Source organism: Mesorhizobium sp. M0152, assembly GCF_040322415.1.
Taxonomy (GTDB): Bacteria; Pseudomonadota; Alphaproteobacteria; order Rhizobiales; family Rhizobiaceae; genus Mesorhizobium.
Genome location: NZ_JAMYTH010000003.1, coordinates 1 through 113,580, shown reverse-complemented (window position 1 = coordinate 113,580; position 113,580 = coordinate 1). Strand labels below are relative to the sequence as shown.

Below are 113,580 nucleotides of genomic sequence, written 5' to 3'. Positions count from 1 at the left end.
TCGAGATGCGCTGACGCTGGCCGCCCGACAGCAGGCCGCCATTCTCGCCGACATCACTCTCATAGCCCTTGGCCGTGGCGCTGATGAAGTCGTGCGCGTTGGCCGCCTTTGCGGCGGCAATCACCTCTTCGTCGGTCGCTTCCTGCCGCCCGAGCCGGATGTTGTGCATGATCGTGCCGGCAAACAGGAACGTGTCCTGGCTGACATAGGCGATCTTTTCACGCAGCGAAGCGAGCGTCGCGTGGGAGATGTCCTGGCCGTCGAACAGCACCTTGCCGCTCTGCGGATCGTACATGCGCATGATCAGGTTAAGAATAGTCGACTTGCCGCTGCCGGAGGGCCCTACCAATGCCGTCATTTTGCCGGGCGTGAAGGTCAGGTCGAACCGGTCCAGCACCGGCGGGCCGTTCTGGTAAGCGAAGCCGACCGCGTCGAACCGGATTTCGCCCGGTCCGGCCAGAAGCGGCGTTGCGTCCGGCTTCTCGGCCAGCGTCAGCGGTTCGTCGGCCAGTTGGAACATCATGCGCACGCCGACAATGCCGGTCTCCAGCGAGATCCGCACCCGGGCTAGACGCTTTGCCGGTTCATAGGCAAGCAGCAGCGCGGCGATGAAGGCCATGATACTGCCTGGCGTCTGGCCGCCCTGCAGGACCAGAAGGCCGCTGACCAGGACGGCGCCGGCGATCGCCAGTCCGGCGAGCGTTTCCATCACCGGGCTGGTGACCGCCTCCAGCGTGGCGATATTGTTGGCCCGGTCCTCGACGTCCGACACCGCTTTGTACATGCGCTTGCGCATCGCGCCTTCGAGGTTGAAAGATTTGATCACGCGCACGCCGATTGCCGTTTCCTGCATCACCTGCACGATCTGTCCAAGTGAGCGGAACTCCATGGCGGCGAACTTGCGGACACGCTTCAGGATGCGGTTGACGCCGTAGATGGCAAGGGGGCCGACGACGAAGCAGATCAGCGACAGCGCCGGCTGCTGCACGATCATGACCAGCACCAGGGCGACCAGGGTCACCAGATCCCGCACATAGGAGGTGACGATGAGGTCGAGCACGCTACGCGCCGCCTGCGCGTTGTTGGTCATGCGGGTGATCAGGTCGGATGACGAGGTCGAATGGTAGAACTCGATGCCTTGCGCCAGGATGCGGTCATAGATCTTGCGCTGCCGTTCGGCGATGATGGCGTTGCCGACGCGGCTCATGAAGTAGGTCTGGACGAAATTGGCGATGCCCTTGACGATGAAGATCGCCGCGACCGCCACGGCGATCACATTGACGCGGTCGATCCTTTTGTGGATCACGAATTCATTGGTTATTTCGCGCAGGATCCAGGCACTGGCAGCCGTCATGCCGGCCACCACCAGCATTGACAGGATGGCGGCGCCGTAGCCGGCCCTGTGCTGCCGGAACGATTCCCTGAGCAGCCTTGCGACGAGGCGCTGGTTTTCCGTCGAGCGGAAGAAACGAAACAACGGCTGATCCTTGATGCCGGGATGACGAAGGCGGCTTATAGAGGGAGTTGCGGCGAGATGGAACCACCGGCGTCGCCGGGAAACAAACCGCTGCGGCAAGCTGTCTTTTAAGACACGATGAAACAGGTGATTCTTCAAGCGGGATGACGACAGATGGATTTCGATCTTATCGTTCGCGGCGGCACGCTGCCTGATGGCAGGGTTGCCGATATCGGCATCAGCGGCGAGACCATCACGGCGATCGAGCCCGCACTGAAGAACTCGGCGGGGAGCGAAGTCGACGCCCGCGGCAATCTGGTCTCGCCACCCTTCGTCGATCCGCATTTCCATATGGACGCAACGCTGTCCTACGGCATTCCGCGCATCAACGCATCGGGTACGCTGCTGGAAGGCATTTCGCTGTGGGGCGAACTGAAGCCGCTTTTGACGCATGAGGCGGTGCGCGACCGCGCACTCGCCTATTGCGACTGGGCGGTGTCGATGGGACTGCTCGCCATCCGCACCCATGTCGATGTCTGCGACGACCGGCTGCTCGCGGTCGAGGCCCTGCTCGACGTGAAGAGAACCGTCGCGCCTTACATCGACCTCCAATTGGTGGCGTTCCCGCAGGACGGATTCTACCGCTCGCCGACGGCACGCGAAAACACCATCCGTGCGCTGGACATGGGGGTCGACGTCGTCGGCGGCATTCCGCATTTCGAGCGCACCATGGCCGACGGCACGCGCTCGGTGACGGAACTGTGCGAGATCGCGGCCAGGCGCGGGCTGATGGTCGACCTGCATTGCGACGAGACCGACGATCCGCTGTCGCGCCACATCGAGCAACTGGCCTTCGAGACGCAGCGGCTCGGCCTGCAGGGCAGAGTGGCCGGCTCGCACCTCACCTCGATGCATTCGATGGACAATTATTACGTCTCGAAGCTCCTGCCGTTGATTGCCGAGGCGGGTGTTTCGGCGATCCCCAATCCGCTGATCAACATCATGCTGCAGGGCCGCCACGACAGCTTCCCGAAGCGCCGTGGCCTGACACGGGTCAAAGAGATGCTGGCGCTCGGCATCCGCGTCGGCTGGGGCCAGGATTGCGTGCTCGACCCCTGGTATTCGCTGGGCACCGCCGACATGCTCGACGTCGCTTTCATGGGCCTGCATGTGGCCCAGATGTCGAGCCCGGCCGACATGGCGCGCTGCTTCGACATGGTCACCAACGTCAACGCGTCGATCATGGGGCTCGATCATCTCGGTCTGGCGGTCGGCAAGCGCGCCAGCCTTGTCGTTCTCGATGCAGGCAATCCGATCGAGGCCTTGCGCTTGCGCGCCGAACGGATTTGCGTCATCGCCAGGGGCAAGGTGGTGGCGGAAAGGACCAAGCAGGATACCAGGCTTTCCGTCCCGGGCAGGCCTGCACTGGTGAACCGCAGGCATATATCCACCTAGACCCAGCCGATTCCCGGCGCTGGTCTTACCGATTTCCTGATTTCTCCTCGTCAAAGCAGCAGCTTCCGTCTACGACGCGAGCTTACGCCAGGGAGGGGTCGGGATTGGCATGACGCAGCCCGAGACACGGAATTCGACTATCGGGAACGTGCTCCTGGCCGGCATTCTGCTGATGCTGGCCGGCGACTTCCTGTTTGCGCTGAACGACGCGATGGGCAAGTGGCTGGTCGCCAGCTTCTCCGTCGGCCAGGTGGTACTGATCCGTTCCATCGGTGCTTTCTTCGTGCTTGGCCCGATGATCGCCCATCAGGGCACGGCCAAGCTATTTCGCATGGAACGGCTTGAGTTGCAGATCTTGCGTGTCGTCATGACCACGCTCGACACCGCGCTGTTCTATGCCGCCGTCGTCTACCTGCCGCTCGCCGATGTCATGAGCTTCTATATGGCCGGGCCGATCTATGTCGCGGCACTCTCGCATCTCTTGCTCGGCGAAAAGGTCGGCTGGCGCCGCTGGGTGGCGATCCTGCTCGGTTTCTGCGGCGTGTTGATCATGCTGAAGCCGTCCTCGGCGGCGTTTTCCTTGTCGTCGAGCTTCGCGCTCGCCGGCAGCATTGCTTTCGCCTTTGCCATCATCCTCAACCGGCGACTGCGCGGCACCAGCGACACCAACCTGGTGACGTGGCAGACCATCGGCACGCTGGTGGTCGGCGGCGTGCTGGCCATCGGCGCCTGGCAGACGCCGACGGCGCTCGATTTCGGCGCCATGCTGCTGCTCGGCATCGTCTCCTGCGGCGCGCATCTGATGATCACAAGGGCGCTCAAATTGGCGCCGGCTTCGACGCTGGCGCCGCTGCATTACACGCTGCTCTTGTGGGCGGTGGTGTTCGGACTGGCGTTCTTCGGCGACGTTCCGGGTCCACGCATCCTCGTCGGCTCGGGCATCGTCGTGCTGGCCGGCATGTTCATCTTCCACCGCCAGAAAGTGGTCGAGACCGCCGTGCCGCCGGAGAACGTGCCGAAGGGCGTCAACTAGGGTTTCCGCGTTCTAACCCGGGCGTATCGCCGCCAGGTGCCGCGAAAACTCCGGCGTCTCCATCAGCGCCTTGCAGCGCGCGAACCGGCCGTCGGCATAGGCGCGGAAATCGTCGACGGGGTTGTTGTTGGCGAACTGGATCAGTCCCCACAGCGTCCATAAGAGGTCGCACATCGCCTTGTAGATGGCGATGCGGCCGCGCTCGGCCGGCCCCGCTTCGCCGCCGAAATAGGCGCGCATCATCTCTTCGTCCTGCGCGGCGTCGAACTTGCCTTCCACGCTGAGATCGCCGAGGTCCCAGAGCGGATCGTTCATGCCAGAATACTCCCAGTCGACGATCCACATCCGCTCGCCCGTATCGAGAAAGTTCTCGCACAGCGGATCGCAATGGCAGGCGACCAGAGGCAGTGGATGGGCTGCCAGAGCCGACCGCACGCTTCCGGCCTCGCGCACCACGTCATGATAGCCGGCGGGGAGGGCGACCTCCTTGGTCGACAGCACTTTTAGATAGTCGTCGATCATGGCAAACAGTTCGAAGCGGAAGGGAAACACCGCGCCGGAAGCGTGCAGTTTGCGGAAGGCCTCGCCGGCGCGTGCCGGGCTGCCCGGCCGAACCTTGAATTTCTCCGGCGACATCGTCTCGGCGCCGGCGATGAAACGCGTCACCATCACCCCGGTGCCGGCGTCGACATGCAGCACCTCCGGGCTGACTCCCGCCTTTGCCGCTTCGCGCGCCGCCACCGCCTCGTTGGCGCGGTTGATATATTCCTCGGTGCCTTTGCCCGGAATGCGCAGGCAAAAATCGCCGGCCCTGAAGACGAGATTGGTGAGGCCACCCAGCCGATCCAGCGGCCCTGTGTAGGCGGCCAGCATGGGAATGCCGGCAAGTGCTGCACGCGGCTCGTCTGTCATAATGCCTCACCCCAAACGCCGTTATTTCTCGCGGCAACGGTTCCACAATTTTCGCTGGTTGGCTATGATCGCTGCGAGATGAATGGATTGGTGGACGGACTGGAAGTGGCGGACAGCAGACATCATAGGGCGCTTGGCGAGGTCTACGCGGCCAAGCGACCGGAGGAGGTGGCCGCGCTCTATGACCGCTGGTCGCAGACCTATGACACCGATATGTCGACCGCCGGTTACCGCCATCCGACGATCTGTCTGGCGCTGCTTGCCCGGCATCTGCCGCGTGGTTCCGCACCGCTGCTCGATGCCGGCGCCGGCACCGGGCTCATCGGCGAATGGTTGAACATTGCCGGTTATCCCCAGGTCGAGGCGCTCGACATCTCACAAGGCATGCTGGACCAGGCCGCGCGCAAGGGCGTCTATTCGGCGCTGCATTGCCTGGCGCTCGGCGGTGAGTTGCCGTTCGCGGACGATTCCTACGCCGGAATCATCTCGGCCGGCGTCTTCACCTCGGGTCATGTCGGCGCCGACGGGTTGGACGAATTGATCCGGATCTGCCGGCCCGGCGGGGTAATCGTGCTGACGGTCAAGAACACGCTGTGGGATGCCGGCTTTGCCGCGCGCATCGCCGAATTGGAGGCTCAGGGCCTCGTCACCCGCGTCGAGGAGACACGTCCCTACGTCTCCATGCCGGGCGAGGCCGATACCGTGCCAAGCCGTGGTCTTGTTCTGCGGGTGATCTGAGTTGAACTGCTGGTGTGGTCGATTTTGAGCGTCGCGCCGCCCCCCCCCCCCCCCCCCCCCGCGCCCGCCCGCCGCGGGCGGGGGGGGGCGGGGCGCGGGCCCGGGGGGGCCCGCCCCGACTTCGGCAAATGCCCGACGCGGCATCGTGACACCACCCTTGCGGCGCGGCTAGTCTGTTTGGTGGCCCAATCACTGCCCACAGCTTACGTTCTAACTCTCTCCCCCGCCGGATCGTACATCGGCTCGAGATGGATCTTTGCCGGCGTCCGGTCCATGGCAACAACCAGCTCATAATCGCCCGAGGCGAGAAAATCGTCACTCACCCCGTCGGCGTCGCGCACATAACCGTAGCCGATGTTTTTTTCCAGCGTGTAGCCGTAGCCGCCGCTGGTAAGATAACCGACCGGCTCGCCATTGCGCAGGATCGTCTCGCGCCCAAGCAGTACGACCTCCGGGTCGTCAACCGTAAAGCCGGCAAAGCGCTTCTTCAGCATTGTGCCGCCGGTCTTTTCCAAAGCGCGCCGTCCGACGAAATCGGTATTCTTGCGCAGCTTGACCGCCCAGCCGAGCCCCGCTTCCTGCGGTGTGTCGTTGGGCGTGATGTCGGAACCCCAGGCACGATAGGCTTTTTCCAGCCGCAGCGATTCCAGTGCGCGGTAGCCGACGGGGCGGATGCCGTGTTTCTTGCCCACCGCCATCAGCGCGTCGAAGATCTCGCCGGCGGCCGCTATCGGCACATGCAGTTCCCAGCCGAGTTCGCCGACATAGGTGACGCGTAGCGCCCGGACAACGTGTCCGGCGAGGGCTATTTCGCGCACATGGCCGAACGGGAAGGCGGCGTTCGACACATTCGCATCGGTAACGCCAGCCAGGACGTCGCGGGCTCGAGGACCCATCAGCGACAGCGTGCCGAAATCCTCGGTGACGTCGGTGAGCCTGGCATCTAGGTCCTCGCCGATATGGTCGCTGATCCAAGAGAAATCATGCGAGCGGAAACCGGTGCCGGTGACGATGTAGAATTTCTCCTCGCCCAGCCGCGCCACCGTCAGGTCGGCCTCGATGCCGCCGCGTGTGTTGAGAAGCTGCGTATAGGTCAGCCGCCCGACCGGCTTGTTGACGTCGTTGGCGCAGATCCAGTCCAGCGCTTTCCCCGCGTCGGGCCCGCTCAGCTCGTATTTGGCGAAGGACGACTGGTCGAAGATGCCGACCTTTTCGCGCACATGCCGGTGTTCGTCGCCGACCGCCGCGAACCAGTTCTGCCGGCCCATCGAATAGATGTCCCGCGGCTCGATGCCCTCGGGCGCGAACCAGTTCGGCCGCTCCCAGCCGAGCTTTGAGCCGAATACGGCGCGCTGCTGTTTCAGCCTGTCGTAAAGCGGCGAGACGATTCGCGGCCGGCCAGAGAGATATTCCTCGTGCGGGAAGCCGATCGTATAGTGCTTGCCATAGGCCTCGAGCGTGCGGTCGCGGACCCATTGCCGGTCGCGGTGCAGGTTGGAAAAGCGCCTGATGTCGACCACCCAAAGGTCGAGCGGCGCCTCGCCGTCGACTACCCATTGCGCCAGCACCCAGCCGGCGCCGCCGCCCGACGCGATGCCGAATGCGTTGAAGCCGGCGCCGACGAACATGTTGGCGCATTCGGGCGCCACGCCGAGGATGAAATTGCCGTCGGGCGTAAAGCTCTCCGGACCGTTGATCATCTGCTTGACGCCGACGGTTTCCAGCGCCGGCACGCGCGCGATCGCCTGCGTCATGTGCTGCTCGAAATGGTCGTAGTCGTCGTCGAAGAGACGGAACTCCCAGTCGTTGGGCACGTCGCCCCCAGGGAGATCGGTCGTCCACGCCTGCGGGTTCGGCTCATAGCCGCCCATCACCAACCCGCCGACCTCCTCCTTGAAATAGGTGCGCCGGTCCGGGTCGCGGATGGTCGGCGCATCCGTCGCCAGTCCGTCGATCTTCTCTGTGATGATGTATTGGTGCTTCACCGGCTGCAGCGGCACGCTGATGCCGGCCATGGCGCCCACCTGCCGCGCCCACTGCCCGGCGCAGTTGACCACCTTGTCGCAAGTGATGTCGCCCTTGCTGGTCTTCACTTTCGTAATGCGGCCGTCCTTTGTCTCGAAGCCGGTGACGCGGACATCCTCGAACAATTTGGCGCCATGCATGCGCGCGCCCTTGGCCAGCGACTGGGTGATGTCGGAGGGGCTCGCCTGGCCGTCGGTCGGCAGCCAGGAGGCGCCGACGAGATCGCCGGTCTCGAGCAGCGGCCACATTGCCTTGACCTGCGCCGGCGACAGCAGCTGCATGTCCATGCCGAAGCTCTTCGCCGTCGTCGCCAGTCTTTTGTACTCGGTCCAGCGGTCGGCATTGGTCGCCAGCCGCAGGCATCCGGTCATCTTCCAACCGGTGGCAAGCCCGGTCTCCGCCTCCAGCCCCTTATAGAGGTCGACGGAGTATTTGAGCACGCGGGTGATCGAGGCCGACGAACGCAATTGCCCAACCAGGCCGGCGGCGTGCCATGTCGAACCCGAGGTGAGCTTGCCCTGTTCGAGCAGGACTACCTCGGCCTTGTGGTCGCGTGCCAGATGATAGGCTGTCGAACAGCCGATAATGCCGCCGCCGATGACGACGATCGCGGCCTGGTCAGGCAAGGTCATGATTTCAGGATTCCGTATTTTGTCCGGTAGCTGTCCAGCGCCGCGTCGAGCCGCGTCAGGTTTTCCTCGGTATAAGCGACATAGTCGATGCCCGGCACGTCGAGATAGAGTTCCGACACCATGCTCCACATCGCCTCGCGCAGCAGCGAGGCGCACTGCATGGCCGCGTGCGAGCGGCGGATCGCCTCGTCCGGCTCCTTCATGAAATAGGCGGTCAGGAAGGCGAAGGATTCCGCGTCGCTCATGCCGGCGTTGGAGGCGACGCCGGCCAGATCGAACATCGCCGTGTTGAAGCCGGCATATTCGTAATCGATCAGCCAGAGCCTATTGCCGTCGTCGAGAATATTAGCCGGCAAAAGATCGTTGTGGCCGAAGACGATCGGTAGCAGTTTCTGCGCGCGCTCCAGTTCGTCGGCTAGCGCCAGATAGTGGGGCAACCCGTCCCGCTTGCGGCTGCCGCCCTCTTCCAGCGTGCGCGCATAGTCGCGGATGACATGGAACACCCAGAACATGAAGCCGGGGCCGGAAATGTGGTTGGGCATTTCGCGGTGGAAGCCGCGCATCAGGGCCGCGACACGACCGATATTGGCGCGCACGTCCTCGGCGGCATAGGTTCTGGCGCCGAGATATTCCGTCACCATGATGCCGGGTTCCGTGTGGCGGACCGCCGGTGCGAAGCCGGCGGCGTGTGCTGCGCGCGCGGTCATTACCTCGCGCTCGCGAAAGACATGGTGGAACGGATAGTCCTGGCCGAAGCGCACGACGTGCCTTCCCGCCGCATCCTTGACCAGATAATTGGCGTTGCTCAAGCCGCCCGGCAGCGGCGCGATCTCGATGTTGCCCGCCCAGCAGGGCAGGGCACGGATGCGATCTTCGGCGATCATGGAGTGGCCCCTTGTTGGATAGGGCATCGACGGAGCGGCCCGGCGCGGAGCGCGCACCGTTTCGCCGAATGCTCATTTGGGCAAAGACCTCGTCGGCGCGGCATTCGGGATCGGTATCCCGCGCCGCACCGACGAGCCCCATGTGCCGGGCTCTTCGAGGCCGGCATCCGCCCCCGCGGATTCGAAAAATTCCTTCGCCCATGTGCCAGACAGTTTTCAGGCTTTTGGGCATGCAAGTTTGTATGCGGCTCTGCCATCGTTCTCCCGTGGCAGTCCGAGCCTGTCACTCTTCAGTGTCACGCCGTGGAGCCTCGGTTGTCAACGGGATACTGTGGCTTTTTCTGGCTTTGTGACCGATTTGCCTCAGCAATTCTTGTAATACGCAGCAAGTTTGCCATAGAAGCAGTCAGTTGCGATCATGCGAGCGAAAGCAGCCCGATGACCCATTCGAAACGACATGGCGAAATCCTGCGGCTCCTGCAGGAAGAGGGAACCGTGACCATCGCCAGTCTGGCCGACCGGTTGGGCGTTTCGCTCGAGACCGTGCGCCGTGACATCAAGCCGCTCACCGGCGACGGTTCCGTGCTGAAGATGCATGGCGCCGTCGGCCTCCCGTCGATGATCGGCGAAGCGCCGTTCGAACGGCGTATGCGCGAGAATGCCGATGCCAAACGCGTGATTGCGCGCATGGTCGCCGCAACCATCCGCGATGGGGAATCGATTATGCTCGACACGGGCACGACCACCTCGTTCCTGGCGCGCGAACTGCTCGGTCACCGGCGCCTGACGGTCGTCACCAACTCGTCCGACATCGCCCGCACGCTGGCGACCATCAACGGCAATAAGGTCTATATGGCCGGCGGTGAGTTGCGCAGCGATTCAGGCGCCGCCTTCGGTGCCTCGGCCATCGACTTCGTCAGCCGCTTTTCGGTCAGCCATGCCGTCATTTCCACCGGCGCCGTCGATGCGGTGACGGGCGTCATGGACTATGATCTGGACGAAGCCGAATTCGCCCGCATGGTGCTGTCGCGCGGGCAGCGCTCGCTTGTCGTCACCGACCACACAAAATTTGGCCGCCAGGGCCTGGTCCAGGTCTGCGGCTTCGATGGATTCTCCGAACTCGCTACCGATCGATCGCCGCCGCACGACATTGCCGCCGCTCTTTCTCAAGCCGGCGCGCGGCTCAGCATCGCCGTCCGCGATGCAGGGTTCTAAAGCCCGAAAGAGCTTGGGGCCTGACGACCGATGCCGCTGCACGTGAACTGGCAGGCTGACGCGGGTTTCAAAATACGTCCATCATCCGGCCAGGCAATCTGGCCCGAGACGAGGATAAGCTCCGCGTTCGGCTTTCCTTGCCCTTCGTGCCGGTGTTTAGTCCGGCCATGGCTTTCACCATCCGTCAGTTGCAGTTCTTCATCGCCGTCGCCGAGCAGGGCACGGTGTCGGGTGCCGCGCAGAACCTCTCCATTTCGCAATCCTCGGTCACCGAAGCGATCAAGGAGCTCGAAGGCGATCTCGGCGTCGAATTGTTCGACCGCCATCCGCGCGGCCTCAACATCACCCACAAGGGCCACCAGTTCCTGCGCCACGCCACCAAGATCCTGGCCGATGTGTCCGATGCGCGCCGCGCCTTCCTCGGCGAGCAGGCGACAGCAGGCGGGCGTTTGCAGCTCGGCGTCACCTCGCTGGTCGCCGGCTATGTGCTGTCGGACCTGCTTGCCCGCTACCGCCGTGCCTATCCCGGCGTAGAGGTCTCGGCCATCGAGGACAATGGCGACTATCTCGAACACCTCTTGATTGGCGGCAAGCTGGACATCGCGGTGATGGTCACGTCCAATCTGCGCGACCGCACCGCGCTCCAGTCGGAAATCCTCGAAGTCTCGGCCTATCGCCTCTGGCTGCCACTCGGCCATCCGCTCGCCGGCGCCGACATCATCGGCATCGGCGACATCGCTTCGGAGCCGCTGATCATGCTGACCGTCGACGAGATCGAGGAGAACACCGGCAAGCTGCTGACCGCGATCGGCGCCAAGCCGCATGTCGCCTTTCGCACCCGTTCGGTGGAAGCGGTGCGCAGCCTGGTCGCCACCGGCGCGGGCGTAGCGCTGCTGCCCGACCTCGTCTACCGGCCGTGGTCGCTGGAAGGCGACCGCATCGAGTCGCGCGACGTCTCCGGTGCGTTGCCTGTCGTCCAGGTCGGGATGGTCTGGCGCCGCGGCTCCGGCCTGCCGCAGGCCGCGCGCGATTTCATCGGCCTCGCGCAGTCGCAACGCATGGTTCGCCAGCGCCCTGACAAGAATGGCCGTTGATCCATCGGAAAAACCGATATCACCCTTCTGATAAATGAATTTGCGAAACCGGGATTTTCACAGCACCTTCGCTTCAGGGAACAAAGCCGCCGCCGAAGCGCGGGCCCTATCAATGGGAGATCGACTATGAATTCATTCCTGAAGTCCTGCACTGCATTGACGGTCGCGTTGGCCTTCTCCGGCCAGGCCGTCGCCCAGGTCACGGAACTCGGCAAGGGTGAAGGCGAGGTCAATATCGTCGCTTGGCCGGGCTATATCGAGCGTGGCGAGACCGACAAGGGCTATGACTGGGTCACAGCCTTCGAGAAGGAAAGCGGCTGCAAGGTCAACGTCAAGACCGCCAACACGTCGGACGAGATGGTCTCGCTGATGAACGAGGGCGGCTTCGACCTCGTCACCGCGTCGGGCGATGCGTCGCTGCGCCTCGTCGCCGGCAAGCGGGTGCAGCCGATTAACACCGACCTCATCCCGAGCTGGAAGACGGTCGACGACCGGCTCAAGGATGCGCCCTGGTTCACGGTCGACAAGGTTCACTACGGCGTCCCCTATCAGTGGGGGCCCAACATCCTGATGTACAACACCGAGGTCTTCAAGGAAGCGCCGAAGAGCTGGAACGTGGTCTTCGAGGAAATGAAGCTGCCGGACGGCAAATCCAACAAGGGCCGCGTCCAGGCCTATGACGGCCCGATCCACATTGCCGATGCCGCCAACTACCTGATGTTCCACAAGCCGGAACTCGGTATCAAGGACCCCTACGAGCTGAACGAGGACCAGTACAAGGCCGCGCTTGAATTGCTGCGCGTCCAGCGCACGCTGGTTGGCCGCTATTGGCACGACGCCGCCATCCAGGTCGACGATTTCCAGAACGAAGGCGTCGTTGCTTCCGGCTCATGGCCATACCAGGTCAACACGCTGATTGCCGCCAAGAAGCCGGTCGCCTCGACCGTGCCGGAAGAAGGCGTCACCGGCTGGGCCGACACCACCATGATGGAGGCCGACGCGGCGCACCCGAACTGCGCCTATATGTGGCTCGAACACTCGCTGTCACCCAAGGTGCAGGGCGACGTCTCGGCTTGGTTCGGTTCGCTGCCGGTCGTCCCCGCCGCTTGCAAGGGCAACGAGCTTCTGACCGACGAGGGCTGCAAGACCAACGGTTACGACAATTTCGACAAGATCAAGTTCTGGAAGACGCCGGTCTCGAAATGCGCCACCCAGAACAATCAGTGCGTGCCCTATTATCGCTGGGTGTCGGACTATATCGGCGTCATCGGCGGGCGGTGATTTTCTTCACCCTCCCCCTTGTGGGGAGGGTCGACGCGTAGCGTCGGGGTGGGGGTCCGCGCGACGGTTCGTGCCAGACCACCCCCACCCGCGGCTTCACCGCGGCCTCCCCAAAGGGTGAGGTAGGCGTAGCGCGAGGTTACGGGCTGCTCGCAATTCATGACGGCAGACGACGCCAACAAATCAATCGGCAAGAGACTGACAGCCCATGACATCAGCCGTTTCCTTCAAACAAGTCTCGCGCCATTTCGGCAGCGTGCGCGCCGTCGACGCCGTCGACCTCGACATCGCGCCGGGCGAGTTCTTCGCCATGCTCGGTCCGTCCGGTTCCGGCAAGACCACGTGCCTGCGCCTCATCGCCGGTTTCGAGCAGCCGACGGCGGGTTCGATCTCGATCTTCGGCGAACGCGCCGAGGGTGTTCCGCCCTATCGCCGCGACGTCAACACCGTGTTCCAGGACTATGCGCTGTTCCCGCATCTGAACGTGCTCGACAATGTCGCTTACGGTCTGATGGTCAAGGGCGTCGACAGACCGGGGCGCCACAAGGCGGCTGAAGAAGCGCTGTCGCTGGTCAGATTGCCCGGCTACGGCGCCCGCCGGCCGGCCAGCTTTCCGGCGGCCAGCGCCAGCGCGTCGCGCTGGCGCGTGCACTCGTCAACCAGCCCAAGGTGTTGCTGCTCGACGAACCGCTCGGCGCCCTCGACCTCAAACTGCGCGAGAACATGCAGGAAGAGCTGAAGTCGCTGCAGAAAGCGCTCGGCATCACCTTTGTTTTCGTCACCCACGACCAGGGCGAAGCGCTGTCGATGGCCGACCGCGTCGCCGTCTTCAATGACGGCAAGATCATGCAGATCGGCACACCCGAGGATATCTATCAGCGACCGAGCACCCGCTTCGTTGCCGATTTTGTTGGCTCGTCCAACGTGCTGCCGCCCGATTTCGTCCAGCGTTATGCCGGCCAGCATCGCTGGGGCAGCTTGCGCCCCGAATCCATTCGCGTCGGCCGGGCGGCAAAGGGCGAGGGCGTTTCCGCCCGGCTCGTGTCGACCAATTATCTCGGTGCCACCACCAGGCTGGCGCTCGACGCCGACGGGCTGAAGCTGCATGCCATCGTGCCGGCCGGCACAGCACTGCCTGCGGAAGGCGAGGCAGTCGTGCTCACCTTCAACCGAGAGCACCTGCATCTGATGGATGAACAGGCATGATTGAGGTTTGCGCGAAGCACCCCCCTCTGTCCTGCCGGACATCTCCCCCTCAAGGGGGGAGATTGGCTGCATCATGACAATCGCCGCGCTCAACCCCAATTCCACGCCCGCCATCCTGCCCGGCAGCGGCGGCATGCGCGGTGCGCTTTCCGACCTGTTCTGGCGCAGGCCGCAGTTGCTTCTGCTCTTGATGCTGCTGCCGCCCGTACTGTGGCTCGGCATCGTCTATATCGGCTCGTTGTTCGCCCTTTTGGCGCAGAGCTTTTTCTCGATCGACGAGTTTTCCGGCCTTATCAATCGCGAGTTCACCTTGAAAACCTATGGCGACCTGTTGCAGGCCGCCAATCTCGACATCATCCTGCGCACCGTGACGATGGCAGCCCTGGTCACGCTGGCCTCGGCCATCGTCGCCTTCCCCATCGCCTACTACGCGGCACGCTATGCGCGCGGCCGCTGGAAGGCCCTGTTCTATCTCGGCATCATGCTGCCGCTGTGGTCGAGCTACCTGGTCAAGATCTACGCCTGGAAGCTGATCCTGGCCAAGGAGGGCATCCTCACCTGGCTGCTCGCCAAGCTGCATTTGTCGTGGCTGCTCGATGCCTGGCTGTCGCTGCCGGTCGTCGGCGGCAATTCACTGTCGGTGTCGTTCACCGGCACCTTTATCGTCTTTGTCTATGTCTGGCTGCCGTTCATGATCCTGCCGGTGCAGGCGGCGCTCGAGCGCGTGCCCGGCAATCTTGTCGAGGCCTCGTCCGATCTCGGCGCCTCGCCCGGCCAGACCTTCCGCAATGTGCTGTTCCCGCTGGCGCTGCCCGGCATCGTCGCCGGTTCGATCTTCACCTTTTCGCTGACGCTTGGCGATTACATCATCCCGCAGATCATCGGCACCTCGCGCCTGTTCATCGGTCAGGCCGTCTATTCGCAGCAAGGCACCGCCGGCAACATCCCGCTTGCCGCGGCTTTCACTGTGGTGCCGATCGTCATCATGAGCTTCTATCTCTGGGGCGCCAAGCGCATGGGGGCTTTCGATGCGCTCTGATCGCGGTCAATCCGCTCCGCTCGGCCTGAAGATCGCCGCCGGCTGCGGGCTGCTGTTCCTGCATCTGCCGATCCTGCTGATCTTCGTCTACGCCTTCACCACGGAGGAGAAGAGCTTCGTCTGGCCTCCGCCGGGGCTGACGACGCAATGGTTCGCCGTCACCTGGAACCGGCCCGATGTCTGGCAGGCGCTGTCGTTGTCGGTCAGGGTAGCGGCCATCTCGACTGCGATCGCGCTGATCCTCGGCACGCTCTGTTCGGCTGCGGTGTCGCGGACAAAATTCTTCGGCCGTGAAACCATCTCGCTGCTGGTCATCCTGCCGATCGCGCTGCCCGGCATCATCACCGGCATCGCACTGCGTTCGGCCTTCGCGCTGGCCGAGATCCCGTTCTCTTTCTGGACGATCGTGCTCGGCCACGCCACCTTCTGTGTCGTCGTCGTCTACAACAACGCCGTTGCCCGCTTCCGCCGCACCTCCGGCTCGATGATCGAGGCCTCGATGGATCTCGGCGCCGACGGTTTTCAGACCTTCCGGCATGTCGTGTTGCCCAACATCGCCACGGCACTGCTTGCCGGCGGCATGCTGGCCTTCGCGCTGTCGTTCGACGAGGTCATCGTCACCACCTTCACCGCCGGCCAGCAGCAGACGCTGCCGATCTGGATGCTTGAGGAACTGATCCGCCCACGCCAGCGCCCGGTCACCAATGTCGTGGCCATGGTGGTCGTGCTGGTGACGCTGCTGCCGATCCTGTTTGCCTATTACCTGACCCGCGACGGCGACCAGATCGCCGGTTCGGGCAAATAACCAATCGCAAGGGAGAGACGTCCATGGACACCCAGATGCTGATCGGCTCGAAATTCGAGAACGGCACGGAGACCGAGGAGCCGGTTCTCAATCCGAAAACCGGGGCGACCATTCTCAACCTGCCCGAAGCCAGTCCGGCGCAGATCGAGGCTGCGGTGGCAGCCGCCGAACAGGCGTTCATCTTGTGGTCGCGCACCACGCCGGCGCAGCGCTCCCTCTATCTCCTGAAGATCGCCGACCGCATCGAGGCCGAGGCCAGGGAATTCGCCACGCTCGAAGCGCTCAACTGCGGCAAGCCGATCAATGCCGTGCTCAATGACGAAATCCCGGCGATCGTCGACTGCTACCGTTTCTTCGCCGGCGCCGTTCGCTCGATGCCGGGTGTGGTCGCCGGCGAGTATTTGCCCGGCCACACCTCTATGGTGCGGCGCGATCCGATCGGCATCGTCGCCTCGATCGCGCCTTGGAATTATCCGCTGATGATGATGGCCTGGAAGCTGGCGCCGGCGATCGCCGGTGGCAACACCGTGGTCTTCAAGCCGTCCGAGCAGACGCCGCTGACGACCTTGAGGCTCGCCAGGATCCTGGCGGAGGTGCTGCCCGAAGGCGTCGTCAATGTCGTGCTCGGCCGCGGCGAAAGCGTCGGCAACACGCTGATCAACCATCCCAAGGTCAACATGATCTCGATCACCGGCGACGTCGCGACGGGAAAGAAGGTGCTGCAGGCGGCCGCCAAGTCGGTCAAGCGCACGCATCTGGAACTCGGCGGCAAGGCCCCGGTCATCGTCTTCGACGATGCCGATCTCGGCGCCGTGGTCAGCGGCTTGCGCGCCTTCGGCTATTACAATGCCGGCCAGGACTGCACCGCCGCCTGCCGCATCTATGCCGGCAAGAAGATTTACGACAAGCTCGTCGCCGATCTCTCTTCGGCCGTGTCGACCATCAAGTACAATCTGCCGGACGATGCCGAGAACGAGATCGGCCCGCTGATCTCACGCCGCCAGCGCGACCGCGTCTCGAGCTTCGTCGAGCGCGCTTCGGAACTGAAGCACGTCGAGATCACCACCGGCGGCAAGCCGGGCGAGGGCACCGGCTTCTTCTACCAGCCGACCGTCGTTGCCGGAGCGCTGCAGGATGACGAGATCGTGCGCCGCGAAGTGTTCGGGCCGGTGGTGTCGATTACCCGCTTTTCCGAGGTCGACGAGGCGGTCAACTGGGCGAACGACAGCGACTACGGCCTGGCGTCCTCGGTGTGGACCAAGGACGTGTCGCGCGCCATGGCGACTGCCGCGCGGCTGCAATATGGCTGCACCTGGATCAACACCCATTTCATGCTGACCAACGAGATGCCGCATGGTGGGCTGAAGCAGTCGGGCTACGGCAAGGATATGTCGCTCTACGCGCTGGAGGACTACACCGCCGTGCGCCATGTGATGGTCGCGCATGGGTAGCTTCTTCCTTCTTCCGGTGTACGGGGAGAAGGTGGCCCGAAGGGCCAGATGAGGGGCAGCACAAGCTTGTCGAAGCTGGCTCCGCCCCTCATCTGCCTGCCCGTCCTCCGCAGCAGCTGCGGAGGGTGGACCGGCATCTTCTCGCCGTGAACAGGGAGAAGACCACTACTCCACGATGCGATAAATGTTCCACAGGCTGGTGCCGGACACCACGTAGGGCTCCATCTCCTTGCCCCATTTGGCGTGGGCGTCGATCTTGCCGATCCTGGCGAAGAATTCCTCCAGCTTGGCGAGGCTTTCGACCTGATGATGCGACTCGACCGTCGCTTCGCGTGCGCCGATCGAACCAGTCATGATCTGGAACTTCAGGTCCGAGATGCCGGCCTGCGAGCCGATCTCGCGTTCCCATTTCTTCAAAAGTTCAAGCACGGTCTGCTTGTGCCCGAACTTGGCGTCGATCTGCCATCTGGCGCTGAACATCTTGCTTCTCCTCCAAGAGTGCGGCCAAGCCGCGGTTGATCTGCCTGTGGTCAGTCACTCGTCCCAGGCCTGCACCACGGTCTGCCGCGCGATCCGGCCGTTCTTCAGCTCCAGCATCGCGGCGCAGAACACCTTGGTGCCGTCCGGGTAGGCGCAGGCCTGGGTGAAGGCCAGGCTGTCGCCGTCGGCGATCGTGGTGTCGACCTTGTGCGTCATCGCCCGGCTGCAGATGTCGTCCCAGAAGGTACTGATCGCCGCGCGACCGCGGATCTCGCGCGGCTTGCTCGGCGGATTGTTGCGGTCGATGACCCGCACCAGCGCGTCGTCGTTGTAGAAGCTCGACAGCATCTTGCCGTCACGACCCTCGATCGCCTTCTTGATCGCCGCGCCGTCCACTGTTTGTGTCTTGGTCAGCATTTCATCCTCCATGTGCCCGTCGTCATGATCGGGCGTTAATTGATCGGACATGCTGCCCGGCGTTAATCGTCGGGCAGGGCTTTCTTCATTGCGACTTCGCCTTGACGGCCGTGAACACGTCGTCGGTCTGCTTCTTGAAGGTTGCGAGATCGACCTGGCTGCCATTGAGCATCGTCGACCAGTGGCGCACGATCGCCGCCATCGCCACAGCCTCCTTGATCTCTTCGTCGGTCGCGCCGTTGAGTTTGGCCGCCTCGGTATGGAAATAGATGCAGTACTGGCAGGGGATTTGCGAGGCGACCGCCAGGCCCATCAGTTCCTTGGTCTTGCCGTCGAGCGCGGTGTTGGGGTTGAGCTGCACCCCCTTGATCTCGGCCCAGGCACCGGCGACCGCCACATCCGGCAAGGTCCTGAACATGTCCGGCACCGAGCCGAGCGTCGACTGGATGTCCTTGTAGGCAGCGGTGGCCGATGCATCCTCGGCCTTCGCGACAGAGATCGTGAACAGCGCGCCAATGCCGGCCGCCATCGCGAGCGATCTGATATTCAACTTCGACTTCAGCATTTCATCCTCCGTTGGCAGCGCCTCTCCTGGCGATATCCGCCTGGCCTGCATGGGGACATTGATAGTCCTTGCAGCCACTTGGCCGCTTCGCCCGAAAGCGCCATGGCTCCTATGGCCCGTCCGGGCCAGCCTGCCTGGCTGAAAATGCCGCCGCCGCCGCCCGCGACGGAAGGTCGAGCTTGAGCAGTATGTTGGCGACGTGGCGCTTGACGGTATGCTCGCTGAGATTCAGGTCGGCGGCGATCGCCGCATTGCTCTTGCCATCGGCGATCAGGCTCACCACCTCGCTTTCCCGCGCCGTCAGCGAGGCCGGTTCCGCCGGCTTGGATTTCGGTCGGCAGGCTGGTTCGAGATGTTGTTCCGACGTCGCATGCACGACGGGCAGCGGCTCATCCAGTTCATCGAGGCTGATGCGCCCGGCATCGACGAAATGCAGGCCCGAGCCCACCGCAAGATCGGCGACCAGCCGCGAGGCTAGGATGTCGCCGCGCCCGGCATGGCTTGCCAATTGCACGGCCACGCGCGCCGTCAGCCCGACTGGTGGCCCGCGCAGTTCGATCTCGCCGACATGGGCTCCTTGCGCGCTCGCCACGCCGATCACTTGCGCCGCCTCGCGGAGCGCCGCCGCGCAGCGTATGGCGCGCGCCGGGCCCTCGAAGCGCGACATCATCAGCTCGCCATGGGTGCCGGCCATGCGGCCCCCGTGGCGGCCGACCAGCAGCCGCCATGTCTCCTGGAAGCGCTGGCTGCGTTCGCTCCACATGCGGTCGCCAAGCTTGGCGGTGTCGTAGATACGCGTCACCAGCAGCGCGGCAAGCACGCGTTCGGCGTCGGCAACGGCCGGCTCGCCGGTCAGGAATTCCTCGACCAGGTCGGCCACGCGGTCGACATCGCCGGTCCACACCGGGTGGTCGCGCCCGGGTATCTCGACCAGCCGGGCACCGGGGATCTTGCGCGCAAGGAAGCGGCTGGCGTCGGGGTCGACTCGGGCGTCGTTGCGGCGATGGATCACAAGCGTCGGCGCGCTGATTGCGTTCAGGATGCCACGAACGTCGATGTCGGCGTTCATGCGGGCAAGTGCCGCGGCGGCAGTTGGACTGGCCGACAGCCGCTCGAACCGCGCCCACCATTGGGCAAAGTGGGCGTCGTCGACCCGTCCGGGCGCGAAGTTGTGAAGAGTGGCGCCCGTGCCCCAAGCGGTCTCGGCCGTTGCGATAAAGGCGTCGAGGCGTTCGGGCGGCATCACCCATTTGTGGAAATGCGCATAGCCGCCATAGAGCGCCAGCGCGCGGGTCCGCTCGGGATAGGTGGCGGCGAACAGCATCGCCATCGGTGCGCCTTCGGAAGCGCCAAGCAATGCGGCACGGCCGCTGCCGGCCGCATCCATCACCGCGCGCACATCGTCCATGCGGGTTTCGAGGCTGGGCAGGTTATGGGTATCGACCCGGTCGGAAAGACCCGTGCCGCGCTTATCGAACAGGATCAGCCGCGAGAACGCCGCGAGCCTCTTCAAGAGCCGGCTGTAGCCCTCGTCTTCCCAGTGCAGGTCGAGATTGGAAATGAAGCCCGGCACGAAGACGAGATCGAACGATCCCTGGCCGACCACCTGATAGGCAATCCGCACCTCGCCGCTCAGGGCATATCGGGTCTCGATCGGCCTCACGAGTTTTCCGCCCGGCCTGACGATTTCTGATCGCCAACCATAGCAGAGCCGCATCGGTTGCGGCAGCTACAACTTTAGCAGGAAGGAATATAAGTCGGCGCGGCTATTTCCGCGAGGCGGCGACGTCGGCAGGGGAGGCCTCGAGCCCAAGCCTCGTATCGGCCTCCGCGGGCGTGACCGGCCGCTTGACCTTGGCCGAGGCTGCCACGACGAGTTCGTCGAAGCCTTCGCCGCCGCCGTCCAGCATCTCGAAGAACTGCCGCCGCATCCTCGGCTCCCAGAACTTGTTTATGTGTTCGGCGACACCCGCAACGCCCTCCTCGCGTGGCCGGGAGTGGAAAAAGGCCGCGATCTGGTTGGCCATGCGCACCAGCTTCTCGCTGGTGCTCATGATGTGATCTTCGTCATGCGACATGCTTGGCAACTCCGGAGACCACCCGGTCTGGGTGGGTGAAAACATCGAAATCCTCGCCGCGCACCAGTGCCACCAGCGTCATGCCTGCTTCCTGGGCGGTACGAATGGCAAGCGCGGTCGGCGCCGAGACGGCGATGATGAAGGCTGAACCGATCGCCGCCGTCTTCTGCACCATTTCGACCGAGACACGGCTGGTCACCACGACAGCGCCCGATGCGCCGTCGATGCCGGCTTTCGCCAACGCGCCTGCGAGCTTGTCCAGCGCGTTATGGCGGCCGACATCCTCGCGCGCCATCACGATCCCCTTACCGGGAACATAGAAGCCGGCGGCGTGCACGGCCCCGGTCTCGGTGTGCAGCGGCTGCACCTTGGACAACAGCTTGACCGACCGGACGATGTCGTCGGCCTCAAGCGTAAGTATCGACGCACCAACGGCGTCGACCGAGCGCATCGCTTCCTCGATCGATTCGATGCCGCACAGGCCGCAGCCGACGGGACCGGCCAGCCGGCGCCGCCTCGCCTCGAAGCGCGTGTTGGCCTGGTCCTTCAGCCGGATCTGAATGTCGATGCCGGCGCCATGATCCTCGACCTCGACGGCCTCGATCTCTTGCGGATCGGCGATGATGCCTTCGGTCAGCGAGAAGCCGAGCGCGAAATCCTCGAAGTCGGCCGGGCTTGCCATCATCACCGCATGGGTGGTGCCGGCAAACGAGAACGCCACCGGCGTCTCCTCGGGCACCATGCGGTTGGCAGCCGCAGTGCCGCCGGCGCGGTGGGCGAGGCGGGAGATCTGGGTGATGGCGGGGCGTTTGCTGGTCACGCAGCACCCCCCTCTGGCCTGCCCGTCCTTCGCAACAAACGGGGGGGGTGCGCGCGTTCCCCCCCCCCTGTGGTTGGGGTTTTTGGTTGCGCGCAAGGCCGCACGGTGGGGGGGTCGATCAGCCGTCAAGATTGAGCTCTTATCGTCGAATGCCTCGCCCAAGACTACTCCGCCGCTTCCAGCGGCGCGATGCGGCGGCTGTTGCGCGCCTGCTCGTCATAGTCGCGCTGCCATTCCGACGGTCCGTTGGACGCGCCGACCTGTACCGCGGTCACCTTGTATTCCGGGCAATTGGTCGCCCAGTCGGAGAAGTCGGTGGTGATGACGTTGGCCTGCGTATCGGGATGATGGAAGGTCGTATAGACCACACCCGGCGACACCCGATCCGTGATCAGCGCGCGCAGCGTCGTCTCGCCCGAGCGGCTGGTCAGCCGCACCCAATCGCCGTCGCGCAAGCCACGATTCTCAGCGTCGTGCGGATGGATTTCCAGCCGGTCCTCGCTATGCCACATCAGATTGTCGGTGCGCCTGGTCTGCGCCCCGACATTGTACTGGCTGAGGATGCGGCCGGTGGTCAGCAGCAGCGGGAAGCGTGGTCCCGTCCTTTCGTCCGTCGCCACATATTCGGTACGGATGAACTTGCCCTTGCCGCGCACGAAGCCATCGACATGCATGATCGGCGTGCCGAGCGGCGCCTTCTCGTTGCAGGGCCATTGCACCGATCCGACACGGTCGAGCAGATCGAAGGAGACGCCGGCAAAGCTCGGCGTCGTCTTGGCGATCTCGTCCATGATCTCGGCGGGATGCCGATAGTTCCAGTCCAGCCCGATCGCGCGGGCAAGCTCCTGCGTCGCCTCCCAATCGGCATAACGCGCCTTCGGCTCCAGGACCTTGCGCACCATGTTGATGCGGCGCTCGGCATTGGTGAACGTGCCGTCCTTCTCGAGGAAGGTCGAGCCCGGCAGGAAGACATGCGCGTAGTTCGCCGTCTCGTTGAGGAAGAGGTCGTGCACGACGACGCATTCCATTGCCGCCAGGCCGGCGGCGACATGCTTGGTGTCGGGATCGGACTGCAGAATGTCCTCGCCCTGGATATAAATGCCCTTGAAGCTGCCGTCGACGGCGGCATCAAGCATGTTGGGAATGCGCAGGCCCGGTTCGTCGTCCAGCTTTACGCCCCACAGGCTCTCATAGATGTCGCGCACGGCCTCGCCGGAGATGTGGCGATAGCCGGGCAGTTCGTGCGGGAAGGAGCCCATGTCGCATGAGCCCTGCACGTTATTCTGGCCGCGCAGCGGGTTCACGCCGACGCCCGGCCGGCCGATATTGCCGGTGGCCATGGCAAGGTTGGCGATCGCCATCACCGTGGTCGAACCCTGGCTGTGTTCCGTCACGCCCAGGCCGTAATAGATCGCGCCATTGCCGCCGGTGGCGTAAAGGCGCGCCGCGCCGCGGATCAGTTCGGGATCGACGCCGGACAACCTGCCGACGGTTTCGGGGCTGTTTTCGGGCAAGGCGACGAAAGACGCCCAGTCCTGGAACTCCGTCCAGTCGCAGCGTTCGCGGATGAAGGCTTCGTCGAACAGGCCTTCGGTGACGATGACATGCGCCAGCGCGGTCAGCACGGCCACGTTGGTGCCGGGCTTCAGCGGCAAATGATAGTCCGCTTCCACATGGGCCGACTTGACCATCTCGGTACGGCGCGGATCGAGCACGATCAGCTTGGCGCCCTGGCGCAGCCGCTTCTTGAGCCGTGAGGCGAACACCGGATGGGCGGTAGCAGGATTGGCGCCGATGATGACGGCGACGTCGGTGTAATCGACCGAATCGAAGTCCTGCGTGCCGGCCGAAGTGCCATAGGTCTGGCCGAGCCCGTATCCCGTAGGCGAGTGGCAGACGCGCGCGCAAGTGTCGACATTGTTGTTGCGGAAGCCCTGCCGAACCATCTTCTGGACGAGGTAGGTTTCCTCATTGGTGCAGCGCGACGAGGTGATACCGCCGATAGCGGTGCGTCCGTACTGGTACTGGATGCGGCGGAATTCCTTGGCCGTATGGGCGATCGCCTCTTCCCAGCTCACCTCCCGCCAGGGATCGCTGACCTTTTCCCGGATCATCGGCGACAGGATGCGGTCCTTGTGAGTGGCATAACCATAAGCGAAACGGCCCTTCACGCAGGAATGGCCGTGATTGGCCTTGCCCTCCTTGTAGGGCATCATGCGAACGACCTCGTCGTCCTTCACTTCGGCCTTGAACGAGCAACCGACGCCGCAATAGGCGCAGGTGGTGACAACCGAGCGTTCCGGCAGGCCCTTGGCGAGCACTGTCTTCTCGCGTAGCGCGTCGGTCGGACAGGCCTGCACGCAGGCGCCGCAGGACACGCATTCGGAGGTGATGAAATCCTCGTGCATGCCGGCGACCATGCGCGATTCGAAACCGCGGCCCTCGATGGTCAGGGCGAACGTGCCCTGCACCTCCTCGCAGGCCCGCACGCAACGCGAACAGACGATGCATTGCGCGGCATCATAGGCGAAATAGGGATTGGACTCATCGCGGGCGATGTAGTCGACCGCCAGCGAGCCATGGCCGGGTGCCACGCCGTCTTCCTGCTTGACGTGGTTGCGCCCATCGATGCCGTAGCGGTTCTCGGTCAGGCCGATCGACTTCGCAACGGCGTCGAACTCGCTGGCGCCCGTTCCGGCCTTCTCGTTCCAGCCGGTCGGATGGTCGGAGACATAAAGCTCCATGACGCCGCGGCGGATGGCATCGAGCCGCTCGGACTGCGTGCGCACCATCATGCCTTCGCCAACCGGCGTCGTGCAGGACGCCGGCGTGCCGCCGCGCCCCTCGATCTCGACGAGGCAGACGCGGCACGAACCGAACGAGTCCAGCATGTCGGTGGCGCAGAGTTTCGGTATCTCGACCCCGCCTTCCATCGCCGCACGCATGATCGACGTGCCCTCCGGCACGGTGATGCTGCGGCCGTCGACGGTCAGCGTGACCTGCTTTTGCGCCTTCGATTGCGGAGTTCCGTAGTCGAGTTCTTCGACGAGTGATGGGAAGTCGGCCTTGATGTTCATCTGCCAGCTCCTATTCAGCAGCCACGCGCGCCGGCGCAGGCTTGAAATCCTCGGGGAAATGGGTGATCGAGCTCATCACCGGGTAGGGCGTGAAGCCGCCCAGCGCACACAGCGATCCGAACTTCATCGTGTTGCAGAGGTCCGTGACCAGCGCGAGGTTCTTCTCCGGTTCGATGCCGGCGGCGAGCCTGTCGATGGTCTCCACCCCGCGCGTCGAGCCGATGCGGCAGGGCGTGCACTTGCCGCAGCTTTCGATGGCGCAGAATTCCATGGCGAAGCGTGCCTGCTTCAGCATGTCGGCGGTGTCGTCGAACACGGTGAGGCCGGCATGGCCGATCAACCCGTCCTTGGCGGCGAAGGCTTCGTAGTCGAACGGCGTGTCGAACAAAGCGCGCGGGAAATAGGCGCCGAGCGGCCCACCGACCTGCACCGCCTTCACCGGCCGTCCGGTCGCGGTGCCGCCGCCGATCTCGTCGACGATCTCGCCCAGCGTCATGCCGAAAGCCGCCTCGAACAGCCCTGCATGCTTGACGTTGCCTGCGATCTGGATCGGGATGGTACCGCGCGAGCGGCCCATGCCGAAATCCTTGTAGAAGGCGGCACCCTTGTCCATGATGATCGGAACGGACGCCAGCGAGATGACGTTGTTGATCACCGTCGGCTTGCCGAACAAGCCTTGGATCGCCGGCAGCGGCGGCTTGGCGCGAACCACCCCACGCTTGCCTTCCAGGCTGTTCAAGAGCGAGGTTTCCTCGCCGCAGACATAGGCGCCGGCGCCGACGCGGATCTCCATGTCGAACGCATTGGGCGAACCCAGCACATTGACGCCGAGCACGCCGGCCTTGCGGGCGACCTCGACCGCCTTGTTCATGACAGCCACCGCATGCGGATATTCCGAGCGGATATAGACGAAACCCTTGGTCGCGCCCGTTGCGATGCCGGCGATCGCCATGCCTTCGATCAGCACGAACGGGTCGCCTTCCATGATCATGCGGTCGGCGAAGGTGGCGCTGTCGCCCTCATCGGCGTTGCAGACGATGTATTTGCGCTCGGAGGTGGTGTCGAGCACCGTCTTCCATTTGATCCCGGTCGGGAAGCCGGCGCCGCCACGACCGCGCAGCCCTGATTCCGTGACTTGGCTGACGATGTCAGCCGGCGCCATCGCCACCGCGTTCTGCAGGCCCTTCAGCCCGCCCAGCGATTTGTAGGCGTCGAGCGACAGCGGGTCGTTGATGCCGCAGCGGGCGAAGGTCAGCCGCGTCTGTTTGGCCAGAAAGGGGATCTTGTCGGGCGCGCCGAGCCAGCGCTTGTGATGGCCGCCGGTGAGGAAGCCGCTGTCGAACAGGCTCTTGACGTCGGAGGGTTTCACCGGCCCGTAGGCGACGCGGCCATTGGCGGTCGCCACCTCGACCATTGGCTCTAGGAAATAGGCGCCGCGCGAGCCATTGCGCACGATCTTGGCCTCGATCCCGCGCTCGGCGAGTTCATTTGCGATCGCCTTGGCAACCTTTTCCGCACCCAGCGCCAGCGCGCCGGAATCACCGGGAATGTAGATGCGCGGGATCATGAGCGCACCTCGGCGACAATGTCTTCGATCTTCTCGTCATCGATACGCCCGATCACCACACCGTCCAGCATCGCCGACGGCGAACAGGCGCAAAGCCCGAGGCAATAGACCGGCTCCAGCGTCACCGATCCGTCACGGGTGGTCTCGTGAAAACCGATGCCGAGCAACTGCTTGATCTTGGCGGCGACCGCGTCCGAGCCCATCGACTGGCAGGCTTCCGCCTGGCAGAGCTTGAGCACGTGCCGGCCGGCCGGCCGGGCGCGGAAATCATGATAGAAGGTGACGACGCCGTGTACCTCCGCCCTGGAGAGGTTCAGCCCATCGGCAATGACCGGCAGGGCGTCATGCGGCACATGGCCGAACTCTTCCTGGATGCCGTGCAGGATCGGCAGCAACGGGCCTTCAAGGCCCTTCATCTCTTGCACGATCGCCGCCGTGCGCGATGCGATCTCGGTACTTGCAGGCTGCATCGTCACGCAGCGCCCTCCCTGGTCGATGGAATTCATCGCTAAGTCTTTATGAAATCAGAGGAAACCACCGAAATCAATAAAGCCGTTTCGTTGCGTGATAGAAAATTTCTATCGAGGCCTCGGCTTACATTGTCTATCCTAGCGATGGGCGCGGAAATCGTCTGCCAGCGCCATTGCCTCGTCCAGCAGCGCCTGCACCAGCGGCGTGTGCGGTTCGCGCGGCGCGGCAACCAGGCCGACCGTATGGCTGGCGTCCGGGTCGACGATCGGAATGGCCCGGATAGGCTCGGAAAAGCCGAATGTTTCCGCGAGGTTGAGCGGCATGATCGATGACCATTTGCCGGTCCGGATATGGGAAAACAGCACGATCATCGAATTGGATTCCAGCGTCGGCCGCACCTGCTCGCCAGCCTCGGCCAGGTGCTGGTCGATGATGCGGCGGTTCTGCATGTCCGGCGTCAAAAGGCAGAGCGGCAATTGGCTGATCTCGACCCATGTCACTTTGTCGCGGTCGGAGTAGGGGTTTCCGACAGCGGTGATCAGCTGATAGCGCTCGTCATAGAGCGGTACGCTTGTCACCCGCCCCAGCGGCTCGTTGTCGAGATAGGTGATGCCGGCGTCGACCTCGAAATTGCCGAGCAGCGACAGCACTTCGATCGAGGTGCGCGACAGCACCGAGAAGGTGACGCCCGGATGTTTCTCGCGGAAAGGCGTCGTCAGCCGCGCTACCATGGCCAGGGCCGTCGGGATGGCGGCGATGCGGATACGGCCGGACAGGCCGTGACGCGCCGCCCGCATCTCTTCTCTCATGGTGCGGGTGTCGCCAACGATGCGGCGCGCCCATGTCAGCACCTGCTTGCCTTCCGGTGTCAGCCCCTGGAAGCGCGAGCCGCGCAGCACCAGCATCACCCCGAGCTGGCCCTCAAGTTGCTTTATGCCGGCCGACAGCGTCGGTTGGGTGACGCCGCACAGCTCGGCCGCCCGGCCGAAATGCTCCTCCTTGGCCAGTGCGATGAAGAATTCCAGCTTGTCGATCATGCCATTCGTCCGGTCGTCGCGTGCAAGGTCGGGGAAATTTCCTTTCGCCGCAAGCGCTATGCGTAATCGCCCTGCATCCACATCTTTCAGCCGGCTCACTGTTTGCCGAGGCGCCTCGCGGCGCTATGTCAGGAAAGGGTCGTGAACTGGGCGTGATGGGAGATCAAGATGCTGGGCTGGTTCCGCAAGCTGCTGCCGCGCGAAGATCGTTTCTTCGACCTGTTCGAGCGCCATTCGCGCACGGTGGTCGGCGGCGCCGAGGCGCTGGAGCAGCTTCTCCAGGGCAAGGATATCGATCGCTGGGGCCAGAAGATCGTCGATCTCGAGGACGAGGCCGACCATATCACCGCGGAAGTCCTGCTTGCCGTGCGGCGCTCCTTCATCACGCCTTTCGACCGCGGCGACATCAAGGACCTGATTCAGTCGATGGATGATGCCATCGACATGATGCACAAGACAGTCAAGACGGTGAGGCTGTTCGAGATGAAGGAATTCGACCCGCTGATGCAGGAAATGGGCGGCGTCATCGTCGACACCGCCAAGCTGGTCGCGGAAGCGATCCCGCTTCTCAGCAAGGTCGGCGCCAACAGCGCGCGTCTCAATGCCATCGCCGAGGAGGTCATGCGCGCCGAAGGCCGGGCCGACGACCTGCATGAGCAAGGTCTGAAGGACCTGTTCAAGCGGCATGGCCGCGGCGACGCGATGGCTTATCTGATCGGCAGCGAGATCTATGGCCAGCTGGAGAAGGTGGTAGATCGATTCGAGGACGTCGCCAACGAGATCAGCGGCGTCGTCATCGAGAACGTATAGGCGATGGAAGCCACGATCGCCTTTCCCTTGCTGGTCGGCCTCGTCGCCGTCGCGCTGTTCTTCGATTTTCTCAACGGTCTGCACGATGCGGCCAACTCCATCGCCACCATCGTCTCCACGCGCGTGCTGCGCCCGCATTATGCGGTCGTCTGGGCGGCCTTCTTCAACTTCATCGCCTTCATGTTCTTCGGCCTCCATGTCGCCGAGACCGTCGGAAAAGGCATTGTCGACGTCAACATCGTCACGCCGGCGGTGATCTTCGCCGCGCTCGTCGGCGCCATCGTCTGGAACATCGTCACCTGGATTGCCGGGATCCCGTCGAGCAGTTCGCACGCGCTGATCGGCGGGCTGGTCGGCGCCGGCGTTGCCAAGGCGGGCGTCGGCGCCATCGTCTGGTCGGGGCTGGGCAAGACGGTCGCCGCGATCGTCCTATCGCCGGCAACCGGCTTCGTCCTGGCGCTTCTCCTCATCCTCGTGGTTTCGTGGCTGTTCGTGCGCCAGACGCCGTTCGCTGTCGACAGCACTTTCCGTGTCATGCAGTTCTTTTCCGCCTCGCTCTATTCGCTCGGCCACGGCGGCAACGACGCCCAGAAGACCATGGGCATCATCGCGGTGCTGTTGTATTCGCAAGGCATGCTCGGCGGGACATTCTACGTGCCGCTATGGGTCGTCCTGACCTGCCAGTCGGCGCTGGCGCTGGGCACGCTGCTCGGCGGCTGGCGCATCGTCCACACAATGGGCTCCAAGATCACCCGGCTGAATCCGATGCAAGGCTTCTGCGCCGAGACTGGCGGCGCCATCACGCTGTTCGCCGCCACCTGGCTCGGCATTCCCGTTTCGACGACGCACACGATTACCGGCGCCATCATCGGTGTCGGCGCCGCCCGCCGCATCTCGGCCGTGCGCTGGGGTATCGCCGGCAACATCGTCATCGCCTGGATCGTCACCTTGCCGGCGACGGCCGTGATTTCGGCGCTCACTTACCTCGCCGTCGGCCTGGCGGGGTGAGGTGAGCGTTGCGGCGCCTTGAGCGCCGGCAATCGCGACATTGTCTACCGGTTCACAAGGTTCAGGATGTTGCCGTCCGGATCCTTGAACCACGCGACCTTCATGCCCTGGTCGCCCACATGGACGTCGTCCTCGATCGTCAGGCCGGGCATTTCGTAGTGTTCGAACGCGACGCCTTTCGATTTCAGCGATTTGACGATGCTGTCGATCTGATCGCCGACCGTCCAGGTTACCGCCGTCGCCTTGTTGGTTCCGGCGAACTGGGACCGATAGACGTTGATGGTGGTGTCACCGCTTTTGTACACGATCAGTTCGTCGCCCATATGGTCCACCGGCTTGAGGCCCAGCGTTCCTTCATAAAACGCCTTTGCTCTCGCAATGTCCTTCACCGCGAGATTGGCCGTTGCGTTGCTGTTTGCAAGCATGATTTCTCCTTCCCTGGCTGTTCCTGATGCTGTTCGTTGAAATAGGCCACGTGCCCCGTTCGGCGACCGTCATCTTGCGTAGCTCCCGTTTGCAGAAGCCGGCCTCTAGCCGGGTGCGTCGAGACGGCTGCTTGGTTCTGCTCGAAAACTGCATTATCTGAGGTCCGAACGCCGAGGAAAAGATCATGCCCGTCACCAAAGACGCCGTCATCGAACGCCTGAAAACGGTCAACGGCCCGGATTTCACCGGCAATATCGTCGACCTCGGCATGGTGTCCGAGATATTCATCGCCGATTCCAAGGTGTTCTTCTCCATCACGGTCCCCGCCGCCCGTGCGCAGGAAATGGAGCCACTGCGCGCCGCCGCCGAACGCGTCGTCAAGGCGATCCCCGGTGTCGCCGGCGCCGTTGTCGCGCTGACGGCGGAAAAGAAGGGCGGCGGCATGGAGGCGCCTGTTCCATCGCGCCCCGCACCCAGGCCAGCTCCGCCCGCCGCCGCACCGCGCGCGGCCCCGCACGCCCCGGCTTCGCACAGTCACGGCAAGCGCGGCGTGCCTGGCATCGAGGCGATCATCGCCGTCGCCTCGGGCAAGGGCGGTGTCGGCAAGTCGACGACGGCGGTGAACCTGGCGCTTGGCCTCGCCGCCAACGGTTTGCGCGTCGGCGTGCTCGACGCAGACATCTATGGCCCGTCCATGCCGAGGCTGCTCAACATCCATGGCCGGCCGCAGACGGTCGATGGCAAGATCCTGAAGCCCATGGAGAATTACGGCCTCAAGGTGATGTCGATGGGCTTCCTCGTCGATGAGGAGACACCGATGATCTGGCGCGGCCCGATGGTGATGTCGGCGCTGACGCAGATGCTGCGCGAGGTCGAATGGGGCGCGCTCGACGTGCTTGTCGTCGACATGCCGCCGGGCACCGGCGATGCGCAGCTGACCATGGCCCAGCAGGTGCCGCTGGCCGGCGCCGTCATCGTATCGACGCCGCAGGACCTGGCCCTCATCGATGCCCGCAAGGGCCTGAACATGTTCAGGAAAGTCGATGTGCCGCTGCTCGGCATCGTTGAGAACATGAGCTACTTCCTCGCACCCGATACCGGCAAGCGCTATGATATTTTCGGTCATGGCGGGGCGCGCCGCGAGGCCGAACGCCTGGGCGTCACCTTCCTCGGCGAGGTACCGCTGGAGATGGGCATCCGCGAGAGCTCGGACGCGGGCACGCCGGTCGTCGTCTCGAAGCCCGACGGCGCCGAGGCGAAAATCTACCGCGATATCGCCTCGAAAGTCTGGGATCGCGTCAATGAGGAGCGCGGCGCGGCCGAAGCGTCGGTGCCGAGCATCGTGTTCGAGTAACTTTCGTCCGGTGGGCGCCGCCCCTCATCCGCCTGCCGGCACCTTCTCCCCGTATAGAAATCGTCGCACACGGCGTCTTTCTCCCCGTCACTATACGGGGAGAAATGTCCGGCAGGACAATGAGGGGCAGCGCCGACGCTGGATAAACCAGGCACCGTTCAAACAAGGCGCAATCCTAAGCCGCGCCTACCTTCTCACCAAATGTCGAAAAAAACTGACCGGCCAGTTTCTTCGACGTCGATTCGATCAGCCGGCTGCCAAGCTGGGCGATCTTGCCGCCGACATCGGCCTTTGCCGCGTATTTCAGGACGGTGGCATCCGGCCCATCTTCCGTTAACGTCACGTCGGCGCCGCCCTTGGCGAAGCCGGCGATGCCGCCCTTGCCTTCGCCCTGAATTGTGTAGGCATGCGGCGGCTTGAGGTTTTTCAGCATTACCTCGCCGTTGAAGGTCGCCTTGATCGGCCCGATCTTCAGCACCACCGTCGCCGCCATTTCGGTCGCCGACTTCATCTCCAGGCTTTGGCAGCCGGGAATGCTTTCCTTTAGCACCGCCGGGTCGTTCAGAGCTTCCCATACTTTCTGTATGGATGCGGCGATGCGTTCCTCGCCCTCGATCACCAAGGCCATCAAAATCTCCCCGATCACAATGTCGGATTGGTCCTAGCGCGCGGCTCGATACATGTCTATCGCACCAAAGTCCGGTTCGGATCGCGCGTGCCCCTTGCCTGTATCCGCGCGTTGTCATATCGATTTGTCATACAAATACGGAGACCATGATGGCCGGCGCCCCCACAGGAAAGAAGAAATTTCGCTCTCAGGAGTGGTTCGATAACCCCGACAATCCGGGAATGACGGCGCTCTACCTGGAACGCTATCTCAATTACGGGCTGACGCGCGCCGAGCTGATGTCGGGCAAACCCTTGATCGGCATCGCCCAGACAGGCTCGGATCTTTCGCCCTGCAACCGGCACCACCTCGAGCTTGCCAAGCGCGTGCGTGAAGGCATCGTTTCGATGGGCGGCATTCCTTTCGAGTTCCCGTGCCATCCGATTCAGGAAACCGGGAAGCGACCGACCGCGGCGCTGGACCGTAATCTCGCCTATCTCAGCCTTGTCGAGGTGCTTTACGGCTATCCGCTCGACGGCGTGGTGCTGACCATCGGCTGCGACAAGACGACGCCGGCGCTGCTGATGGCGGCGGCCACCGTCAACATTCCGGCCATCGCGCTGTCGGTCGGCCCGATGCTCAATGGCTGGCACAAAGGCAAGCGCACCGGCTCGGGCACCATCGTCTGGGAATCACGCCAGCGCCTGTCGGCCGGCGAAATCGGCTATGATGAATTCATGGACATCGTCGCCTCGTCGGCGCCGTCCACCGGCTATTGCAACACCATGGGCACCGCCACCACGATGAATTCGTTGGCCGAGGCGCTGGGCATGCAGCTGCCGGGCTCGGCCGCTATTCCGGCGCCCTACCGGGAGCGCGGACAGATTTCCTACGAGACGGGAAAACGTATCGTCGAGATGGTGCATGAGGATTTGAAGCCGTCCGACATCATGACGCGAGGAGCCTTCGAGAATGCCATCGTCGTCAATTCGGCGATCGGCGGCTCGACCAACGCGCCGATCCATCTCAACGCCATCGCCCGCCATCTCGGCGTGCCGCTCGACAATGACGACTGGCAGGCGATCGGCCTCAACGTGCCGCTCCTCGTCAATCTGCAGCCGACGGGTGAGTATCTCGGCGAGGATTATCATCACGCCGGCGGCGTACCGGCCGTCGTGGCCGAACTGATGAAGGGCGGGCTGTTGCCGCATCCCGATGCCTTGACCGCCAACGGCAAGTCGATCGGCGACAACTGCAAGGGAGCGGTGGTCGAGGATGCCGACGTCATCCGCAGCGCCGACAAGCCGCTGAAGGCCAATGCCGGCTTCATCAATCTCAGGGGCAATCTGTTCGATTCGGCGATCATGAAGACCAGCGGCATCTCGCCTGAATTCCGCGAGCGCTATCTGTCCAACCCCAGGGATCCCGAGGCATTCGAAGGCAATGCCATGGTCTTTGACGGGCCTGAGGATTACCACGCCCGCATCGACGATCCGGCGCAAGGCATCGACGAGCACACGATCCTGTTCATGCGCGGCGCCGGCCCGGTCGGTTATCCCGGCGGCGCTGAGGTCGTCAACATGCAGCCGCCGGCCTATCTCATCAAGAAGGGCATCCACGCGCTGGCCTGCATCGGCGATGGCCGCCAGTCCGGCACGTCGGGCTCGCCGTCGATCCTGAACGCCTCGCCTGAAGCCGCCATCGGCGGCGGACTGGCCTTGCTCAAGACAGGTGATCGCGTCCGCATCGACCTCAGGAAAGGCACCGCCGACATCCTCGTCAGCGACGACGAGATCACCCGGCGTCGCGCCGAGCTGCAGAACAATGGCGGCTATCACTATCCCAAGCACCAGACGCCCTGGCAGGAAATTCAACGCGCCATGGTCGACCAGTTCTCCGAAGGAATGGTGCTGAAGCCGGCGGTGAAATACCAGGACGTCGCGCACACCAGCGGTATCCCCCGGGACAATCATTGATTATTCCTCGGAACGATCATTAATTATTCCAGGGACAATCACCGAGCATCTGTTCGCAGATGCCGGCACGCACGACAAACGGCGGCTTGATCCGGATCGAGCCGCCGCTCGTCCTTGACAAGCGCGCGCAACAAATCCACCATCATGGCAAGGGGTGCATCGCGACGACCCCGTGAGGCGTCAGCCCAACGTTCGCGTCCAAGCTCTTACAGGGAGGTGGACGCCATGCCGTCAACAACCGCTATCACCGTACTGCAATTATCCCGTCTGGTCGCTCTGCCGGGCGCACCGGTAATCATCGACGTTCGCACCGACGAGGACTTCGACGCCGATCCGCGCCTGCTGCCGGCCACGGTCCGGCGCAATTTCAAAACCGTTTCGACCTGGGCACCAACGTTCGCCGGCCAATCGGTAGCCATCGTCTGCCAGAAAGGGCAAAAGCTCTCGCAAGGCGTCGCCGCTTGGCTGCGGCACGAGGGAATTCCTGCCGAATCCCTCGAAGGCGGGTTCGAGGCCTGGCGCGATGCAAAGGGGCTTTTGGTCCGTACCGGCAAATTGCCCCCACGCGACGAAAAGGGCCGCACGGTCTGGGTGACGCGAGCCCGTCCGAAGGTCGATCGCATTGCTTGCCCATGGCTGATCCGACGCTTCGTCGATCCCGGCGCGGTATTTCTGTTCGTCGAACCGGCGGAAGTCCTGGCTGTCGCCGACCGCTTTCAGGCCGTGCCCTTCGATATCGACACTGTGTTCTGGAGCCACCGCGGCGAACGCTGTACCTTCGACACCATGATCGAGGAGTTCGGGCTGGAATCCGATGCGCTCGATCGCCTTGCCGCGATCGTGCGCGCGGCCGACACCGCAAACCTCGATCTGGTACCCCAGGCTGCCGGATTTCTGGCCGCCTCGCTGGGCCTGTCGCGCATGTTCCGCGACGATCTCGAACAGTTGGAAGCCGGCATGCTGCTCTACGACGCTTTCTTCAGGTGGTGCCGCGATGCCACGGACGAAACTCACAACTGGCCGTCCGGAGGCAAGGTGGCATGAACGCAGTGGTCTCGAAGGAAGAGGGCGAAGTTGTCCGGGAGCCGGCCGCGCCGAGTTTCAACGAGGCGCTGCGCCTCTGGGCGAAAATCGGGTTGCTGAGCTTCGGCGGGCCGGCCGGCCAGATAGCGCTCATGCACAAGGAACTGGTCGAGGACCGTCGCTGGATCGGCGAACAGCGTTTCCTGCATGCCTTGAACTACTGCATGCTCTTGCCCGGCCCGGAAGCCCAGCAACTCGCCATCTACATCGGCTGGCTGCTGCACAAGACGCTCGGCGGCCTCGTCGCCGGTATCCTGTTCATCGTTCCGGGCGTGCTTGTCATGCTGACCCTGAGCATCCTCTATGCGCTATATGGCGACGTGCCGCTGGTCGCGGCGCTGTTTTTCGGAGTGAAGGCGGCAGTGCTTGCCATTGTCATCGAGGCGGTGATCAGGATCGGACGGCGTGCCCTGAAGAACCGGATCATGGTGTCGATCGCGGTCTTGGCCTTCATTGCGATCTACGCGTTGAGGGTTCCGTTCCCGCTGATCATCCTCGGCGCCGGATTGATAGGCCTGGCCGGAAACCGATTGGCGCCTACGTTCTTTTCCGGCCAGGCTCGTGGCGGGGACAACGTTCCCGACATCAAGGGCGCGGTGGACATGATGTTCGAGCGCGGCGAACTGACCCATGTCGAACCGACGAAATGGCACGCGCCGCGCACCGTCGCGATCTGGCTGCCGATCTGGCTCGGACCGGTTCTTGTGATCTGGTGGTTGACCGGCTCCGCAAGCGTTTGGACCGAGATAGGCCGGTTTTTCGCCCTGATGGCCGTGGTTACATTCGGCGGCGCCTACGCGGCCCTTGCCTATGTCGCACAGGCAGCCGTCCAGTCCTTCGGCTGGCTCGCCCCGGGTGACATGGTCGATGGGCTTGGGCTTGCCGAAACCACGCCGGGGCCGCTGATCCTGGTGTTGCAGTTCGTCGGCTTCCTGGCCGCGTTCCGCCACTCCGGGTCGCCGGACCCGCTCCTTGCCGGATCGCTCGGGGCCTTGCTCACTTTATGGGTCACGTTCACTCCCTGCTTTTTCTGGATATTCCTCGGTGCGCCCTACATCGAGGCGCTGCGCGGCAACAAGGCACTGTCGGCGGCGTTGGGCGCGATCACCGCCGCTGTGGTCGGCGTCATCATGAACCTCGCTCTGTGGTTCGCCTTGCACGTCATCTTCGGTGAGGTGCGCAGTATCGGGCCCGGTCTGAACGTGCCTGTTCTTTCGTCGGTCGACTGGCGCGCGGCGCTGCTTTCCTGCGCAGCCATGATCGCTATCCTGAAGCTGAAAATCGGCATGCTGCCGACACTTGCCGGATCCGCTCTGGCCGGTGTCTTGCTGTCGGCGGTAAGTTGGCAGTTGGCGTAGGGGCAACCCGGAGGAGACAATGGAAACTGTAAGTGTCCGCTACATTGTGAATGACGTCGACGAGGCCATCGCTTTCTACAGCGGGCATCTTGGCTTTGCCGTCGCTATGCATCCGGCGCCGTCCTTTGCCATGCTCGCGAAGGGCAATCTGCGGCTCTTGCTCAACGCGGCCGGGGGACCGGGCGGCGCATCGCAACCGATGCCCGACGGAAGTCTGCCTGAGCCCGGCGGCTGGAACCGCATTCAGATCGAGGTCGAGGATCTGGAAGCTCTCGTTCGCGCGCTGAAGAATGCGGGCCAAAGTTTCAAAAACGATATCGTCAAGGGAATGGGCGGCAGCCAGATCCTGCTGCAGGATCCCTCTGGCAATCTGGTGGAACTGTTCGAGCCGGCGCGCCGGTAGTTTCGGCCGATACAAGGCTGCTTCTGGTTTCCGGCTGTCTTTGTGTTCCGCTTGCGAACCGCCTAGTGCTTGTCGTGGTGCAAAAGCCGGCCACTTTTGAGCGACATGCACCAGTTGGTTGGAAACGGATTGGAAACTTCATGGCGGGACGGCGCTCATCCCTTGGCTTCCTCGGACTATTCGGCCGCTCGGGCGACTTGAGGCAGCTCGATACCGCATTGCGTGGCGCCGACCTTCATCCCGCGCTCGTGCCGGAGGGCGTGAAACTCACCATCGTCAATCTGATGAAGGACCGCTGGCCCGATGAGCCGCCTCCGGGCGCCTATGCGTCGGTGGCACAATTGTGCGGCTATTGCATCGCGGGTCGCGAAACCTTCGAACAGGCCAATGGCCAGGAGCGGACGCTGGAAGTCGAGCGTCGCATCGAGGCAGCACTGGAAGCCGGCGACAGCTTCGACGCACAGATCGTGCTAATGACGCTGCATGCCAAGCTCATCAGCGCCGAAGTCGTCGACCGATATGGACTCAGCGCGGAATGACGGGTCCGGCGGGCCTTCTTCAGCCGCCCATGCTGCCGCGCGGCAGCTTGATCATCTCGCCAAAGCGGGCGCGCAGCCTATCGTCGATCAGTTTCGGCACATGGCGCGGAAAGCGCTCGGCAAGCACGCGCTTTTTCTCGATGATCGCCCGCTGCAGGATGTCGGGCCGGCCCTTCTCGTTCCATTCCTTGGGCGAAAAGCGGTCGCCGACCGCCGGATAGAAATACTCGGTCTGCATTAGCCGTAGCGTCTGCTCGTTGCCGAGATAGTGGCCGGGGCCTTTCAGGCAGACATCGGCGATGGTGTCGATCGACAGTGCTTCGTCGGTCACCTCGATGCCGCGCACGCAACGCAGACAGTGGCCGAGCATGTCATTGTCGATGATCAGGCTTTCCAGGCAGAAGCCGAGCAGCGAAGCGTGCATGCCGGCCGATTCGTAGACTAGGTTGAGCCCGGCGAGGCCGGCCATCACATCGGTAATGCCCTTTTCGTAGCCGGACTGGATATCGGGTAGTTTCGAATCCGTCATGCCGGCGGCCGAGCCGCCCGGCAGGTCGTAGAACTGCGCCATCTGCGCGCAGGCCGCGGTCAACACCGCCTGTTCGGCCGAGCCGCCCGACATGGCGCCGGTCCTGAGATCCGACACGAATGGCCAGGTGCCGAAGATCGCCGGATGTCCCGGCTTGATGGCGTTGACATAGACGAGGCCGACCAGCACCTCGGCCACCGCCTGCACCACCGCGCCGGCGATTGCCGCCGGGGCCGTGGCGCCCGCCTGACCGGCCGAGAGCAGGAGGATCGGGATGCCGCCTTCGACGCACGCTTCGAGCACGCCGCAGGCATCTTCGGCGAACTTCATCGGCGGCACGACGAAACAGTTGGAGTTGGAGACGAACGGCCGGGCGCGGAAATTCTCCTCGCCGCCGGCGATGGCATAGAGCATTTCGAGCGCGGGCTGCACGTTCTCGCGCACCGTGAACGAGGTGCCGACATGCTTGGAGGTTCCCATCACGCAGGCATAGAGCGTGTTGAAGTCCATATCGAGCGGATCGGGAATGTCGCGCGGCACCATCGGCCGCTGGAAGAAATGGATGTTATCGAGCCCCTCGACGAGGCGGGCGGCGTCATAAATGTCCTGCAGCAGCGATTCGCGGTATTCGCGTCTTTCGACATCGACCAGATGCACGGCAGCACCTGCCGTGCCGTAATGCACGCGCTTGCCCTTGATCAGCATGTCGTGCCTGGGGTCCTGGCCGTGCAGCGTGAAATGCCGTGCCGCCTTCTTGATCGTGTCGAGCACGACAGCGCGGGGAAAGCGGACGCGGCCGTCGTCGCCGTAGCTAGCTCCAGCCTTGGTCAGCGCCTCGATGCAGGAGGGAATGGCATTGGCGAAGCCAACCGTTTCCAAGAGCGTCAGCACCGCCTCGTGGATGCGCTCCTGGTCGTTTTCGGTCAACGGTCCGTAGCTGCCGCCTTCGAGACCGGCGCGCACCGGCTTGATGTCGTCGGCCAAGGGTGCCGCCCGCATGGCGCGGCGCGCTTCGCGCCCGCCGGAACGGCGCGAACGCTGATCCGCCGCCGCTTCCTGCTTTTCAAGAAATGACATTGAGACACTCCACCTTTCCGAGAAGCAGAGCGCGGCGGTTGGTCCACCATCGGCTGCTTCTTCCCCTTTGTGCCCCCGACTATGCCGCCGGCATTGGCCCAGCCTATGAGCCAGGCGATGCGGTCGCATAGGCCAAGAGTTAATGAAGCCGGAGCCACGCTGTGCGGCTCCGGCAGGGGGCGGGTGATGTGGATCAGGCGGCGGCCGGTCTGCGTCCGGCGGCTGTGGCCAGTTCGCGGATTCCGGGCTCGATGTGCTGCAGCGCGATGGAGGAAATGCCCAGGCGCATGAAACGCGAAGGCTTTTCCGTGCGGTCGAAGAAGCGGTCGCCCGGTTCTATGATGACGCTGCGCGAGGCGGCGGCCTCGGCCAATCCGCGCGAATCGGTGCCGCGCGGCCCTTCGAGCCACAGCGACGTGCCGCCGGCCGAATCGGTCGAACGCCATTCCGGCAGGAAGGCGGAAATCGCATGGACCAGGCGCTTGCGGCGCTCGTCGAAGGCGCTCGACAGCCGCCGCACCAGCGCCTCGTGATGGCCGAGCGACAGGAACAGCGCAACCGCGCGCTGGTTGTTGGCCGGCGGATGCCGCAGCATGAAACGGCGAAGCGCCCTGAGCTCCGAGATCAATCCAGCCGAAGCAACGATGTAGCCAAGCCGCAGGCCCGGAGCCAGCGTCTTCGACATCGAGCCGACATAGACGACGCGGCCGGAGCGGTCGAGGCTCTTCAACGCCTGCTGCGGCGCCTCGTCGAGGAGCTGGCTGTCATAGCCGTCCTCGATGATGATCTGGTTATAGCGGTTGGCGCGCGCCAGCAGGTCCTGCCGCCTTTCCGCCGACAGCGGCACCATGGTCGGGCAATGATGGCTTGGCGTGACGAAGACGAAGCCGGAATCATTGGGAATAGAGGCGGTTACGATGCCGGACTGGTCGACCGGCACCGGCTCTATGTCGGCGCCCGCCAGACGGAAAATCGAGCGTGCGTCGGGGTAGCCCGGATCTTCCATCGCCACCTTGGAGCCCTTGGTCATCAGCAGCGTCGCCAGCATGTAGAGCGCGTTCTGGGCACCCAGCGTGACGATGATCTCGTCGGGGTTGGCGAAGATACCGCGCCGCGGCAAGAGCCGGGCCTGGATTTGCTCGATCAGCAGCGGGTCGTCGCGATCGACCATGTCGGAGGCCCAGTTGCGGATCTCGAGCACGGCAAGCGCCATGCGGTTGCACTCGCGCCATTCGGCGGTCGGGAACAGGGCCGGATCGAACTGGCCGTAGACGAAGGGGTAGGACGACTTGATCCAGTTCTCGTGCTTGGCCGGCGGCGGCATGTCGCTGGCCGCGATCTGCCGGCGTGCCTTCCAGTCGATTTCGTTGGCCTGGTCGGGCGCCTTCTGGTGCGGCTTGGCGGGCGTTGCCAGCACGTCGGGATTGACGAAATGGCCGCGCCGCTCGCGCGCCACCAGGAACCCTTGGTCGACGAGCTGCTGAAAGGCCAGCACCACCGTTCCGCGCGCCACGCCGAGTTTTTCGGCCAGGATCCGGCACGAGGGAAGCGGCATCGAAGCGGCGATCTGGCGGTCGAGAATGGCGGCCACGATGGCCTGGCGGATCTGAGCCTGGAGGGTCTGGCCGGATTCGGCCGAAATCCGGAACAGGCCGGACCATATGGCCGTGTCGTTGCGCTGTGGCATGGGAGATGTTCCTCGATGGCCAGCTTTTTTCGTTTGGCTGGACCAGTCGAATGTAACGGTGGCACAAGGGGTTGCGCCAATCAATTTTTCTGATCTTTGGGATTTATGCCAGTGATCCTTCCGCCGAATCCGGCGGCGCGGGAAGAACTGCCCGATCTCCGCGTGATGCATGCATCATCACCTTGTGTGATGCATCGCATCATCGCTTCGTGATGCACTGCGTCATTGCCGCGTATTGACCGGACGGAATTCGGCTCAATAGTTTTGCCGCGACGACACGCGCCGGAAACATCCGGTCTGATATGGTGCGTCGAAAACGCCAGGAGTTCCCCGCCAGTGGATCAGTCAGCCTTCCAGAAACAGCTCGCCGCCTTGCGCGACCATCGCGCCGGAGCCCCGGGCAACATGCGCCAGGCTTTCGCCGCCGATCCACAGCGGTTCGAGAAATTCTCAGCCATGGATGGGGACCTGTTGCTCGACTGGTCGAAATGCGCCGTCGACACCGTGACCATGGATCTGCTGGAAAAGCTGGCCGGGGCCGCCGATCTGGAAGGCCGCCGCGCCGCCATGTTCGCCGGCAAGAAAATCAACGTAACCGAGGACCGCGCGGTGCTGCACACGGCGTTGCGCAATCTCAGCGGCGAGGGTGTCACGGTCGATGGCCAGGATGTCAAGGCGGATGTCATTTCCGTGCTCGACGCGATGGGTGCCTTTGCCGATGCCGTGCGGTCCGGCAAGGCGACCGGCGCCACCGGCAAGAAAATCACCGACATCGTCAACATCGGCATCGGCGGTTCCGATCTTGGTCCGGCCATGGCGACGCTGGCGCTGGCGCCCTATCATGACGGGCCCCGCGCGCACTATGTCTCCAACATCGACGGCGCCCACATCCACGACACGCTCAAGGGCCTTTCCGCCGAGACCACGCTTTTCATCGTCGCCTCCAAGACCTTCACCACGGTCGAGACGATGACCAATGCGCAGACGGCACGCAAATGGGTGCAGGACGCGCTCGGCAAGGAAGCGGTCGGCAAGCATTTCGCCGCCGTCTCGACCGCGCTCGACCTCGTCGCGAAGTTCGGCATCGCGGCGGACCGCGTCTTCGGTTTCTGGGACTGGGTCGGCGGCCGTTATTCGGTCTGGGGCGCTATCGGCCTGCCGGTGATGATCGCCGTCGGTCCGCGGAATTTCCACGCCTTCCTCGATGGCGCGCACGAGATGGACGAGCACTTTCGCACCGCGCCCTTACAGAAGAACCTGCCCGCACTGTTGGGACTGGTCGGCTGGTGGCACCGTGTGATCTGCCAATATCCGGCGCGCGCGGTCATCCCTTACGATCAGCGTCTGTCCCGCCTGCCGGCCTATCTCCAGCAGCTCGATATGGAATCGAACGGCAAGAGCGTCACGCTCGAAGGCAATGCGGTGGCAACGCCGACCGGACCGCTGGTCTGGGGCGAGCCCGGCACCAACGGCCAGCACGCCTTCTTCCAGTTGCTGCACCAGGGCACCGACTTCATCCCGGTCGAGTTCCTTGCCGCTGCCGTCGGCCATGAGCCTGACCTCAAGCATCAGCACGATCTGCTGCTCGCCAACTGCCTGGCACAGTCGGAAGCCCTGATGAAGGGCCGCACGCTGGAAGAGGCACGCGCGCAGATGCTGGCCAAGGGCATGAAGCCCGCCGATGTCGATCGCATCGCCCCGCATCGCGTCTTCTCCGGCAACCGGCCCTCGGTGACCATTCTCTACCGCAAGCTCGACCCGCGCACCTTCGGCCGGCTGGTCGCGCTTTACGAGCACCGCGTCTTCGTCGAGGGAACGCTGTTCAACATCAACTCGTTCGATCAGTGGGGCGTGGAACTTGGCAAGGAACTGGCGACGGGGCTCTTGCCTGTCGTGGAAGGCAAGGAAAGTGCCGCCAAGCGCGACGCGTCGACGGCTGGCCTTGTGGGATACATCCACCAATTGCGTGGTTCGGAGTGAAAAGTTTGGCAGACATCAAGGGCATATTGTTCGACAAGGACGGAACGCTTGTCGACTTCAACGCGACCTGGCTTGGCGTAGCCGACTTCATGGCCATGGACGCGTCCGAGGGCGATCGCTGGAAGGCGGACAGGCTGCTTGCGGCCGCCGGCTTCGATTTCGCCAACAAGCGCTTCAAGCCCGACTCCATCTTCGCCTCCGGCACCAATCTCGACGTTGTCGAATTGTGGTTCCCGCGGCTGTCCGATGAGGACCAGATGCTTGCCGTCGCCCGTTTCAACGAGATCACTTCCGTGCAGGGGTCGGCGATGGCGGTGGCGCTGCCGGGGATCGTCGACACGCTGGCGGCACTGCATAGGAAACCCTACCGGCTTGGTGTCGCCACCAATGATTCGACCAGCGGCGCGGAAAAGACCTTGGTCACGCTCGGCGTCGCCCAATTGTTCGATGCCGCCTATGGCTATGACGCGGTGGCCAACCCCAAGCCCGCGCCCGACACGATCCTTGCCTTTTGCGATCTCACCGGCCTAAAGCCGTCGGAAATCGCCATGGTCGGCGACAACCGCCATGATCTCGAAATGGCCCGTGCCGGCGGCTGCGGCCTGGCCGTGGGCGTGCTCTCCGGCACCGGCACCCGTGAATCCCTCGCCGAGATTGCCGACGTCATCCTGGATTCGGTTGCCGACCTGCCGGACTTTCTTTCGGCACGGGTCAAGGAGACGGTTTGATCGCTCCGGCAAGAACCGGGTCGGTTCGCGCTTCGAGACGAAAGACGCCGCTTGGCTTTGGCACAGCGTCTTTCGCCTCCCCGAAATCCGGCACCTTGTATTCGGCAAGCAGGCGCAGCCGCGACCGCGGCAGGTAGACCCGGCCTGGATCGCCGACCAGCACCTCGATGCCGGCGGCGAGACAGCGGTCGAGGAAAGGGACCATCCGCCGGGCGACGTCCTGCCCGTAGAACACGTCGCCGGCAAGCACCACGTCGACCACGGGTGGCGAACCCCTGGTGATATCGTCTGCGATCGCGCGGATTGCGACGCCGTTGGCCGCCGCGTTGAGGCCGAGCGCGGCGACGCCGTTGCGGTCGATCTCGGCGGCGATCACCTCGCGCGCCCCGGCCCTGGCGGCGGCGATGCCGACAAGGCCCGAGCCGGCGCCGAGGTCGAGCACGCGGCGGCCTGCCACGGTCGTCGGGTGGTCGAGGATGTGGCGCGCGAGCACGGCGCCGCCGGCCCATGCATAGGCCCAGTAGGGCGGCTGCGGGTCCGGCGCGTCCTCGTCCGCATCGTCTTCGTCATGAGGGCCGACGAGGCGCCTCAGCCTGCTGCCCGGATGGGCGGTGTAGAGCCGGATTTCGGGAAGCGAAGGCACCGGGACAAGGCGCATGTTCGCCTTGATGAATTGCGCCGGGTCGAGATGCCAGCGCCGGTCCGGCCCATCGTCGCAGGCAGGTTCATCACCCACTATTGGCGCAGTGCCCGCCGCAGGATCTTGCCGACCGGCGTCTTCGGCAATTCGGTCCTGAATTCGATGTATTTGGGCCGCTTGTAGCCGGTCAGGTTCTCGCGGCAGTAGGCGGTGATCGTTTCCGCGGTCAGGGCCGGATCCTTCTTGACGATGAACAGTTTCGGTACCTCGCCGGAATGCTCGTCCGGCACGCCGATCGCCGCCACTTCGAGCACGCCTGGATGCGATGCCACCACTTCCTCGAGCTCCGTCGGATAGACGTTGAAGCCGGAGACCAGGATCATGTCCTTCTTGCGATCGACTATCTTGGTGTAGCCGCGCTCGTCCATGAAGCCCATGTCGCCCGACTTGAAGAAGCCGTCCTCGGTCATCACCTTGGCGGTCTCGTCCGGCCGGTTCCAGTAGCCGGCCATCACCTGCGGACCCCTGATGCAGATCTCGCCGACCTCGCCGAGCGGCAAATTGTTGCCGTCATCGTCGCGGATGGCGATTTCGGTCGAGGGCAGCGGCAGGCCGATGGTACCGGTGAAGTCGCCGGAGCTGAACTTGTTGGCCGTCGCCACCGGAGAGGTTTCCGAAAGGCCATAGCCTTCGCTGACGGGACACCCGGTAAGCGCCTTCCAGCGCTCGGCCACGCCCTTCTGCACCGCCATGCCGCCGCCCAGCGTCAGCACAAGCGGCTTGAAGTCCAGCTTGCGGAAATCCTCGTTGTTGAGCAGCGCGTTGAAAAGCGTGTTGAGGCCAGGAAAGATATGGATCGGATATTTTCCCATCTCCTTGACGAAGCCGGGAATGTCGCGCGGATTGGGGATCAGTATGTTCTGGCCGCCCATTTGCATGCCCATCAGTGCATTCACCGTCAGCGCGAAGATATGGTAGAGCGGCAGCGCGCAGATGAGGTTGAGATGCGCCGGCTTGGGCTTGATCGTATAGGCATCTTCGACCCACAGCGAATTCTGCGCGACATTGGCCAGCACATTGCTGTGCAGCAGCGTCGCGCCTTTCGATACGCCAGTGGTGCCGCCGGTATATTGCAGGAAGGCGACATCGTCGGCCGCCACCTTGGCGGGCCTGAAGTTCATGCCGCGGCCAGCCTTCAGAGCCGTGTTGAACTGGACATAGCCCGGCAATGACCAGGCCGGCACCATTTTCTTGACGCGGCGCACGACCAGGTTGACGATCGTGCCTTTCAGGCCGCCAAGCATGTCGCCCATGGCCGCGACCACGACATGCTTGATCGATGTCCTGCCGATCACCGCCTGCAAGGTGCTGGCGAAGTTCTCGAGGATGACGATGGCCTGCGCCCCGGAATCCTTGAGCTGATGTTCCAGTTCGCGCGGCGTATAGAGCGGATTGACGTTCACCACCGTGTAGCCGGCGCGGGCCACCGCCATCATCGCCACCGGGTATTGCAGCACATTGGGCATCATCAGGGCCACGCGCGCGCCCTGCTGCAGTCCGATCGATTGCAGATAGGCTGCGAATGCCGCCGAAAGCCGCTCGAGCTCGGCATAGGTAATGGACTTGCCCATGCAGGTGAAAGCTGGCCGGCCGGCGAACTGCTTGCAGGCGGCGACAAGGAAATCGCCGATGCAGCTATAGGGGAGCGCGCCGATCTCGGCCGGCATGTTCTTCGGATAGCTTTTCAGCCACGGTTTCTGCGGCAGGCCGGCGGCCAGCTCGGTGAGCGCCTTGGGCAGTCGCTGGGCGGCCGTGGGCGGCTTCGAGGCGGGTGCTGATTTGGCCGCGGACGATGACTTCGCCGCTCCGGCCTTGTTGGATCCGGCTTTAATCGGCGAAGTTTTTCCCGGAACGGCTTTTGTCGATGGTTTGGCCGTGGCCTTGGCTGCGGCCTTTGCTGGTTGGGCTTTCTTGGCCGGCTCCCGCGCCGTCTTCGCAATGCTGGCCTTGGCGGTCGCCGGCTTGCCGGGACGCGCGGCCGGTTTCGATGCCGCCTTGGTCGACGCCTTTGCCAGTGCCTTCGGTGCCGTTGCCCTCGGTGCCGGTGTCTTCGATGTCCTTGCCACCCATCCCTCCCTTGGCCGTTCTTGTTGGTCTTCGCCGCGATCGTCTCTGATGAGAGAGACGTCCTCCGCTGCCGCAGTCCATCTATGTATTGCGTCTATCGGCGGCCGTGCAAGTCTGCCCTTGCGGCAAGACCGGAAAGATTTGCCGCCGAAAAATCCTTCCATCGCCAGCGGCCCAGTGCGGAATGTTCCGGCGTGCACGGCTGGCCGGAAGCCAGCGCAATGCCGATTGCGCGATATCGCCGATCAATAAAAAAATGCGGTCGTTAACAATATCGTGAATGGAAAAAACTGCTAATTTTTTCTCCAATTGGGCAACATTGCGGATTCATTTCCTGCTTACGGTGGGGTAGGCAAACTGGGTGTTCCAAAGCCGGAAAAACGGTGCTTATATGCGCGCTTCGCGAGCCTGCTAGAGGGGCTTGGAAGAACATCAGGGAGTGCTCAATGAAAAGGAAACTGACTTTTGCAGCCGCGTTGCTGGCTGCAAGCGTCCTTGGAGGCGTGGCCAACGCAAAGACGCTGGTCTATTGCTCGGAAGCATCGCCGGCCAACTTCGATCCCGGTACGACGACTGGCGGCAACGACTTCGACGCCTCGTCGCGCACCGTCTATTCGCGCCTGGTCGAGTTCAAGCATGGCGGCACCGAGATCGAACCCGGTCTCGCCGACAAGTGGGATATCTCGGACGACGGCCTGGTCTATACTTTCCATCTGCATCCGGGCGTGAAGTTCCAGACCACCGACTATTTCAAGCCGACCCGCGACTTCAATGCCGACGACGTCGTCTTCTCCTTCGATCGTCAGTTCAACAAGGCCAATCCGTGGAACGGCGAAAAGTACCTGCCGAACCTCACCTGGGACTACTACACCGGCATGGACATGCCGAAATACGTCGCCAAGTGGGAGAAGGTCGACGACCTGACCGTCAAGCTCACCCTGACCGAGCCGAACGCGCCGATGCTGGCCAATCTCGGTATGGACTTCGCCTCGATCGTGTCGAAGGAATATGCCGACCAGCTGGAGAAGTCCGGCAAGATGGCCGATTTCTCCACCAAGCCGGTCGGCACCGGCCCGTTCCAGTTCGTCGACTACCAGCTGGATTCGGTCATCCGCTATGCGGCGAACCCGGATTATTTCAAGGGCAAGGAGAAGATCGACGATCTCGTCTTCGCCATCACGCCTGACGCAACGGCCCGTATCCAGAAAGTGCTCGCCGGCGAATGCGACATCGCGCCCTATCCGAATCCGGCAGACATCGGCACGATCAAGGCCAATCAGGACGTGAATCTGATGGATCAGGCCGGACTGAACATCGGCTATATGAGCTACAACACCACCATCCCGCCGCTCGACAAGCCTGAGGTTCGCCACGCGCTCAACCAGGCGATCGACCGGGAATCGCTGATCAAGTCGCTGTTCCAGGACGCTGGCGCCACGCCGGCCGAAAACCTGATCCCGCCGACCATGTGGTCGTGGAACAAGGACGTGAAGACTGACGCCTACAATCCGGAAGCAGCCAAGAAGGTGCTGGCCGATGCCGGTCTGAAGGAGATCCAGCTCTGGGCCGCCGATCGCGTTCGTCCGTACAACCCGAACTTCCAGCGTGCCGCCGAACTGATCCAGGCGGACTGGGCCAAAGTCGGTGTCAAGGCGAATATCGTCAACTACGAATGGACGAAGTATCGCGAGGAAGGCAAGAAGAAGGACCGTCCGGGTGCGTTCCAGATCGGCTGGACCGGCGACAATGGCGATCCGGACAATTTCTTCGCCACCTTGTTCGCCTGCTCCGCCATTGGCGTCTCGAACTACTCGAGCTGGTGCGACAAGGACTTCGAGGATCTGATCCAGAAGGCCAAGAAGACCAGCGACCAGGCCGAGCGCACCAAGCTCTACGAGCAGGCGCAGGTCGTGTTCCAGAAGCAGGCTCCGGCCTTCCTCTTGGCGCACAGCCAGGTTTACGCGGTCGTTCGCAAGAATGTCAGCGGTTTCATGATGGACCCGCTCGGCATTCATCGCTTCGACGGCGTCGACAAGGCCGAATAGAACTGTTAGGCGGGCGGCGCAATCAAGCGCCGCCCCCTTTTTAAGATGCTCAGATACCTGCTCAACAAAATCGCATTGGTCATCCCGACGCTGGTCGGCATCACCATCTGTGCCTTCGCTTTCGTCCGGCTGCTGCCCGGCGATCCCATCCTTGCCATGGCCGGCGAGCACGGCGTCGCGCCTGCCCGCTACGAGGAGCTCAAGGAACAATTCGGCTATAACCTGCCGATCTGGCAGCAATATGCGCGCTATGTCGGCGAGGTCGCCACTGGCGATTTCGGCGTCTCCATCTCGTCCAAGCGCCCGGTGCTCGAAGAGTTCAAGACCCTTTTTCCGGCAACGATCGAACTGTCGTTCTTCGCCATGGTCTTCGCCATGGTGCTCGGCATTCCGGCCGGCATCGTCGCCGCCGTGAAGCGCGGCTCGTGGTTCGACCAGTCGCTGATGGGGACAGCGCTGGTCGGCTATTCCATGCCCATCTTCTGGTGGGGCCTGCTGTTGATCATCTTCTTTTCCGGCTATCTCGGCTGGACCCCGGTGTCCGGCCGCATCGCCTTGCAGTTCTTCTTGAAGCCGATCACCGGCTTCATGACCATCGACAGCCTGCTCTACGGCAAGTGGGATGCCTTCCGCTCGGCGCTCAGCCACCTGGTCCTGCCGGCAATCGTGCTCGGCACCATTCCGCTGGCGGTGATCGCGCGCCAGACCCGGTCGGCGATGCTCGAAGTGCTGGGTGAGGATTATGTCCGCACCGCGCGTGCCAAGGGCCTTTCTTCCGCGCGTGTCATCGGCGTGCATGCCTTGCGCAACGCGTTGATCCCGGTCGTCACCACCATTGGTTTGCAGGTCGGCACACTGCTTGCGGGCGCCATCCTCACCGAAACCATCTTCGCCTGGCCGGGTATCGGCAAGTGGATGGTCGATTCCATCTTCAAGCGCGATTATGTCGTCGTGCAGTCAGGCTTGCTTTTGATCGCTCTCATCGTCATGGCCGTGAACCTCATCGTCGACGTGCTCTATGCCGTCATCAACCCGCGCATACGGGCGGCGTGATGAGCCAGTCGACCGAAATCGCCCCGATGGCCGCAGGCAGTCCTGACCGTCTGACTGGATTCAGGACCTTCTGGCATTATTTCTCGGTCAATCACGGCGCCGTCATCGGCCTGTTCGTCTTCATCCTGCTGGTGCTGGCGGCGCTGTTTGCGCCGCTGCTGGCACCCTACGCACCGGACATACAAGACAAGACCGCGTTTTTGAGGCCTCCGGCCTGGCAGGCAGGCGGCAGCACCGAATTCCTGCTCGGCACCGATGCCGTCGGCCGCGACATGCTCTCGCGCCTGCTCTATGGCGCGCGCTTCTCGCTGCTGATCGGCGCCGTGGTGGTCTCCCTGTCGCTGTTCGGCGGCATCACGCTCGGCTTGCTGGCGGGTTATTTCCGCGGCTGGGTCGACGTCGTGATCATGCGCTTCATGGATTTGATCCTGGCCTTCCCCTCGCTGCTCCTGGCGCTGGTGCTGGTCACCATCCTCGGGCCTGGCCTGTTCAACGCGATGCTGGCGATCTCGCTGGTGCTGCAGCCGCATTTCGCACGCCTGGTGCGCGCCGCGGTGATGGCCGAGAAGAGCCGCGAATATGTCGTGGCCGCCAAGGTGGCTGGCGCCGGTCATATCAGGCTGATGCTTGCCACCATCCTGCCCAACTGCCTGGCGCCGCTGATCGTCCAGGGCACGCTGTCATTCTCCAACGCCATCCTCGAGGCGGCCGCCCTTGGCTTCCTCGGCCTCGGTGCCCAGCCGCCGACGCCCGAATGGGGCACGATGCTCGCTTCGGCACGCGAATTCATCCTGCGCGCCTGGTGGGTGGTGACCTTCCCCGGCCTCGCCATCCTCATCACGGTGCTCGCGATCAATCTGGTCGGCGACGGTCTGCGCGACGCGCTCGATCCGAAGCTCAGGAGATCGTGATGGCTCTGCTCGATATCCAGAACCTCGTCGTCGAGTTCCAGACAGCGTCGGGTCCGTTCCGGGCGGTCGACGGCGTCTCGCTTCATGTCGACGAGCGCGAAGTGCTGGCCATTGTCGGTGAATCCGGCTCCGGCAAGTCGGTCTCGATGCTGGCGGTGATGGGATTGCTGCCGTGGACGGCCACGGTGACCGCCGACCGCATGAGCTTCAACGGCCGCGATCTCCTGAAGATGAGCCCGGCCGAACGCCGCAGGATCGTCGGCAAGGACATCTCGATGATCTTCCAGGAGCCGATCGCCAGCCTCAACCCGTGCTTCACCGTCGGCTTCCAGATCGAGGAGGTGCTGCGCTTCCATATGGGCATGGATCGTGCCCAGCGCCGTGCCCGCGCCGTCGAACTGATGAAGCTGGTCGGCATCGCCGACCCGGAAGAACGCCTGAACTCGTTCCCGCATCAGATGTCGGGTGGCCAGTGCCAGCGCATCATGATCGCCATCGCCATCGCCTGCAATCCGAAGCTGTTGATCGCCGACGAACCGACGACGGCCCTCGATGTCACCATCCAGAAACAAATCCTCGACCTGCTGGTTTCGTTGCAGGCCAAATACGGCATGGGCCTGATCATGATCACGCACAATATGGGCGTGGTGGCCGAAACCGCCGATCGCGTCATCGTCCAATACAAGGGCCGCAAGATGGAAGAGGCCGACGTGTTGTCGCTATTCGAGAGCCCGAAGAGCAATTATACGCGCGCGCTCCTGTCGGCGCTGCCGGAAAACGCCGTCGGCGACCGGTTGCCGACCGTATCCGACATGCTCTTCGAGCCGGCGCCCTCGGGAGCCTCCGCATGAGCACCACGGTCGTCGAAGGCAAGAACATCGTGCGCGACTACCATATCGGCGGCAGCCTGTTCCGTGGCCAGCGCACGGTGCACGCGGTCAAGGGCGTCTCCTTCAGCGTCGACAAGGGCAAGACGCTCGCAATCGTCGGCGAAAGCGGCTGCGGCAAGTCCACGCTCGCCCGCATCATCACGCTGATCGATCCGGCGACGTCGGGAGAGCTGTTCATCGACGGCAACAAGGTCGACATCGCCAGGAATGGATTGACCAAGGAAATGCGCCGCAAGGTGCAGATCGTCTTCCAGAACCCCTACGGGTCGCTTAATCCGCGCCAGCAGATCGGTGACGTTCTGGGCGAACCGCTGCTCATCAACACCGGCAAGCCGGCCGAGGAACGTCGCGACCTGGCAATGAAGATGCTGAAGAAGGTCGGCCTCGGCCACGAGCATTACAACCGCTATCCGCATATGTTCTCGGGCGGCCAGCGCCAGCGTATCGCCATCGCCCGCGCGCTGATGCTGAATCCGAGTCTGCTGGTGCTGGACGAGCCGGTCTCGGCACTCGATCTTTCGGTGCAGGCGCAGGTGCTCAACCTGCTTGCCGACCTGCAGGACGAGTTCCAGCTGACCTATGTCTTCATCAGCCACGATCTGTCGGTGGTGCGCTACATCGCCGACGACGTCATGGTGATGTATTTCGGCGAGGCGGTCGAATACGGCTCGCGCGAGGAGGTCTTTTCAGACCCCAAGCACGGCTACACCAGGACGCTGTTCGCAGCGACGCCGCGTGCCGACGTGGCGAGCATCAAGGCGAGGTTGGCGAAGAAGAAGGCTGCGTGAGGTCGGGTATATCGATATTGGGGTGAGGCAGTCATCCTGCCGATGTTTGCGCCGCCCCTCACCTGCCTGCCGGCATCCTCTCCCCGTATAGCGACGGGGAGAGGGACGCTCTCATCGCTGGTTTCGCCAATCTCCAGCGTTGCAGGAATGGCGCCGAGATTGCGGCAGCCCATTTCTCCCCGTCTCTATACGGGGAGAAATGCCCGGCAGGGCAATGAGGGGCAGCGCTCACTTCGGCATTGATGCGTTTCACCAATTGCCTTGGAATCGGCTTTACCTGAATCTCAATACATCCCTAGCCAAATGGCTCAAGACAGCTTCGCGATAACAGCCTGCAGCGCCTCGCCGAAGCGGCGCACTTCATCGACCGTGTTGTAGTGGACCAGCGAGGCGCGAATGGCGCCGCTGTCCATGGACAAATTGAGGCGCTTCATCAGCCGGGGCGCGTACATGTGGCCGTCGCGGATGCCGATCTGCATGTTTGCCATCTCCTCGACGACCCGCTGCGGCGACAATTTGCCGATGTTGAAACAGAAAGTCGGCACGCGCTCGTTGATGCGGGCCTCATCGGCGACGCCGTAAATTGTCGCGCCACAGCTCTTCAGCACGGCCAGCATCTCGCGCGCCAGCAGCAGCTCGTAATCGCGGATCGCGCCCATGCCGGCGACGATGTTGTCGCGCCGCGAGCGGTTGTTGGAGGGCGCAAGGTTGCGGCCGATCAGTTCCAGATACCGTACGGCCGCATCCATGCCCGACACGTTCTCGTAGATGAAGGTACCAGCCTCGACCTTGTAGGGCGGCTCGTCGGGGATGAAATCCTCGCGGAAGGTCGGCAGCCGCTTCAGCGTTTCGAAGCGGCCCCACAGGAAACCCATATGCGGCGAGAAATTCTTGTAGCCGGAACAGACGAGATAATCGCAGCCCCAGGCCTGCACGTCGATCAGCCCGTGCGGCCCGTAATGCACGCAGTCGAGGAAGACTTCGGCGCCGGCGGCATGCGCGATCCCCGCCACCGAGGCGACGTCCACGATCGAGCCGATAGAATGCGCCGTCACCGTGCAGGCGACGAGACGGGTACGATCGGAAACAAGCGGGCGTAGATCGTCGACATGCAGATTGCCGTCCTCGCGCATGCGCCACCACCGAAGCTTGGCGCCGGCGGACTCCAGCGCCAGCCATGTCGCGATGTTGGCGTCGTGGTCCATGTCGGTGATGACGATCTCGTAGCGCTCCCCGAGCATCTGGCCGATGCCGAGGCTGACTAGGCGGATGAACGAGGTGGCGTTCATGCCGAAGCAAATTTCGGACGGACTGTACGCGTTGATCAGCAGCGCCACGCTCTCGCGGGCGTCGGCGACCGACTGGTCGACGGTGACGCTGCGGCCATAGCGGCCGCCGCGTTGCACATTGTGCGAAACCAAATGGTTGGTCACCGCATCGAGCACGCTTTGCGGAATCTGCGCGCCGGCGGCGTTGTCCAGGAAGATGAAATCGCCGGCCCGCTGCAACGCGGGGAACATGGCGCGGATGGCGTCGACGGGGAAGCCGCCTGGGGCGGTGGCCTGGGAATTGCTCAAGGGTCGTCTCCTGCGAAGTGTTTTTGCAGATGGTTGGATGATCAGCGCGTCTTCTCGGTCTTGAAGCGGCGTTCAAGCAGGCTGACGAGGCGGACCATCGGCCAGAGAAAGATGAGATAGACGAGTGCGGCGCCGATCAGCGGCGAGGGGTTGGCGTAGAGCGACTGCGCGTTGGTCGCTTCCTTCAGGAGTTCCGGCAGCGCCACGGTCGAGGCGAGCGACGTATCCTTGAACATCGACACGCAATTGCTGGTCATCGGCGGAATGACCACGCGGACCGCCTGCGGCAGCACCACCTTGCGCAAGGTCAGCAGGAACGGCAGGCCGAGCGCCTGCGACGCCTCGAACTGGCCGCGCGGAATGCTCTCGATGCCGGAGCGGAACACTTCGGCCGAATAGGCCGACATGATGATGGCGAACGCGGTCACCGCCGAGGCCCAGGACGAAAGGCGTATGCCGAGGAAGGGCAGCGCATAATAGATCAGGATCAGCACGACCAGCACCGGCAGGGCGCGGAAGATATCGGTGTAGCCGACCGCAAGCCACCGCAGCGGCTTCGTTGCATAAAGCCGCAGCAGGCTGATCACCAGGCCGATGGGGATGCCGATGCCGATGCTGAGCAGTCCGAGCAGCAGCGTGTTCAGGAAACCGCGCAGCAGCGCCGGCAGGCTGGACATGATGACATCGGGGTTGAAGAAGGTGTCCAGCAGCGACATGGGAGCGTTCCCGAACCCCAGAGCAAAGGGTGCTCAAAGTTAAAACCAATCGACCTCGCCGGCGGCGAGACGGCCTGCGCGGCAGCCGGCGCCAGCGCGCGAAATGAATCGTGCCGGCCTGCAAAGCCGGCACGATTTCAGTGCGTTGCCGCTCAGGCCTTCGGCAGCGGCATTTCCTTGACGGTCGAGGAATCGGCCGGGGCATCGCTGCCGAACCACTTCTTGTGAATGGTGGCCAGCGTGCCGTCCTTCTTCATCGCGGTCAGCGCGTCGTTGAGCTTGCCGAGCAGCGGGTGGTCCTTGGTCAGCATCAGGCTGTACTGTTCGCCGGTCTTGATGCGCTGCTTGACCGTCAGGTCCTTCATCTTGGTGAAGGAATACTGCATGCCTGGAATGTCGCTGACAGCCGCATCGATGCGGCCGGCGCTGAGGTCGAGCAAAAGGTTCTGCTGCGTGTCGTAGCCCTTCACGTCGCTGAACCCGTCGGCGTCCTGATGCGCCTTGACCCAGGTCTCGCCGGTCGAGCCGGACAGCACGCCGACGATCTTGCCCTTGAGATCGGCCTCGGCGTTGATCGGGCTGTCTGTCTTGGTGGCGATGCCCATGTCGGAATCATAATAGGGCTGCGTGAAGGATTGCGACTTCAACCGTTCCGCCGTGATGGTGATCGAGGAGATGGCGACATCGATGCGCTTCGACGTGGTGGCCGCGAACAGCGCCTGGAAGCCGAGGTCGGCAATGTCGGTGGTCATGCCGACGCGCTTTGCCGCTTCGTTGACGATATCGACTTCGAAACCCTCGAAGGTGCCGCCCTCGTTCTTGTACTCGAAGGGCGGATTGGTCGGGTAGGCGCCGACATTCAGTACATCGGCGGCATAGGCACTCGCAGGGCCGGCGGCGATGCCGATGGCGGCGGCGAGCAGGATGAGATTGCGACGGGTCAGGCTCATTTTGTTCCCTCTGGGGTGTTCCCTCTGGTGTCGATCGGGCGGGGCTAGCCCCGCACGCTTTCTTGCCGCCCCGCCTCCCAGCGCAACGTCAATTCATGGCAGCGACCGTGCGATCGGGCACGGTCGCTATTACATCGCCGAGTTCACGTGCCCGCACGGCAGGGTTGGCGATATTGTCTGTATGCAGATCACGGATTTGAGTGCGCACACCGCCGCACGCGTGAAGCGCGCTGGACGATGACCGGGGCAGCACAAACAACAAGGACTCAGATCTCCTCACCCCAGCACTGCGACGGACTGGCGGGCAAGCCCGTCCGGCAGGGCGGTAGCCTTCTATGCTGGAATGCTTATCCAAAGCGCGGTGGTTTTCAAGATAAAAGTTTTAAGCTTAAAAATTCGCGTCGCTTTGTTGTCGCGACGCATTTCAAGCGGGTCAGCGGCGCATGTCTTCCGCCAATTCGGCGCTCGCCGAGGCTTTGCCGGCAGCCGCGCCCGCGCCGAGAAACATCGTATCGCTGGACAGCACGAAGAAGCTGGCGCCGATAGCCGCCCAACGGGCGACGTCCAGCGGCGTTGCACAGAAAATGCCGGCGGTTTTGCCTCGTGCAACCGCGACGCCGATAATCCCTTGGATCGCATCGGCAAGTTTGTCGGCGCCCTTCGGTCCGATTGCATCGATCGAAACCGAGAGATCGCCGGGGCCGACGAAGATCACGTCGACGCCGTCCACCGCCGCGATCGCTTCGATGCTGGCCAGCCCCTCGGCGGTCTCGACCTGCACCGCGACGACAATCCTGTCATTGGCGCCGGCAAGATATTCGGGAATGCGGTAGCCATAGCCGGCGGCCCGGCCAGGTCCGACGCCGCGCTCGCCCCAAGGTGGATAGCGCGAGGCCCTGACGGCCATGGCGGCCTGGGCAGCGGTGGATACGCGCGGGATCAGCACGCCTTGCGCGCCGCTGTCCAGCGCCGCCTGGATGGCTTCCGGCGCATGGCCGGGAACGCGCACCAGGGCCGGCACGCGATGGACGTCGGCCGCCCTCACCATCGTCTCGATCATGTCGCGCGAGATCTGGGCATGCTCCCAATCGATACAGAGGAAATCGAGGCCGGACTGCGCCATCACTTCGACGGCGACGGGATGGGGAATGGCGGCAAAGGAACCGACGAGGTTGGTCTTGCCGATGCATTTCTGGCGGAATTCGCTCATAGCCATCCCCTTCTTATCCGGCCCAAATCCTTATCCGCAAACGCCGCTCAGGCGAAGCTATTTCAGGCTTGAAATATTTTCGCGCGAGCCTAGCGTGTGGTCTCCCGCCGCGAGTTCCAGATATGAACAAACCACATCCCCTGCACGGCCCGAACAGATTGAAACTTGGCGTCTTTTCGACCAATGCCGATGGCGGGCTGGCCATCACCGACGTGCCGGAGCGCTGGACGGCAAGCTGGCAGGACAATCTGACGGCGGCGCGGATCGCCGACCGTGCCGGGCTGGAGTTCCTGCTGCCGATCGCCCGCTGGCGCGGCTTTGGCGGCCGCAACAAGGTGCGCGAATGGTCGTTCGAAACCTTCACCTGGGCGGCCGCCCTCAGTGTTGCTACCGACCGGATCGGGCTGTTCATGACCGTGCATGTGCCGCTCGTGCATCCGCTTTATGCCGCAAAGGCGCTGGCGACGGTCGACCACATCAGCCAGGGCCGCGCCGGCCTCAACATCGTCTGCGGCTGGAACCCGAAGGAATTCGGCATGTTCGGCACGCCGCTGGTCGAGAAGGGTTACGACCAGGCGGCCGAATGGATCGAAATCCTCGAAAAGCTGTATGCTTCGGCCGAGCCGCTGGATTATGAAGGCACCTATTATCGGCTCAAGGAAGCCGTCAGCCGGCCGGCCAGTCTTCAGGTGCCACGGCCGGTGACGATGAACGCGGCTTTCGGCGGTCCGGGCCGCGATTTCGCCGCCGCCAGATGCGATTATCTGTTCACGACCTTTTCCGAAATGAGCGATGCCGGCAAGCATGTCGCCGATATCAGCGAGCGGGCCGACAAGGCGGGTCGCGATGTCGGCGTCTACACTGTGGCGCATGTCGTCTGCCGTCCAACCATGGAAGAGGCGCAGGCCTATTATGTCAGCTATGCCGTCGACATGGCCGACCACGATGCCGTCGATGCTCATATGGCCGGCAAGAAGGAATTCTCGCAATCGCATGACCCGCATGCCTATGACCGCTACCGGCAGCGTTTCGCCGGCGGCGCCGGCACCTTCCCGCTGATTGGAACGCCCGAAACGATTGCCGCCGACATGGCCGCCATTGCCGGGCACGGCTACCAGGGCATCGCGCTGTCGTTCGTCAACTACACGCAGGAGCTGCCCTATTTCTGCGACCATGTACTGCCGCTGCTGAGGCGAGCAGGCCTTCGCGAATAGTAGTGGTACAAAGCGACTTGATCGGTTGGTCTGTTGTCAGCCAAGCTTTCATCATTCGTTTCGGCAAACCATAACAAACATTTCGGGATTGGCCGAAGCCCCAACTTCGTCATCCACGGGCGAAGCAGGAGCGAAGCTCCGTCGCGGAGACCCGAGGATCCATCCCGTGACCTTGGCCGAGGAATGCAGCGGAGGAGAATTCCGCACCGCAGCAGCGCTCTGAAGTCGCGGCATGGATCCTGGGGTCTGCGCCGCGTCGCTATGCTCCTTGCTGCGCCCCAGGATGACGAAGCGATGGGCGTTTTGCGCTAATTGTCAAAGCATGCGGCTCATTTCGGAATGGTCGTAGTTTACTCCGGAATAACGGCGGTCGCCTGGATCTCCACCTTGGCGCGGTCCTCGACCAGCGCCATCACCTGCATGGCGGCCATCGCTGGAAAATGCCGGCCGATCACCTCGCGATAGGCCTCGCCGATGCCCCTGAGATTGGCGAGATATTCGGCCTTGTCGGTGAAATACCAGGTCATCGAGGTGATATGCTGGGGTTCCGCACTAGCCTCGGCCAGCACCGCCACGATGTTCTCGAGCGTCTGCCGCACCTGGCCGACAAAGTCGTCGGTTTCGAACTGGCATTGCCCGTTCCAGCCGACTTGGCCGCCGACGAAGACGAGCCTGCCGCGCGCGGCGACGCCATTGGCATAGCCGACAGGTTTCGCCCAGCCTTCCGGCTGCAGGATCTCGTGCATTCAAAACCTCCCGGTAGTCCAAAAACCAATTCCCAAAAACGAATGCCGTCAATTCTGCCGTCAGGCCGCGCCCATCACTTGCCTGGCGATCACCACCTTCTGCACGTCGGAAGCGCCCTCATAAATGCGTAGCGCGCGGATCTCGCGATACAGTCTCTCGACGATATGGCCTTTGCGGACGCCGTCGCCGCCATGCAGCTGCACGGCCTTGTCGATTACGTCTTGTGCCTTGTCGGTGGCGAACAGCTTGGCCATCGCCGCCTCCCGTGTCACCCGGGCGGCACCCATGTCCTTGGTCCAGGCGGCGCGGTAGACAAGAAGCGCCGCCGCGTCGACGTCGAGCGCCATGTCGGCGATATGGCCCTGCACCATCTGCAACTCGGCCATTGGCGCGCCGAACAGTTTGCGCTCGGCCACCCGCTTGATGCTTTCATCGAGCGCGCGGCGGGCAAAGCCGAGTGCCGCGGCGCCGACGGTCGAGCGGAACACGTCGAGCACCGACATGGCGATGCGGAAGCCCTCACCGGGCTTGCCGATCAGTGCGGCGGCCGGCAAGCGGACCTTGTCGAAAGAGAGCCGCGCCAGCGGATGCGGTGCGATCACTTCGAGACGTTCCGCAATGCCAAGACCGTTGGCGTCGCCCGGCACGAGAAAGGCGGAGAGCCCCTTGGCGCCCGGCGCCTCGCCGGTGCGGGCAAAGACGACATAGAGATCGGCGATGCCGCCATTGGAGATCCAGGTCTTCTCGCCCGACAGGACATAACTGTCGCCATCGCGGGTCGCCGTCATTTCGGTGTTGGCGACGTCCGAGCCTGAGCGCGGTTCCGACAAAGCAAAGGCCGAAATCGCCTTGCCGGCGCGTGTCTTCGAAAGCCACTGCTGCTGTTCCGGCGTGCCGAACAGGCTGAGCGCGCCGGTGCCAAGCCCCTGCATGGCAAAGGCGAAATCGGCCAGCCCGTCATGCCGCGCCAGCGTCTCGCGCGCGATGCACAAGGTGCGCACATCGAGGGGACCGGGATTGTCGGTATCGAGAGCGGTCGGTTTCAGCCAGCCGTCCCGGCCGAGCTTCGCGACCAGCTCGCGGCAAGCGGCGTCGACGTCATGATGATCGACGGGAAGGTTTTTTGTGCACCAGGCGTCGAGCTGCTGGGCCAGTTCGCGATGGCGGTCTTCGAAGAAGGGCCAGGAGAGGAAGGAGCGGTCAGGCATTTCTGCCTCCGCAGTGCTTCGAGCGTTGCGCTCTATGGCGCCCCCCTCTGTCCTGCCGGACATCTCCCCCTCTAGGGGGGAGATTGGCAGCGTCGGCGTCGGCGCCGTTCCTACAAGGTTGGAGATTGGCGAAAGCGTGCGTGACAGCTGATCTCCCCCCTAGAGGGGGAGATGTCCGGCAGGACAGAGGGGGGCGCTGTCCCGCCGACTTTTCCACGGAGAGCATCATCCTCAATCCCCCCCGAACACCGGCTTTTCCTTGGCTACGAACGCCTTGTACGCCCGCTCGAAATCGCCCGTCTGCATGCAGATCGCTTGCGCCTGCGCTTCCGCCTCTATCGCCTGGTCGAGGCCCATCGACCATTCCTGGTTGAGCTGCGTCTTGGTCATGCCGTGGGCGAAGGTCGGGCCGGAAACGATGCGCGCCGCCATGTCGAGCGCGTCCGCTTCCAAGGAAGCCGTCTCTACAAGCCTGTTGTAAAACCCCCAGCGCTCGCCTTCGGCAGCCGTCATGGTGCGGCCGGTGTAGAGCAGTTCGGCGGCGCGGCCCTGGCCGATGATGCGCGGCAGGATCGCGCAGGCGCCCATGTCGCAGCCGGCGAGGCCGACGCGCGTGAACAGGAACGCGGTCTTGGCTTCCGGCGTCGCGATGCGGATGTCGGAGCTCATGGCGATGATGGCGCCGGCGCCGACCGCGACACCGTCGACAGCCGCGATGATCGGCTTGCCGCAATTCAGCATCGCCTTGACGAAATCCCCGGTCATGCGGGTGAAGGCCAGGAGCTGCTTCATGTCCATCTTGACCAGCGGGCCGATAATGTCGTGGACATCGCCGCCGGAGCAGAAATTCCCACCATTGGAGAGGAACACCACGGCGTCGACATCGTCGGCATAGACGAGGTCGCGGAACGTATCGCGCAGCTCGGCATAGCTGTCGAAGGTCAGCGGGTTCTTGCGCTCCGGCCGGTCGAGCCGGACCTTGGCGATCCTGCCCTCGACCTCCCAGAGGAAATGCTTCGGCTTGCGGCCGGCCATCGCGGTCATTCGCGTCCCTCCCAGTTGCTGCGGAACGAGGTCAGCATGCTGGTCAACCGGCGCGCGTCGTCCTCGCTCACCTTGCCCAACAATTCACCGATCCAGCCCTCATGCGCTGCGGCGATGATGGCGAAGGATTTCGAGCCCTCCTCGGTCAACCGCACCATCGAGGTGCGGCGGTCGCCGTTGCGGCGGGCGCGGGCGACCAGTCCTTCCGAAACCAGCCGGTCGACGATGCCGGTGACATTGCCGTTGGAAACCAGCAGGAAGCGTGACAGGTCGCTCATCAGCATGCCTTCCGGCACGCGGTAGAGCGCGGCCATAACGTCGAAGCGTGGCAGCGTTGTATTGAACTCCTTCTTCAGGCGCTCGCGCAGTTCGGCTTCGATCGTGCGCGAGGCGCGCAGCAGCCTGATCCACAGACGCAGCCGGTCCTTGCCGGGTCCCGACGGTGCGGGCAGGGGGCCGGCTACCATGTTTCGCCTCCTGAAATCGAAATCGCCTGGCCGGTGATCGACGCTGCCGCATCGCCGCAGAGCCAAAGCACGGCGGCGGCAATTTCTTGCGGCTGGATCAAGCGGCCTTGCGGGTTGGTCGAGGCAAGGCTCGATCGTGCCTGCTCGGCCGAGCGGCCGGTCTTTTCGATGATGCGCTGGATGGATTCTTCCAGCATCTCTGTCTCGACGAAGCCCGGGCACACCGCGTTGACGGTGACGCCGGATTTCGCCGTCTCCACCGCCAGCGCTCGCATCAAGCCGACGACGCCATGCTTGGCCGCCACGTAAGGCGCGACATAGGCGTAGCCCTTCAGCCCAGCCGTTGAGGCAATAAAGACGATCCGTCCGGCCTTCCGCTCGGCCATGCCGGCGAGCGCCGGCTTCACGGTCAGGAAGGCGCCGGTCAGGTTGACGTCGAGCGTGCGCTGCCAATCGGCGAGCGTCGTCTTGTGCGCCGGCGTGCTGCCCGCCATCCCGGCATTGGCGACGACGATGTCGAACGGCCCACGCGCGGCCTCCGCCGTCTCGTAAAGCGTCGCCATCGCCGCCTCATCGGTGACATCGGCAGTGATGGCGAAAATGCGGTCGCTTTCGCCGGCCACTTTGGCCAGCTCCGCCTCGCGCCGGCCGCAAATGGTGACGTCGATGCCCGCACCGGCCAGCGCCAGCGCGATGGTGCGGCCGGCACCGGACCCGCCGCCGGTGACAAGGGCGTGCCTGCCGGGGATTGCGATTGCGGCCGTCATACTTTCAGCCCCGCCGCAGCGTCGCGTTCGGCCAGCCGGTAGATCTGGTCACGGCCGGGCAGATAGGGATCCGGCCATTTGACGCCACGATCGCCGAGCGCCACCGCCGCATGCAGCGTCCAGTAGGGATCGGCGAGATGCGGCCGTGCCAGCGCCACCAGGTCGGCGCGGCCGGCCATCAGGATGGAATTGACATGGTCCGGCTCGTAGATGTTGCCGACAGCCATCGTCGCCATGCCGACCTCGTTGCGGATGCGGTCGGAAAACGGCGTCTGGAACATGCGGCCATAGACCGGCTTTGCCAGTACCGACGTCTGGCCGGCCGAGACGTCGCAAATGTCGACGCCGGCTTCATGCAACAGCCTCGCGATCTCGACCGCATCGGCGGGCGTCACGCCTTCGATGCCGACCCAGTCATTGGCCGAAATGCGCATCGAGATCGGCTTCTGCGCCGGCCAGGCTGCCCGCACGGCGCGGAAGATTTCGAGGGGATAGCGGATGCGGTTTTCCAGCGAACCGCCATACGCGTCCGTACGCCGGTTGGTGACGGGCGTGATGAAGGACGACAGGAGATAGCCATGCGCGGCGTGGATCTCCAGCATGTCGAAGCCGCAGCGATCGGCCATCTCAGCCGAAGCCACGAATTCGTCGCGCACTCTGTCCATGTCGGCGCGGTCCATCGCCTTCGGCACCTGATTCTGCGGCGACCACGCGACCGCCGAGGCCGCCATGACAGGCCAGTTGCCGGAGGCCAGCGGCACGTCGGTGCCCTCCCAGCCGAGCCGAGTCGAACCCTTGGCGCCGGAATGGCCGATCTGGGCGCAGAGCTTGGCTTCGGTCTCGGTATGGACGAAATCGACCAGCCGCTTCCATGCCACCTCATGTTCGGGTGCGTAGAAGCCCGGACAGCCGGGCGTGATACGCCCTTCCGGGCTGACGCAGGTCATCTCGATATAGAGGAGCCCGGCGCCGCCCTTGGCCCGCTCGGCATAGTGGGTGAAATGCCAGTCGGTCGGGCAGCCGTCGACGGCCTTGTACTGCGCCATCGGCGAGACGACGACACGATTGTTGAGACGCACGCGCAGCTTGAACGGCGCGAACATCGGCGCGCGGCGCAAGCTGTTGCCGCCGGCACCCGCCTGGCGCTGGAACCATTCCTCCGCGCTTTCAAGCCATTCGGCATCGCGCAGCCGCAGGTTCTCGTGGCTGATGCGCTGCGAGCGGGTCAGAAGCGAATAGTTGAACTGCACCGGATCGAGGCCGAGATAGCGCTCGACCTCCTCGAACCATTCGAGCGAATTGCGCGCCGCCGATTGCAGCTTCAGCACTTCGGTGCGGCGCGCATCCTCATATTTGCGGAAGGCGGCGTCGAGGTCCGGTTCGGTTTCGACATAGTCGGCCAGAGCCACCGCGCTTTCCAGTGCCAGCTTGGTGCCCGAGCCGATCGAGAAATGCGCCGATGCCGCCGCGTCGCCCATCAGCGCCAGGTTTTTGTAGGACCAGCGTTCGCACAGCACGCGGGGGAAGTTTATCCAGGCCGAGCCACGGATGTGGTTGGCATTGGTCATCAGCGCGTGGCCGCCAAGATGCTTGGCAAAAATGCGCTCGCAGACGGCGATGGATTCCTGCTGCGACATCGCGCCGAAGCCGAAAGCAGCCCAAGTCTGTTCGCTGCACTCGACGATGAAGGTCGCGGTGTCGCTGTCGAACTGGTAGGCGTGCGCCCACACCCAGCCATGCTCGGTCTTCTCGAAGATGAAAGTAAACGCGTCGTCGAACTTCTGGTGGGTGCCGAGCCATACGAACTTGCATTTGCGCGTGTCGATGTCGGGCTTGAAGATGTCGACGAAGGTGGTGCGCGCCCGGGAATTCAACCCATCGGCGGCGACGACCAGATCGTGCGTCTCCATATAGGGCCGGGGGTCGGCTATGTCGGTCTCGAACATCAGCTTGACGCCGAGTTCGCGCGCCCGCCGCTGCAACAGGATCAGCAGCCGCTTGCGGCCGATGCCACAGAAACCGTGGCCTGAGGATACAGTGCGCACGCCATCATGGACCACGGCGATGTCGTCCCAGTACGCAAAATGCTTCTTGATCCAGACGGCGCTGACCGGATCGTTCCTGGCGAGATTGTCGAGCGTTTCGGCTGACAGAACGACGCCCCAGCCGAACGTGTCGTCGGCGCGGTTGCGCTCGAACACCGTCACATCATGCGCGGCGTCCCTGAGCTTCATCGAGATGGCAAAATAGAGGCCGGCTGGTCCGCCGCCGAGAACCGCAACTTTCATCCGTGCGATCTCCTCTTCGCTTGCTGGTCTTGAGTATCGCGCCGGCCGAAAATTATTTCAAGCTTAAAGTTTCTTGTCGAAACGTTTATCCCGATCTGGCGGCAGCGCGCTTGCGTGTTGTCCCGCAAGCGCGCCTTCGGAGGGTTACTTTTCCGGGTTCTTTGGGCTCCACAAGACCGTTTCGGCACCCTTCTCGTAGGCCATGCCGTTGGGATAGCTGATCGCTTCCAGTTGCAATCCCCATGGCGCCTGGAAGTAGAGGATGGTCTGGCCGGCGGCGGGCCCTTCCTTGACCGGCAGCGGCCCTAATCTGGTCTTGACGCCCTTGGCGTCGAGATAGGCTTTGGCGGCGGCGACGTCATCGACATAGAAGGCGATGTGAAAGCCGCCAATGTCGCTGTTCTTCGGCGTCAAATCCTTCTGGTCCGGCGCGGTGTATTTGAACAGTTCGATGTTCGATCCTGTGCCGCAGCGGACCATGGTGACCTGCTCGATGACAGCCTTCGGATCGACACCAAGAAGATCCTGCATGAAGGTGCCCTTGTCGTCGGCGAAGGGCCCGAACGACATCGCCTTCTTGCAGCCGACCACCTCGGTGAAGAAGTCGACCGCCTGCTTCATGTCGGGAACCGTGATGCCGGTGTGGTCGTGCCCGCGCATGCCGGGGATCGAGCTGGCAGTGGCGATGCCGGCGCTGCCCAGCAGCGCGGCTGCCAGCGTCGCATTTCGAAATGTCGTCTTCATGTCGGTCCTCTCCATTGGCGGGACTTCGTCATTTGCCGTCGCGCGTCCGAGGCCCGCTTTTCGGCGCGCGTATGCATTTCATGTCGGGGCCTTCGCGGCGGCCGGAATGTCCAGCCAGCCCGGATCGATTTCGGGCAGTGGAATGGCTGCGATGAGGTCGCGCGTGTAGGCCTGCCTCGGTTTGTCGAACAAGGCGTCGGTGGCGCTTGCCTCGACGATTATGCCTTCGCGCATGACGATCATCTGCTGGCACAGGCGTCGGATGACCGACAGATCGTGGCTGATGAAGGCGACCGTCAGGCCCATGTCCGCCGCCAACTTCTCCAGCAGAGTGAGGATCTGCGCCTGCGTCGACACGTCGAGGCCGGAGACGATCTCGTCGGCCAGCACGAATTTCGGCGACAGCGCCAGCGCGCGCGCAATGCCGACGCGCTGGCGCTGGCCGCCGGACAGTTCGTGGCGGTAGCGGCCGGCGAAGCTCTGCGGCAGGCCGACGCGCTGCAGGGCCTCCGCGACACGGGCTTTCAGATTGTCGCCAAGGCCGTTCTGCTTGAGCGGCGCGGCGATGATGCTGGCAATGGTGCGGCGCGGATTGAGCGACGACATCGGATCCTGGAAGATCATCTGCAGATTACGGCGCAGTGGCCGCAGCTCCGCTTCCGGCAGATGGGTGACATCCAGGCCGTCGAAGGTGATGCTGCCGGCGCTGGGTTCCAGCAGGCGCACCAATGCGCGGCCAAGCGTCGACTTGCCCGAACCGGATTCGCCGACGATGCCGGTCACCGAACCCTTCGGCAGGTCGAAATCCAAACCTTTCAGAATCTCGGCCAGCGGCGCCCGGCCGATCAGCGGCTTGCGCGTCATGTCGGGCAGCGCAACCTTCAGCCCGCGCACGGCAAACAGCGGCTCAACCATGCGGCCGCCTCCAGGCCTGGTCGGCAGAAGCGATCTCAGCGGCCAGCCCGGCCAGCACTGCCTGGTCCACCGGCTTCAGCGAAGCGAAGGGATCGGTGTAGCGCGGCGTGGCCGCCATCAGCGCCCGCGTATAGGGGTGCTGCGGGGCGGCGAACAGATTTGCCGTTTCGGCCTCTTCCACCACCTTGCCGGCATAGAGCACCGAGACTTTCTGGCTGATCTTGGCGACCACCCCGAGGTCGTGGGTGACGAACAGGATCGCCGTGCCGTGCTCGCGCTGCAACGCAGCGATCAGCCGCAAGATCTGCTTCTGCACGGTGACGTCGAGCGCCGTGGTCGGCTCGTCAGCGACGATCAGCCGGGGCTCGGCGGCAAAGGCGGCGGCGATCAGCACGCGCTGGCGCATGCCGCCGGAGAGCTCGTGCGGATAGCTTTTCAGCACGCGGTCGGGATCGCGGATCTGCACCTCGTCCAGCAACTGGCGAATTCGGGTATCGGCCCTCTCGCCGCTCCAGCCGAGGATGCGCACCAGCCGGTCGGTCATCTGCGGGCCGATGCGGCGCGACGGGTTGAGCGCGGTCAGCGGATCCTGCGGGATCAGCGCCGTGCGCGCGCCGATCAGCGTGCGCCGTGCCTTGGGCTGGAGCTTGCCGAGGTCTTCACCCTCAAGCAGCATGTCGCCTTCGACAATGCGCACGCTCGGCGGCAGCACGCCCAGCAGCGCCTTGCCGATCATGGTCTTGCCGGCGCCGCTTTCACCGACCAGCGCGCGGACTTCGCCGGGCTGCACGGCAAGCGACACTGAGCGCAGCACGCGCTGGCCGTTCGGCAGCACGGCGCTCAAATCGTTGATATCGAGACAGGCGCTCATCGCAGCACCGGATCGAAACGCGTCTTCAGCGCCTCGCCGAACTGGCTGAACGACAGCACGGTGAGGATCAGCGTGACCAGCGGGAACACCAGCACCCACCAGGCCTGGTGGATCGACAGCCGGCCCTCGGCGATGATGGCGCCCCAGGTCGGATCGTCGGTCGAGATCGACAAATTGACGAAGGACAGGATCGCCTCGACGATGACGGCGATGCCCATTTCCAGCGACAACAGCGCCACGATCGACGGCACCACATTGGGCAGCACTTCGCGCAGCATGATGCCGATGCGGCCATAGCCGGCGATGCGGGCGTTCTCGACATAATCCATGCGCGACTGGCCCATCGCCTCGGCGCGGATCACCCGGCAGAACCGCGTCCAGTCGATGATGGCGATAGCAAGGATGACGGAGCTGAGGCCGGTGCCCAGCACCGCAACCAGCAGGATGGCGAACAGAACAGGCGGGAATGCCATCCAGACATCGACGATGCGCGAGATGATGCGGTCGGCCCAGCCGCCGAAATAGCCTGACATCAAGCCCAGCGTCGAGCCGACGAGGCACGCCGCAATGGCGGCGGCGAAGGCGACGATGAAGGCGATGCGGCCGCCGAAGATCAGACGGGACAACAGATCCCGCCCGAGGCTGTCGGTGCCCAGCCAATAGCCGGGCTCGGCGCCATCGAGCCAGAAGGGCGGCAGGCGCTCCAGCATCAGGTCCTGCGCCAGCGGATCCTGCGGCGCGACCAGCGGCGCGAAGATCGCCGCCAGCAGTGCCAACAGAAGCCAGCCGCCAGCGAGCCACAGCTTTGCGCCCGAGCCGTGTCTTGCAATGCGGCTGTCATCCATGGCGCAGCCTCGGATTGAGCAGTGCGTACATCATATCGACGGTGAGGTTGATCAGCACGAAGAGCAGCGCGAAGACCAGCACGATGCCCTGGATCAGCGGCAGGTCGCGGTTGATGACGGCGTCGATCGCCATGTTGCCGAGGCCTTCATAGGAAAACAGCCGTTCGACGATGACCGTGCCGCCGATCAGGAAGGTGAACTGCACGCCGACCAGGGTCAGCGTCGGCAAAGCGGCGTTCTTCAACGCCTCGCGCAGGATGACCTGCGTTTCCGAAAAACCCTTCACCCGCGCCAGCACGACATAGTCGAGGTCGAGCACTTCCTTCAGCGACTGTTTCAACAGCTGCGCGATGATCGCCGCCAGCGGCAGCGCCAGCGCAACTGCCGGCATCAGCATGTGCTTCAGGAGATCCCAGGTGAGGTCGAGGCGCAGCCGCAAAATGCTCTCGAACAGATAGAACTGGCTGGCGAAGGGCAGGTCGAGCTGCGGCGACACGCGGCCGGAAATGTCGAAGACCGGCACCAGCACGCCGAACAAAAGGATCAGCACCAGGCCCCAGAGAAAATCGGGAATGGAAAGCGCGGCACCGCTGGCGATGTCGATGGCGGCTTCCACCGCCGTGCCTCGCTCGCGGGCGCCGAGAATGGCCGTCGTGCCGCCGAGCGCCACCGCCATGACAAGCGCGACGATGGCAAGCTCCAGCGTCGCCGGAAGCCGGTTGAAGACCAGTCCCAGCACATCCTGACGCAGCGAGATCGAGGTGCCGAAATCGCCTCTGACGACGCCGGACAGCCAGATGAAGAACTGCTCGAGGACCGTCTTGTCGAGGCCGTAGAGCGCCCGCAGCCGGGCGATGTCGGCATCCGTCGCGCCGGGCGGCAGCATCATGGCGATCGGGTCGCCGGGCGCGACGCGGATCACGACAAAGACGACGACGGCCACGCCGAACAGCGTGATCAGCATCGTCAAAAGACGGATCAGGAATCGTTGCAGGAGCATGTAAATCTTTGCCGGAGCCCGGAGACTCGTATGCCGATAAAAGATGCGCGCCGTCGCTACGGACGGCGCGCGGCAAGCCCAGGCCGATATCAGGCCGGGGTCATCAGGGCCGGCAGCAGCGCGCCGGACACATGCTGGACGACATTGACGCCCTTGGCATGCACGATCGGCTGCGCGTACTGGATCAGCGGCAGCACATAGGCCTGCTCGGCGATGTATTTGTCGACGGCCTTCCAGCCGGCGATGCGCTTGGCCTCGTCCTTCTCGCCCCACAGCGGGTTGATCATGTCGATCAGGTCCTGGCTGTCCCACACCGAATGCGGGCTCGGGCCATACATGGCAAAGCCGGTCGACGTGGTCGGATCGCTGATGGCATTGCCCCAATTATAGAAGGCCGCCGGCGCCAGCTTGTCGGCGGCGCGCAACTCGTAGTGCTTGGCGATCTCGTAGACCTCGATCGTCGCCTCGATGCCGACCTTGCGCCACATGCCGACGATCGCCTGGATCATCTCATAGTCCTTGGGCTTGAAGCCCTTGGTCGTCTGGATGGTGAACTTGACCGGCTTTTCCGGCGAATAGCCGGAAGCGGCGAGCAATTCCTTGGCCTTTTCCGGATCGTGCCCGACCTTGATCGAAGGATCGTAGGCCGCGTATTCCGGCGTCTCCAGTGTCTCGATCGGCTGGCCGTAACCGTGCAGCAGCCGCCTGACCAGAAGCTCCTTGTCGACCGCCATGACGGCCGCCTGGCGGACATTCTTGTCCAGCATCGCCTCGATGTCGTTGAAGAAGATCATGCCGATGTCGGAAACATTCTTGATCGAGCCGGCAAGACCGTCCTTGGCGATCAGGCGGTCATACTCCTCATAGGGGATCTCGAGCGTCACCTGCGAGGAGCCGGATTCGATCTCGGCGACGCGGCTCGCCGCGTCGGTGACGAATTTGATCGTCACGTTCTCGAATGCCGGCTTGCCGCCCCAGTATTTCGGATTGGCCTTCAGCCGCAGGAAAGCGTTGCGTTCGAACTTCTCGACCATGTAGGGGCCGGTGCCGATCGGAGCCTTCTCGAAGCCTTCGGCGCCGACCTTCTCGTAGTAAGCCTTGGGCAGGATGTAGCCGGTCAGGAACGACATCCATTTGAAATAAACCGGGTCGAACTGCACGACATCGCCCGTGATCTTGTTGCCGTCGATCTTGAAGTTGTTGACGTTCTTCCACACGAACTGGATCGGGTTGCCGGTCTTTTCGTCGCCGGCCCGCTGCAACGACCAGACCACGTCCTCGGGCGTGAATGGCGAGCCGTCGTGCCAGGTTACGCCTTCGCGCACCGTCATCATGATTTTCGTCCGGTCGTCGTTCCAGCCCCATTCGGTCAGCAGGCCCGGCGCGAAGGACAGGTCGGGCTTCTGCGGGATGAACTGGTCGAACACCGACTGGTAGAGGCCCTGGATGGTCGGGTTGACCGCCGAAGGTCCGGTGGTCGGATCCCAGGACGGCAGGTTGACATTGTAGGCGATGGTCAGTTCGCCGGCCGCCGCCTTGGCGATCTTCGGCAGGCCGATGGCCGTGGCCCCGAGTGCGGCGGCACTGTATCCAAGCAATTCGCGTCTGTTGATTGTCATGGTCGTTCCCCTTGTTGGTTTTCTGTTTTGTGCGCGCGGCTTCATTGTCTGATCAGTGGGTTCCCTGGGCAACCGCGCCTTGCCTTGCTTCACCCCAATGCCTTTCGGCCCCTACCTCCCGCCAAGCTGTTGCGCGAGCATGAAGCCCGAGGCGGCACCCGTGCCGGCGCCCGGCCATGTCGCGGCACCGGTGAGATGCAGATTGGCCACCGGCGTGTTCCAGCCGGCGTAGCCGCGTGCCGGGCGAAACAGGAAGTTCTGCGCCAGGTGATGGCTGCCGCAGACCTGGTCGCCACCGACGAGGTTCGGGTTCTCGCGCTCGAGGTCGATGGGCGAGAACACGGAGCGACCGAGGATTTTCTTTCGCAGGCCGGGCGCGTAGCTCTCGATGATGTCGAGCACGCGCTCGGCATAACGATCCTTGACCTGATCCCAATGCATGGGCGCGATCTTACCGGCGGCATCGCCTGCTATCTCCGCCGGCAGCATGCGCACCTGCACCCACAGCACGTGCTTGCCTTGAGGCGCCCGCGACGGATCGATCGCCGTCGGCTGACCGACGACCAGCACCGGTTCGTCCGGCAGCATGCCCGCCATAGCCTGCTGATAGGTGCGCGACATGGCGTCGAGCGACGGCGACAGATGCACATAGGCGAATTGCCGAAGCTCAGGCCCGGCGCGCCAGTCCGGCAGGTCGTCCAGCGCCAGATGGATCATCATCGTGCCCGGCGCGTGGCGGAATTTCTGCATCGCCGTGTCGAAGCCGGCGTCGCCGGAACCGTTGGGCAGCAACTTGCCGGACAGCGCCTTGGGCGCGATGCCGGCGATGACTGCCTTGGTGGCGCTATGCGTCTCACCGGAAGCGAGCCGCACGCCAGTCGCCTTGCCACCGGAAATCATGATCTCGGCGACCTCGGCGCCGGTTACAATCTTGCCGCCGGCAGACGTTACCATGCCCGACAAGGCGCGGATGATGGTGTTGGCGCCACCCTTGCCCAGCACCATGCCGAAACTCTGGTTCGCCATCGATTCCAGATACGGGAACACGGCGCCGCCGGCGACGTCGGGCGCGAAGTCGAGATGCATGCCCCAGGTGGCGAGCGTTGCCCTGATATGAGGCGACTCGAAAGTCTCCTCCAGCCAGGCACGTGGCGATGACAACAGCAGCCGGCCCGTGTCGAGCGCACCGGATATGCCCTTCTTGCGCCACAGGTTCCAGGCGGTGCCGGCCAGCGCGCGGGCGCTCATCGGCGAACCCAGCAGCCGGAACAGATGTTCCGCCTCCGCCGGGAAAGCGGCGACCAGCTTGCGCCACGTGGCGGCATCGGCGGTTGAGAAAGCGGCCATGCGCGCGGCCGTCTTTTCCAGATCGTTGCTGACGCCGAACCAGCGGCCGTCCGGGAAGGCACTGGCAAAACAGTCGGCGACCGGCGCGAACACCAGGCCCTGCGCTTTCAATTCATTTGCATATTTCCGGTGGAAGGCGGAGCCGGCGAACAGGCTCAGGTTCATCGCGCCGAAATCGTGGCGGAAGCCGGGAAGGGTGAATTCCTGGGTCTGGACGGCGCCGCCGATTATTGCGTTCCGCTCGAAAATCGCGGTTTTCCAGCCCTTGAGCGCCAGATGCGCCGCGCATGCCAGACTGTTGTGGCCCGCCCCGACAAAGATGGCGTCGAACTCGCTCACGCCCCGTTCCCATTTCCTTTATGCTTAAAGATAATTGCAGATGCATATGTTTTCGTCTAGTAGGATATTAAGGGCCGAAACGAGCCTTCAGCATCGACAAGAAAGAGGGAACAGAGACATGGACACGCAAGAACTCCTCGGCGAAGTCGCCGGCCAGCTGCTTTCCGGCGCCATCAAGGTGGTCGACCTTTCGGCGCCGCTTGGGCCCGATACGCCGCTGATCAAGCTGCCGCCGGAACTCGCCGTCGACACGCCGAAGGTCGAAATTCATTCGATCTCCCGCTATGACAAGAACGGCCCCTGGTGGGCGTGGAACTGGCTGAAGCTAGGCGAGCATTCGGGCACGCATTTCGATGCGCCGCAGCACTGGATCTCCGGCAAGGATTATGCCGACGGCGCCACCGACACCATTCCGGCGCAGAATTTCGTCGGCCCGGTCAATGTCATCGATTGCTCGAAGGAAGCCGCCGCCGACCATGACTTCCTGCTCACCGTCGATCATATCAAGGCATGGGAAGCCAAGCATGGCGCCATCAACGCCGGCGAGTGGGTGGTGATGCGCACCGACTGGTACAAGCGCAACGGCTCTGAAGCCGAGTTCCTCAACGCCGACGAGACCGGCCCGCACACGCCCGGCCCGACGGCCGAAGCCATCCAGTTCCTGATCGGCAAGAACATCAAGGGCTGGGGCAGCGAGACGATCGGCACCGATGCCGGCAAAGCAGGGGGAATGGAGCCGCCATTTCCGGCACACACGCTGATGCACAAGGCCAATCGCTACGGCCTTGCCAGCCTGTGCAACCTCGACCAGCTGCCGCCGAAGGGAGCGATCCTGATCGCGGCGCCGCTCAAGATCGAACACGGCACCGGCAGTCCGATCCGCGCGCTGGCGCTGGTGTCGAAGCAATAGGTGAGGTGGGGTCTTCGGGAGAAGATCATGCTTGCAGGCGAAATCGCAGTGATGAGGTGGGAGCGAAGCAACGCTGGAGCTCTACGGCGCCCCCCTCTGTCCTGCCGGACATCTCCCCCTCTTGGGGGGAGATTGGCAGCTTCAGCGCTCCGCTCATTCTTGCGACGTTTCGGAGTTGCGAAGGCCGGGATGACGGCCGATCTCCCCCCATGTGGGGGAGATGTCCGGCAGGACAGAGGGGGGCGCGACGGAACTCGACATCGCGCGTTTGAACCCTACCTTCGGCCGGCCGGAGGCCACCACCCATGAACGCCCCCGACCACATCATCGTCGGCAGCGGTATCAACGCGCTGGTCTGCGCGACCATGCTCGGCGGCAAGGGCGAGAAGGTGCTCGTCCTCGAACGCAACGACCGTATCGGCGGCTGCATGCGTACCGAGGAGATCACCGCGCCCGGCTTCATCCATGACGTGATGGCCACGACCTTCGTGCTGTTCATCACTTCACCGGCCTATGCGGCGCTGGGCAAGGACCTTGCCCGGCACGGGCTGGAGTTCTGCCACACTGGCACCCCGACCGGCGTGCTGCGCCCGGACGGCAGCCATGCCGTTCTGCGCACCGATCGCGCCGCAAACGTCGCCGCGTTCAACGCGATCGCGACAGGCGACGGCGACCGTCACGCGGACGATGTCGGCAGTATCGAGCGCAACGCCGGCCTGCTGTTCGGCCTGCTCGGCGGCAGCCTGTGGTCCTACCCGACAGCGAAGCTGCTGGCCGGTAATGGCTGGCGACGTGGCCCGCGCGGGCTGGCCGCCTTTCTTGGCGATGCGCTGGTGCCGGCGCGTAGCTGGCTGGAAAGCACCTACCAGTCCGAAACCGTTCGCGCCCTGTGGGCGCCCTGGGTGTTGCATGCCGGGCTTGGGCCGGAAGATGCTTTCTCCGGCCAGATAGCCAAGGTCATCGCTTTCGCGCTGGAAGCGGCCGGCGCGCCGATCGTCAAGGGCGGGGCGCAGAACCTGCTGTCGGCCTTCGAGGCACTCATCACCGAGCGCGGCGGCGTCATCTCAACCGAGTCCGACGTTGCCTCTATCATCCAGGCAGGAGGCCGCGCCACCGGCGTGCGGCTGGCCTCGGGCGAAATGGTGCATGCGAAGAAGAGCGTCATCTGCTCGGTCACGCCGACGCAGCTCTACGGCCGGCTGCTCGGCGCGGATGCGCCCAAAGCCGATGTCGAGGCGACGCGGAAATACCGCTACGGCAAAGGCAATTTCCAGATCCACTATGCCCTCGACAAGCCGCCTTCATGGCGCGGCGAGGGACTGGACAAAATTGCACTGCTGCACCTGACGCCTGGACTGGATGGCGTGTCCAAGGCCTGCAACGAGGCGGCGCGTGGCATGCTGCCGGAGGTGCCGACCATCTGCGTCGGCCAGCCGCATGCGCTCGACCCGTCGCGCTGCCCGCCGGGCAAGGCGATCCTGTGGCTGCAACTGCCCGAGGCGCCCCGTCACATCAAGGGCGATGCCGCCCGCAAGTTGCAAGCGCCGGCCGACGGACAATGGAGCGACGCGTTGCGCGAAGCCTATGCCGATCGTGCCGAAGCGATCCTCGCCAGCCATATCGACGGCCTCAAGGACAGCGTGATTGCGCGTCGCGCCTATTCGCCGGCCGATCTCGAAGCGATGAACATCAATCTGGTCGGCGGCGATCCCTATGGCGGCTCCTCGACCATCGACCAGTCCTTCCTGTGGCGGCCGTTCAAGACCAGCCGCAACCATCAGACGGGCATCAAGGACCTCTACCATATCGGCGCCTCGACCCACCCTGGGGCTGGTCTCGGCGGCGGCTCCGGCTTTCTCCTGGCGGGGAGGCTGTAATGGAACAGAAGGTCGGGCAAAAGCGTCAGCGCATTTCGACCCTGGGCCAGATCGGCCTGCAGCAATTCGCGCCCTATCTGATGAACCGCATCATGGGCCGCTACAACGCCACCTTGCGCGACGATTTCCGCAAGCAGGGCCTGACCATTCCGCAGGTGCGTACACTGGCGGTGCTGTCGGTCAGCGACGGCATCACCGTCAACGACCTCTCGGTCTATACGGTGATCGAGCAGTCGACCCTGAGCCGCACGCTCGACACGCTGGAAGGGCAGGGCCTCGTCCGGCGCGAGCAAGGGGTCACCGACAGCCGTATCCGCCACGTGTTCCTGACCAACGAGGGGCGCGCCGAATTCGCGCGCGCCTGGCCGGCGATGCATGACGCGTTCGAGGCGATGTTCGACGATATCGATGATGCTGAATATTCCGCGCTCATCGCTACGCTTTTGAAAATGCTGAAGAACATTCGTAAGCACGACATCTAGACGTACGCGCCGCCAATGCCAGGCCATAACGGGCCAGGCGGCAACGGAAGGAACCCAGAAATGGCCGAACGGTCTTTTGCCAAGGAAGTCGAAAAGCTCAGGCTCGGCGCCGGCGAGGAGTTTGCCGGCGAAGGCATCCTCGCTATCACCAAGGCGCTGCTGCAATGCGGCGTCGGCTATGTCGGCGGCTATCAGGGCGCGCCGATCAGCCATCTGATGGATGTGCTGGCCGACGCGCAGGACATTCTGGGCGAGCTCGGCGTGCATTTCGAGGCCAGCGCCTCGGAAGCCACCGCCACCGCCATGCTGGCCGCCTCGGTGCATTATCCGATCCGCGGCGCGGCAACTTTCAAGTCGACGGTCGGCACCAACGTCGCCTCCGACGCGCTTGCCAATCTGGCATCCGGCGGCGTCACCGGCGGCGCGCTGATCATCGTCGGCGAGGATTACGGCGAAGGCTCCTCGATCATGCAGGAGCGCAGCCATGCCTTCGCCATGAAGAGCCAGGTCTGGCTGCTCGACCCGCGCCCCAATTTGCCATCGATCGTCAAGGCGGTTGAGGATGGTTTCGAGCTGTCCGAGGCCTCCAACACGCCTGTCATGCTGCAGGTGCGTATCCGTTGCTGCCACGTGCACGGCCATTTCATCGCCAAGGACAACAAGCGGCCGCCGATGACCGTGGCCGATGCGCTGGAGGCGCCGCGCCGCGACACCGGCCGCATCGTGCTGCCGCCCGCCTCCTTCCTGCATGAGAAGGAGAAGGTCGCGAAGCGCTGGCCGGCGGCGGTAGATTTCATCAAGAGCCGCAAGATCAACGAGATCTTCGGTTCCGATCACGGCTCGGTCGGCATCGTCATGCAGGGCGGCATGTACAATTCCGTCATCCGCGCCCTGCAACGCCTCGGCTTGGCCGACACCTATGGCGAGACGGATGTACCGCTCTATGTGCTCAACGCCGTCTATCCTCTGATCGATGATGAATTCCTGTCCTTCTGCGAGGGCAAGCAATCGGTGCTCGTGGTCGAGGAAGGCCAGCCCAACTACATCGAGCAGGCCTTTGCCGCGATGCTGCACAAGGCTGGCCGCGGCACCAGGCTGGTCGGCAAGGAGCACCTGCCGATGGCCGGCGAATACACCGGCCAGGTCATGCTCGACGGCATTGGCGCCTTCCTGCGGGCAGAGGCGCCGCATCTCTTGCCCGGCGAGGTGCGCGCGCCGAACAAGGTCGGCGACGGCGTCGACACCGCCGACCTGATCAATGTCGTTCCAGGACGACCGCCCGGTTTCTGCATCGGCTGCCCGGAACGGCCGATCTTTGCCGCGACCAAGCTGGTCGAACAGGAAATCGGCAAGCACCACATCGCCTCCGACATAGGCTGCCATCTGTTCTCGATCATGCCGCCCTTCGAACTCGGCGCCACCACGATGGGCTACGGGCTCGGCCCGGCCTCGGCCTCGGCCTTCAATTCGCCCGACGCCAAGCGCCGCTCGATCTCCTTCGTCGGCGATGGCGGTTTCTGGCACAACGGCCTGACCTCCTCGATCGGCAATGCGGTGTTCAACAAGAATGACGGCGTCATCGTCATCGTCGACAATTTCTATTCGGCCGCCACCGGCGGACAGGACATTCTGTCGTCGCGCGCGGGCAACAAGACCAAATCGACGAAGCACCCCATCACCGAGGCGGTGAAAGGCATGGGCGTCAAATGGCTGCGCCATGTCGACCGCACCTATGATGTCGGCAAGATGCAGGACACGCTGCGCGAGGCGCTGACGACCGAGGAAAAGGGTCCGAAGGTCATCGTCGCCTCGTCCGAATGCATGCTCAACCGCCAGCGCCGCGAAAAACCTCTGGTCGACAAGGCGATCAAGGGTGGGACGCGCGTCGTCAAACCGAAGTTCGGCGTCGATGAGGATATCTGCACCGGCGACCATGCCTGCATGCGGCTGTCCGGTTGCCCGTCGCTGTCGGTGAAGTCGCTCGACGATCCGCTGCGCGACGACCCGGTGGCAGCGATCGACCAGAGCTGCGTCGGCTGCGGCAATTGCGGCGAGGTCGCAGATGCGGCGGTGCTGTGCCCGTCCTTCTATCGCGCCGACGTCGTGCACAATCCGAGCCGCTGGGACCGCTTTCTCGAGACGACACGCCGCGCCACGATCGGCCTGTTGCAGCGTCGCCGCGAAAGCCGCCGCCTGATCTTCGCCGATGCTTGACGCTGTCCCGCCATTCCGCGCCCGCCCCGGCGCTCAGGATAGCGAGCGCGTCATCAAGCTTGCCGTGCTGGCGGTCGGCGGCCAGGGCGGCGGCGTGCTGGCCGACTGGATCACCGATGTCGCCGAGCGCAATGGCTTTGTCGCGCAATCGACCTCTGTCGCCGGCGTCGCCCAGCGCACCGGCGCCACCATCTACTATGTCGAGATGGCCCGCGACACCGGCCGGCTGCCGGTCTTCGCGCTGTCGCCTTCGCAGGGTGATGTCGACATCCTGATCGCGGCGGAACTGATGGAAGCCGGCCGCGCCATTATCCGGGGCTTCGTCACCCCCGACCGCACGACGCTGATCGCCTCGTCCCACCGCATCGCCGCCGTGTCGGAAAAGATCGAGCCTGGCGACGGCAGGGCCTCGTCGTCCAAGGTGCACGCGACGGCTGAAGCGGCCTCGAAGCGCTTCATCGCTTTCGACATGGAAAAGATCGCCGCCGACAATGGCTCGATGATCTCGGCCAGCCTGCTTGGTGCGCTGGCCGGGTCCGACGCGCTGCCGTTCACCCGCGCAAGCTACGAGCAGGCGATCGGTGCCGGCGGCCGGGGCGTGAAGGCCAGCCTCGCTGCCTTCGGCGCCGCCTACGATCGCGCGCGCGGCACCGCGACACCTGCGCCAAAGGCGGCTGAACCCGCGATCGTGGGCTCCGCCTTGGGCGCCGGACAGGTGAGTGGCCCGCAAACCCTGCTGCAAGGCTGGCAGGCCCTGGCCGCCCGCATCGATGTGATGCCGGCGGCAGTGCGCGACATGGCGCTTAGGGGCCTGAAAAAGGTCGTCGACTATCAGGACATCGCCTACGGGCGCGAATATCTCGACCGGCTCGATAGGGCCGTCGCGCTGGACGGAGCGGATCGTGGATATGCGCTGTCGATTGCTGCCGCCAAGCACCTGGCCAACGCCATGTGCTACGACGACATGATCCGTGTTGCCGATCTCAAGACGCGTTCGACGCGCGACAGGCGCGTGCGTCGCGAGGTTGGCGTCAAGGACGGCTCGATCCTGCAGGTGACTGAATATTTCCACCCACGCATCGAGGAATTCTGCGGGACTTTGCCAGCGGGGTTGGGCCGTTACATCGAGAACCGGCCGAAGCTCGCCGCCTTTCTCGACCGCCGCATCAACCATGGCCGCCGCATCCGCACCGACAGCCTTGCCGGCTTTGCCGCCTTGTGGTTCATCGGTGGCCTGCGCCGCTGGCGTCGCCGTCTGCTGCGCCACGAGGTCGAGGTCGCCCATCTCGATCGCTGGTACGCGCTGGCGCTCGGTTACGTGCCGGTGGACTATGCGCTGGCTGTCGAGATCCTCAACTGCCGCCGGCTGATCAAGGGTTACAGCGACACCCACGTCCGCGCCCAGTCGAAATTCGACCGGGTTCTGTCGGCACTCGACATGCTCAAGGGCCGCGAGGATGCCGCCGACTGGATCCGCCGCTTGCGCGAGATGGCCCTGAAGGACGAGAAAGGCGACATGCTCGACGGCGCGCTGAAGACCGCGGCGACGCTCAACGAGAACGAAACCGACTGACGGACCTTGTGACGCTCAGTCGTCACGCAACGAGCCGCGCATGCCGCGACGAAGCGCCCGCCCCGGCGCTGCTTGCTTCCTGTTCGAAATCCTCAGCCGAAGAGTTGGAATTACGTCGATTGGTCAGCCACCATCAGCTGGTCCGGCTTGAAGCCGGCATGCTGCGGGGTCCAGACATCGCCTTCGCGATTGAACCAATGGCACATATACGTGCCGGAGGCGGCACCGTCGCTCACTGTCATTTTCGGGCCTCCGGACTTCAGCTTGACGACGTCTCCGGTATTGAAACTGTTGGGCATTTCGACCTCCCATGCTGACGAGCATGAGTTTCCCACCAAACCAGCATCTCGACAATGGGAATGCGCTCGGCCAGCATCGCGATCGCGGTACCAGGCAGCGCTTTGGATTCCGGCACCATAGTGGGAACGGAGGGAAGTGGTGCCGCTTGCGGGCATTCAATTGGTTCAATGTACTTCCGGTCTTCCGCTTGCTGTGCTGCCATGCTAAATTCAAAGGGATTCACATCAGATTATAGATTTGTCACATGATACCAATCTATATTGGGTATGATCCGCGCGAATCCCGAGTTCTAGACGTAGCGCGATGGAGCGCGTACCGGCGGACAAGCACGCCGTTGCAGATACAGCCACTCGTGCTCAAAGACCTTGTCGCCCAAGGAATCATGACCCGCCCGATTGAGGTCCGTGATGGCAAGCTCTGGTGCCCGATTTCCGAGGCGCCGATGGCAACCGAGTTTGCCATATCGCGCTTTGCCGTTCCGTTCATGAGGCAAGGCGGCTGGGCCATGTTCTGCGATTGTGACGTCCTGTTTCTGAAGGATCCAGCCAAGCTGCTCGACCTGCTCGATCCCGCCTACGCGATCATGGCGGTCAAGCACCAGCAGCGCGAATCCGAAGCGGTCAAGATGGACGGGCAAACGCAGACGTTCTATCGCCGCAAAAACTGGTCGTCGGTCGTTTTGTGGAATCTGGATCATCCCGCCAACAAACGGCTGACCAACGAGATGCTTAATACGTGGCCCGGACGTGACCTCCATGCGTTCAAATGGCTTGAGGACCATGAGATCGGGGAATTGCCGCTGGCATGGAACTACCTCGTAGGGGCTTCGGCTTCCGAACTCGACCCCGCCGATGTCTCGTTGGCGCACTACACGCTCGGCGGTCCTTGGTTTGCGGGCTGGCCCGGCGCCACGCAATGGGACGAATTGTGGAGCCGGGAAGAGGGCATTCTGCGCTCGTTTGAGGAACAGGCGGTTCAGATTCCCGGATGAAAACTGCGCTTTCGGATCTTTTGCCAACCTTCCCAAAGCCAATTCTTCGCTTGCCCAGGGGCACGGGCCCCGCCTTGGTGATGGGGTCGGCGCCGAATTTTCGCCTCCCGCAGGGACATGATGCCGATTGGGCACTTGTGACCGTCAATGCTTCCCAGCTTTTGGCGGAAACCTTCGGCCTCCCCGTTCCTGATATCGCCCTGATCCGCCGCGGCATTTTAGTCGGCAGGAGCGAGCAGGACTTCTACAAGCGTGATTTGTTAAAGGGGCGGCAGGCAAAGCATCTGATTGTCCCGGTTTGGCCGGACGTCGAGGACAAGCTGAAAGCCGGTTGTCGCACCTTCAACTACCGTTATGACACCTTGCAGGCGCTTACCAAATGGCAGCTTGCCAACATCGTTTGGCGGCTAAGCGGCAAATATCATGTGTCCCGCGGCTGGCACCGGAAAATCTCCACCGGAGCCTTCGCGATCGTGCTGGCGCGTTTCGCCGGTTTCGCCCCTGTTGTAGTCAGCGGGTTTTCCCTGTCCCAGGCCGGGCATGGATACGACACCCGAAATGCCTTTCGATATCACGCCAACGAAGATGCGGATTTGCTTCGACGGGTGGTGAGAAGAGGCGAGCCGATCTACGCGGAGGATGCAGATTTCGCTGCGGAAAGTGGATTGCCCTTGTGGCAGGCACAGACGCGCGCAGATGGTTTCAAGCCCTTCGCGGTCAACAATGGAGGACTGTGAACGGGGGAACTGGTGCCGCTTGCGTGACTCGAACACGCGACCCCCGCATTACGAATGCGGTGCTCTACCAACTGAGCTAAAGCGGCCAGGAAAGCCAAGGCCTCCAAGATGGGCTGGGTGATAGACGCAACCGGCCGCGAATTCAAGATGCGACTTGGCAAATCGTGCGGCGGCTCCTCCGTAGGGAAATCGGCCGCGGTATCCGTCGCCGCTCGGTCGTGAGGGCGGCGCCTGGGCCGACATGCGCCTGCTCGCAGGTGACGACAGGCGAAACTGCCGCTTTTGCTTGCCGTACATCGCCGGAATGGACTTTCGACACCTGGACAAGGCAAAATGCTGGCCGTCGCCCGTTGATTGATCGGTCGCCTGCGGCTAACCATCGTGGCAAGCTTGGAGCAACGCAAAGAGGGATCCCGCTTGGACGCGATCGAAAAAGCGATCCGGAACGCCTTGGAAAGAGGCAACGCCGAGGACCGTCCGTTCCGCGAGAAGGTCTATCGATCGGCTTTCGCCGCGCTCGACCGTGCGCTCCAGGCCAATCCCGGGGTGACCGTGGAAGTCGCCATCAAGCGGCGCAAGGCCATACAGGCCAAGATCACTGAAATCGAATCCGAGTTCCTGCCGGCGGTGGCCGACGCCGGCCCCCAGGTCGACGTACCGGCGGCCGAACCCGCGGCTGATGCAGCGCCCGCCGTCGAGATCGGCACGAAAGCGCAATCGCCCGCCGTCGCCGTCGATGGGCCCGTGCAATCCGCCGCCGATGCGCCGCGTTCGCGCATTCTGCCGGTCGTTCCCGACATCATGCCGGACGCTGCCCTTCCTGGCGGGCCGGCTATCGACGTCTCCGCTCCCGATTCGTCCGCCGCGGCGGAAGTGGCGCCGGATCGCGATGAGCGTCGCATTCGAGGACGCCGTCTGCCGCTGACGACCATCTTCCTGACCGTGACGTTGCTCGCGGCAGTCGGCATCGGCCTGTTCTTCGCCATGCAGACCGGCGTGTTCAAGACGGCGGCGCAGCTCGATACCGCTCCGCCGCAAGCGCCGCCGACCGTCGAGGATGATGATTTCACGCCGGCTGACGGAGCCAACGCGCCGGTCAAGCCCGGGGCGGAGGAGCAGTCGCGCGACTGGATCAATGTCTTTTCACCGACCGACCCGACGCATGTCAGCGCTCCGTCGGATGCCAAGGCCGAGGCGATGAAGGATGACACCGGGCCGTTCCTGCGCATTCGCTCGGGCGCTTCCGGTTCGGCGATCAGTTTCGACGTCGGACAAGGCGTGCTGGAGAAGCTCGCCGGCAAGCACGCCGTGTTCGACATCGTCGCCCGCGCCGAGGACGGCAAGGACACGCAGATTTCCGTCGACTGCAATTTCGGCGAGCTTGGCGACTGCGGCCGCAAGCGCTACGCGGTCGGCCAGCAGCGCAACGAATATCTGTTCGACGTGAAATTTCCCGGCAAGCGTCCGGGCTCGGCCGGAACGATCGCCGTCAATTCCGATTTCGACAAGCAAGGCAAGGCCGTCGACATCTACGAAATCCGCGTCTCGATCGAGCCGTAAAAATATCCGGCGTGGGGCAAGGTGACCTTGTCTCTTGCATGACGTTGTTCCGGAACGAATCCGGGCGACATGATCAGCGATCGAGCAGTGCCTGCAGCGTTTCGATGCGGTCGGCCTCATTGGCGGGCTTGTCCCAGCGCAGCCGCGAGATGCGGGGAAAGCGCATGGCGACGCCGGATTTGTGCCGGGTCGAACGGTTGAGCCCCTCGAAGGCGACTTCCAGCACCAGGCCGTTGTCGCGGTCGGCGCGCACCGAGCGCACCGGTCCGAAGCGCTCGATCGTGTTGTCGCGGACATATTTGTCGATCTGCCTCAACTCCTCGTCGGTGAAGCCGAAATAGGCCTTGCCGACCGGCACCAGCTCCTCCTCGCCCACCGCGCCGGACCAGACGCCGAACGTATAATCCGAGTAGAAGCTGGAGCGCTTGCCGTGGCCGCGCTGCGCATACATCAGCACCGCATCCACCGTGTGCGGGTCGCGTTTCCATTTGAACCACGGGCCTTTCGGCCGGCCGGCGACATAGGGCGAATCCCAGCGCTTCAGCATCACGCCTTCGATGATCGGGTGCGGCGGCGCCCGGCGCAGATCCTCCAGCGCCTGCCAATCCGTGAAGTCGACGAACGGCGACAGATCGAAGCGGCTCGGGTCGAGCGTCTGCACGAAGATTTCGAGACGGCCGCGCCGCTCGCGAAACGGCAGCGCGCGCAAATCCTCGTTGCCGATCTGCAGCAAATCGTAGCAGCGCATGAAGGCCGGGAATTGCTGCTGCATCCTCAGTGTCACCGTCTTGCGGTTCAGACGCTGCTGCAGGTCCGAGAAGGTTCCCGTGGCCTCGCTGGGATCGCCGACCAGCAGTTCGCCGTCCAGCGTCGCGGAAAAATCCATCGCCTCGGCGAGATCGGGAAAAGCACCGGAAACATCGTCGCCGGTGCGCGAATAGACCCGGCGGACGCCGCCTTCCGACACCGCCTGGACGCGGATGCCGTCCCATTTCCATTCGGCCGCATAATCGGCCGGGTCGAGTTTTTCGAGGTCGTTGTCGCCGACCGGGTTGGACAGCATCACCGGTCGGAACAGCGCCAGCGCCGTGCGCTCCGGCTTGCCTGCCTTGCCTTCCAGCCAGGCGAACAGCGCCGTATAGGGCGGCGTCAGCCCGTGCCACAGTTCCTCGATCTCGGTGACGTCGACCTTGCCGAGATCGGCCAGCGCCTGCTTGGCCAGCCGCGCCGAGACGCCGATGCGCAAGCCGCCGGTCACCAGCTTGATGATGGCGAAGCGCGCCGAGATGCTGGCGCTGTCGAGCAATCGCGCCAGCACCTTTGGCCCGTCGGAGCGGCTCGCCGCCTGCAGCTTCGCCACAACCTCGGCCAGCGTCGGCTCGCGGTTCGGTATATTTCCCGGTTCCTGCGGCCAGACCAGCGACACCGTCTCGGCGAGATCGCCGACATAATCGTAAGAATAGCCGAACAGCACCGGATCCATGCGCTCGGTGACCAGGATGCGCAGCATCGCCGGCTTGACCGCGGCTATGTTGAGATCCCCGGTAATGGCCGCCAGCGCCAGCCCGCGATCGGGATCCTCAACGCTGCGGAAATAATCGGTGAGCAAGGTCAGCTTGCCGTTGCGCGACGGCGTCAGCACCAAGCGGTCGAGAAGTTCGGCGAAGCGGTTCATGACAGGATGCAACTCGCCAACAATAGAGGTTTGCGTTCTGTGGCGCCGTAGAGCGCTACATCGGCCACAAGTGCCATCAATCGCCCTCGTCCTCATACCCCACCAGATGCAGCGGGCGCGCGGCAATGCCTTCCAGTTCGCACCAGCGCACCAGTGCTTCCTCGCGGCCGTGCGTTACCCAGATCTCCTCGGCTCCGGTCTCCTTGATGGTGGCGGTCAGTTCGTCCCAGTCGGCGTGGTCCGAGATGATCAGCGGCAGTTCGACGCCGCCTTGCTTGGCGCGCTGGCGGATGCGCATCCAGCCTGACGCGAAGCACGAGATCGGATCGGGAAAACGCCGCGCCCAGCGGTCCGCGAAGGCCGATGGCGGGCCGATGACGATGGCGCCTGCGAAATCGTCCTTGCCGCCGCCCTCCACCGTCGCCGGTTCGAGCATGCCCAGGTCGATGCCCTGGCTCTGGTAATACTCGCTGAGCTTGGCCAGAGCGCCATGGATGTAGATCGGCCGGTCATGGCCGGCGTCGCGCAGCAGCCGCATCACCCGTTGCGCCTTGCCCAGCGCATAGGCGCCAACCAGATGCGAGCGTTCGGGAAACTGCGCCGCCGATTTCAGCAAGCGTGCGATCTCTTCCGTGTCGGGTGGGTGGCGAAATACCGGCAGGCCGAACGTCGCTTCGGTGATGAACACGTCGCAGCGAATCGGCTCGAACGGCGCGCAGGTCGCATCCTTCTGCCGCTTGTAGTCGCCGGAGGCGACGATCCGTGTACCCTGGTGCTCGACGGCGATCTGCGCCGAGCCCAGCACATGCCCGGCCGGATGGAAGCTGACGGTGACGCCGTCGAGGGCAATCGTCTCGCCGAGCCCGGCCGCTTGCGTTGTATCGGCGAAACCCTCGCCATAACGCAGCCCCATGATGTCGAGCGTCTGCTGCGTCGCCAGCACCGAGCGGTGGCCGGAGCGCGCATGGTCGGAATGGCCGTGCGTGATCAGCGCCCGGTTCACCGGCCGCACTGGATCGATGAAGAAATCGCCCGGCGGGCAGTAAAGGCCCTCGGGCCGGGGGTGAAGCAGGTCGCGGGCGCGCATCGCCCCAAGATAAGATATAATTCCGTCGCGGGAAGCCTGTTGTAAGTCACTGCTGACTCCAGCATATACGCGCGCCGGCTTCAGTTGCAGGCGGGATCCATCGCCATGAAACCGCTCCAGACCTCTTCGGGCGATTTGAACGCCGATCGGCGCGCCGATTATGCCGAGATGCTTCATGCGTCCGGCGACCATGCGCAAGCGGCCGAACTGTTGCTCGGTGCGCTGGAACTGGCGCCGCAATGGGCCATGGGCTGGTTTCGCCTTGGCGAGATGCAGGAAACGGCCTGCAGGCTCGATCTCGCGGCACAGGCCTGGACGATGTCGCTGAAGCTCGATCCATCGGACCGTCAGGGCGCCGCACTCAAGTTGCAGTTGATCGGCAAGGGACCGGCCGCCTCGGCGCCACCCGGTGCTTTTGTCGAAGCCCTGTTCGACCACTATGCCGAAACATTCGATGCGGCGCTGGTCGGCAAGCTCGACTACCGGTTGCCCGAAGCTCTTGAAGAGGCCATCCGCAAGGCAAGGCGTGGTCGCTTCGGCCTGGCGCTCGATCTTGGCTGCGGCACCGGTCTGATGGGAGAGAGGTTGCGGCCGATCGTCGATCGGCTGGAGGGGTTCGATATCTCCACTGGCATGTTGAAGAAAGCGCGGGCAAAAGGCGTCTATGACGCGCTCACCAAGGTGGATTTGCAGGAATTGTCCTATTCAGGCGGCAAGGCCGATCTGGTGACCGCCGCCGATGTCGTCATCTATGTCGGCGCGCTCGAAGGCCTGATGGGGACGGTGGCCGGCATGCTAGCCGACAATGGCCTGTTTGCTTTCTCCGTCGAGAGCCTGGCGGATGGCGGCGACTTCGCGTTGCAGCCGTCACGGCGCTACGCTCATTCGCGGTCCTATGTCCGGCGCGTTCTTGCGGTCAATGGCCTTTCGATCCTGTCGTTGGAGCCGACGACAATCCGGCTCGATCGCCGAGAGCCCGTCAAAGGGCTGGCCGTCGTGGCGATCAAGCTGCCGGCGGCTTGAGGCGTCGATCTTCTTCGGTCCGACCGAAATCCGTGCTTTGAAAAAGTCCGATTTGCGTGCGCGACTGATATTTGCGATCTGGTCGCGGCAGGGCGGGATATCAGGAGGAGCATATCGGATGCGCTGGAATATGATGATCTTGGCATCTTGCCTGGCAACCGCCGGCTGCGTGGGCAATTCGATGTCCGAGCGGCAGGACGCCAACATAGAATCCTCCCTGCAATATGACAGCGTGCCATGCGATCAGTTGCTGGCGCAGCGCAACGGGTTGGCGCAGCAATACAGCCTTCCGACGACCGCAAAGCCGACCTTCTCCAATCCCGCGATGGGCTTCGGCCCGTTCACGCCCGACCTGCGTTCCAAGGCCAAGCGCGACAGCGACAAGGCAACCGGCGAGATCGATGCCATGAACCGGTCGATCGAGCGCCGCGATTGCGGCAAGCCGGACAAGCAGAAAAAGCTCGCGCTGCCCGGCTGAAGATCGGGTGCGTCGTCATCAACTCTGAGGGATCGTGGCATCTCCATCCGCTGCATTCTCCGGCAGGCGTCGCGGCATGGATCCTAGGGTCTGCGCCGCGTCGCTGCGCTCCTTGCTCCGCCCTAGGATGACGACCGGAGAGATGTTTTCGGCTAACCTAACCTCGAAGGTTGTTGACTACCATTGATGCCCAACCGATGCCAAACTCCAACGCCCACGATTAGCCTCAGGCCTCCATACCTTCGTCATCCTAGGGCGAAGCAAGGAGCGTAGCGACGCGGCGCAGACCCTAGGATCCATGCCGCGACATCAGACGAAGGATGCAGCGGTTCAGAATGGCAGTCCTATACTATACGCGGCGCGCGTCGAAACGCACGTAAGGCAGGCTTGCCCGAGCTAATATCCCGCCTTCCGGTCCACCAGATTGTCGAGCTTTTCGCCGCGCTCGAAAGCGTCCATCTGGCGCAGCATGATCGGCACCAGGTGCACAGGATCGGAGGTCGCCGCGGCGTGCGGCGTCACGAACACTTTTGGATGGCTCCACAGCCGGCTGGTCTTCGGCAGCGGCTCGACCTCGAACACGTCGAGACTCGCTTCCTTCAGCGTGCCGTCGTCCAGCGCCCGCACGATGTCGGCGTCCTTCTGCAGCCGGCCGCGGCCGACATTGATCAGCACCGAGCCGCCGAGACCGTTGCGCTTCCTCAATTCCTTCAGCACGCTGTAGTTGACGATGCCTCGGGTGTCCGGCGTCAGCGGTAGCAGCACCACCAGTATATCGGTGGCATTGAGGAACGGGATCAGCCCGGCCTCGCCTGAATAGGTCGCAACCCCGTCCATCGGCCGCTCGCTGCGCGACCAGCCATTGACGGCGAAGCCGAGCGACAAAAGCACCGAGGCGGCGGCGCGGCCGAGATTGCCGAGGCCCATAATGCCGACCGAGATGTCGCCTGCCGGCCTTTGCGGCGGGTCGTGCCAGGTTTTCTTCGCCTGTTGCGACCGGTAGAGCATGCCTTGGCGATGGTGGTCGAGCACCCGCCAGACGACGTATTCCGTCATGTACTGCGTGAGGTTTTCGGCGACGACCTTGACGATCGGGACGTCCGGCAGACCGGGGTCGGCGAAGATATGGTCGACGCCGGCGCCGATCGAGAAGATGGCGCGCAGGTTTGGCAGCGACGACAACAGGTTCGGCTTCTGCTTCCACACCACGGCATAGGTGATCGACGGATCCGTGGCGCTGTCCGGCTCCAGCACCACCTCGCGCTCCGCCGACAACAGGTCGCGCCAGCGCTGCGGATGAAAGCCGGTGACGGCAAGCAGGATACGGCCTTTTTCCATCGCGGTATCTTCAAGTCCCTTGGTGCAAGTCACTCGCTGACGATGCCGACCGGCGCCGTCTCGATCTTGAAGGCGGCCGAGATCAGTGCCCGAGTATAGTCGGTTTGCGGATTTTCAAAAATCTGCTGGGAAGGCCCGGATTCGACGATCTGGCCGTTGCGCATGACGATGACGTCGTTGGCAAGCGCCCGGATGACCTTGAGGTCGTGGCTGATGAAGAGATAGGCGAGGTCATGCTTGGCCTGCAAGCTGCGCAGGAGATCGACGACCTGCGCCTGCACGCTCATGTCGAGCGCCGATGTCGGCTCGTCCAGCATGACGAAGCGCGGATTGAGCACCATGGCGCGCGCAATGGCGACGCGCTGGCGCTGGCCGCCGGAAAACTCGTGCGGGTAGCGGTTGCGTGTCGCCGGATCGAGACCGACCTCTTTCAGCACGGCGGCTACCTTGTCGTCGCGCTGGTCGGGCGATAGCTTCGGTTCGTGGATCTTGAGGCCCTCCTCGATGATCTCGGCTATCGACATGCGCGGGCTGAGCGAGCCAAACGGATCCTGGAAGACGATCTGCAATTCGCGCCGCAGCGGCCGCATGGCGTTGAAGGACAGCTGGTTGATGTCGCGCCCGTTGAACTGGATGGCTCCGGTCGACGAAATCATTCGCGCCAGCGCCAGGCCGAGCGTCGTCTTGCCCGAACCGGATTCGCCGACGACGCCAAGCGTCTGGCCGGCGCGCACGGTGACATCGATGCCGTCGACCGCCTTCACATTGTCGACGGTGCGGCGGAAGAACCCCTGCTTGATCGGAAACCAGACCTTTATGTCCTTGCCGGTCATGACCGGCTTGGCCGCGGCGTTGGCGGCGGGCGGCTTGCCTTTCGGTTCGGCCGCCAGCAGGTGCCGCGTATAGGCGTGCTGCGGGTTGGCGAAAATGTCCTTGGTCGGTCCGGTCTCCACGATCTTGCCCTTGGTCATCACGCAGACCCGGTCGGCGATCTTGCGCACGATGCCGAGGTCGTGGGTGATGAACAGCATCGACATGCCCTTGCGGCTCTTCAGGCCGGCCAGCAGTTCGAGGATCTGCGCTTGCACCGTGACGTCGAGCGCCGTCGTCGGCTCGTCCGCGATCAGGAGTTCCGGTTCGTTGGCCAGCGCCATGGCGATCATGACCCGCTGGCGCTGACCGCCGGAGAGCTGATGCGGATAGGCGTCGAGGCGCTTCTGCGGATCGCGGATGCCGACCTCGTTGAGCAGGGCCAGTGTGCGCGCCCTGGCCGGTCGGTCGGCCATGCCTTGATGCAGCTTCAGGATTTCGACGATCTGCTGCTCGATCGTGTGCAGCGGATTGAGCGAGGTCATCGGCTCCTGGAAGATCATGGTGATCTTGTTGCCGCGTACCTGGCGCAATTGCCTCTCGCTCATGGCCAGCAGGTCGGCGCCCTGGAACAGGATCTTTCCCGAGGGGTGGCTGGCGCTGGGATAAGGCAGGAGCTTCAGCACAGACAGCGCCGAGACGGATTTGCCGGAGCCGGATTCGCCGACCAGCGCCACCGTCTCGCCCTTGGCGATGTCGAAGGAGATGTGATCGACGGCCAGCGACTGCTGTCCGCCTTGCGCAAAGGCGACGCTGAGGTCGCCAACGGAGAGCAAAGAAGCAGTCATGTATCAATTTCCGCTATGACTTTATCAAGGGCAGAAATCTCCGGTCGTATGATCGAAATTTGCGCTGTCAGTTGGGGAGGGACAAGCCGATTTGGCGTGACAGAATAGGCATCCTTCAGTCTGATATCGGCAGTCAGAAATTGTGTGCATCCGAAATGCATCGCCGTCGAAAGATGAATAGCATCCGGCAGCCTAAGCGAAATGAATTGCGAGCGAAGCTGGGCCGCGTGCCAGAGAACCTCGCGAGTTACCGTTCCAATCGAGACAAACGCATTACCGATCGAGATATTGTCATAGAGCTCAACAAGCGGCTCATTGCTCTTTTTCAGAGGGTCAACCACCAACTCTGCCAGCACGAGTTCGCTTGTCGCGAGGAAAGGCTGCTTTCTGCCCTCGCTCAGTGAAATGAGCTGAAGCAGTTTTTTTGCCAGAGCATCGTTGTTTTCGAAAGCGTAGATGAAAATGTTCGTATCGACGTAAAGCCGGAAGGCGGCCATCAATCCTCCCACTCATCGCGGAGGGCACGAACACGCGCAACAGCCTCTTCGAGACTTGTTCCCGACGCGTTGGCCTGCGCATTCCGCATAAGTTCAAGCAATTGTTTGTGGCCGAGAGGCCGCTTGCCTTCCTCTTCCACCGTCACCTTAACCGAGGCACTTAAAGCTATACCCTCTCGCAGTTCATCCGGGAGTTTGGATGCAGGGTAATGCTCAAGGATCACCTTATTCACAACTCTGTCCTTCCGTGGGGTACGACATGCGGAACTGCCGTTTGTGACCCGTCACTGACTGCGGCCATCAGTCGTTTCGGCAATTGATTCACACGCTCATTTCGCTCAAGCTGCCGCACTGGGAATATATCATGCTGAATGCCGGTCCGCATCGTTGTCATCTGAACGTCTTGCGCGGGTCGAAGGCGTCGCGCGTCGCCTCGCCGACGAAGACCAGCAGCGACAGCATCAGCGAGATGACGATGAAGCCGGAAATGCCGAGCCAAGGCGCGTTGAGGTTGCGCTGCGCCTGCTTGAGCAGTTCGCCGAGCGAGGCGGAGCCGGGCGGCAGTCCAAAGCCGAGATAGTCGAGCGACGTCAGCGTCGAGATGGAGCCGCTGAGCAGGAAGGGCATGAAGGTCAATGTCGCCACCATGGCGTTGGGCAGGAGGTGCCGGAACATGATAGTGCGGTTGGGCACACCGAGCGCCCGGGCCGCGTTGACATATTCGAAGTTGCGGGCGCGCAGGAATTCGGCCCGCACCACGCCGACCAGCGCCACCCAGGAAAACAGAAGCATCAGGCCGAGCAGGATGAAGAAGCCCGGCGGCAGGATGGCGGCGATGATGAGCAGGAGATAGAGCACCGGGATCGCCGACCAGATTTCGATGAAGCGCTGGAACAGGAGATCGGTCCAACCGCCGAAATAACCTTGCACGGCGCCGGCAGCGACGCCGATCAATGCCGAGCCGGCCGTGAGAATCAAGCCGAACAGCACCGAAATTCGGAAGCCGTAGATGACGCGCGCGAGCACGTCGCGCGCCTGGTCGTCGGTGCCGAGCCAGTTCCAGTTGCCGACGTTGCAGGCCGGATCATCAGCCCCTTGCGGATACTGGTTGCAGCGCGTCTTGGCGTCATATTGCCATGACGGCTTGGCGGGCGCGGCTTCCGGGATGGCGTTGTTGACTGTCTGGTAGGAGTAGCGCACCGGCGGCCAGATCATCCAGCCATTGGCGTTGATCTCGTCCTGGATGACCGGGTCGCGATAGTCGGTGACGGCGTAGAAGCCGCCGAACTTTTCCTCGGGGTAGGCGACCAGCACCGGAAACAGGATCTCGCCCTTGTAGGAGGCGATGATCGGCTTGTCGTTGGCGATGAATTCGGCGAACAGCGACAGCACGAACAGCACAAGGAAGATCCACAGCGACCAGTAGCCGCGCCGGTTCGCTCTGAAGTTCTGCAGCCGGCGCTTGTTGAGCGGCGACAGAAACGGCCGCGGCATCCGCTCCGGCACAACCCCGGCGGTATCACTTGCCTCCGACATCAGACGTCTCTCCGCTCGAAATCGATGCGCGGATCGACCCAGGTGTAGATGAGGTCGGACAGCAAACCGACGAACAGGCCGAGAAGCGAGAAGATGTAGAGGTTGGCGAACACCACCGGATAGTCGCGTTCGACCACCGAGCGGAAGCCGAGCAGGCCGAGCCCATCGAGCGAGAAAATGTTCTCGATCAGCAACGAACCCGTGAAGAAGGCCGAGATGAAGGCGCCGGGGAAACCCGCGATGACGATCAGCATGGCGTTGCGGAAGACATGGCCGTAGAGGACCTGCCGTTCCGACAGGCCCTTGGCCCGCGCCGTCACCACATACTGCTTGCGGATCTCCTCCAGGAACGAGTTCTTGGTCAGCAGCGTCGTCGTGGCGAAGGCCGACAGCACCAGTGCCGTCAGCGGCAAGGTCATGTGCCAGAGATAGTCCGCGATCTTGGCCGGCCATGACAACTGGTCCCAATTGTCCGAGACGATGCCGCGCAGCGGGAACCAGTCCCAGAACGAGCCGCCGGCAAACAGCACCATCAGCATGATGCCGAACAGGAAACCCGGAATGGCATAGCCAACGATGACGACGCCGCTGGTCCAGATGTCGAAGGGGCTGCCGTCCTTCACCGCCTTGCGGATGCCGAGCGGGATCGAGATCAGGTATGACAGAAGCGTGATCCACAGGCCGATCGAGATCGACACCGGCATCTTTTCCAGGATCAGGTTGAGCACCGAAATGTCGCGGAAATAGCTGTCGCCGAAATCGAACCGGATATAATTCCACAGCATGAGGCCGAAGCGCTCCAGCGGCGGCTTGTCGAAGCCGAACTGCTTCTCCAGCTTCTTGATGAATTCCGGATCGAGCCCTTGCGCGCCGCGATATTTCGAGCCGACGTCACCGGCGACATCGAGATTGGAACCCCCCGCGTCGCCACCGCCGCCGCCACCGAGGCGATCGCTGCCGCCCTGGTTGGTCAGCTTGGCGATGACCTGCTCGACCGGGCCGCCCGGCGCGAACTGGATGACCGCGAACGATATCGCCATGATTCCGAACAGCGTCGGGATCATCAGAAGGATGCGGCGCAGGATGTAGGCGCCCATCAGGCTTTCTGCCCTCGTTGGGCGAACATCTTAGCCTTTGCCAATTTTTGCCGCCTTGCCCTTATCGAACCACCACAGCGCCTCGACCGGAAAGCCGAAATCGGGTTTTTGTTCGGGGAAGCCGAACATGTCCCAATAGGCGCTTCGGTGATTCGCCAGGAACCAACTTGGAATCCAATCGCGCCGCGCACGCAAGACCCGGTCAAGCGCACGCATCGCCACGGTCAGGGTTTCGCGATCCTTCGCGGCACCCACGGCGTCGATCAGCGCGTCGATCGCCGGGCTCGAAATGCCCGGCAAATTGCGCGAGCCGGAGAGCTTGGCGGTTCCGGAATGGAAGAAGACTTCGAGATCGTCCCGCGTCGGCGTCGCGCTGAACGAGAAAGCGGCCGACAGCAGATCGAAATCGAACGTCGCCTGCCTGGACTGGTATTGCGCCGGATCCACCAGTCGGATCGTGGCGTCGATACCGATCGCCTTCATGTTGGCGACCCAGGGCGAATAAACCTGCACGAAGGTGTCGTCGTCGACCATGAACTCGGCTGAAAGCCTGCCGCCCTTGTCGTTGACGACAAAATCGCCCGAGCGTTTCCAGCCGGCTGCGTTGAGAAGCTTCGCCGCCTGGCCAAGCAGCTTGCGGTCGCGTCCGGAGCCGTCCGATGCGGGCTGGGTTACGGCTTCGCCGAAGGCCTCCGCCGGAAGCTGGCTTCGCAGCGGCTCCAGCAGGGCCAGTTCTTGCGGCGACGGCAGTCCTTCGGCGAGAAAGTCCGACTTTTCGAAGCAGGAATGCGAACGTTCGTAGGAGCCATAGAAGAAATTGCGCCGCGTCCATTCGAAGTCGAAGCAGAGCGCGATCGCTTGGCGCACGCGCGCGTCGCGAAACTGCTCGCGTCGCTGGTTGACCGCCGTTCCCTGCATGGTCGGCTGCTTCTCGGCCGGGAATTCGTGCTTGACCACCTTGCCGGTGGTAAAAGCGGGAAAGTCGTAGGCGGTTGCCCAGACGCGCGAAGTGAACTCCTCTCGGTAAGTGATTTCTCCCTTCTTGAAGGATTCGAAGCCGGCCATGCGGTTCTGGTAAAACTCGATGCGGATACGGTCGAAATTGTTCTGGCCGCGATTGACCGGAAGATCACGGCCCCAATAGTCGGCGACGCGGTCATATTCGATCCATGCACCGGCCGAGAAGCGCCCGACCTTGTAGGCAGCGGAGCCGAGCGGCGGGTTCAACTGCGAAGAGTCGAATGGATTGGCCATGTAGAAGGCCTTCGACAGGATCGGGAACACCACGACATTGAGCACGGTGCGGGCGGATTGCTTGCCGGAGAAGGTAAGCCGCAGCGTGCGATCGTCTTCGGCGACGGCATCGACCAGATGCGTCAGCGACAGCGACAGGTCGGGGTGACCCTTCTCCTTGTAGAGTTTGAAGGTGAAGGCCGCGTCCTGCGCCGTCAGCGGCGAACCGTCATGGAAACGGGCTTCAGGGCGAAGCGAGAAGGTGAAGCTGTTGCGGTCATCCGACAACGTTACGCCATCGGCGATCTGCCCATAGACGGCGTCGGGCTCATCGAGCGCACGCACCATCAGTGCGTCGAAACACATCTCCATGCGCGGCGGCGCATCGCCCTTGTCGGTGAAGGAATTCAGCGTGTTGAAGGTCTGCGTGTCCTGGTTGTAGCCCCAGTTAGGCGGCGAGAAATTGAAAATCCCGCCAATCGGGGCATCGACATTGACATAGTCGAAATGCGTGAAGTCCGCTCTGTATTTGAGGTCGCCGAAGGCCGACAGGCCGTGCAGCTTGGTGCCGGTTGGGATCTCCGCGAAGGCCGTGCCCGGCAGCAAGGCCGCCGCCGCGGCGGCGCTGCCCAGGGCCAGGAAATCGCGGCGGGGCAGGACCGCCATCAATTGCTGCCCTTGTACTTCGCGGCGAGCGCCTTTTCCTTTTCGGGATCGATCCACCAGGAATTCTGGTCGGCGCCGATATAGCTCGGTTGTTTGGCCGGAATGCCGAATTTGTTCCAGTAAGCCAGCCAGACCACGGCTCGATAATACTGTGGCACGACGTAGTAATTCCACAACAGCACCCGGTCGAGCGCATGGGTGGCGGCAACCAGATCCTCACGGTCGGTTGCGAAGATGATGCGGTCGACCAGGGCATCGACGACCGGATTCTTGATGCCGGCGTAGTTGCGCGAGCCCGGCCTGTCGGCGGCCTTGGAACTCCAGAAGTCGCGCTGCTCATTCCCCGGCGATTCCGACTGGCCGAGCTGCCCGATAATGACGTCGTAGTCGAAGTTGTTGACCCGGTTGACATATTGGGTCTGGTCGATGATGCGCAACGTGGCGTCGACGCCGATCTTGCGCAGATTGGCGATATAAGGGCTGGAGATGACCTGGTCGGTGTCGTTCCAACCGAGAATCTCGAGTTTGAACGGCTCGCCGCTCTTGGCGTTGACCATCTTGCCGCCCTTGATCACCCAGCCAGCCTTGGCGAACAGATCAACGGCTTGCTTCAAATATTTGCGTTCGGCCTGCGGCGAATCGTAGACCGGCAGCTTGAATTCCTGGGTGAACAACTCGGGCGGCAGCTTGTCGCGATACTGTTCCAGAATTTCCAGCTCCTTGCCTTGCGGCAAGCCGCTGGAGGCCAGTTCAGTGCCTTGGAAATAGCTGCTGGTGCGGGTGTTGAAGCCGTAGAACAGCGTCCGGTTCATTGTCTCGAAGTCGAAGGGATAGAGCAGCGCGGCGCGCACCAGGCGGTCCTGGAACTGTGGGCGCCTCTGGTTGAGCATGAAAGCCTGCATCGGCTCTGGCGAGGTGGTCTTGAATTCCTGCTTGATGACATCGCCGGCCTTCACTGCCGGGAAATCATAGAATGTCTTCCAGCGCTTCGAGCTGTTTTCCGGCTTGATGTCGTCAAGCCCGCCCTTGGTGAAGGCTTGCCAGGCGGCATTGTCATCAAGGATGTAAGTGAAACGCTGCGTGTTGAAATTCTCGCGGCCGATCTTCACCGGCAGCTTGGCGCCCCAATAGTCCGGCACGCGCTGCCAGACGATTTCCGAACCGGGCTTGAAGCTGGCGATCTTGTAGGCGGCGGAGCCCAGCGGCGGCTCCAGCGTGGGTCGGGTGACGTCACGCTTCTTGCCATTGGCGTCGGTGCCTTCCCACCAATGTTTCGGCAGCACGGCGAGGTCGCCGAGGATCTTCGGCAGCTCGCGATTGCCTTTCTGGCTGAAATGAAACTCGACTTCACGATCGGAGACGGCCATGGCATCGGTGACGTTCTCGAAATAGCGGCTGTACATCGGGCTGTTCGCCTTCAGCACCTGGAAGGACCAGATCACATCGTCGACGGTGATCGGCTGGCCGTCATGCCATTTCGCGCGAGGATCGAGCCGGTAGGTGGCAGAGGAATAGTCGGCCGGATATTTGTAAGCGTCTGCGACCAGCGGATGGCTGGTACTGCCTTCGTCGGTCGCTTGCTCCATCAGCGTGTCGTAGAGCAGGCCGCCGCCGAACCCGACGAGGCCCGCGGCAGGCGAACCCTGCACGATGTAAGGGTTGAAGCTGTCGAACGTGCCGAGAACCACCGAATTCAGCGTGCCGCCCTTGGGCGCGTTCGGATTGACGTAATCATAGTGCTGGAAATTGTCGCCGTATTTGGACTCGCCGATCAGCGATGAGGTGGTGCGCCATTCGTCGGCATTGGTCACCTGCAATCCCGCCACCAGAAGCGCTGCCGCCAGCAACGGCTTGAGAAGCGTTCGGCCAACCATCATGCACTGTCCTCTTCGCGATACGTGCCAGATCAATCCAGAAGGGCAATCTAGATGATTTGGCGCTCGTGAAAACCGCCATGCGCGGCTTTGTCGCCGCATATGCGTTCTGCCCAACAAAAAGCCGGGCTGAACCCGGCTTTTTCAAGGTCATCGCGATGATATCGGCTTATTGGGCCGGGGCGGGTGCGGCCGGAGCCGCGGGCGCGGCAGGCTTGGCCGGCGCGGCGCCCTCGGCCGGTTTCGCCGGGGCGGCGCCATCCGCGGGCGCGGTCGCATCGGCCGCCGCCCCCGGCGCCGGCAACGGCTTGGGATTGTCCGACAGCGTGCGCAGATAGGCGATCACGTTGGCGCGGTCTTCTTCCTTCGGCAGGCCGGCGAAGCCCATCGCCGTGCCTTTCACGTCTTTCTTGGGCGACGTGATGAAGTGGTTGAGGTTATCGTAGGTCCACTTCTCGGTGCCGCCCTTGGAATATTCCTTCATGCCCGCCGAATAGGCGAAGCCCTCGTGAGAGGCGACCGGACGGTCGACGACGTCCCACAGATCGGGGCCGACCTTGTTCGGACCGCCCTTTTCGCCGGAATGGCAGGCTTGGCATTTCTTGAAGATGGCCGCGCCCTGTTCGACACTCGCGTTGGCCAGAAGATCGGCGATCGGCTTTTCGGCTGCTGCCGGAGCGGCGGGGCCGCCTTCGGCGGGCTCGGCGGCCTCGATGGCGAAGCCGGGCTTTTCCGGAGCGGGCGAGGCAAACAGCGCGTCCGACACGATGCCGACCGAGAAGACCACGAAAACGGTTCCGAGCAATCCGGCGAGCAGCTTGTTGACTTCGTTGGAATCCATACGCCCCTTGCTCCCTTTTCCGGCGGACCGATCCGTCCACTCCGTCCGTCGGTATCGAGACCTGCCCTCCAGAGCCGGTCAAATCGCGCGGAAACTAGGTCTTTTGCTTGGGCGTTGCAACACCTATAAGGGCGCTTCCAGTGAGACCTTTTGCCACTTTCCCCCTCCTCTTTTCGAACGCCTCGCCATACCGATGTCCACCTTGATCCTGATCCCGGCCCGCATGGCCTCGACCCGCCTGCCGGGCAAGCCGCTGGCCGACATATCAGGCGCGCCGATGATCGTGCATGTTGCCCGCCGCGCGGCCGAGGCCGGCCTTGGCCGCGTCGTGGTGGCGACCGACACGCAAGGCGTGGCGGACGCGGTGCGCGAGCATGGTTTCGAAGCCGTGATGACGCGCATGGACCATGAATCGGGTTCCGACCGCATCCACGAGGCGCTGCTCGCGCTCGACCCGCAACGCAAGGTCGAAACCATCGTCAACGTACAAGGCGACCTGCCGACCATCGATCCCGGCATCATTATCGCCTCGCTCAGGCCGTTCGAGGACGAGGCGGTCGATATCGCTACGCTCGGGGTCGAGATCGTCCGCGACGAGGAAAAGACCAATCCCAATGTCGTCAAGATCGTCGGTTCGCCGCTGTCCGACACCAGGCTGAGGGCGCTTTATTTCACCCGCGCCACCGCGCCGTGGGGCGAGGGGCCGCTCTACCACCATGTCGGCCTCTATGCCTATCGTCGCGCCGCGCTGGAACGCTTCGTCGCGCTGAAGCCGTCGCCGCTGGAGCGCCGCGAGCGGCTGGAGCAGCTGCGGGCGCTGGAAGCCGGCATGCGCATCGACGCCGAAATCGTCCAGTCGCTGCCGCTCGGCGTCGATACGCCGGAAGACCTGGAACGCGCCAGAACCATCCTTTCAAACTGAATCTCTTCGAACAGAGCCTTTGGATCGAGTATCGGCATGCCTGAAAAGACCAACAGAATATCCTTCCAGGGCGAGCCGGGCGCCAATTCCGACACTGCCAGCCGCAACGTCTATCCCTCGATGGAGCCGTTGCCGTGCCCGACCTTCGAGGATGCGTTCAACGCCGTCGAGACCGGCAAGGCCGACCTCGCCATGATCCCGATCGAGAACACTATTGCCGGGCGCGTCGCCGACATCCATCATCTGCTGCCGGAATCGAAGCTGCACATCATCGGCGAATACTTCCTGCCGATCCATTTCCAGCTGATGGTGCTGCCCGGCGTCAAGCGCGACGAGATCAAGACCGTGCACAGCCACATCCACGCGCTTGGCCAGTGCCGCAAATACATCCGCAAGAATGGCTGGAAGGCGATCGTCGCCGGCGACACGGCGGGTGCGGCCAAGATGGTTTCCGAGGTCAAGGACCGTACCATGGCCGCGCTGTCGCCGAGACTGGCAGCAGCGCTCTACGGGCTCGATATCATCGAGGAAAATGTCGAGGACACAGATTCCAACGTCACCCGCTTCGTCGTCCTGACCAAGAACAAGCAATGGGCCGAGCGCCCGTCGCCGGACGTCAAGATGATGACCACCTTCATCTTCCGCGTCCGCAACGTGCCGGCCGCGCTCTACAAGGCGATGGGCGGCTTCGCCACCAACGGAATCAACATGACCAAGCTGGAGAGCTACCAGCTGGGCGCTTTCACCGCGACGCTGTTCTACGCCGACATCGAGGGCCATCCCGACGATCCGCTGGTAAAGCTGGCCTTGGACGAACTGCGCTTCTTCTCGCGCGAGGTGCGCATCCTCGGCGTCTATCCGGCCAGCGAGTCGCGCGAGCAGTGGAAGGTGGCGGATTAGGGTGTGTCGCCCAAAACTGCGCAGCGGTTTTGGGGACGACGACATGCAATGACTTGGACCTATCCCTGGAAGTCCCGCGGGTTTACGAGTGCCACTCCAGTTCCCTCGAAATCCCCGATGTTGCGCGTCACCAGCGTCATGCGCCGGGTGAAGGCCATGGCTGCGATATAGGCGTCATTGATCGGTTTGGGATTGGGCACATGCCATTGGGCCGCCTGAACGGCCGCCGCCTCGTCCAGAGACAGGATTCGACCGGAAAATGTTGTGAGAACCGCGTTTTCCAACCAATTGCGCAGCACTTTGCCCGCAATGGCATCATGATATTCCATTCCACCAGTCGTACACCAATCTCCAGTTCGTGCAGGACCACGGAGGAGATAAAGGTTCGGCAGGATCGACGGTCTCGTTCCATAGCACGACATTGGGATGCGCCCTGCCGCTCGCTACCTTTCGCAGTTCGTACACGACATTGGTATCGAGCAACAGCATCAGGACAAGTCTATTGGCTTGGCATGTTCTGTGCGGGGCGGGAGCGGCAAATCAAGGCCTCCAGCTTCCGGCGCAGCTAGCATGTCGCCGAGCGATCGCGTTTTGCCGGTGAGCCGTTTGTACTCCTCGAACGATAAGAGGACATGCACTGGCCGCCCTCTGTCGGTGATGATCACGGGTCCTTCCTTGGCGGCGCGTTTTGCACGGCCAAGGTCCTGATTGAGCTCGCGGCCCGAAAGCGTGGTGACGATCATATCAGCCTCGCAAAAAATGTAGTTGCGTAACTACATTCAATCCGCTTGAGCAGGAATTGCAAGGTTCGGACCTCGAGTGGCAACTGTCGACCACGACCGGGACTGGATGTCGTGCGCTTCTAAATCACCGCGCCAAGCGGCACATAGTCGATCTCCATGAAGGTCTCGACTTCCGGCATCCAGCGGTCGCGCACGAAGGCGACGTGATCGGGATGGTCGTTGTACCTGGTATAGGCGGCCTGGTCGGCGAACTCCATCGAGAAGCCGAACTGATAATCGTTCTTGGGGCTGACCTGCCGCAATTGCTCGAAATGCGTGACGCCCCGGATCCCGGTGAGGATTTTCTTGGCGTCGACGAGGAATCGCTTTTCCTCCAGCGAGTGCGGCGGATGTTTCAGCGTGAAGACGACGGTGTGACGGATCATTTGTCTCTCCTGCAATGACTTTCAGTGTTGGCTATTCGCTGTCGACCCAGGCGCGGATGAGGTGATGCGCGATGGCGCCTTTCGGCGGCGTGATCAGATTGCCGGGGTGTTCCCTGGCCAGCATCAGGCTGACCTCGTCGCGGGCAAACCAGCGGCAGTCTTCCAGTTCGTCGAGGTCGGCCTGGATGTCCTCGTTGAGCGGCTCGCCGAAGCAGCCGATCATCAGCGAATAGGGAAACGGCCAGGGCTGGCTGGCGTGGTAGACGACGCGGCCGAGCCGGATCCCGGCCTCCTCCAGCGTTTCGCGGCGCACCGCGGCCTCGATCGTCTCGCCCGGCTCGATGAAGCCGGCCAGGGCCGAATACATGCCCGGCGCGAAATGCCGGCCGCGCCCGAGCAGGCATTTCTCCCGCGTCGCCGTCAGCATGATCGCCACCGGGTCGGTGCGCGGAAAATGTTCTGTGGCGCAATTCGGGCAATGGCGCTTGTAGCCGCCGGCCCGCATCTGCGATTCTGTACCGCATTTGCTGCAGAAACGATGGCTTGCATGCCAGGCAAGCAGGGCGGCCCCTTGCGCCATCGCGCCGGCCGCCGCCTCGTCGATCAGCCCTTGCATGTACACCGAGCGGTAATCGATAGCCTTGACGGTTTCGGGCAGTTGTTCGGCGTCGAGACCGGCCGGAACAGCCAGCACGGGTCCTCGTTCGGAAAAGCCGAGCAGGACGCCTCGGGCGAGGAAGGGCAGGAACGGCTCACTCTCGGCGATGCCGAACCAGGGATCGAGACCGACGCCATCGCCGAGCTTCAGATAGAGCCGGCCGCTACTCATCAGGAGCAGCCGCGTCGTCGGATCGGCGAGCGCCTTGTCGACCGAATCGTCGGCGCGGTTCTCCGATTGCCGGTCGATCGTATTGCCGGCAAAGCCGACGAACTGGCTCGGCTCGCGCAAGGGCGCGTCAAACAGGTGGAAGCTCATGTGGACCATGATGTTTCGGGATGGACAGGAGCAAGGCTTATAGCGCCGCCTTTATCGTTTGGGCAAACCGGCGCAATTCGGAACGCTCATAGGGCTCGCGCAACCCGTGTCCCCACACCGGGCCGGGCCAGCCGGCGTCGTGTTCCGAACGGGCGACGACGTGGACATGCAGCTGGCGCACGATGTTGCCGAGCGCGCCGGTGTTGATCTTGGTGCAGCCGGTCACCTTCTTCAGCGCCTGCGCCACCATATTGGTCTCGAAGGTCAGCATCGTCTGGTCGAGCGGGGTCATGTCGTGGATTTCCTCCACGCCCGGCCGCTGCGGCACCAAAAGCAGCCATGGCCAGCGGCGATCGTTCATGACCCGCAATTCGCACAGCCCAAGCCACATCAACTGCTCGCTGTCCGCCTCCAGCCGGGCGTCCAGCGTGAATCCGGCCTTCAGGCCCGGCAACATAGGCGTTTCCCTTGCTGATCGTGTTTTTCTCAAACTCATGAACGCTAGAGCGGCTGCACCGGGGCCGCAAGCGAATCTCGTGGTCCGTGGTGCCTATTTGCCTGTGCTCTTGCATTTCATCTCCGAATTGCCGATATGGACAGCGGGAGGTTGGTGGTGGACGATCCACTCGCCAACCGGGTCAGGTCCGGAAGGAAGCAGCCCTAACGAGCCCGGAACGGGTCATTGTTCCAGCCTCCCACCTCATCGGACCCTCTCGCGACATTGACGACGCATTGCAGCGCGGGCGAGACTATGCGCAGGAATCGGCCGCTTTCGAACGCGGCCTTTTGGAGCTTTACGGGCGAATGAGCGAAGCCGGAAATTCGGGGCCGAATAGCCTGGAGAATGGCAAGGCCGGCGCCTATCGCGTGCTGGCGCGCAAATACCGTCCTTCGAACTTCTCCGAGCTGGTCGGCCAGGAGCCGATGGTGCGTACGCTCACCAATGCCTTCGCCACCGGCCGCATCGCCCAGGCCTGGATGCTTACAGGCGTGCGCGGCGTCGGCAAGACCACGACCGCGCGCATCCTGGCGCGGGCGCTGAACTACAAGACCGCCACATCGGACCAGCCTTCGGTCGACCTTGCCGTGCTTGGCGAGCATTGCCAGGCGATCATGGAAGGCCGCCATGTCGACGTCATCGAGATGGACGCCGCCTCCCATACCGGCATCGACGACATCCGGGACATCATCGAGCGCGTGCGTTACGCGCCGGTCTCGGCCCGCTACAAGGTCTACATCATCGACGAAGTTCACATGCTGTCGACGCAGGCCTTCAACGGCCTGCTGAAGACGCTGGAGGAACCACCTCCGCATGTGAAATTCATCTTCGCCACCACCGAAATCCGCAAGGTTCCGATCACCGTCCTGTCGCGCTGCCAGCGCTTTGATCTGCGGCGCATCGACGCCGGCGCGCTGGTCGCGCATCTCTCCTCGATTTCGGCCAAGGAAGGCATTTCGGTCGACGACGACGCGCTGGCGATGATTGCGCGCGCCGCCGAGGGCTCGGCCCGTGATTCGCTCTCCATCCTCGATCAGGCGATCGCGCATGGCGCCGGCTCCGTCAGCGCCGACGCGGTCCGCGCGATGCTGGGCCTGGCCGACCGCGCCCGCATCGTCGACCTGTTCGAACATGTCATGAAGGGCGACGTGGCGGCGGCCCTGGCCGAATTCCGCGCGCAATACGATACCGGCGCCGACCCGGCCGCCGTGCTGACCGACCTTGCCGAGTTCAACCATCTCGTTACCCGGTTGCGTTTCGTGCCGACCGCCGTCGACGATGCGGCGCTGTCGCAGGACGAGCGCCAGCGCGGCGCGGATTTCGCCAGGGCGCTGTCGGTCCGGGTGCTGTCGCGGACGTGGCAGATGCTGCTCAAGGGCATTCCGGAGGTGCAGTCCTCGAACCGGCCGGTCAGTGCGGCCGAGATGGTGCTGATCCGGCTGGCGCACGCCGCCGACCTGCCGACGCTGGACGAGGCGCTGCGATCATTGGAAGGCACAGCACCTGTTCAAAATGGCGCTTCGCGCCCGAACGGGGCTCCCGCGGCTCCCGGCACCGGCGGTGGCGCCAGCGCCGTGGCGCAGACGCGCATGCCCGGCGGATCGGGCGGTGCGCAGACGATGCGGCTGGTCGAAGCCACGCCTGCTCCCGTCGCCTTCGTTGCTCCCCCGCAACCGGTGCCGGAGACGCAGCCGGTACCGTTGAAATCGCTGGCCGACATCATTGCCCTTGCCGACGCCCAGCGCGACATCGCCTTCAAGGTGCTGGTCAAGCGCTGCATTCGTCTCGTGCGTATCGAGCCCGGCCGTATCGACGTCAGCCTTACCGAGGATGCGCCCAAGCTGCTGCTCAACGATCTGACGACGAAACTGCGCGCCTGGACCGGCCGCAGCTGGCTGGTGTCGCTGTCGAAGGAGGAGGGCGGCCAGACGCTGGCCGAGATGGAATCGACCAAGCGCGAGAACGCGTTTCTCGATGCCAAAAGCGATCCGACCGTGGCCGCTATCCTGGCCCGCTTTCCCGGCGCCAAGATCATCGACGTGCGCATTCCCGATGCCCCGGAAGCCGACGCCGACGAAGCCGAAGTGCCGGTCGAGCCGCCGGCGGACGACGACGAGACCTGATCCAGCCACGAACCCGCAAAGGACCCCGACCATGAAAGATCTTCTCGGCCTGATGGGCAAGGCGAAGGAAATGCAGGCCAAGTTCCAGGCCATGCAGGACGAGATCGCGACGCTGGAAGCGTCCGGCCAGGCCGGCGGCGGCCTTGTCAGCGTCACGCTGACCGGAAAATTCGAGATGAAGTCGCTGAAGATCGATCCGTCCCTGTTCAAGGAGAACGATGTCGAGATCCTTGAGGACCTGCTTTTGGCAGCGCACAACGACGCCAAGGTGAAGGTAGAGCAGATCATGCAGGAAAAGACCAAGGCGCTGACCGCCGGCCTGCCGATTCCGCCGGGAATGAAATTGCCCTTCTAGCGTTCGGTGCGTCCATGCCCGAAGAGCCGTCCGAAAGACTGATCGAGCAACGCATCCGCAACAGGATCTACGACATTCTGGAGATCCTTGCCGATTGCGACGCCGGCGTCGATCTCGTCGGCATCAAGGGCTACTTCTATCTGTTCGAGGACTTCGTGCATCGCCCCTCCATCGAGGCCGGCACGTCGGCGCTTCGAGGCGCGAACGAGCGATCGTGCTCGATATCGCCGAATTGCTGGAGGCGGCCAGCGAAACGAATCCCGATTTCACCAGGGCCGAGTTCATCGACAGCGACTGGCCGGCAAAGATCGCGCCGGTGGCCAGGGAGGCGCGGGCGCTGTTTCTCGGTCGCGGCCTGTTTTCGGAGAAGATCGAAGAGGTCGAGCCTGGTCAGCCGGCCACGATTGCGGCCTTGCGGTAACCGGAAAAAGCCATCTATCTGTGCCAAATCGGCAACAGTGGGCCATTAATAACGTTTTAGCCATCATTTCGCCTGAAAGTGTCTCATTCTTGCCGCAGCCTGGGGGCGGGCACTGGAAGTGAGAGGGTTACCTGTTGATTGCCACGCGATGGAAGACGCCGCTGTTGCTCGGCGTCGTTACGTCTCCCTTGTTTTTGGCCGCTTGCAGTCAGACCACTTCGCACGGCATGTCCGTCGCCAGTCTGACCGACGCCATCACGCCCAGTTTCCTCAGCTCGCGAGCTTACAGCCACACGCCGAAGGACAAGGAATGCCTGGAAAGGGCGATGTTCTTCGAGTCCAACCGGTCGAGCCGCGACGGCATGATCGCCGTCGGCACGGTGGTGATGAACCGGCTGCGCTCCGGAAATCACGGCAGCACCATTTGCGAAGTGGTGGGTGAGCGCGGGCAGTTCGCGCCGGGCGTCATGACCAGACCGATGAATTCGCGGGCGATGCCCGATGTCGAGGAAGCCGCCGACGCCGTGCTCAAGGGCGAGCGCAAGGCCAAGCTCAAGAACACGATGTATTTCCAAACCGCCGGGCTGCGCTTCCCTTACAACAACATGCACTACACCATGGTTGCCGGCGGCAATGCCTTCTACGAGAAGCGCGGCCGCAACTGGCAGCCGCTGCCGGATGAGCCGACGGTCGCTATTGCTTCGGCGACGCCCGAAACGGTGAAGCCGGCCACTTCAGCAACGATGGTTGCTTCGGCGGAGCCGGCGCGTTCGGACAATAAGCTTGTCCGCACTGCTCCGGCACAACAACAGGCCTATGTGACTGCCGCGGCGGAACCGGTGCGCTCATCCAAGATCGTCCCTACCCAACTGACCTATGTGACAGCCGCCGTGGCGCCGACGGCGAAGTCCGGGCGTGTCTCGGTGAAACCGACAATGGTCGCGATGCAGGAGCCTATGGAGGAACCGGATGCCGCCCGTTTTGGCGGAATCTTGAACAGCCGGGTCATCAGTTCTGTCCAAGACGCGCCGCAAGAGGCGTCAATGAGTTTCCAGTCGACGCCTGAGAACACCGACGCCATCGGCGCGATGATCGTCAGCCAGGGCCGGCCGCTGGAAACCAACTGATCTCCGCACTCCAATGGTCCGCCCAATGCTCCGCCGGCCCGATATGACGGGTCGTGCGGACGGGGCATGTTCCAAAGCGCTCTGAAAAATCCTAGATCAGAGCGATGTCCAAGCGAATCGCCGGTCCCGAGATCGAACGCCTGATCCAGCTCCTGGCCAAGGTGCCGGGGCTTGGGCCCCGCTCCGCCAGGCGCGCCGCACTTCATCTGATCAAAAAGAAGGAGCAGTTGCTGTCGCCGCTCGCCGTCGCCATGGGCGAGGCCGCCGACAAGGTGCGCATCTGCTCCACCTGCGGCAATGTCGATACGTCCGACCCCTGCATGATCTGTACCGACCCGCGCCGCGACGCCGCCACGCTGATCGTCGTCGAGGACGTGTCCGATCTCTGGGCGCTGGAGCGGGCAGCGGCGATGAATGTCCGCTACCACGTGCTCGGCGGCACGCTGTCGCCGCTCGACGGCATCGGTCCCGACCAGCTCAACATCCGCTCACTGGTCGACCGCGTCGCCGGCGGCGAGGTCAAGGAGATCATCCTTGCCGTCAACGCCACGGTCGAGGGCCAGACGACCGCGCATTACCTCACCGATCAACTGTCCGGTTTCGAGGTGAAGATAACACGGCTGGCGCATGGCGTGCCGGTCGGTGGCGAACTCGACTATCTCGACGAAGGCACGCTGGCCGCCGCACTGCGCTCGCGGACGGCGTTTTGACGGGGTTGGGGGGATGCTTGTCACGATGATCCCGCATCCTCAAAAGTTAGCGTTCTGTGGCGCCCCCCTCTGTCCTGCCGGACATCTCCCCCTCAAGGGGGGAGATTGGCAGCTTTGCAGCAGGCATTTCCTTTTCAACGCCGGTGTTTGGCGAAGGCAGAGACAACAGTCGATCTCCCCCCTTGAGGGGGAGATGGCCGGCAGGCCAGAGGGGGGCGCCACAGAACGCGGCCTCCGCAAGTTCTGCTTTGCGTTTTTCCTAACTGCATTGGCTCTCCTCCTCCTCATCACCCTCGCCTCAGCCGCCAAGATCGACGACCAGTTCCGCACCTGGCTCCAAACCGATCTCTGGCCCGACGCCAAGGCCAAAGGCATCTCCAAAAACACCTTCGCCGCCGCCTTCGACGGCGTGAAGCCCAATCTCAAGCTGCCCGACCTGGTCATGCCCGGCGAGAAGGCGACGACGCCGCAGAAGCAGCACCAGGCCGAATTCGGCTCGCCCGGCGCCTATTTCGCCGAGAAGACGATTGGTGCGGTGACATCGGGCGGACGGACGCGCGAAGCCGCCAATGCCAGGACCATTGCCGCAATAGAAAAGCGTTATGGCGTGCCGGGCGAGATCCTGTTGGCGATCTGGGGTCGCGAGACCGGCTTCGGCGCGGCGAAGATGCCTTACGATGCCTTCGAGGTGCTCGGCACCAAGGCATTCATGTCGACCAGGAAGGATTTCTTCCGCACCGAGCTTCTGGCGGCGCTCGAGATCGCCGAGCGCGGACTGGCTCCGGTCAATGCCATGAAATCGTCCTGGGCCGGCGCGCTCGGCCAGCCGCAGTTCATGCCGACCTCGTTCCTGAAACATGCGGTGGATTTTGATGGCGACGGCCGCGTCGACATCTGGAACTCGACGCCGGACGTTCTGGCCTCGATCGCCAATTACCTCGTCCACTATGGCTGGGTGAAGGGACGGGGCTGGGGTTTCGAGGTCACCGTGCCTGCGAGCGTCTCCTGTTCGCTTGAAGGCCCGGACCAGGGCAAGTCAATTTCGCAATGGGCCGATATGGGCATCAGGCGCGTCGGCGGAAAGGCGTTTCCGGCGAGCGAGTTGAAAGCCGAAGGGTTTCTGCTGATGCCTGCCGGGCGCAGCGGCCCGGCCTTCATCGCCACGCCCAATTTCTACGTGCTGAAGCAATACAACACCAGCGACCTTTACGCGCTGTTCATCGGCCACGGCGCCGATCGCATCGCCTACGGCGACTCGAATTTTGCCGGCAGTTGGGGCGCGGTCGGAGGGCTCCACCGCTCCGACATTGCCGCGCTGCAGCGAGCACTGGAGGCCAAGGGCTACGATGTCGGCAGCGCCGACGGGCTGCCCGGCTTCAAGACGCGCCGCTCGATCGGCAAATGGCAGGCCAAGAATGGCGAGGCCGCTACCTGCTTTCCCGATGCGGGCCTGGTCGCCGCGCTGAAGTAGCTGGCGATTCAATTAGCCGGCGTATGCATCGACGCATCACGGCTCATTCTGGCCCAATACGCTGCCGTGCAAATGCTCGTTGCCGGTTGGCAGGCTGCCGGATAGGGTGTTGACCAACTGGACAAAAACCACGACGGTAAGCAGTTGGGGGTCCATGTTGCTGACCCCAAAGAATGCTCCACCCTGAGCCGGGAACTCAGGTAACCAACAAAACAGGGAACGATCACGATGATGATGGAAAAACTTGCTCTTCGCTCTCGTAGCTTGCTTGCGGGGGCGGCGGTCTCCGCGCTGCTCATCGGCATCGCACCGGCTTTCGCGGTCACGCCGGCGGACACGCTGGTCGAAGGCTTCGCGATCGACGACATCATCTCCATGGACCCGGGCGAGGCGTTCGAATTGTCGACCGCCGAGGTCACCGGCAACACCTATGACCTGCTGGTCCGTCTCGACCTCAGCGACACGTCCAAGGTCAAGCCCGATCTCGCCGAAAGCTGGACGATCTCGGACGACGGCCTCACCTACACGTTCAAGCTCAAGCCGGGCCTGAAATTCGCCTCCGGCAACCCGATTACCGCGTCCGACGTCGCCTATTCATTCGAGCGCGCCGTCAAGCTCGACAAGCCGCCGGCTTTCATCATCAATCAGTTCGGCCTCACCGGGGACAATGCCGCCGAGAAGGCCAAGGCCGTCGACGACACCACCTTCCAGTTCACCGTCGACAAGGCCTACGCGCCGAGCTTCGTGCTGAATTGCCTGTCGGCCACGGTCGCTTCGGTGGTAGACGCCAAGCTGGTCAAGGAACATGTCGCCCCGGTAACGCCGAGCGCCGACTACAAATGGGACAACGACTTCGGCAATGCCTGGCTGAAGACCGGTTACGCCGGTTCAGGCGCCTTCAAGCTGCGTGAGTGGCGCGCCAATGAGGCCGTCGTGCTCGAGCGCAACGACAACTACAATGGCGAGAAAGCCAAGCTTGCCCGGGTCATCTACCGCAACATGAAGGAAAGCTCGGCCCAGCGCCTGGCGCTCGAGGCCGGCGACATCGACGTTGCCCGCAACCTCGAGCCGAACGACCTCGACGCCATCGCCAAGAATGCCGATCTGACGTCCACCAGCGCCCCCAAGGGCACGGTCTACTACATCAGCCTCAACCAGAAGAACCCGAATCTCGCCAAGCCCGAGGTGCGCCAGGCGTTCAAGTATCTGGTCGACTACGACGCGCTGAGCTCGACCATTCTCAAGGGCATCGGCGAGATCCACCAGACCTTCCTGCCCAAGGGCGTGCTCGGCGAGCTGGACGAGAATCCGTTCAAGCTCGACGTCGCCAAGGCCAAGGAACTGCTGGCCAAGGCCGGCTTGGCCGACGGCTTCAGCGTAACCATGGACGTCCGCACCGGCCAGCCGACCACCGGCATGGCGGAATCGATCCAGCAGACGCTGGGACAGGCCGGCATCAAGCTGGAGATCATTCCGGGCGACGGCAAGCAGACGCTGACCAAATACCGCGCGCGCAATCACGACATCTATATCGGCCAATGGGGCCAGGACTATTTCGATCCCAACTCCAATGCGCAGACCTTTGCCTCCAACCCGGACAATTCGGACGAAGGCAAGACCAAGACGCTGGCCTGGCGCAATGCCTGGGACATTCCGGATCTGACCAAGCAGACGGAAGCGGCTCTGCTCGAAAAGGACGCGGCCAAGCGCGCCGCGACCTATCAGGACCTCGAGAAGAAGATTCTCGACACCAGCCCGTTCGTCGTCATCCACCAGCAGCTCGAAGTGGCCGGCCTGCGCAAGAACCTCAAGGGCTTCGCGCTCGGCCCGAGCTTCGATACCAACTTCGTCGGGCCGGTTTCCAAGGAATAGTGCCCGCGGACACGCCGCATGAGCGCGGTTGAAAGCCAAATGATGGCCGGGCGCGGCAGCGCCCGCGCCGTTGCCATTTTCTCGTCGATCGGCCGTTTCCTGGTCATCGCGGTGACGACCTATCTTGGTCTTCTCGCGGTTACTTTCTTCATCGGCCGCGTCATCCCGATCGACCCGGTCCTGGCCGTGCTCGGCGACCGGGCGCCCGCCAATGTCGTCGAACGAACGCGCCGCGAAATGGGTCTCGACCTGCCGCTGATCGAGCAGTTCTATATCTATCTGAAGCATGCGCTGAGCGGCGATTTCGGCATTTCCGTGCTGACCACCAATCCCGTCATGACCGACATCCGCCGCGCCCTCCCGGCAACGACGGAACTGGCGACGCTGGGGACACTGATCGGTGCGCTGTTTGGCGTTCCGCTTGGTGTGCTGGCCGCGGTCCGGCGCGGCAGCATCATCGACCAGATCGTGCGCGTCATCGGCCTGATCGGCTATTCCGTGCCGATCTTCTGGCTCGGCCTGCTTGGGCTGGTCCTGTTCTATGCCAAGCTGCAATGGGTGGCGTTCCCGGCTCGGCTGGACGTCGTCTACGAATACACTTTCACGCCGATCACCGGCTTCTATCTTCTCGACGCTGCCATGCAGGGGCAATGGGATGTCTTTTACGACGCCTTCCGTCACATCATCCTGCCGGCCTCGCTGCTCGGCTATTTCTCGCTCGCCTATATCAGCCGCATGACGCGCTCGTTCATGCTCAACGAACTCGCCCAGGAATATATCGTCGCCGCGCGCGCCAAGGGTCTGTCGGAGCGCCGCATCATCTGGGCCCACGCGCTGCGCAACGCGGCCGTGCCGATGGTGACGGTGATCGCGCTCTCCTATGCCGGGCTGCTCGAGGGTTCGGTGCTGACCGAGACCGTCTTTTCCTGGCCGGGCATCGGCCTCTACATCACCAATTCGTTGCAGAACGCCGACATGAACGCGGTGCTCGGCGGCACCATCGTCATCGGCTCGGTGTTCATCGCCATCAATCTCCTGTCCGACCTGCTGTATCGGGTGCTCGATCCGAGGACCAAGGTTCGATGAGCAGAGGTATCGCACTTTCGGGCTTGGCTGCGGCCAGTCACCCCCACTCTCCTCCGGACGGGGTAGAGGTGGTCCGCGAAGCAGACCCGAGTGGGGGCCGACGGCTTCAAAAGGCATTGTCATGACCGCCTCCGACGCCGGCCCTCTCTCCCGTCGCGAATGGTTGCTGTCGGAGCGGCCGGCATCGCGTATGCAAGCCAGGCTCGGCCGCGCCTATATCGCGTGGCGGCGCTTTTCAGCCAACAGGCTGGCTTTTCTCGGCCTGCTGATCATCATCGCGCTGCTGGTGATAGCTGCCCTTGCCGGCGTGCTGGCACCCTATTCACCGACCATTGGCGACCTGAAGAACGCGCGGCTGCTGGCGCCGAGCGCCGAGCACTGGTTCGGCACCGATGATCTCGGCCGCGATATCCTGTCGCGCATCCTCTACGGCTCACGCTGGACCCTCTACGTGGTCATTCTGGTTGCCATCATCGCAGCACCCATCGGTCTCCTGGTCGGCACCGTCGCCGGCTATGCCGGTGGCTGGACCGATGCCATCCTGATGCGCATCACCGACATCTTTCTCGCCTTCCCCAAGCTGATCCTGGCGCTGGCCTTTGTCGCCGCTCTCGGTCCCGGCATCGAGAACGCGGTGCTGGCCATCGCCATCACCTCCTGGCCGCCCTATGCCCGAATTGCCCGTGCCGAAACCCTGACCGTGCGCAATTCCGATTACATCAAGGCGGTGCAGCTGATGGGCGCCTCGCCTTTCCGCATCGTGCTGCGCCACATCATGCCATTGTGCATATCCTCGCTGATCGTAAGGGTGACGCTCGACATGGCTGGCATCATCCTGACCGCCGCCGGTCTCGGCTTTCTTGGCCTCGGCGCGCAGCCGCCGCTGCCGGAATGGGGCACGATGATCGCCTCCGGCCGCCGCTTCGTGCTCGACCAATGGTGGGTGGCTGGCGCGCCGGGCTTCGCCATCCTGATCGTCAGCCTCGGTTTCAACCTGCTCGGCGATGGCCTGCGCGACGCGCTCGATCCGCGGAGCGGTGATCAATGAGCACGCTTCTCGAGGTCGACGATCTTCGGGTCGATTTTCCGACCCGCACCGGCCTGGTCCAGGCCGTGCGCGGCGTTTCCTTCACGCTCGGCCGCGAACGGCTGGGTATCGTCGGCGAATCCGGCTCCGGCAAATCGCAGACCGGCCGCGCCATCATGGGGCTGACGCCGCCGCAAGCACGGATATCGGCGAACAAATTGGCCTTCGACGGCATCGACCTGCTCGGCGTCTCGCCACGCGAACGCTGGGCGTTGCGGGGAAACCGCATCGCCATGATCCTGCAGGATCCGAAATACTCGCTCGACCCGGTGATGAGCATCGGCCGGCAGATCGTCGAGACCTTGCGCACACATGAGAAGGTCTCCAAGGCCGAGGCCCGCGATCGCGCGCTGACCATGCTGGAGGCGGTGCAGATCCGCGATCCCCGGCGCGTCTTCGACCTGCATCCGCACGAGGTGTCGGGCGGCATGGGCCAACGCGCCATGATCGCCATGATGCTCATCGCTGGACCGGAAATGATGATCGCCGACGAGCCGACCTCGGCGCTAGACGTCACCGTGCAGCTCGACGTGCTCGGCATTCTCGACAGGCTGGTCGGCGAGCGCGGCATGGGGCTGATCTTCATCTCGCACGATCTGCGCCTGGTCTCGTCCTTCTGCGACCGCGTCATCGTCATGTATGCCGGCAAGGTGGTCGAGCAGCTCAAGGCGTCCGAACTCGGCCAGGCCCAGCATCCCTACACGCGCGGCCTGCTCAACTGCATGCCCAAGATCGGCGCCGACCGTCACCCCCTGCCGGTGCTCGACCGCAAGCCGGAGTGGGCGGCATGACGTCCGCGATCGCCGTCGATCAGCTGGAGGTGATCTTCGACCGCTTTCGCGCGCTGAGGGGCGTCAGCCTGGACGTGCAGCCTGGCGAATCCTTCGGCCTTGTCGGCGAATCCGGCTCCGGCAAATCGACGCTGCTGCGCGCGATCGCCGGTCTTGCGCCGGTCGCCTCGGGCAGCATCACCGTCAACGGCAAGGCGCTTGGCGCACGCCGCGACAAGGCGTTTTACCGCGAAGTGCAGATGGTCTTCCAGGATCCGTACGGCTCGCTGCATCCGCGCCAGACCGTCGACCGCCTGCTGCAGGAGCCGCTCGCCATCCACGGTTTTGCCGACGGCGAAAAGCGCATCCAGCGGGCGCTCGACGAAGTCGGTCTCGGCAATGGTTTCCGCTTCCGCTACGCGCACCAATTGTCGGGTGGCCAGCGCCAGCGCGTGGCGATCGCGCGTGCGCTCATCCTCGAACCGTCGGTCCTGCTGCTCGACGAGCCGACTTCGGCGCTCGATGCCTCGGTGCAAGCCGAGGTGCTCAACCTGCTTGAGGAGGTCCGCCGGCGGCGCAAGCTGACCTTCCTGATGGTCAGCCATGACCTCGCCATCATCACCCATATGTGCGAGCGGCTGATGGTGATGCAAAGCGGCGAAGCCGTGGAGAATTTGGCGGCGAACGACCTTGTCGAGCGCCGTGTTGCCAAGGATTATACGCGCAATCTGCTCAGGGCGAGCGACGGGTTTGTGAGAACGTAGCTGAATTTCCCACGTCGCGTTCCGTCGCGCCCCCCTCTGCCCTGCAGGGCAGAGGGG

The 113,580-nt window shown here is 63.5% G+C and carries 102 protein-coding genes, 1 tRNA gene, 1 other RNA gene and 2 pseudogenes (1 of these 106 only partly in view); 50 read left to right on the top strand and 56 right to left on the bottom strand.

The window, feature by feature from the left end; translation table 11 throughout:
- Positions 1–1,477, bottom strand: the 5' portion of a protein-coding gene (locus NKJ26_RS04470) for an ABC transporter ATP-binding protein (protein WP_352694005.1). 278 nt of this gene lie to the left of the window's left edge; the window shows 1,477 of its 1,755 coding nt (coding positions 1–1,477); its start codon is at positions 1,475–1,477; the stop codon falls past the left edge of the window.
- A gap of 153 nt (positions 1,478–1,630) precedes the next feature.
- Between NKJ26_RS04470 and NKJ26_RS04465 the strand changes: the two genes are divergently transcribed.
- Positions 1,631–2,911: an amidohydrolase family protein gene (locus tag NKJ26_RS04465; RefSeq protein ID WP_352694003.1), complete on the top strand. Its 1,281-nt coding sequence runs from the start codon at positions 1,631–1,633 to the stop codon at positions 2,909–2,911.
- A gap of 109 nt (positions 2,912–3,020) precedes the next feature.
- A complete protein-coding gene (locus tag NKJ26_RS04460; protein WP_352694001.1) occupies positions 3,021–3,944 on the top strand; it encodes a DMT family transporter in 924 nt (307 codons plus the stop codon).
- A 12-nt stretch (positions 3,945–3,956) separates the two neighbouring features.
- Here NKJ26_RS04460 and NKJ26_RS04455 read toward each other — a convergent pair whose 3' ends face one another.
- Positions 3,957–4,859, bottom strand: coding sequence for a phosphotransferase (locus NKJ26_RS04455; RefSeq protein WP_352694272.1), 903 nt, complete (start codon positions 4,857–4,859; stop codon positions 3,957–3,959).
- Positions 4,860–4,934: 75 nt separating this feature from the next.
- On the opposite strand from NKJ26_RS04455, the gene NKJ26_RS04450 reads away from it, so the two are divergent.
- Positions 4,935–5,594 carry a class I SAM-dependent DNA methyltransferase gene (locus NKJ26_RS04450; protein WP_502903081.1) on the top strand — a complete coding sequence of 220 codons (660 nt, stop codon included), beginning with the start codon at positions 4,935–4,937 and terminating at the stop codon, positions 5,592–5,594.
- A 203-nt stretch (positions 5,595–5,797) separates the two neighbouring features.
- Here NKJ26_RS04450 and NKJ26_RS04445 read toward each other — a convergent pair whose 3' ends face one another.
- Together NKJ26_RS04445 and NKJ26_RS04440 are read right to left on the bottom strand one after the other, a co-directional pair.
- A complete protein-coding gene (locus tag NKJ26_RS04445; protein ID WP_352693999.1) occupies positions 5,798–8,251 on the bottom strand; it encodes a GcvT family protein in 2,454 nt (817 codons plus the stop codon).
- Positions 8,248–9,135, bottom strand: a complete 888-nt coding sequence (locus NKJ26_RS04440) for a phosphotransferase (RefSeq protein ID WP_352693997.1) — start codon at positions 9,133–9,135, stop codon at positions 8,248–8,250. The genes NKJ26_RS04445 and NKJ26_RS04440 overlap by 4 nt, the downstream gene beginning before the upstream one ends.
- 438 nt (positions 9,136–9,573) lie before the next feature.
- Between NKJ26_RS04440 and NKJ26_RS04435 the strand changes: the two genes are divergently transcribed.
- From NKJ26_RS04435 to NKJ26_RS04405, 7 genes and pseudogenes are all read left to right on the top strand, one after another.
- A complete protein-coding gene (locus NKJ26_RS04435; protein ID WP_352693995.1) occupies positions 9,574–10,350 on the top strand; it encodes a DeoR/GlpR family DNA-binding transcription regulator in 777 nt (258 codons plus the stop codon).
- Between the two features lie 167 nt (positions 10,351–10,517).
- Positions 10,518–11,444 carry a LysR family transcriptional regulator gene (locus tag NKJ26_RS04430; protein ID WP_027023699.1) on the top strand — a complete coding sequence of 309 codons (927 nt, stop codon included), beginning with the start codon at positions 10,518–10,520 and terminating at the stop codon, positions 11,442–11,444.
- A 126-nt stretch (positions 11,445–11,570) separates the two neighbouring features.
- The gene (locus NKJ26_RS04425; RefSeq protein ID WP_352693993.1) at positions 11,571–12,725 is read left to right on the top strand and encodes an ABC transporter substrate-binding protein; all 1,155 of its coding nucleotides are present in this window, start codon (positions 11,571–11,573) and stop codon (positions 12,723–12,725) included.
- Positions 12,726–12,933: 208 nt separating this feature from the next.
- Positions 12,934–13,931: pseudogene (locus NKJ26_RS04420) on the top strand (ABC transporter ATP-binding protein).
- 73 nt (positions 13,932–14,004) lie between these two features.
- Positions 14,005–14,970, top strand: coding sequence for an ABC transporter permease (locus NKJ26_RS04415; protein ID WP_352693991.1), 966 nt, complete (start codon positions 14,005–14,007; stop codon positions 14,968–14,970).
- Entirely contained in the window at positions 14,960–15,775 is an 816-nt protein-coding gene (locus tag NKJ26_RS04410) for an ABC transporter permease (RefSeq protein WP_352693989.1), read from the top strand. Before NKJ26_RS04415 ends, NKJ26_RS04410 begins: the two co-directional genes overlap by 11 nt.
- 23 nt (positions 15,776–15,798) lie before the next feature.
- Positions 15,799–17,226 (top strand): gamma-aminobutyraldehyde dehydrogenase, encoded by a 1,428-nt coding sequence (locus NKJ26_RS04405; RefSeq protein ID WP_352693987.1) that lies wholly within the window; start codon positions 15,799–15,801, stop codon positions 17,224–17,226.
- Positions 17,227–17,391: 165 nt separating this feature from the next.
- Here the strand turns inward: NKJ26_RS04405 and NKJ26_RS04400 are convergent, their stop codons facing one another.
- The 10 genes from NKJ26_RS04400 to NKJ26_RS04355 form a co-directional block, all read right to left on the bottom strand.
- Entirely contained in the window at positions 17,392–17,706 is a 315-nt protein-coding gene (locus tag NKJ26_RS04400) for a hypothetical protein (protein ID WP_027023693.1), read from the bottom strand.
- Between the two features lie 54 nt (positions 17,707–17,760).
- Positions 17,761–18,123, bottom strand: coding sequence for a nuclear transport factor 2 family protein (locus NKJ26_RS04395; RefSeq protein WP_027023692.1), 363 nt, complete (start codon positions 18,121–18,123; stop codon positions 17,761–17,763).
- 85 nt (positions 18,124–18,208) lie between these two features.
- The gene (locus NKJ26_RS04390) at positions 18,209–18,688 is read right to left on the bottom strand and encodes a carboxymuconolactone decarboxylase family protein (protein ID WP_352693983.1); all 480 of its coding nucleotides are present in this window, start codon (positions 18,686–18,688) and stop codon (positions 18,209–18,211) included.
- A 109-nt stretch (positions 18,689–18,797) separates the two neighbouring features.
- The gene (locus tag NKJ26_RS04385; protein ID WP_352693981.1) at positions 18,798–20,351 is read right to left on the bottom strand and encodes an alpha/beta fold hydrolase; all 1,554 of its coding nucleotides are present in this window, start codon (positions 20,349–20,351) and stop codon (positions 18,798–18,800) included.
- A 103-nt stretch (positions 20,352–20,454) separates the two neighbouring features.
- Positions 20,455–20,766: a formate dehydrogenase subunit delta gene (locus tag NKJ26_RS04380; RefSeq protein WP_352605410.1), complete on the bottom strand. Its 312-nt coding sequence runs from the start codon at positions 20,764–20,766 to the stop codon at positions 20,455–20,457.
- Positions 20,756–21,586: a formate dehydrogenase accessory sulfurtransferase FdhD gene (gene fdhD, locus NKJ26_RS04375; RefSeq protein ID WP_352693979.1), complete on the bottom strand. Its 831-nt coding sequence runs from the start codon at positions 21,584–21,586 to the stop codon at positions 20,756–20,758. Before fdhD ends, NKJ26_RS04380 begins: the two co-directional genes overlap by 11 nt.
- Before the next feature lie 164 nt (positions 21,587–21,750).
- Positions 21,751–24,663 (bottom strand): formate dehydrogenase subunit alpha, encoded by a 2,913-nt coding sequence (gene fdhF, locus NKJ26_RS04370; RefSeq protein WP_352693977.1) that lies wholly within the window; start codon positions 24,661–24,663, stop codon positions 21,751–21,753.
- A gap of 10 nt (positions 24,664–24,673) precedes the next feature.
- Positions 24,674–26,230, bottom strand: a complete 1,557-nt coding sequence (locus NKJ26_RS04365) for a formate dehydrogenase beta subunit (protein ID WP_352607398.1) — start codon at positions 26,228–26,230, stop codon at positions 24,674–24,676.
- Positions 26,227–26,706, bottom strand: a complete 480-nt coding sequence (locus NKJ26_RS04360; protein ID WP_352607400.1) for a formate dehydrogenase subunit gamma — start codon at positions 26,704–26,706, stop codon at positions 26,227–26,229. The genes NKJ26_RS04365 and NKJ26_RS04360 overlap by 4 nt, the downstream gene beginning before the upstream one ends.
- A 132-nt stretch (positions 26,707–26,838) precedes the next feature.
- Positions 26,839–27,738: a LysR family transcriptional regulator gene (locus NKJ26_RS04355; protein ID WP_352607402.1), complete on the bottom strand. Its 900-nt coding sequence runs from the start codon at positions 27,736–27,738 to the stop codon at positions 26,839–26,841.
- A gap of 168 nt (positions 27,739–27,906) precedes the next feature.
- Here NKJ26_RS04355 and NKJ26_RS04350 point away from each other — a divergent pair, with 168 nt between their 5' ends.
- Positions 27,907–28,548 carry a DUF47 domain-containing protein gene (locus NKJ26_RS04350; protein WP_352607436.1) on the top strand — a complete coding sequence of 214 codons (642 nt, stop codon included), beginning with the start codon at positions 27,907–27,909 and terminating at the stop codon, positions 28,546–28,548.
- Between the two features lie 3 nt (positions 28,549–28,551).
- Entirely contained in the window at positions 28,552–29,556 is a 1,005-nt protein-coding gene (locus tag NKJ26_RS04345; protein WP_352693974.1) for an inorganic phosphate transporter, read from the top strand.
- Between the two features lie 44 nt (positions 29,557–29,600).
- On the opposite strand, the gene NKJ26_RS04340 is transcribed toward NKJ26_RS04345, so the two are convergent.
- On the bottom strand, positions 29,601–29,981 hold the full coding sequence (locus NKJ26_RS04340) for a VOC family protein (protein ID WP_352693972.1): 381 nt from the start codon (positions 29,979–29,981) through the stop codon (positions 29,601–29,603).
- Positions 29,982–30,163: 182 nt separating this feature from the next.
- Here NKJ26_RS04340 and NKJ26_RS04335 point away from each other — a divergent pair, with 182 nt between their 5' ends.
- Positions 30,164–31,336, top strand: coding sequence for an Mrp/NBP35 family ATP-binding protein (locus tag NKJ26_RS04335; RefSeq protein WP_352607438.1), 1,173 nt, complete (start codon positions 30,164–30,166; stop codon positions 31,334–31,336).
- A gap of 175 nt (positions 31,337–31,511) precedes the next feature.
- On the opposite strand, the gene NKJ26_RS04330 is transcribed toward NKJ26_RS04335, so the two are convergent.
- On the bottom strand, positions 31,512–31,964 hold the full coding sequence (locus tag NKJ26_RS04330) for an SRPBCC family protein (protein ID WP_027023677.1): 453 nt from the start codon (positions 31,962–31,964) through the stop codon (positions 31,512–31,514).
- Positions 31,965–32,113: 149 nt separating this feature from the next.
- Between NKJ26_RS04330 and NKJ26_RS04325 the strand changes: the two genes are divergently transcribed.
- The 5 genes from NKJ26_RS04325 to NKJ26_RS04305 all read left to right on the top strand — a co-directional run bounded on the left by NKJ26_RS04325 (position 32,114) and on the right by NKJ26_RS04305 (position 37,302).
- On the top strand, positions 32,114–33,919 hold the full coding sequence (locus NKJ26_RS04325) for an IlvD/Edd family dehydratase (RefSeq protein ID WP_352693970.1): 1,806 nt from the start codon (positions 32,114–32,116) through the stop codon (positions 33,917–33,919).
- A 225-nt stretch (positions 33,920–34,144) separates the two neighbouring features.
- On the top strand, positions 34,145–34,963 hold the full coding sequence (locus NKJ26_RS04320) for a chromate resistance protein ChrB domain-containing protein (RefSeq protein WP_352693968.1): 819 nt from the start codon (positions 34,145–34,147) through the stop codon (positions 34,961–34,963).
- Entirely contained in the window at positions 34,960–36,360 is a 1,401-nt protein-coding gene (gene chrA, locus NKJ26_RS04315; RefSeq protein WP_352693966.1) for a chromate efflux transporter, read from the top strand. Before NKJ26_RS04320 ends, chrA begins: the two co-directional genes overlap by 4 nt.
- Before the next feature lie 19 nt (positions 36,361–36,379).
- Positions 36,380–36,763 carry a VOC family protein gene (locus NKJ26_RS04310; protein ID WP_352607416.1) on the top strand — a complete coding sequence of 128 codons (384 nt, stop codon included), beginning with the start codon at positions 36,380–36,382 and terminating at the stop codon, positions 36,761–36,763.
- Positions 36,764–36,903: 140 nt separating this feature from the next.
- Positions 36,904–37,302: a hypothetical protein gene (locus NKJ26_RS04305; RefSeq protein ID WP_352693964.1), complete on the top strand. Its 399-nt coding sequence runs from the start codon at positions 36,904–36,906 to the stop codon at positions 37,300–37,302.
- 19 nt (positions 37,303–37,321) lie between these two features.
- On the opposite strand, the gene NKJ26_RS04300 is transcribed toward NKJ26_RS04305, so the two are convergent.
- Both NKJ26_RS04300 and pdxR read right to left on the bottom strand, forming a co-directional pair.
- Complete coding sequence (locus tag NKJ26_RS04300) at positions 37,322–38,908, bottom strand: trimethylamine methyltransferase family protein (RefSeq protein ID WP_352693962.1); 1,587 nt, start codon at positions 38,906–38,908, stop codon at positions 37,322–37,324.
- A 193-nt stretch (positions 38,909–39,101) separates the two neighbouring features.
- Positions 39,102–40,595: a MocR-like pyridoxine biosynthesis transcription factor PdxR gene (gene pdxR / locus NKJ26_RS04295; protein ID WP_352607424.1), complete on the bottom strand. Its 1,494-nt coding sequence runs from the start codon at positions 40,593–40,595 to the stop codon at positions 39,102–39,104.
- A 336-nt stretch (positions 40,596–40,931) separates the two neighbouring features.
- Here pdxR and pgi point away from each other — a divergent pair, with 336 nt between their 5' ends.
- Positions 40,932–42,575: a glucose-6-phosphate isomerase gene (pgi, locus tag NKJ26_RS04290; protein ID WP_352693960.1), complete on the top strand. Its 1,644-nt coding sequence runs from the start codon at positions 40,932–40,934 to the stop codon at positions 42,573–42,575.
- Positions 42,576–42,580: 5 nt separating this feature from the next.
- Positions 42,581–43,303 (top strand): HAD family hydrolase, encoded by a 723-nt coding sequence (locus tag NKJ26_RS04285; RefSeq protein WP_352693958.1) that lies wholly within the window; start codon positions 42,581–42,583, stop codon positions 43,301–43,303.
- Here NKJ26_RS04285 and NKJ26_RS04280 read toward each other — a convergent pair.
- A complete protein-coding gene (locus tag NKJ26_RS04280; protein WP_352607440.1) occupies positions 43,287–43,961 on the bottom strand; it encodes a class I SAM-dependent methyltransferase in 675 nt (224 codons plus the stop codon). The genes NKJ26_RS04285 and NKJ26_RS04280 overlap by 17 nt on opposite strands.
- A 77-nt stretch (positions 43,962–44,038) precedes the next feature.
- Positions 44,039–46,069: a long-chain fatty acid--CoA ligase gene (locus NKJ26_RS04275; protein ID WP_352693956.1), complete on the bottom strand. Its 2,031-nt coding sequence runs from the start codon at positions 46,067–46,069 to the stop codon at positions 44,039–44,041.
- 447 nt (positions 46,070–46,516) lie between these two features.
- On the opposite strand from NKJ26_RS04275, the gene NKJ26_RS04270 reads away from it, so the two are divergent.
- From NKJ26_RS04270 to NKJ26_RS04250, 5 genes are read left to right on the top strand one after another with little or no spacing between them, the layout of a single operon-like run.
- Complete coding sequence (locus NKJ26_RS04270) at positions 46,517–48,115, top strand: ABC transporter substrate-binding protein (RefSeq protein ID WP_352607432.1); 1,599 nt, start codon at positions 46,517–46,519, stop codon at positions 48,113–48,115.
- A 45-nt stretch (positions 48,116–48,160) separates the two neighbouring features.
- Positions 48,161–49,168, top strand: coding sequence for an ABC transporter permease subunit (locus NKJ26_RS04265; RefSeq protein WP_027023664.1), 1,008 nt, complete (start codon positions 48,161–48,163; stop codon positions 49,166–49,168).
- 26 nt (positions 49,169–49,194) lie between these two features.
- Positions 49,195–50,079, top strand: coding sequence for an ABC transporter permease subunit (locus NKJ26_RS04260; RefSeq protein WP_050577940.1), 885 nt, complete (start codon positions 49,195–49,197; stop codon positions 50,077–50,079).
- A complete protein-coding gene (locus NKJ26_RS04255; RefSeq protein ID WP_081689369.1) occupies positions 50,079–50,930 on the top strand; it encodes an ABC transporter ATP-binding protein in 852 nt (283 codons plus the stop codon). Before NKJ26_RS04260 ends, NKJ26_RS04255 begins: the two co-directional genes overlap by 1 nt.
- Positions 50,927–51,757, top strand: a complete 831-nt coding sequence (locus NKJ26_RS04250) for a dipeptide ABC transporter ATP-binding protein (RefSeq protein ID WP_352693953.1) — start codon at positions 50,927–50,929, stop codon at positions 51,755–51,757. Before NKJ26_RS04255 ends, NKJ26_RS04250 begins: the two co-directional genes overlap by 4 nt.
- A gap of 308 nt (positions 51,758–52,065) precedes the next feature.
- Here the strand turns inward: NKJ26_RS04250 and NKJ26_RS04245 are convergent, their stop codons facing one another.
- From NKJ26_RS04245 to NKJ26_RS04230, 4 genes are all read right to left on the bottom strand, one after another.
- Entirely contained in the window at positions 52,066–53,334 is a 1,269-nt protein-coding gene (locus NKJ26_RS04245) for a cysteine desulfurase-like protein (protein ID WP_352693951.1), read from the bottom strand.
- A gap of 41 nt (positions 53,335–53,375) precedes the next feature.
- Positions 53,376–54,050, bottom strand: a complete 675-nt coding sequence (locus tag NKJ26_RS04240) for an amino acid ABC transporter permease (protein WP_027026703.1) — start codon at positions 54,048–54,050, stop codon at positions 53,376–53,378.
- Positions 54,051–54,202: 152 nt separating this feature from the next.
- Positions 54,203–55,000, bottom strand: coding sequence for an ABC transporter substrate-binding protein (locus NKJ26_RS04235; protein ID WP_352693949.1), 798 nt, complete (start codon positions 54,998–55,000; stop codon positions 54,203–54,205).
- A 433-nt stretch (positions 55,001–55,433) separates the two neighbouring features.
- Positions 55,434–56,210: an HpcH/HpaI aldolase family protein gene (locus NKJ26_RS04230; RefSeq protein WP_352693947.1), complete on the bottom strand. Its 777-nt coding sequence runs from the start codon at positions 56,208–56,210 to the stop codon at positions 55,434–55,436.
- 122 nt (positions 56,211–56,332) lie between these two features.
- Between NKJ26_RS04230 and NKJ26_RS04225 the strand changes: the two genes are divergently transcribed.
- A complete protein-coding gene (locus NKJ26_RS04225; RefSeq protein ID WP_352693945.1) occupies positions 56,333–57,424 on the top strand; it encodes an LLM class flavin-dependent oxidoreductase in 1,092 nt (363 codons plus the stop codon).
- A 350-nt stretch (positions 57,425–57,774) separates the two neighbouring features.
- Here the strand turns inward: NKJ26_RS04225 and NKJ26_RS04220 are convergent, their stop codons facing one another.
- The 13 genes from NKJ26_RS04220 to NKJ26_RS04160 form a co-directional block, all read right to left on the bottom strand.
- The gene (locus NKJ26_RS04220; protein ID WP_352607854.1) at positions 57,775–58,170 is read right to left on the bottom strand and encodes a RidA family protein; all 396 of its coding nucleotides are present in this window, start codon (positions 58,168–58,170) and stop codon (positions 57,775–57,777) included.
- 60 nt (positions 58,171–58,230) lie between these two features.
- Positions 58,231–59,379, bottom strand: a complete 1,149-nt coding sequence (locus tag NKJ26_RS04215; RefSeq protein WP_352607857.1) for an acyl-CoA dehydrogenase family protein — start codon at positions 59,377–59,379, stop codon at positions 58,231–58,233.
- A gap of 231 nt (positions 59,380–59,610) precedes the next feature.
- A complete protein-coding gene (locus NKJ26_RS04210) occupies positions 59,611–60,423 on the bottom strand; it encodes an enoyl-CoA hydratase family protein (protein WP_352693942.1) in 813 nt (270 codons plus the stop codon).
- On the bottom strand, positions 60,420–60,890 hold the full coding sequence (locus tag NKJ26_RS04205) for a MarR family winged helix-turn-helix transcriptional regulator (protein ID WP_352607862.1): 471 nt from the start codon (positions 60,888–60,890) through the stop codon (positions 60,420–60,422). Before NKJ26_RS04205 ends, NKJ26_RS04210 begins: the two co-directional genes overlap by 4 nt.
- Positions 60,884–61,657 carry an SDR family NAD(P)-dependent oxidoreductase gene (locus NKJ26_RS04200; protein WP_352693939.1) on the bottom strand — a complete coding sequence of 258 codons (774 nt, stop codon included), beginning with the start codon at positions 61,655–61,657 and terminating at the stop codon, positions 60,884–60,886. The genes NKJ26_RS04205 and NKJ26_RS04200 overlap by 7 nt, the downstream gene beginning before the upstream one ends.
- Positions 61,654–63,945: a bifunctional salicylyl-CoA 5-hydroxylase/oxidoreductase gene (locus NKJ26_RS04195; protein WP_352693937.1), complete on the bottom strand. Its 2,292-nt coding sequence runs from the start codon at positions 63,943–63,945 to the stop codon at positions 61,654–61,656. Before NKJ26_RS04195 ends, NKJ26_RS04200 begins: the two co-directional genes overlap by 4 nt.
- Before the next feature lie 144 nt (positions 63,946–64,089).
- Entirely contained in the window at positions 64,090–64,689 is a 600-nt protein-coding gene (locus tag NKJ26_RS04190) for a VOC family protein (RefSeq protein WP_352607869.1), read from the bottom strand.
- A 78-nt stretch (positions 64,690–64,767) separates the two neighbouring features.
- On the bottom strand, positions 64,768–65,604 hold the full coding sequence (locus tag NKJ26_RS04185) for an ATP-binding cassette domain-containing protein (RefSeq protein WP_352693935.1): 837 nt from the start codon (positions 65,602–65,604) through the stop codon (positions 64,768–64,770).
- A complete protein-coding gene (locus NKJ26_RS04180; RefSeq protein WP_352693933.1) occupies positions 65,597–66,475 on the bottom strand; it encodes an ABC transporter ATP-binding protein in 879 nt (292 codons plus the stop codon). The genes NKJ26_RS04185 and NKJ26_RS04180 overlap by 8 nt, the downstream gene beginning before the upstream one ends.
- Positions 66,472–67,320 (bottom strand): ABC transporter permease, encoded by an 849-nt coding sequence (locus NKJ26_RS04175; RefSeq protein WP_352693931.1) that lies wholly within the window; start codon positions 67,318–67,320, stop codon positions 66,472–66,474. The genes NKJ26_RS04180 and NKJ26_RS04175 overlap by 4 nt, the downstream gene beginning before the upstream one ends.
- On the bottom strand, positions 67,313–68,320 hold the full coding sequence (locus tag NKJ26_RS04170) for an ABC transporter permease (RefSeq protein WP_352693929.1): 1,008 nt from the start codon (positions 68,318–68,320) through the stop codon (positions 67,313–67,315). Before NKJ26_RS04170 ends, NKJ26_RS04175 begins: the two co-directional genes overlap by 8 nt.
- A gap of 89 nt (positions 68,321–68,409) precedes the next feature.
- A complete protein-coding gene (locus NKJ26_RS04165) occupies positions 68,410–69,939 on the bottom strand; it encodes an ABC transporter substrate-binding protein (protein ID WP_352693927.1) in 1,530 nt (509 codons plus the stop codon).
- Positions 69,940–70,050: 111 nt separating this feature from the next.
- On the bottom strand, positions 70,051–71,625 hold the full coding sequence (locus tag NKJ26_RS04160; protein WP_352693925.1) for a phytoene desaturase family protein: 1,575 nt from the start codon (positions 71,623–71,625) through the stop codon (positions 70,051–70,053).
- Positions 71,626–71,743: 118 nt separating this feature from the next.
- Between NKJ26_RS04160 and NKJ26_RS04155 the strand changes: the two genes are divergently transcribed.
- From NKJ26_RS04155 to NKJ26_RS04135, 5 genes are all read left to right on the top strand, one after another.
- Positions 71,744–72,535 (top strand): cyclase family protein, encoded by a 792-nt coding sequence (locus NKJ26_RS04155; protein WP_352607885.1) that lies wholly within the window; start codon positions 71,744–71,746, stop codon positions 72,533–72,535.
- Between the two features lie 305 nt (positions 72,536–72,840).
- A complete protein-coding gene (locus NKJ26_RS04150; protein ID WP_352693923.1) occupies positions 72,841–74,412 on the top strand; it encodes a phytoene desaturase family protein in 1,572 nt (523 codons plus the stop codon).
- Complete coding sequence (locus tag NKJ26_RS04145) at positions 74,412–74,894, top strand: MarR family winged helix-turn-helix transcriptional regulator (protein WP_352693921.1); 483 nt, start codon at positions 74,412–74,414, stop codon at positions 74,892–74,894. The genes NKJ26_RS04150 and NKJ26_RS04145 overlap by 1 nt, the downstream gene beginning before the upstream one ends.
- 60 nt (positions 74,895–74,954) lie before the next feature.
- Positions 74,955–77,108, top strand: coding sequence for a thiamine pyrophosphate-dependent enzyme (locus NKJ26_RS04140; RefSeq protein ID WP_352693919.1), 2,154 nt, complete (start codon positions 74,955–74,957; stop codon positions 77,106–77,108).
- Entirely contained in the window at positions 77,101–78,681 is a 1,581-nt protein-coding gene (locus tag NKJ26_RS04135; RefSeq protein ID WP_352693917.1) for an indolepyruvate oxidoreductase subunit beta family protein, read from the top strand. Before NKJ26_RS04140 ends, NKJ26_RS04135 begins: the two co-directional genes overlap by 8 nt.
- Positions 78,682–78,791: 110 nt before the next feature.
- Here the strand turns inward: NKJ26_RS04135 and NKJ26_RS04130 are convergent, their stop codons facing one another.
- Positions 78,792–78,980, bottom strand: a complete 189-nt coding sequence (locus NKJ26_RS04130) for a YodC family protein (protein WP_352604886.1) — start codon at positions 78,978–78,980, stop codon at positions 78,792–78,794.
- A 383-nt stretch (positions 78,981–79,363) separates the two neighbouring features.
- Between NKJ26_RS04130 and NKJ26_RS04125 the strand changes: the two genes are divergently transcribed.
- Positions 79,364–79,972, top strand: coding sequence for a hypothetical protein (locus tag NKJ26_RS04125; protein WP_352693915.1), 609 nt, complete (start codon positions 79,364–79,366; stop codon positions 79,970–79,972).
- Positions 79,969–80,709, top strand: a complete 741-nt coding sequence (locus NKJ26_RS04120) for a hypothetical protein (protein WP_352693913.1) — start codon at positions 79,969–79,971, stop codon at positions 80,707–80,709. The genes NKJ26_RS04125 and NKJ26_RS04120 overlap by 4 nt, the downstream gene beginning before the upstream one ends.
- 10 nt (positions 80,710–80,719) lie before the next feature.
- On the opposite strand, the gene NKJ26_RS04115 is transcribed toward NKJ26_RS04120, so the two are convergent.
- A tRNA-Thr gene (locus NKJ26_RS04115) sits at positions 80,720–80,795 on the bottom strand.
- Between the two features lie 331 nt (positions 80,796–81,126).
- On the opposite strand from NKJ26_RS04115, the gene NKJ26_RS04110 reads away from it, so the two are divergent.
- Entirely contained in the window at positions 81,127–82,269 is a 1,143-nt protein-coding gene (locus NKJ26_RS04110; RefSeq protein ID WP_352693911.1) for a hypothetical protein, read from the top strand.
- Positions 82,270–82,342: 73 nt separating this feature from the next.
- Here NKJ26_RS04110 and NKJ26_RS04105 read toward each other — a convergent pair whose 3' ends face one another.
- On the bottom strand, positions 82,343–83,944 hold the full coding sequence (locus NKJ26_RS04105; protein ID WP_352693909.1) for a cisplatin damage response ATP-dependent DNA ligase: 1,602 nt from the start codon (positions 83,942–83,944) through the stop codon (positions 82,343–82,345).
- A 76-nt stretch (positions 83,945–84,020) separates the two neighbouring features.
- Positions 84,021–85,031, bottom strand: coding sequence for a ligase-associated DNA damage response exonuclease (locus NKJ26_RS04100; RefSeq protein ID WP_352604877.1), 1,011 nt, complete (start codon positions 85,029–85,031; stop codon positions 84,021–84,023).
- Between the two features lie 105 nt (positions 85,032–85,136).
- Between NKJ26_RS04100 and NKJ26_RS04095 the strand changes: the two genes are divergently transcribed.
- Positions 85,137–86,054 carry a class I SAM-dependent DNA methyltransferase gene (locus tag NKJ26_RS04095; RefSeq protein ID WP_352693907.1) on the top strand — a complete coding sequence of 306 codons (918 nt, stop codon included), beginning with the start codon at positions 85,137–85,139 and terminating at the stop codon, positions 86,052–86,054.
- Between the two features lie 118 nt (positions 86,055–86,172).
- Complete coding sequence (locus tag NKJ26_RS04090) at positions 86,173–86,532, top strand: hypothetical protein (protein ID WP_352693905.1); 360 nt, start codon at positions 86,173–86,175, stop codon at positions 86,530–86,532.
- A gap of 396 nt (positions 86,533–86,928) precedes the next feature.
- Here the strand turns inward: NKJ26_RS04090 and NKJ26_RS04085 are convergent, their stop codons facing one another.
- The 9 genes from NKJ26_RS04085 to NKJ26_RS04045 form a co-directional block, all read right to left on the bottom strand.
- Entirely contained in the window at positions 86,929–87,870 is a 942-nt protein-coding gene (locus NKJ26_RS04085; protein WP_352693903.1) for a 2-hydroxyacid dehydrogenase, read from the bottom strand.
- A 29-nt stretch (positions 87,871–87,899) separates the two neighbouring features.
- A complete protein-coding gene (locus NKJ26_RS04080; protein ID WP_352693901.1) occupies positions 87,900–89,528 on the bottom strand; it encodes an ABC transporter ATP-binding protein in 1,629 nt (542 codons plus the stop codon).
- Positions 89,525–90,025, bottom strand: coding sequence for a type II toxin-antitoxin system VapC family toxin (locus NKJ26_RS04075; protein ID WP_352693899.1), 501 nt, complete (start codon positions 90,023–90,025; stop codon positions 89,525–89,527). The genes NKJ26_RS04080 and NKJ26_RS04075 overlap by 4 nt, the downstream gene beginning before the upstream one ends.
- Entirely contained in the window at positions 90,025–90,258 is a 234-nt protein-coding gene (locus NKJ26_RS04070) for a hypothetical protein (protein WP_352693898.1), read from the bottom strand. The genes NKJ26_RS04075 and NKJ26_RS04070 overlap by 1 nt, the downstream gene beginning before the upstream one ends.
- A 157-nt stretch (positions 90,259–90,415) precedes the next feature.
- A complete protein-coding gene (locus NKJ26_RS04065; RefSeq protein WP_352693896.1) occupies positions 90,416–91,561 on the bottom strand; it encodes an ABC transporter permease in 1,146 nt (381 codons plus the stop codon).
- Positions 91,561–92,658: a microcin C ABC transporter permease YejB gene (locus NKJ26_RS04060; protein WP_352604861.1), complete on the bottom strand. Its 1,098-nt coding sequence runs from the start codon at positions 92,656–92,658 to the stop codon at positions 91,561–91,563. The genes NKJ26_RS04065 and NKJ26_RS04060 overlap by 1 nt, the downstream gene beginning before the upstream one ends.
- A 30-nt stretch (positions 92,659–92,688) precedes the next feature.
- Positions 92,689–94,557, bottom strand: coding sequence for an extracellular solute-binding protein (locus tag NKJ26_RS04055; RefSeq protein WP_352693894.1), 1,869 nt, complete (start codon positions 94,555–94,557; stop codon positions 92,689–92,691).
- Positions 94,557–96,434, bottom strand: coding sequence for an extracellular solute-binding protein (locus tag NKJ26_RS04050; protein WP_352693892.1), 1,878 nt, complete (start codon positions 96,432–96,434; stop codon positions 94,557–94,559). Before NKJ26_RS04050 ends, NKJ26_RS04055 begins: the two co-directional genes overlap by 1 nt.
- A 166-nt stretch (positions 96,435–96,600) precedes the next feature.
- A complete protein-coding gene (locus tag NKJ26_RS04045; protein ID WP_352693890.1) occupies positions 96,601–97,272 on the bottom strand; it encodes a c-type cytochrome in 672 nt (223 codons plus the stop codon).
- A gap of 193 nt (positions 97,273–97,465) precedes the next feature.
- On the opposite strand from NKJ26_RS04045, the gene NKJ26_RS04040 reads away from it, so the two are divergent.
- Together NKJ26_RS04040 and NKJ26_RS04035 are read left to right on the top strand one after the other, a co-directional pair.
- Positions 97,466–98,194, top strand: coding sequence for a 3-deoxy-manno-octulosonate cytidylyltransferase (locus tag NKJ26_RS04040; RefSeq protein ID WP_352693888.1), 729 nt, complete (start codon positions 97,466–97,468; stop codon positions 98,192–98,194).
- Positions 98,195–98,230: 36 nt separating this feature from the next.
- Positions 98,231–99,094 carry a prephenate dehydratase gene (locus tag NKJ26_RS04035; protein WP_032919796.1) on the top strand — a complete coding sequence of 288 codons (864 nt, stop codon included), beginning with the start codon at positions 98,231–98,233 and terminating at the stop codon, positions 99,092–99,094.
- Between the two features lie 59 nt (positions 99,095–99,153).
- Here NKJ26_RS04035 and NKJ26_RS04030 read toward each other — a convergent pair.
- The 5 genes and pseudogenes from NKJ26_RS04030 to NKJ26_RS04010 all read right to left on the bottom strand — a co-directional run bounded on the left by NKJ26_RS04030 (position 99,154) and on the right by NKJ26_RS04010 (position 101,695).
- Positions 99,154–99,583 (bottom strand): annotated as a pseudogene (locus NKJ26_RS04030) (type II toxin-antitoxin system VapC family toxin).
- Positions 99,583–99,837 carry a type II toxin-antitoxin system Phd/YefM family antitoxin gene (locus tag NKJ26_RS04025; RefSeq protein WP_352604850.1) on the bottom strand — a complete coding sequence of 85 codons (255 nt, stop codon included), beginning with the start codon at positions 99,835–99,837 and terminating at the stop codon, positions 99,583–99,585. Before NKJ26_RS04025 ends, NKJ26_RS04030 begins: the two are co-directional and overlap by 1 nt.
- A 119-nt stretch (positions 99,838–99,956) precedes the next feature.
- A complete protein-coding gene (locus tag NKJ26_RS04020; protein WP_352693885.1) occupies positions 99,957–100,262 on the bottom strand; it encodes a Dabb family protein in 306 nt (101 codons plus the stop codon).
- A 31-nt stretch (positions 100,263–100,293) separates the two neighbouring features.
- Positions 100,294–101,238 carry an NAD(+) diphosphatase gene (gene nudC, locus NKJ26_RS04015; protein ID WP_352694268.1) on the bottom strand — a complete coding sequence of 315 codons (945 nt, stop codon included), beginning with the start codon at positions 101,236–101,238 and terminating at the stop codon, positions 100,294–100,296.
- Positions 101,239–101,275: 37 nt separating this feature from the next.
- Complete coding sequence (locus tag NKJ26_RS04010) at positions 101,276–101,695, bottom strand: HIT domain-containing protein (RefSeq protein WP_027026650.1); 420 nt, start codon at positions 101,693–101,695, stop codon at positions 101,276–101,278.
- A 145-nt stretch (positions 101,696–101,840) separates the two neighbouring features.
- Here NKJ26_RS04010 and ffs point away from each other — a divergent pair.
- The 3 genes from ffs (at position 101,841) to NKJ26_RS03995 (ending at position 104,215) form a co-directional block, all read left to right on the top strand.
- Positions 101,841–101,937: signal recognition particle sRNA small type (ffs, locus tag NKJ26_RS04005), an RNA gene on the top strand.
- 105 nt (positions 101,938–102,042) lie between these two features.
- On the top strand, positions 102,043–103,860 hold the full coding sequence (locus tag NKJ26_RS04000; protein WP_352693883.1) for a DNA polymerase III subunit gamma/tau: 1,818 nt from the start codon (positions 102,043–102,045) through the stop codon (positions 103,858–103,860).
- A 31-nt stretch (positions 103,861–103,891) separates the two neighbouring features.
- Entirely contained in the window at positions 103,892–104,215 is a 324-nt protein-coding gene (locus tag NKJ26_RS03995) for a YbaB/EbfC family nucleoid-associated protein (RefSeq protein ID WP_352693881.1), read from the top strand.
- On the opposite strand, the gene NKJ26_RS03990 is transcribed toward NKJ26_RS03995, so the two are convergent.
- Positions 104,212–104,376, bottom strand: a complete 165-nt coding sequence (locus NKJ26_RS03990) for a hypothetical protein (RefSeq protein ID WP_352693879.1) — start codon at positions 104,374–104,376, stop codon at positions 104,212–104,214. The two genes, NKJ26_RS03995 and NKJ26_RS03990, sit on opposite strands and share 4 nt — an antisense overlap.
- A 53-nt stretch (positions 104,377–104,429) precedes the next feature.
- On the opposite strand from NKJ26_RS03990, the gene NKJ26_RS03985 reads away from it, so the two are divergent.
- The 9 genes from NKJ26_RS03985 to NKJ26_RS03945 all read left to right on the top strand — a co-directional run bounded on the left by NKJ26_RS03985 (position 104,430) and on the right by NKJ26_RS03945 (position 113,523).
- Positions 104,430–104,636, top strand: coding sequence for a hypothetical protein (locus NKJ26_RS03985; protein WP_352693877.1), 207 nt, complete (start codon positions 104,430–104,432; stop codon positions 104,634–104,636).
- A gap of 134 nt (positions 104,637–104,770) precedes the next feature.
- Positions 104,771–105,763 carry a cell wall hydrolase gene (locus NKJ26_RS03980; RefSeq protein WP_352693875.1) on the top strand — a complete coding sequence of 331 codons (993 nt, stop codon included), beginning with the start codon at positions 104,771–104,773 and terminating at the stop codon, positions 105,761–105,763.
- 104 nt (positions 105,764–105,867) lie between these two features.
- The gene (gene recR / locus NKJ26_RS03975) at positions 105,868–106,473 is read left to right on the top strand and encodes a recombination mediator RecR (protein WP_352693873.1); all 606 of its coding nucleotides are present in this window, start codon (positions 105,868–105,870) and stop codon (positions 106,471–106,473) included.
- Between the two features lie 193 nt (positions 106,474–106,666).
- On the top strand, positions 106,667–107,944 hold the full coding sequence (locus tag NKJ26_RS03970) for a lytic murein transglycosylase (protein WP_352693871.1): 1,278 nt from the start codon (positions 106,667–106,669) through the stop codon (positions 107,942–107,944).
- A 228-nt stretch (positions 107,945–108,172) separates the two neighbouring features.
- On the top strand, positions 108,173–109,816 hold the full coding sequence (locus tag NKJ26_RS03965) for an ABC transporter substrate-binding protein (RefSeq protein ID WP_352693869.1): 1,644 nt from the start codon (positions 108,173–108,175) through the stop codon (positions 109,814–109,816).
- Positions 109,817–109,834: 18 nt separating this feature from the next.
- Positions 109,835–110,902: an ABC transporter permease gene (locus NKJ26_RS03960; RefSeq protein WP_352693867.1), complete on the top strand. Its 1,068-nt coding sequence runs from the start codon at positions 109,835–109,837 to the stop codon at positions 110,900–110,902.
- Positions 110,903–111,023: 121 nt separating this feature from the next.
- Positions 111,024–111,950, top strand: a complete 927-nt coding sequence (gene nikC, locus NKJ26_RS03955; RefSeq protein ID WP_027026640.1) for a nickel transporter permease — start codon at positions 111,024–111,026, stop codon at positions 111,948–111,950.
- Positions 111,947–112,780 (top strand): ABC transporter ATP-binding protein, encoded by an 834-nt coding sequence (locus tag NKJ26_RS03950; RefSeq protein WP_352693865.1) that lies wholly within the window; start codon positions 111,947–111,949, stop codon positions 112,778–112,780. The genes nikC and NKJ26_RS03950 overlap by 4 nt, the downstream gene beginning before the upstream one ends.
- Positions 112,777–113,523: an ABC transporter ATP-binding protein gene (locus tag NKJ26_RS03945; RefSeq protein WP_352693863.1), complete on the top strand. Its 747-nt coding sequence runs from the start codon at positions 112,777–112,779 to the stop codon at positions 113,521–113,523. Before NKJ26_RS03950 ends, NKJ26_RS03945 begins: the two co-directional genes overlap by 4 nt.
- Positions 113,524–113,580 lie beyond the last annotated feature (57 nt).

Excerpts from the sequence above, each read along its gene's own strand:
- NKJ26_RS04465 (WP_352694003.1), top strand. The coding sequence starts at position 1,631 with ATGGATTTCGATCTTATCGTTCGCGGCGGCACGCTGCCTGATGGCAGG.
- NKJ26_RS04460 (WP_352694001.1), top strand. The coding sequence starts at position 3,021 with ATGACGCAGCCCGAGACACGGAATTCGACTATCGGGAACGTGCTCCTG.
- NKJ26_RS04450 (WP_502903081.1), top strand. The coding sequence starts at position 4,935 with ATGAATGGATTGGTGGACGGACTGGAAGTGGCGGACAGCAGACATCAT.
- NKJ26_RS04445 (WP_352693999.1), bottom strand. The coding sequence starts at position 8,251 with ATGACCTTGCCTGACCAGGCCGCGATCGTCGTCATCGGCGGCGGCATT.
- NKJ26_RS04440 (WP_352693997.1), bottom strand. The coding sequence starts at position 9,135 with ATGATCGCCGAAGATCGCATCCGTGCCCTGCCCTGCTGGGCGGGCAAC.
- NKJ26_RS04435 (WP_352693995.1), top strand. The coding sequence starts at position 9,574 with ATGACCCATTCGAAACGACATGGCGAAATCCTGCGGCTCCTGCAGGAA.
- NKJ26_RS04430 (WP_027023699.1), top strand. The coding sequence starts at position 10,518 with ATGGCTTTCACCATCCGTCAGTTGCAGTTCTTCATCGCCGTCGCCGAG.
- NKJ26_RS04425 (WP_352693993.1), top strand. The coding sequence starts at position 11,571 with ATGAATTCATTCCTGAAGTCCTGCACTGCATTGACGGTCGCGTTGGCC.
- NKJ26_RS04415 (WP_352693991.1), top strand. The coding sequence starts at position 14,005 with ATGACAATCGCCGCGCTCAACCCCAATTCCACGCCCGCCATCCTGCCC.
- NKJ26_RS04410 (WP_352693989.1), top strand. The coding sequence starts at position 14,960 with ATGCGCTCTGATCGCGGTCAATCCGCTCCGCTCGGCCTGAAGATCGCC.
- NKJ26_RS04405 (WP_352693987.1), top strand. The coding sequence starts at position 15,799 with ATGGACACCCAGATGCTGATCGGCTCGAAATTCGAGAACGGCACGGAG.
- NKJ26_RS04400 (WP_027023693.1), bottom strand. The coding sequence starts at position 17,706 with ATGTTCAGCGCCAGATGGCAGATCGACGCCAAGTTCGGGCACAAGCAG.
- NKJ26_RS04395 (WP_027023692.1), bottom strand. The coding sequence starts at position 18,123 with ATGCTGACCAAGACACAAACAGTGGACGGCGCGGCGATCAAGAAGGCG.
- NKJ26_RS04390 (WP_352693983.1), bottom strand. The coding sequence starts at position 18,688 with ATGCTGAAGTCGAAGTTGAATATCAGATCGCTCGCGATGGCGGCCGGC.
- NKJ26_RS04380 (WP_352605410.1), bottom strand. The coding sequence starts at position 20,766 with ATGTCGCATGACGAAGATCACATCATGAGCACCAGCGAGAAGCTGGTG.
- fdhF (WP_352693977.1), bottom strand. The coding sequence starts at position 24,663 with ATGAACATCAAGGCCGACTTCCCATCACTCGTCGAAGAACTCGACTAC.
- NKJ26_RS04365 (WP_352607398.1), bottom strand. The coding sequence starts at position 26,230 with ATGATCCCGCGCATCTACATTCCCGGTGATTCCGGCGCGCTGGCGCTG.
- NKJ26_RS04355 (WP_352607402.1), bottom strand. The coding sequence starts at position 27,738 with ATGATCGACAAGCTGGAATTCTTCATCGCACTGGCCAAGGAGGAGCAT.
- NKJ26_RS04350 (WP_352607436.1), top strand. The coding sequence starts at position 27,907 with ATGCTGGGCTGGTTCCGCAAGCTGCTGCCGCGCGAAGATCGTTTCTTC.
- NKJ26_RS04345 (WP_352693974.1), top strand. The coding sequence starts at position 28,552 with ATGGAAGCCACGATCGCCTTTCCCTTGCTGGTCGGCCTCGTCGCCGTC.
- NKJ26_RS04340 (WP_352693972.1), bottom strand. The coding sequence starts at position 29,981 with ATGCTTGCAAACAGCAACGCAACGGCCAATCTCGCGGTGAAGGACATT.
- NKJ26_RS04330 (WP_027023677.1), bottom strand. The coding sequence starts at position 31,964 with ATGGCCTTGGTGATCGAGGGCGAGGAACGCATCGCCGCATCCATACAG.
- NKJ26_RS04325 (WP_352693970.1), top strand. The coding sequence starts at position 32,114 with ATGGCCGGCGCCCCCACAGGAAAGAAGAAATTTCGCTCTCAGGAGTGG.
- NKJ26_RS04320 (WP_352693968.1), top strand. The coding sequence starts at position 34,145 with ATGCCGTCAACAACCGCTATCACCGTACTGCAATTATCCCGTCTGGTC.
- chrA (WP_352693966.1), top strand. The coding sequence starts at position 34,960 with ATGAACGCAGTGGTCTCGAAGGAAGAGGGCGAAGTTGTCCGGGAGCCG.
- NKJ26_RS04310 (WP_352607416.1), top strand. The coding sequence starts at position 36,380 with ATGGAAACTGTAAGTGTCCGCTACATTGTGAATGACGTCGACGAGGCC.
- NKJ26_RS04305 (WP_352693964.1), top strand. The coding sequence starts at position 36,904 with ATGGCGGGACGGCGCTCATCCCTTGGCTTCCTCGGACTATTCGGCCGC.
- NKJ26_RS04300 (WP_352693962.1), bottom strand. The coding sequence starts at position 38,908 with ATGTCATTTCTTGAAAAGCAGGAAGCGGCGGCGGATCAGCGTTCGCGC.
- pdxR (WP_352607424.1), bottom strand. The coding sequence starts at position 40,595 with ATGCCACAGCGCAACGACACGGCCATATGGTCCGGCCTGTTCCGGATT.
- NKJ26_RS04280 (WP_352607440.1), bottom strand. The coding sequence starts at position 43,961 with ATGCGCCTTGTCCCGGTGCCTTCGCTTCCCGAAATCCGGCTCTACACC.
- NKJ26_RS04270 (WP_352607432.1), top strand. The coding sequence starts at position 46,517 with ATGAAAAGGAAACTGACTTTTGCAGCCGCGTTGCTGGCTGCAAGCGTC.
- NKJ26_RS04265 (WP_027023664.1), top strand. The coding sequence starts at position 48,161 with ATGCTCAGATACCTGCTCAACAAAATCGCATTGGTCATCCCGACGCTG.
- NKJ26_RS04260 (WP_050577940.1), top strand. The coding sequence starts at position 49,195 with ATGGCCGCAGGCAGTCCTGACCGTCTGACTGGATTCAGGACCTTCTGG.
- NKJ26_RS04255 (WP_081689369.1), top strand. The coding sequence starts at position 50,079 with ATGGCTCTGCTCGATATCCAGAACCTCGTCGTCGAGTTCCAGACAGCG.
- NKJ26_RS04250 (WP_352693953.1), top strand. The coding sequence starts at position 50,927 with ATGAGCACCACGGTCGTCGAAGGCAAGAACATCGTGCGCGACTACCAT.
- NKJ26_RS04240 (WP_027026703.1), bottom strand. The coding sequence starts at position 54,050 with ATGTCGCTGCTGGACACCTTCTTCAACCCCGATGTCATCATGTCCAGC.
- NKJ26_RS04235 (WP_352693949.1), bottom strand. The coding sequence starts at position 55,000 with ATGAGCCTGACCCGTCGCAATCTCATCCTGCTCGCCGCCGCCATCGGC.
- NKJ26_RS04230 (WP_352693947.1), bottom strand. The coding sequence starts at position 56,210 with ATGAGCGAATTCCGCCAGAAATGCATCGGCAAGACCAACCTCGTCGGT.
- NKJ26_RS04225 (WP_352693945.1), top strand. The coding sequence starts at position 56,333 with ATGAACAAACCACATCCCCTGCACGGCCCGAACAGATTGAAACTTGGC.
- NKJ26_RS04220 (WP_352607854.1), bottom strand. The coding sequence starts at position 58,170 with ATGCACGAGATCCTGCAGCCGGAAGGCTGGGCGAAACCTGTCGGCTAT.
- NKJ26_RS04215 (WP_352607857.1), bottom strand. The coding sequence starts at position 59,379 with ATGCCTGACCGCTCCTTCCTCTCCTGGCCCTTCTTCGAAGACCGCCAT.
- NKJ26_RS04210 (WP_352693942.1), bottom strand. The coding sequence starts at position 60,423 with ATGACCGCGATGGCCGGCCGCAAGCCGAAGCATTTCCTCTGGGAGGTC.
- NKJ26_RS04205 (WP_352607862.1), bottom strand. The coding sequence starts at position 60,890 with ATGGTAGCCGGCCCCCTGCCCGCACCGTCGGGACCCGGCAAGGACCGG.
- NKJ26_RS04200 (WP_352693939.1), bottom strand. The coding sequence starts at position 61,657 with ATGACGGCCGCAATCGCAATCCCCGGCAGGCACGCCCTTGTCACCGGC.
- NKJ26_RS04195 (WP_352693937.1), bottom strand. The coding sequence starts at position 63,945 with ATGAAAGTTGCGGTTCTCGGCGGCGGACCAGCCGGCCTCTATTTTGCC.
- NKJ26_RS04190 (WP_352607869.1), bottom strand. The coding sequence starts at position 64,689 with ATGAAGACGACATTTCGAAATGCGACGCTGGCAGCCGCGCTGCTGGGC.
- NKJ26_RS04185 (WP_352693935.1), bottom strand. The coding sequence starts at position 65,604 with ATGGTTGAGCCGCTGTTTGCCGTGCGCGGGCTGAAGGTTGCGCTGCCC.
- NKJ26_RS04180 (WP_352693933.1), bottom strand. The coding sequence starts at position 66,475 with ATGAGCGCCTGTCTCGATATCAACGATTTGAGCGCCGTGCTGCCGAAC.
- NKJ26_RS04175 (WP_352693931.1), bottom strand. The coding sequence starts at position 67,320 with ATGGATGACAGCCGCATTGCAAGACACGGCTCGGGCGCAAAGCTGTGG.
- NKJ26_RS04170 (WP_352693929.1), bottom strand. The coding sequence starts at position 68,320 with ATGCTCCTGCAACGATTCCTGATCCGTCTTTTGACGATGCTGATCACG.
- NKJ26_RS04165 (WP_352693927.1), bottom strand. The coding sequence starts at position 69,939 with ATGACAATCAACAGACGCGAATTGCTTGGATACAGTGCCGCCGCACTC.
- NKJ26_RS04155 (WP_352607885.1), top strand. The coding sequence starts at position 71,744 with ATGGACACGCAAGAACTCCTCGGCGAAGTCGCCGGCCAGCTGCTTTCC.
- NKJ26_RS04150 (WP_352693923.1), top strand. The coding sequence starts at position 72,841 with ATGAACGCCCCCGACCACATCATCGTCGGCAGCGGTATCAACGCGCTG.
- NKJ26_RS04145 (WP_352693921.1), top strand. The coding sequence starts at position 74,412 with ATGGAACAGAAGGTCGGGCAAAAGCGTCAGCGCATTTCGACCCTGGGC.
- NKJ26_RS04140 (WP_352693919.1), top strand. The coding sequence starts at position 74,955 with ATGGCCGAACGGTCTTTTGCCAAGGAAGTCGAAAAGCTCAGGCTCGGC.
- NKJ26_RS04135 (WP_352693917.1), top strand. The coding sequence starts at position 77,101 with ATGCTTGACGCTGTCCCGCCATTCCGCGCCCGCCCCGGCGCTCAGGAT.
- NKJ26_RS04130 (WP_352604886.1), bottom strand. The coding sequence starts at position 78,980 with ATGCCCAACAGTTTCAATACCGGAGACGTCGTCAAGCTGAAGTCCGGA.
- NKJ26_RS04125 (WP_352693915.1), top strand. The coding sequence starts at position 79,364 with ATGACCCGCCCGATTGAGGTCCGTGATGGCAAGCTCTGGTGCCCGATT.
- NKJ26_RS04120 (WP_352693913.1), top strand. The coding sequence starts at position 79,969 with ATGAAAACTGCGCTTTCGGATCTTTTGCCAACCTTCCCAAAGCCAATT.
- NKJ26_RS04105 (WP_352693909.1), bottom strand. The coding sequence starts at position 83,944 with ATGAACCGCTTCGCCGAACTTCTCGACCGCTTGGTGCTGACGCCGTCG.
- NKJ26_RS04100 (WP_352604877.1), bottom strand. The coding sequence starts at position 85,031 with ATGCGCGCCCGCGACCTGCTTCACCCCCGGCCCGAGGGCCTTTACTGC.
- NKJ26_RS04095 (WP_352693907.1), top strand. The coding sequence starts at position 85,137 with ATGAAACCGCTCCAGACCTCTTCGGGCGATTTGAACGCCGATCGGCGC.
- NKJ26_RS04090 (WP_352693905.1), top strand. The coding sequence starts at position 86,173 with ATGCGCTGGAATATGATGATCTTGGCATCTTGCCTGGCAACCGCCGGC.
- NKJ26_RS04085 (WP_352693903.1), bottom strand. The coding sequence starts at position 87,870 with ATGGAAAAAGGCCGTATCCTGCTTGCCGTCACCGGCTTTCATCCGCAG.
- NKJ26_RS04080 (WP_352693901.1), bottom strand. The coding sequence starts at position 89,528 with ATGACTGCTTCTTTGCTCTCCGTTGGCGACCTCAGCGTCGCCTTTGCG.
- NKJ26_RS04075 (WP_352693899.1), bottom strand. The coding sequence starts at position 90,025 with ATGGCCGCCTTCCGGCTTTACGTCGATACGAACATTTTCATCTACGCT.
- NKJ26_RS04065 (WP_352693896.1), bottom strand. The coding sequence starts at position 91,561 with ATGTCGGAGGCAAGTGATACCGCCGGGGTTGTGCCGGAGCGGATGCCG.
- NKJ26_RS04060 (WP_352604861.1), bottom strand. The coding sequence starts at position 92,658 with ATGGGCGCCTACATCCTGCGCCGCATCCTTCTGATGATCCCGACGCTG.
- NKJ26_RS04055 (WP_352693894.1), bottom strand. The coding sequence starts at position 94,557 with ATGGCGGTCCTGCCCCGCCGCGATTTCCTGGCCCTGGGCAGCGCCGCC.
- NKJ26_RS04050 (WP_352693892.1), bottom strand. The coding sequence starts at position 96,434 with ATGATGGTTGGCCGAACGCTTCTCAAGCCGTTGCTGGCGGCAGCGCTT.
- NKJ26_RS04045 (WP_352693890.1), bottom strand. The coding sequence starts at position 97,272 with ATGGATTCCAACGAAGTCAACAAGCTGCTCGCCGGATTGCTCGGAACC.
- NKJ26_RS04040 (WP_352693888.1), top strand. The coding sequence starts at position 97,466 with ATGTCCACCTTGATCCTGATCCCGGCCCGCATGGCCTCGACCCGCCTG.
- NKJ26_RS04035 (WP_032919796.1), top strand. The coding sequence starts at position 98,231 with ATGCCTGAAAAGACCAACAGAATATCCTTCCAGGGCGAGCCGGGCGCC.
- NKJ26_RS04025 (WP_352604850.1), bottom strand. The coding sequence starts at position 99,837 with ATGATCGTCACCACGCTTTCGGGCCGCGAGCTCAATCAGGACCTTGGC.
- NKJ26_RS04020 (WP_352693885.1), bottom strand. The coding sequence starts at position 100,262 with ATGATCCGTCACACCGTCGTCTTCACGCTGAAACATCCGCCGCACTCG.
- nudC (WP_352694268.1), bottom strand. The coding sequence starts at position 101,238 with ATGAGCTTCCACCTGTTTGACGCGCCCTTGCGCGAGCCGAGCCAGTTC.
- NKJ26_RS04010 (WP_027026650.1), bottom strand. The coding sequence starts at position 101,695 with ATGTTGCCGGGCCTGAAGGCCGGATTCACGCTGGACGCCCGGCTGGAG.
- NKJ26_RS04000 (WP_352693883.1), top strand. The coding sequence starts at position 102,043 with ATGAGCGAAGCCGGAAATTCGGGGCCGAATAGCCTGGAGAATGGCAAG.
- NKJ26_RS03995 (WP_352693881.1), top strand. The coding sequence starts at position 103,892 with ATGAAAGATCTTCTCGGCCTGATGGGCAAGGCGAAGGAAATGCAGGCC.
- NKJ26_RS03990 (WP_352693879.1), bottom strand. The coding sequence starts at position 104,376 with ATGCACGAAGTCCTCGAACAGATAGAAGTAGCCCTTGATGCCGACGAG.
- recR (WP_352693873.1), top strand. The coding sequence starts at position 105,868 with ATGTCCAAGCGAATCGCCGGTCCCGAGATCGAACGCCTGATCCAGCTC.
- NKJ26_RS03970 (WP_352693871.1), top strand. The coding sequence starts at position 106,667 with ATGGCCGGCAGGCCAGAGGGGGGCGCCACAGAACGCGGCCTCCGCAAG.
- NKJ26_RS03965 (WP_352693869.1), top strand. The coding sequence starts at position 108,173 with ATGATGATGGAAAAACTTGCTCTTCGCTCTCGTAGCTTGCTTGCGGGG.
- NKJ26_RS03960 (WP_352693867.1), top strand. The coding sequence starts at position 109,835 with ATGAGCGCGGTTGAAAGCCAAATGATGGCCGGGCGCGGCAGCGCCCGC.
- nikC (WP_027026640.1), top strand. The coding sequence starts at position 111,024 with ATGACCGCCTCCGACGCCGGCCCTCTCTCCCGTCGCGAATGGTTGCTG.
- NKJ26_RS03950 (WP_352693865.1), top strand. The coding sequence starts at position 111,947 with ATGAGCACGCTTCTCGAGGTCGACGATCTTCGGGTCGATTTTCCGACC.
- NKJ26_RS03945 (WP_352693863.1), top strand. The coding sequence starts at position 112,777 with ATGACGTCCGCGATCGCCGTCGATCAGCTGGAGGTGATCTTCGACCGC.